Source organism: Streptococcus sp. 1453 (assembly GCF_013276955.1).
Classification (GTDB): Bacteria; Bacillota; Bacilli; order Lactobacillales; family Streptococcaceae; genus Streptococcus.
Genome location: NZ_VMLZ01000003.1, coordinates 57,672 through 173,014 on the forward strand (window position 1 = coordinate 57,672; position 115,343 = coordinate 173,014).

General features: G+C 39.1%; 96 protein-coding genes, 1 pseudogene and 1 other annotated feature (2 of these 98 cut by a window edge). Of the genes and pseudogenes, 59 read left to right on the forward strand and 38 right to left on the reverse strand.

The genetic code is table 11. The features are described 5' to 3' along the window. From HW098_RS02250 to HW098_RS02275, 6 genes are all read left to right on the forward strand, one after another. A protein-coding gene (locus tag HW098_RS02250) for an MBL fold metallo-hydrolase (RefSeq protein WP_054384038.1) crosses the window boundary here: on the forward strand, positions 1–614 show its 3' portion. The gene continues 196 nt to the left of window position 1, outside the view; only the last 614 of its 810 coding nucleotides appear in the window; the start codon falls outside the window, past its left edge; its stop codon occupies positions 612–614. A gap of 90 nt (positions 615–704) precedes the next feature. Then, the gene (locus HW098_RS02255) at positions 705–947 is read left to right on the forward strand and encodes a DUF6290 family protein (RefSeq protein ID WP_000208079.1); all 243 of its coding nucleotides are present in this window, start codon (positions 705–707) and stop codon (positions 945–947) included. Between the two features lies 1 nt (position 948). Further along, the gene (locus HW098_RS02260) at positions 949–1,203 is read left to right on the forward strand and encodes a type II toxin-antitoxin system RelE/ParE family toxin (RefSeq protein ID WP_007284771.1); all 255 of its coding nucleotides are present in this window, start codon (positions 949–951) and stop codon (positions 1,201–1,203) included. A gap of 75 nt (positions 1,204–1,278) precedes the next feature. Continuing rightward, positions 1,279–3,150: an Eco57I restriction-modification methylase domain-containing protein gene (locus HW098_RS02265; RefSeq protein ID WP_176139156.1), complete on the forward strand. Its 1,872-nt coding sequence runs from the start codon at positions 1,279–1,281 to the stop codon at positions 3,148–3,150. Positions 3,151–3,259: 109 nt separating this feature from the next. Then, the gene (locus tag HW098_RS02270) at positions 3,260–4,210 is read left to right on the forward strand and encodes an Abi family protein (RefSeq protein ID WP_000658133.1); all 951 of its coding nucleotides are present in this window, start codon (positions 3,260–3,262) and stop codon (positions 4,208–4,210) included. Positions 4,211–4,232: 22 nt separating this feature from the next. Continuing rightward, positions 4,233–7,490, forward strand: a complete 3,258-nt coding sequence (locus HW098_RS02275) for a DEAD/DEAH box helicase family protein (RefSeq protein WP_176139157.1) — start codon at positions 4,233–4,235, stop codon at positions 7,488–7,490. Positions 7,491–7,743: 253 nt separating this feature from the next. On the opposite strand, the gene HW098_RS02280 is transcribed toward HW098_RS02275, so the two are convergent. Next, positions 7,744–8,730: an L-lactate dehydrogenase gene (locus HW098_RS02280; RefSeq protein WP_000204726.1), complete on the reverse strand. Its 987-nt coding sequence runs from the start codon at positions 8,728–8,730 to the stop codon at positions 7,744–7,746. A gap of 193 nt (positions 8,731–8,923) precedes the next feature. On the opposite strand from HW098_RS02280, the gene gyrA reads away from it, so the two are divergent. The 16 genes from gyrA (at position 8,924) to lepA (ending at position 28,187) form a co-directional block, all read left to right on the forward strand. Then, complete coding sequence (gene gyrA / locus HW098_RS02285) at positions 8,924–11,392, forward strand: DNA gyrase subunit A (protein WP_176139158.1); 2,469 nt, start codon at positions 8,924–8,926, stop codon at positions 11,390–11,392. Further along, the gene (srtA, locus tag HW098_RS02290; RefSeq protein ID WP_050261547.1) at positions 11,392–12,135 is read left to right on the forward strand and encodes a sortase SrtA; all 744 of its coding nucleotides are present in this window, start codon (positions 11,392–11,394) and stop codon (positions 12,133–12,135) included. Before gyrA ends, srtA begins: the two co-directional genes overlap by 1 nt. A 139-nt stretch (positions 12,136–12,274) precedes the next feature. Further along, positions 12,275–13,072: a formate/nitrite transporter family protein gene (locus HW098_RS02295; protein WP_050090939.1), complete on the forward strand. Its 798-nt coding sequence runs from the start codon at positions 12,275–12,277 to the stop codon at positions 13,070–13,072. A 147-nt stretch (positions 13,073–13,219) separates the two neighbouring features. Continuing rightward, positions 13,220–14,500 (forward strand): O-acetylhomoserine aminocarboxypropyltransferase/cysteine synthase family protein, encoded by a 1,281-nt coding sequence (locus HW098_RS02300; protein ID WP_176139251.1) that lies wholly within the window; start codon positions 13,220–13,222, stop codon positions 14,498–14,500. Positions 14,501–14,595: 95 nt separating this feature from the next. Next, positions 14,596–15,870 carry a DUF2130 domain-containing protein gene (locus HW098_RS02305; RefSeq protein WP_176139159.1) on the forward strand — a complete coding sequence of 425 codons (1,275 nt, stop codon included), beginning with the start codon at positions 14,596–14,598 and terminating at the stop codon, positions 15,868–15,870. Between the two features lie 10 nt (positions 15,871–15,880). Beyond that, positions 15,881–16,759: a tRNA pseudouridine(55) synthase TruB gene (truB, locus tag HW098_RS02310; protein WP_176139160.1), complete on the forward strand. Its 879-nt coding sequence runs from the start codon at positions 15,881–15,883 to the stop codon at positions 16,757–16,759. 113 nt (positions 16,760–16,872) lie between these two features. Further along, entirely contained in the window at positions 16,873–17,511 is a 639-nt protein-coding gene (udk, locus tag HW098_RS02315; protein WP_001181376.1) for a uridine kinase, read from the forward strand. Positions 17,512–17,621: 110 nt separating this feature from the next. Further along, positions 17,622–20,006, forward strand: a complete 2,385-nt coding sequence (locus tag HW098_RS02320; protein ID WP_176139161.1) for a GbpC/Spa domain-containing protein — start codon at positions 17,622–17,624, stop codon at positions 20,004–20,006. A 240-nt stretch (positions 20,007–20,246) separates the two neighbouring features. Then, positions 20,247–21,587 (forward strand): exodeoxyribonuclease VII large subunit, encoded by a 1,341-nt coding sequence (xseA, locus tag HW098_RS02325; RefSeq protein ID WP_176139162.1) that lies wholly within the window; start codon positions 20,247–20,249, stop codon positions 21,585–21,587. Beyond that, positions 21,565–21,777, forward strand: a complete 213-nt coding sequence (locus HW098_RS02330; RefSeq protein ID WP_000043230.1) for an exodeoxyribonuclease VII small subunit — start codon at positions 21,565–21,567, stop codon at positions 21,775–21,777. The genes xseA and HW098_RS02330 overlap by 23 nt, the downstream gene beginning before the upstream one ends. Beyond that, on the forward strand, positions 21,774–22,649 hold the full coding sequence (locus HW098_RS02335; protein ID WP_176139163.1) for a polyprenyl synthetase family protein: 876 nt from the start codon (positions 21,774–21,776) through the stop codon (positions 22,647–22,649). Before HW098_RS02330 ends, HW098_RS02335 begins: the two co-directional genes overlap by 4 nt. After that, positions 22,642–23,457 carry a TlyA family RNA methyltransferase gene (locus HW098_RS02340; protein ID WP_176139164.1) on the forward strand — a complete coding sequence of 272 codons (816 nt, stop codon included), beginning with the start codon at positions 22,642–22,644 and terminating at the stop codon, positions 23,455–23,457. Before HW098_RS02335 ends, HW098_RS02340 begins: the two co-directional genes overlap by 8 nt. Then, positions 23,450–23,881 carry an arginine repressor gene (locus HW098_RS02345; RefSeq protein WP_101781983.1) on the forward strand — a complete coding sequence of 144 codons (432 nt, stop codon included), beginning with the start codon at positions 23,450–23,452 and terminating at the stop codon, positions 23,879–23,881. The genes HW098_RS02340 and HW098_RS02345 overlap by 8 nt, the downstream gene beginning before the upstream one ends. A 6-nt stretch (positions 23,882–23,887) precedes the next feature. Then, complete coding sequence (gene recN / locus HW098_RS02350) at positions 23,888–25,555, forward strand: DNA repair protein RecN (RefSeq protein WP_176139165.1); 1,668 nt, start codon at positions 23,888–23,890, stop codon at positions 25,553–25,555. Position 25,556: 1 nt separating this feature from the next. Then, positions 25,557–26,285: a metallophosphoesterase family protein gene (locus tag HW098_RS02355; protein WP_176139166.1), complete on the forward strand. Its 729-nt coding sequence runs from the start codon at positions 25,557–25,559 to the stop codon at positions 26,283–26,285. A gap of 78 nt (positions 26,286–26,363) precedes the next feature. Then, positions 26,364–28,187 carry a translation elongation factor 4 gene (gene lepA, locus HW098_RS02360; protein WP_176139167.1) on the forward strand — a complete coding sequence of 608 codons (1,824 nt, stop codon included), beginning with the start codon at positions 26,364–26,366 and terminating at the stop codon, positions 28,185–28,187. Between the two features lie 78 nt (positions 28,188–28,265). On the opposite strand, the gene HW098_RS10430 is transcribed toward lepA, so the two are convergent. Then, positions 28,266–28,553: a hypothetical protein gene (locus HW098_RS10430; RefSeq protein ID WP_240149445.1), complete on the reverse strand. Its 288-nt coding sequence runs from the start codon at positions 28,551–28,553 to the stop codon at positions 28,266–28,268. A gap of 180 nt (positions 28,554–28,733) precedes the next feature. On the opposite strand from HW098_RS10430, the gene HW098_RS02370 reads away from it, so the two are divergent. From HW098_RS02370 to HW098_RS02430, 13 genes are all read left to right on the forward strand, one after another. Beyond that, positions 28,734–29,210, forward strand: a complete 477-nt coding sequence (locus HW098_RS02370) for a PTS sugar transporter subunit IIA (protein WP_176139168.1) — start codon at positions 28,734–28,736, stop codon at positions 29,208–29,210. Positions 29,211–29,248: 38 nt separating this feature from the next. Next, positions 29,249–29,554, forward strand: coding sequence for a PTS sugar transporter subunit IIB (locus HW098_RS02375; RefSeq protein WP_000590550.1), 306 nt, complete (start codon positions 29,249–29,251; stop codon positions 29,552–29,554). A 47-nt stretch (positions 29,555–29,601) separates the two neighbouring features. Continuing rightward, complete coding sequence (locus HW098_RS02380; protein ID WP_176139169.1) at positions 29,602–31,077, forward strand: PTS galactitol transporter subunit IIC; 1,476 nt, start codon at positions 29,602–29,604, stop codon at positions 31,075–31,077. Between the two features lie 203 nt (positions 31,078–31,280). Then, positions 31,281–32,177, forward strand: coding sequence for an aldose 1-epimerase family protein (locus HW098_RS02385; RefSeq protein ID WP_176139170.1), 897 nt, complete (start codon positions 31,281–31,283; stop codon positions 32,175–32,177). A 156-nt stretch (positions 32,178–32,333) separates the two neighbouring features. Further along, positions 32,334–32,759, forward strand: coding sequence for a galactose-6-phosphate isomerase subunit LacA (lacA, locus tag HW098_RS02390; protein WP_000029277.1), 426 nt, complete (start codon positions 32,334–32,336; stop codon positions 32,757–32,759). A gap of 30 nt (positions 32,760–32,789) precedes the next feature. Further along, a complete protein-coding gene (gene lacB / locus HW098_RS02395; protein ID WP_001216913.1) occupies positions 32,790–33,305 on the forward strand; it encodes a galactose-6-phosphate isomerase subunit LacB in 516 nt (171 codons plus the stop codon). A 10-nt stretch (positions 33,306–33,315) separates the two neighbouring features. Further along, positions 33,316–34,245 (forward strand): tagatose-6-phosphate kinase, encoded by a 930-nt coding sequence (locus tag HW098_RS02400; RefSeq protein ID WP_176139171.1) that lies wholly within the window; start codon positions 33,316–33,318, stop codon positions 34,243–34,245. Position 34,246: 1 nt separating this feature from the next. Then, positions 34,247–35,227 (forward strand): tagatose-bisphosphate aldolase, encoded by a 981-nt coding sequence (lacD, locus tag HW098_RS02405; protein WP_001229114.1) that lies wholly within the window; start codon positions 34,247–34,249, stop codon positions 35,225–35,227. Between the two features lie 233 nt (positions 35,228–35,460). After that, on the forward strand, positions 35,461–36,297 hold the full coding sequence (locus HW098_RS02410) for a transcription antiterminator (protein WP_176139172.1): 837 nt from the start codon (positions 35,461–35,463) through the stop codon (positions 36,295–36,297). 35 nt (positions 36,298–36,332) lie between these two features. Further along, on the forward strand, positions 36,333–36,650 hold the full coding sequence (locus HW098_RS02415) for a PTS lactose/cellobiose transporter subunit IIA (RefSeq protein WP_023936918.1): 318 nt from the start codon (positions 36,333–36,335) through the stop codon (positions 36,648–36,650). Further along, complete coding sequence (locus tag HW098_RS02420) at positions 36,650–38,341, forward strand: lactose-specific PTS transporter subunit EIIC (protein ID WP_176139173.1); 1,692 nt, start codon at positions 36,650–36,652, stop codon at positions 38,339–38,341. Before HW098_RS02415 ends, HW098_RS02420 begins: the two co-directional genes overlap by 1 nt. Before the next feature lie 166 nt (positions 38,342–38,507). Further along, positions 38,508–39,914: a 6-phospho-beta-galactosidase gene (lacG, locus tag HW098_RS02425; protein ID WP_176139174.1), complete on the forward strand. Its 1,407-nt coding sequence runs from the start codon at positions 38,508–38,510 to the stop codon at positions 39,912–39,914. Positions 39,915–39,956: 42 nt separating this feature from the next. Next, entirely contained in the window at positions 39,957–40,214 is a 258-nt protein-coding gene (locus HW098_RS02430; RefSeq protein WP_164226246.1) for a DUF3884 family protein, read from the forward strand. A gap of 284 nt (positions 40,215–40,498) precedes the next feature. Here the strand turns inward: HW098_RS02430 and HW098_RS02435 are convergent, their stop codons facing one another. The 4 genes from HW098_RS02435 to nrdH all read right to left on the reverse strand — a co-directional run bounded on the left by HW098_RS02435 (position 40,499) and on the right by nrdH (position 45,161). Continuing rightward, positions 40,499–41,260 (reverse strand): DeoR/GlpR family DNA-binding transcription regulator, encoded by a 762-nt coding sequence (locus HW098_RS02435; RefSeq protein WP_176139175.1) that lies wholly within the window; start codon positions 41,258–41,260, stop codon positions 40,499–40,501. Positions 41,261–41,546: 286 nt separating this feature from the next. Beyond that, positions 41,547–42,509, reverse strand: a complete 963-nt coding sequence (nrdF, locus tag HW098_RS02440; protein WP_000451364.1) for a class 1b ribonucleoside-diphosphate reductase subunit beta — start codon at positions 42,507–42,509, stop codon at positions 41,547–41,549. Positions 42,510–42,702: 193 nt separating this feature from the next. Next, the gene (gene nrdE / locus HW098_RS02445; protein WP_176139176.1) at positions 42,703–44,862 is read right to left on the reverse strand and encodes a class 1b ribonucleoside-diphosphate reductase subunit alpha; all 2,160 of its coding nucleotides are present in this window, start codon (positions 44,860–44,862) and stop codon (positions 42,703–42,705) included. 80 nt (positions 44,863–44,942) lie between these two features. Next, on the reverse strand, positions 44,943–45,161 hold the full coding sequence (gene nrdH, locus HW098_RS02450) for a glutaredoxin-like protein NrdH (protein ID WP_000259247.1): 219 nt from the start codon (positions 45,159–45,161) through the stop codon (positions 44,943–44,945). A gap of 349 nt (positions 45,162–45,510) precedes the next feature. On the opposite strand from nrdH, the gene HW098_RS02455 reads away from it, so the two are divergent. From HW098_RS02455 to HW098_RS02480, 7 genes are all read left to right on the forward strand, one after another. Further along, on the forward strand, positions 45,511–45,774 hold the full coding sequence (locus tag HW098_RS02455) for a phosphocarrier protein HPr (protein WP_000146947.1): 264 nt from the start codon (positions 45,511–45,513) through the stop codon (positions 45,772–45,774). Between the two features lie 5 nt (positions 45,775–45,779). Next, complete coding sequence (gene ptsP, locus HW098_RS02460) at positions 45,780–47,513, forward strand: phosphoenolpyruvate--protein phosphotransferase (protein ID WP_176139177.1); 1,734 nt, start codon at positions 45,780–45,782, stop codon at positions 47,511–47,513. Positions 47,514–47,645: 132 nt separating this feature from the next. Further along, a complete protein-coding gene (locus HW098_RS02465) occupies positions 47,646–48,140 on the forward strand; it encodes a YkgJ family cysteine cluster protein (protein WP_000031481.1) in 495 nt (164 codons plus the stop codon). A gap of 172 nt (positions 48,141–48,312) precedes the next feature. Continuing rightward, positions 48,313–49,356 (forward strand): bifunctional glycosyltransferase family 2/GtrA family protein, encoded by a 1,044-nt coding sequence (locus HW098_RS02470; protein ID WP_176139178.1) that lies wholly within the window; start codon positions 48,313–48,315, stop codon positions 49,354–49,356. After that, on the forward strand, positions 49,353–50,264 hold the full coding sequence (locus tag HW098_RS02475; protein ID WP_176139179.1) for a phosphodiester glycosidase family protein: 912 nt from the start codon (positions 49,353–49,355) through the stop codon (positions 50,262–50,264). Before HW098_RS02470 ends, HW098_RS02475 begins: the two co-directional genes overlap by 4 nt. Next, positions 50,239–50,640, forward strand: a complete 402-nt coding sequence (locus HW098_RS10435) for a hypothetical protein (protein WP_345789766.1) — start codon at positions 50,239–50,241, stop codon at positions 50,638–50,640. The genes HW098_RS02475 and HW098_RS10435 overlap by 26 nt, the downstream gene beginning before the upstream one ends. Positions 50,641–50,748: 108 nt before the next feature. Further along, positions 50,749–51,288, forward strand: coding sequence for a ClbS/DfsB family four-helix bundle protein (locus HW098_RS02480; protein WP_001137925.1), 540 nt, complete (start codon positions 50,749–50,751; stop codon positions 51,286–51,288). 98 nt (positions 51,289–51,386) lie between these two features. On the opposite strand, the gene dhaQ is transcribed toward HW098_RS02480, so the two are convergent. Further along, the gene (dhaQ, locus tag HW098_RS02485) at positions 51,387–52,376 is read right to left on the reverse strand and encodes a DhaKLM operon coactivator DhaQ (RefSeq protein WP_176139180.1); all 990 of its coding nucleotides are present in this window, start codon (positions 52,374–52,376) and stop codon (positions 51,387–51,389) included. Continuing rightward, positions 52,373–52,903 carry a dihydroxyacetone kinase transcriptional activator DhaS gene (gene dhaS, locus HW098_RS02490; protein WP_176139181.1) on the reverse strand — a complete coding sequence of 177 codons (531 nt, stop codon included), beginning with the start codon at positions 52,901–52,903 and terminating at the stop codon, positions 52,373–52,375. Before dhaS ends, dhaQ begins: the two co-directional genes overlap by 4 nt. Positions 52,904–53,056: 153 nt before the next feature. On the opposite strand from dhaS, the gene dhaK reads away from it, so the two are divergent. The 12 genes from dhaK (at position 53,057) to pdrM (ending at position 62,288) form a co-directional block, all read left to right on the forward strand. Further along, positions 53,057–54,046 carry a dihydroxyacetone kinase subunit DhaK gene (gene dhaK / locus HW098_RS02495; protein ID WP_176139182.1) on the forward strand — a complete coding sequence of 330 codons (990 nt, stop codon included), beginning with the start codon at positions 53,057–53,059 and terminating at the stop codon, positions 54,044–54,046. A gap of 21 nt (positions 54,047–54,067) precedes the next feature. Continuing rightward, positions 54,068–54,643, forward strand: a complete 576-nt coding sequence (gene dhaL / locus HW098_RS02500) for a dihydroxyacetone kinase subunit DhaL (RefSeq protein ID WP_176139183.1) — start codon at positions 54,068–54,070, stop codon at positions 54,641–54,643. Next, the gene (gene dhaM, locus HW098_RS02505) at positions 54,643–55,017 is read left to right on the forward strand and encodes a dihydroxyacetone kinase phosphoryl donor subunit DhaM (protein ID WP_176139184.1); all 375 of its coding nucleotides are present in this window, start codon (positions 54,643–54,645) and stop codon (positions 55,015–55,017) included. The genes dhaL and dhaM overlap by 1 nt, the downstream gene beginning before the upstream one ends. A 570-nt stretch (positions 55,018–55,587) precedes the next feature. Next, positions 55,588–56,319: a hypothetical protein gene (locus HW098_RS02510; RefSeq protein WP_176139185.1), complete on the forward strand. Its 732-nt coding sequence runs from the start codon at positions 55,588–55,590 to the stop codon at positions 56,317–56,319. 576 nt (positions 56,320–56,895) lie between these two features. After that, positions 56,896–57,108 (forward strand): hypothetical protein, encoded by a 213-nt coding sequence (locus tag HW098_RS10440; protein WP_033688775.1) that lies wholly within the window; start codon positions 56,896–56,898, stop codon positions 57,106–57,108. 48 nt (positions 57,109–57,156) lie between these two features. Then, complete coding sequence (locus HW098_RS10445; protein ID WP_240149447.1) at positions 57,157–57,426, forward strand: hypothetical protein; 270 nt, start codon at positions 57,157–57,159, stop codon at positions 57,424–57,426. Positions 57,427–57,488: 62 nt separating this feature from the next. Beyond that, positions 57,489–58,181: a YjjG family noncanonical pyrimidine nucleotidase gene (locus HW098_RS02515; protein ID WP_176139186.1), complete on the forward strand. Its 693-nt coding sequence runs from the start codon at positions 57,489–57,491 to the stop codon at positions 58,179–58,181. A gap of 61 nt (positions 58,182–58,242) precedes the next feature. After that, a complete protein-coding gene (locus HW098_RS02520) occupies positions 58,243–58,896 on the forward strand; it encodes a uracil-DNA glycosylase (protein ID WP_000401326.1) in 654 nt (217 codons plus the stop codon). Between the two features lie 9 nt (positions 58,897–58,905). Further along, positions 58,906–59,370, forward strand: a complete 465-nt coding sequence (locus HW098_RS02525) for an 8-oxo-dGTP diphosphatase (protein ID WP_001135768.1) — start codon at positions 58,906–58,908, stop codon at positions 59,368–59,370. Between the two features lie 12 nt (positions 59,371–59,382). Further along, positions 59,383–60,651, forward strand: a complete 1,269-nt coding sequence (locus HW098_RS02530; protein ID WP_176139187.1) for a dihydroorotase — start codon at positions 59,383–59,385, stop codon at positions 60,649–60,651. Between the two features lie 13 nt (positions 60,652–60,664). Continuing rightward, positions 60,665–60,925, forward strand: coding sequence for a hypothetical protein (locus HW098_RS02535; RefSeq protein WP_176139188.1), 261 nt, complete (start codon positions 60,665–60,667; stop codon positions 60,923–60,925). A gap of 10 nt (positions 60,926–60,935) precedes the next feature. Beyond that, positions 60,936–62,288: a sodium-coupled multidrug efflux MATE transporter PdrM gene (gene pdrM, locus HW098_RS02540; protein ID WP_176139189.1), complete on the forward strand. Its 1,353-nt coding sequence runs from the start codon at positions 60,936–60,938 to the stop codon at positions 62,286–62,288. Between the two features lie 146 nt (positions 62,289–62,434). Here the strand turns inward: pdrM and xerS are convergent, their stop codons facing one another. From xerS to HW098_RS02595, 11 genes are all read right to left on the reverse strand, one after another. Beyond that, positions 62,435–63,505 carry a tyrosine recombinase XerS gene (gene xerS, locus HW098_RS02545; RefSeq protein ID WP_176139190.1) on the reverse strand — a complete coding sequence of 357 codons (1,071 nt, stop codon included), beginning with the start codon at positions 63,503–63,505 and terminating at the stop codon, positions 62,435–62,437. A gap of 303 nt (positions 63,506–63,808) precedes the next feature. Further along, on the reverse strand, positions 63,809–65,359 hold the full coding sequence (locus HW098_RS02550; protein WP_176139191.1) for a ClC family H(+)/Cl(-) exchange transporter: 1,551 nt from the start codon (positions 65,357–65,359) through the stop codon (positions 63,809–63,811). Positions 65,360–65,374: 15 nt separating this feature from the next. Further along, positions 65,375–66,154: a ribonuclease HII gene (locus tag HW098_RS02555; RefSeq protein ID WP_176139192.1), complete on the reverse strand. Its 780-nt coding sequence runs from the start codon at positions 66,152–66,154 to the stop codon at positions 65,375–65,377. Then, complete coding sequence (ylqF, locus tag HW098_RS02560) at positions 66,141–66,992, reverse strand: ribosome biogenesis GTPase YlqF (RefSeq protein ID WP_176139193.1); 852 nt, start codon at positions 66,990–66,992, stop codon at positions 66,141–66,143. The genes HW098_RS02555 and ylqF overlap by 14 nt, the downstream gene beginning before the upstream one ends. A gap of 253 nt (positions 66,993–67,245) precedes the next feature. Continuing rightward, positions 67,246–72,789 (reverse strand): SIALI-17 repeat-containing surface protein, encoded by a 5,544-nt coding sequence (locus HW098_RS02565; protein ID WP_176139194.1) that lies wholly within the window; start codon positions 72,787–72,789, stop codon positions 67,246–67,248. A 41-nt stretch (positions 72,790–72,830) separates the two neighbouring features. Beyond that, positions 72,831–78,590, reverse strand: a complete 5,760-nt coding sequence (locus HW098_RS02570; protein ID WP_176139195.1) for a ZmpA/ZmpB/ZmpC family metallo-endopeptidase — start codon at positions 78,588–78,590, stop codon at positions 72,831–72,833. 189 nt (positions 78,591–78,779) lie between these two features. Further along, entirely contained in the window at positions 78,780–79,958 is a 1,179-nt protein-coding gene (locus tag HW098_RS02575) for a hypothetical protein (RefSeq protein ID WP_176139196.1), read from the reverse strand. A gap of 17 nt (positions 79,959–79,975) precedes the next feature. Next, on the reverse strand, positions 79,976–83,626 hold the full coding sequence (gene addA / locus HW098_RS02580) for a helicase-exonuclease AddAB subunit AddA (RefSeq protein WP_175880738.1): 3,651 nt from the start codon (positions 83,624–83,626) through the stop codon (positions 79,976–79,978). Further along, complete coding sequence (gene rexB / locus HW098_RS02585) at positions 83,623–86,898, reverse strand: ATP-dependent nuclease subunit B (protein WP_176139197.1); 3,276 nt, start codon at positions 86,896–86,898, stop codon at positions 83,623–83,625. The genes addA and rexB overlap by 4 nt, the downstream gene beginning before the upstream one ends. Before the next feature lie 208 nt (positions 86,899–87,106). After that, positions 87,107–87,994: a diacylglycerol kinase family protein gene (locus tag HW098_RS02590; protein ID WP_175880736.1), complete on the reverse strand. Its 888-nt coding sequence runs from the start codon at positions 87,992–87,994 to the stop codon at positions 87,107–87,109. 638 nt (positions 87,995–88,632) lie between these two features. Beyond that, entirely contained in the window at positions 88,633–89,898 is a 1,266-nt protein-coding gene (locus HW098_RS02595; RefSeq protein WP_050242696.1) for a hypothetical protein, read from the reverse strand. 348 nt (positions 89,899–90,246) lie between these two features. Between HW098_RS02595 and HW098_RS02600 the strand changes: the two genes are divergently transcribed. Beyond that, entirely contained in the window at positions 90,247–90,597 is a 351-nt protein-coding gene (locus tag HW098_RS02600) for a tyrosine-type recombinase/integrase (protein WP_345789767.1), read from the forward strand. 126 nt (positions 90,598–90,723) lie between these two features. On the opposite strand, the gene eno is transcribed toward HW098_RS02600, so the two are convergent. Next, positions 90,724–92,028, reverse strand: a complete 1,305-nt coding sequence (eno, locus tag HW098_RS02605; RefSeq protein ID WP_000022821.1) for a surface-displayed alpha-enolase — start codon at positions 92,026–92,028, stop codon at positions 90,724–90,726. Between the two features lie 163 nt (positions 92,029–92,191). Between eno and HW098_RS02610 the strand changes: the two genes are divergently transcribed. Continuing rightward, the gene (locus HW098_RS02610; RefSeq protein ID WP_176139198.1) at positions 92,192–92,638 is read left to right on the forward strand and encodes a DUF1694 domain-containing protein; all 447 of its coding nucleotides are present in this window, start codon (positions 92,192–92,194) and stop codon (positions 92,636–92,638) included. Here HW098_RS02610 and HW098_RS02615 read toward each other — a convergent pair. The 13 genes from HW098_RS02615 to HW098_RS02675 form a co-directional block, all read right to left on the reverse strand. Next, on the reverse strand, positions 92,635–93,750 hold the full coding sequence (locus tag HW098_RS02615) for a glycerate kinase (protein WP_176139199.1): 1,116 nt from the start codon (positions 93,748–93,750) through the stop codon (positions 92,635–92,637). The genes HW098_RS02610 and HW098_RS02615 overlap by 4 nt on opposite strands. Before the next feature lie 8 nt (positions 93,751–93,758). After that, the gene (gene serB / locus HW098_RS02620) at positions 93,759–94,403 is read right to left on the reverse strand and encodes a phosphoserine phosphatase SerB (protein WP_176139200.1); all 645 of its coding nucleotides are present in this window, start codon (positions 94,401–94,403) and stop codon (positions 93,759–93,761) included. Positions 94,404–94,461: 58 nt separating this feature from the next. Next, positions 94,462–95,895, reverse strand: a complete 1,434-nt coding sequence (gene glgA / locus HW098_RS02625; protein ID WP_176139201.1) for a glycogen synthase GlgA — start codon at positions 95,893–95,895, stop codon at positions 94,462–94,464. Next, positions 95,892–97,031 carry a glucose-1-phosphate adenylyltransferase subunit GlgD gene (glgD, locus tag HW098_RS02630; RefSeq protein WP_176139202.1) on the reverse strand — a complete coding sequence of 380 codons (1,140 nt, stop codon included), beginning with the start codon at positions 97,029–97,031 and terminating at the stop codon, positions 95,892–95,894. Before glgD ends, glgA begins: the two co-directional genes overlap by 4 nt. Beyond that, positions 97,021–98,163, reverse strand: coding sequence for a glucose-1-phosphate adenylyltransferase (locus HW098_RS02635; RefSeq protein WP_050390723.1), 1,143 nt, complete (start codon positions 98,161–98,163; stop codon positions 97,021–97,023). The genes glgD and HW098_RS02635 overlap by 11 nt, the downstream gene beginning before the upstream one ends. After that, positions 98,153–100,081 (reverse strand): 1,4-alpha-glucan branching protein GlgB, encoded by a 1,929-nt coding sequence (glgB, locus tag HW098_RS02640; RefSeq protein WP_176139203.1) that lies wholly within the window; start codon positions 100,079–100,081, stop codon positions 98,153–98,155. The genes HW098_RS02635 and glgB overlap by 11 nt, the downstream gene beginning before the upstream one ends. A 383-nt stretch (positions 100,082–100,464) precedes the next feature. Then, complete coding sequence (gene pulA / locus HW098_RS02645) at positions 100,465–102,744, reverse strand: type I pullulanase (RefSeq protein WP_176139253.1); 2,280 nt, start codon at positions 102,742–102,744, stop codon at positions 100,465–100,467. A 113-nt stretch (positions 102,745–102,857) separates the two neighbouring features. After that, positions 102,858–104,816: an NAD-dependent DNA ligase LigA gene (gene ligA, locus HW098_RS02650; RefSeq protein ID WP_176139204.1), complete on the reverse strand. Its 1,959-nt coding sequence runs from the start codon at positions 104,814–104,816 to the stop codon at positions 102,858–102,860. A 92-nt stretch (positions 104,817–104,908) separates the two neighbouring features. After that, a complete protein-coding gene (locus HW098_RS02655) occupies positions 104,909–106,087 on the reverse strand; it encodes an MFS transporter (protein ID WP_176139205.1) in 1,179 nt (392 codons plus the stop codon). Between the two features lie 79 nt (positions 106,088–106,166). After that, complete coding sequence (locus HW098_RS02660) at positions 106,167–107,030, reverse strand: MutR family transcriptional regulator (protein ID WP_176139206.1); 864 nt, start codon at positions 107,028–107,030, stop codon at positions 106,167–106,169. A 2-nt stretch (positions 107,031–107,032) separates the two neighbouring features. Further along, positions 107,033–108,934 carry an ABC-F family ATP-binding cassette domain-containing protein gene (locus tag HW098_RS02665; RefSeq protein WP_176139207.1) on the reverse strand — a complete coding sequence of 634 codons (1,902 nt, stop codon included), beginning with the start codon at positions 108,932–108,934 and terminating at the stop codon, positions 107,033–107,035. Positions 108,935–109,891: 957 nt separating this feature from the next. Further along, positions 109,892–110,167, reverse strand: a complete 276-nt coding sequence (locus tag HW098_RS02670) for an HU family DNA-binding protein (protein ID WP_001284639.1) — start codon at positions 110,165–110,167, stop codon at positions 109,892–109,894. A gap of 106 nt (positions 110,168–110,273) precedes the next feature. Further along, positions 110,274–111,113, reverse strand: a complete 840-nt coding sequence (locus tag HW098_RS02675; protein WP_176139208.1) for a DegV family protein — start codon at positions 111,111–111,113, stop codon at positions 110,274–110,276. Between the two features lie 141 nt (positions 111,114–111,254). Between HW098_RS02675 and HW098_RS02680 the strand changes: the two genes are divergently transcribed. Continuing rightward, positions 111,255–112,103 carry a YitT family protein gene (locus tag HW098_RS02680; RefSeq protein WP_023942678.1) on the forward strand — a complete coding sequence of 283 codons (849 nt, stop codon included), beginning with the start codon at positions 111,255–111,257 and terminating at the stop codon, positions 112,101–112,103. Positions 112,104–112,190: 87 nt separating this feature from the next. Here the strand turns inward: HW098_RS02680 and HW098_RS02685 are convergent, their stop codons facing one another. After that, a complete protein-coding gene (locus HW098_RS02685) occupies positions 112,191–113,108 on the reverse strand; it encodes a bifunctional riboflavin kinase/FAD synthetase (protein WP_000587437.1) in 918 nt (305 codons plus the stop codon). Positions 113,109–113,415: 307 nt separating this feature from the next. Between HW098_RS02685 and HW098_RS10715 the strand changes: the two genes are divergently transcribed. Together HW098_RS10715 and HW098_RS02690 are read left to right on the forward strand one after the other, a co-directional pair. Continuing rightward, positions 113,416–113,550 carry an SPJ_0845 family protein gene (locus HW098_RS10715; RefSeq protein WP_057487670.1) on the forward strand — a complete coding sequence of 45 codons (135 nt, stop codon included), beginning with the start codon at positions 113,416–113,418 and terminating at the stop codon, positions 113,548–113,550. Between the two features lie 51 nt (positions 113,551–113,601). Further along, positions 113,602–113,739 (forward strand): annotated as a pseudogene (locus tag HW098_RS02690) (TIGR03943 family protein); the annotation flags it as partial. A 219-nt stretch (positions 113,740–113,958) separates the two neighbouring features. On the opposite strand, the gene rpmA reads toward HW098_RS02690, so the two are convergent. The 4 genes from rpmA to HW098_RS02710 all read right to left on the reverse strand — a co-directional run. After that, positions 113,959–114,252: a 50S ribosomal protein L27 gene (gene rpmA, locus HW098_RS02695; protein WP_000916509.1), complete on the reverse strand. Its 294-nt coding sequence runs from the start codon at positions 114,250–114,252 to the stop codon at positions 113,959–113,961. A gap of 16 nt (positions 114,253–114,268) precedes the next feature. Further along, positions 114,269–114,613, reverse strand: coding sequence for a ribosomal-processing cysteine protease Prp (locus HW098_RS02700; protein WP_000613694.1), 345 nt, complete (start codon positions 114,611–114,613; stop codon positions 114,269–114,271). 15 nt (positions 114,614–114,628) lie between these two features. Further along, the gene (gene rplU, locus HW098_RS02705) at positions 114,629–114,943 is read right to left on the reverse strand and encodes a 50S ribosomal protein L21 (protein WP_176139209.1); all 315 of its coding nucleotides are present in this window, start codon (positions 114,941–114,943) and stop codon (positions 114,629–114,631) included. 35 nt (positions 114,944–114,978) lie between these two features. Then, positions 114,979–115,066, reverse strand: a sequence feature (ribosomal protein L21 leader region). 64 nt (positions 115,067–115,130) lie between these two features. Then, on the reverse strand, positions 115,131–115,343 hold the 3' portion of the coding sequence (locus tag HW098_RS02710) for a YoaK family protein (protein ID WP_176139210.1). The gene runs 474 nt beyond the window's last position; the window shows 213 of its 687 coding nt (coding positions 475–687); its start codon lies beyond the right edge, outside the window; the stop codon is at positions 115,131–115,133.

Genomic DNA, 115,343 nt, shown 5'->3' on the forward strand with positions numbered 1-115,343 from the left:
ATATCCATGGAGTAGGTGTGTTAGCTCGCAAGTATGGTATGGATTTGTATGCCAATGAAAAGACCTGGCAAGCTATGGAAAATAGTAAATATCTTGGCAAGGTGGATTCTTCGCAAAAGCATATCTTTGAGATGGGCAAAACCAAAACCTTTGGAGATATTGACATCGAGAGTTTTGGTGTCAGCCATGATGCAGTCGCACCGCAGTTCTATCGCTTTATGAAAGATGATAAAAGTTTTGTCCTTTTGACAGATACAGGTTATGTCAGTGACCGTATGGCAGGAATTGTCGAAAATGCGGACGGCTATCTTATCGAGTCCAACCATGATGTAGAGATTTTGCGAGCAGGATCTTACGCTTGGCGACTCAAACAACGAATCCTATCGGATCTGGGTCACCTTTCTAATGAAGATGGTGCTGAAGCTATGATTCGTACCTTAGGAAATCGCACTAAGAAAATCTACCTTGGTCACTTGTCTAAGGAAAACAATATCAAGGAGCTGGCTCACATGACCATGGTCAATCAGCTAGCACAAGCTGATCTGGGAGTCGGAGTAGACTTTAAGGTTTATGATACCTCACCAGATACCGCAACACCCTTGACAGATATATAGAAAGAACGCTGAGAAGGTGTTCTTTTTATATTGACTGAACACCTAAAAAGTAATACAATGGTGTTACCATTAAAAAAGGGAGTGCAAAAGATGACTACTATTACATTAAAAGTTTCTGAAGCTGATAAAACATTTATGAAAGCAATGGCTAAGTTTGAAGGAGTTTCCCTGTCGGAACTTATCCGCACCAAAACTCTTGAAGCTTTAGAAGACGAATACGATGCTCGTGTGGCAGATTTAGCCTATCAAGAGTATTTAGAAGACTTGGAAAAAGGAGTTGAACCCATTACTTGGGAAGAAATGATGCATGATTTAGGCTTGGAGGATGAATAATTTGTATAAATTAGTTCCGACAAGACGTTTCATCAAGCAATTGAAAAAATTGGATCGTTATACGCAGAAGCTAATTACAAACTATTTACAAACCAATGTTTTGGAAGACCCAAGACGACACGGAAAGGCTTTGGTTGGTAATCGCGTTGGTCAATGGCGCTATAGAATTGGTAATTATCGAGTTATCGTACAAATTGTAGATGATGAATTAGTCATTGCTACTTTAGAAGTTGGTCATCGGAGAGATATTTATTGAATTACTTTTTTCCAAGTAAATTTTCATTCTTTAAAATATGATATAATAGGGCTTACAATATAAGAGAGGTTGCTTATGACAATAGATATTAGTGAAGAAAGTTTATCTAAAGAATCGGCTGACTTATTAAAAATTCTTTTAAAAGATCGAACGACAAAGAAATCAATTGTTTGGGCTACGCATTCTTATGAATTGTTAGGAAAGGGATTTGCTCCAAGTGATCGCATCAATCCAAGTAAGGTGACGGGAACCTATGCCAACTTGATTCAACCCAGATCTGAAAAATCCAAATATGAGCAAAAAGATCGGACTAAGATTAGAGCCGAAGTTTTTACGCCAACTTGGTTAGTTGAAAAGCAAAATGGTTACGTTGAAGCTGAACTTGAAACTCTGAATCTTGAAGATTATATCCAAGTGCGCTGGCTAGAAATTACCTGTGGTGAAGCACCTTATATGGTAACGCGCTATGATACCGTAACTGGTGAGGAAATTCCATTATCTGAACGAGTTGGTTTTGTAGATAGAAAATTGCAGCGCATTAGTCGTGAGGTTTCGGACGAAGCTACCTTCTATGAACTTGTAAAAAAAGCTTATCGAGCTTCTTATGGTTATGAGTATCAAGGAGATTCTCTCCTTTTGGCGCGTGAAAATCTTTTAGCAACATTTGAGGACTACTATCTTGCAAAGATTGGAAATCAACCAACCTTAGAGCAAAAGAAAGAAATTGCGACTATTATATCCTACAATGTCTTTCAGATGGATGGATTGGAAAAAAATAGTCCTTATTCAGCTAGCCAAGGACAATCTCAACAACTAAGCTTGTTTACAGATGAGCTAGAAATTCAAGAAGTAGAAGAATCTAAAACTCAAATCAAAGACTGGAAAAAGAATAGAATGATAGGTTTTGAGTGCCTATCTAGCGAGGAAAGTGAAATGAAATTTGATGTCGTGATAGGAAATCCGCCATATCAGGAAACAGGGGAAGCTAGAGATGAACCAATTTATCACTTTTTTATTGATGAAGCTATTAAAATCGCAGATAAATCGATACTAATCACCCCAGCAAGATTTTTATTTAAAGCTGGTCAAACTCCTAAAAATTGGATGGAAAAGATGCTTAAAGATAAGCATTTAAAAGTTCAATTCTATGAACTTAAAAGCGGTAAAGTATTTACAGGAACAGATATTAAGGGTGGAGTAGCAATAACTTATCGTGATGCCGATAAAGATTTGGGACCAATCGGAGTATTTACTATTTTTGAATCTTTGAATAGTATTGTAAAAAAAATAGAAAAACATCCAGACTTTGAAACTTTTTCTGATTTAGTTTATCCTCAAGGTATTTATAGATTTTCAAATCAACTTTTTCCTGATTATCCAAATGCTGAAAAGCTGCAAGGAAAAGGGACAAAAAATAAAATTGTTTCGAAATCACTAACTCAGTTAGATTTTGTTTTCAAAAACAAAGAAGAAAAAGACCATGTTGCTCTACTTGGAAGAATTGGCTCCGAACGTGTTTATCGATATATCAATAAAAAATATTTAGATTTACCAGAAACATTCGAAAATTATAATGTTTTTGTACCAGAAGCTAATGGAAGTGGTGCCTTAGGTGAAGTCTTATCAACACCCCTAATCGGGGAACCCCTAATCGGGCATACAGATACTTTTTTATCTATTGGTAATTTTAAAACAAAATTTGAAGCCGATGCTTGTATTAAATTTATTAAAACTAAATTCGCTAGAGTATTATTAGGTGTTTTGAAAGTTACTCAGCATAATTCACGCAAAACTTGGTATTACGTCCCTCTCCAAGACTTTACGGTCAATTCGGACATTGATTGGACACAATCAGTGGCTGATATTGACCGTCAGCTCTATCAAAAATATGACCTTTCTCCTGAGGAAATTGCCTTTATTGAGACACATGTAAGGGAGATGGATTAGAGAAGTATTTTTATTTGACAAATAGCGCTCAGTGATCTATAATAGATATATAGGATTAGGTCAGGAAGCATACGATGCCCTGACCCTTTTTATTTTATAGGAGATAAGTTTGAAGGAACATAAAACATTTAATCAACAGTTAACAATCTTAAGAAATAGGGGTGTTGTAGTCCCAACGAATGGAAAGCCAAAGAGATTTTTAGAACAAGAAAACTATTACAATGTTATAAACGGTTATAAAGATTTATTTTTAGTAAAGGACAGCAATAATCGACCTGTTGAACCTGAAATTTATCAAAAAGGAACCCACTTTAACGAACTAAAGGCCTTGTTTTTATTTGATAGAGAGCTAAGGATATTATTATTGAAATATTTATTGATATTCGAAAATTCAATAAAGACCACAGTTGCATATGAATTCTCTAAAAAACACCCTCGTAAGAATGCTTATTTAGATATTGCAAATTTTGTAGACAATGATCCTAAAAAAGTTCTTCAACAAATCTCTATCTTAACCAAGACGATTCATGATAAGGTAGATAGAACTGGCGCTATTAAACATTACATTGAGGAACATGGGGAAGTACCACTTTGGGTTTTAGTTAATTTTCTTACAATGGGAAACATTGCTAATTTTTACAATATTTTAACGGATAGTACAAAGAATATCATTGCAAAATTTTATACAGATAAATATAGAACACAAAATAAAGACAATACATTTAGACTATCTAGTGCAGATTTAAGTGCATGTTTGAAAGTGGCTAATCTAGTTAGAAATATCTGTGCACATGATGAACGACTGTATAATGTTAATTTAAGAAATGTCAGAATATCTCAAATAGCAAATCATTTTGGGATAAGGAGATATGATAATAAACGTTTTATAGTGGTTATTCTATTTTTAAAAATTGTACTTGATAAGAAAGATTTTCAAAGATTATATAAAGCTTTAATGAATCTATTCAATCAGTATGCTGATGAATTTAAAACTGTAGTGTTTGATGACATTTTAAACACGATGGGAATCGATTTAACAGAGTTAGAAAAATTATCTTAGTTTTTTAAAAAAAGGAATACTTATGCCAGTAGAAATTAAAACAACTAAAGAAATTCATCCTAAAATCTATGCCTACACTACACCGACGGTAACCAGCAATGAGGGCTGGATTAAGATTGGTTATACGGAGCGTGATGTCAGACAACGGATTAAAGAACAAACGCATACAGCTCATATTGATACAGATGTCTTATGGACTGGAGATGCGACTTATACGGAAGAACCTGATAAAGGAAAGACCTTTAAGGATCATGATTTCCACCATTTCCTTTCTTTTCATGATGTGGAGCGTCGTCCTAAGACGGAATGGTTCTATTTTAATGGAACTCCTGAAAAATCAAAAAATCTCTTCGATAAGTTTGTTAAGCATGATTTATCAGGTTATCAGCCTGGACAAGGACAGGACTATACCTTGCGACAAGAGCAGGAAGAAGCAGTTGCTAATACGTTAGCTTATTTCCAAGAACATGCTGGAGGCAAATTTCTCTGGAATGCCAAGCCACGATTTGGTAAAACCTTGTCTACCTATGACCTAGCTCGTCGAATGGAAGCTGTTAATGTCCTAATTGTAACCAACAGGCCTGCCATTGCTAATTCATGGTATGATGATTTTGAAACATTCATAGCAGGTCAAACAACTTATAAGTTTGTTTCTGAATCAGATAGCCTTAAGAGTCGTCCAACCTTATCACGTAAAGAATTTGTTGGTATTTTAGATGACGATGTAAGACAACTTGCTTTTATCAGTCTTCAAGACTTGAAAGGTTCTGTTTATTTAGGTGGCGAGCACGATAAACTCAAATGGGTGACTGATCTGCATTGGGATTTGTTGGTTATTGACGAGGCTCATGAAGGAGTTGATACCTTCAAGACTGACCAAGCCTTTAATAAGATTCGACGGAATTTTACTCTGCATTTGTCAGGTACACCATTTAAAGCATTGGCCAAAGGAGATTTTACAGAGGATCAAATCTACAACTGGTCTTATGCGGATGAACAGTCTGCTAAATCGACTTGGTCTTCTGAGCAAGAAGAGGAAAATCCATATGAAACCTTACCTCAGTTAAATCTCTTTACCTATCAAATGTCTCAGATGATTGGTGAGGAGTTAGAAAAAGGTGCTCAACTGGATGGCGAAAATATCGACTATGCTTTTGACTTGAGTGAATTTTTCGCCACAGATGATAAAGGGAAATTTATCCATGAGCAAGATGTCAGAAATTGGTTAGATACTCTATCGAGCAATGAAAAATATCCATTTTCAACTAAAGAACTTCGAAATGAACTCAAGCATACTTTTTGGCTGTTAGAACGTGTAGCCTCAGCTAAAGCTTTAAAAGCTCTACTAGAAGAACATCCCATCTATGAAAATTATGAGATTGTGTTAGCTGCTGGCGACGGGCGTATGTCTGAGGATGACGATAAAGTCAAACTCAAATCCTTAGATTTGGTTAGAAAAGCGATAGCAGAGAATGACAAAACCATCACCCTATCCGTCGGTCAATTGACGACAGGTGTCACTATCCCTGAATGGACGGGCGTATTGATGTTATCAAATTTGAAATCACCTGCACTTTATATGCAGGCCGCCTTCCGTGCTCAAAATCCTTACTCATGGACCGATAACAAAGGAAATCACTTTCGCAAAGAAAGAGCCTATGTATTTGACTTTGCGCCGGAAAGAACCTTGATTCTCTTTGATGAGTTTGCCAACAACTTATCGCTTGCGACTGCAGGAGGCGGCGGGACTTCGACAACTCGTGAAGAAAATATCAGAGAATTACTAAATTTCTTCCCTGTCATAGCTGAAGATAGTGCTGGTCAGATGGTTGAAATTGATGCTAAGGCGGTTCTAACCATTCCTCGCCAGATAAAAGCTAGAGAAGTTCTTAAACGTGGCTTTATATCCAATCTCTTATTTGATAATATCAGCGGTATTTTCCAAGCTAGTCAAACAGTTCTAGACATTTTAAATGAACTCCCAGTTGAAAAGGAAGGGAAGTTACAAACATCATCTGAACTATTAGACTTTTCAGATGTTACAGTAGATGATGAGGGGAATGCAGTAGTAGACCATGAAATCGTAGTTAATCAGCAAATGCGACTTTTTGGAGAAAAAGTCTATGGACTCGGTCAGTCTGTTGTTGAACTGGTCACTAAGGACGAAGATAAAACTCAAAAGCAACTAGTCAATGACTTGAGCAAGACAGTTTCTTCAGTGATTGTAGAGGAATTGAAAGTTGGATATGATGACCTTAAAACTCGAGAAGCAGATCACATCAAGAAACAAATTACAGCAATATTTGAGAATGAAATTCGAAAAAATGAGATAGAACGTAAAATTTCTGAAGCTCATATCAAGGAAGAGTTGAAAGAACAACTCAAGGAAGCAAATGATAAGGAGCAAAAAGATAAGATTCAAGAAGATTTGGATAAACGTTTAGAAGAAAATAATCTTATTCACAAAGAAAAATTAGAACAAACACTCAAAAAAGAAGTGGAAAAAATGCCTGAGAAATTTATCGAACAAGTTGAGATAAAACGTGTTGAGCAGCTGAAACAATCAGCCCAAGATGAAATTCGGGACCATCTTCGAGGATTTGCACGAACAATTCCAAGTTTCATCATGGCCTATGGTAATCAATCTCTAACACTTGATAATTTTGATACCTTTGTTCCTGAGCAAGTCTTCTTTGAGGTGACTGGTATTACGATTGACCAATTTCGTTATTTGAGAGATGGTGGACAAGATTTTGCAGGGCATCTCTTTGATAAAGCAACATTTGACGAAGCTATTCAAGGATTTCTCCGCAAGAAAAAGGAGTTGGCAGATTATTTTAAAGATCAAAAAGAAGATATTTTTGATTATATTCCACCGCAGAAGACCAACCAGATTTTCACGCCTAAACGTGTGGTAAAAAGGATGGTAGATGATTTAGAAAAGGAAAATCCAGAGATATTTGAAGATTCATCTAAAACTTTTATTGATTTATATATGAAGTCAGGCCTCTATATTGCAGAACTTGTGAAGCGGTTATATAATAGCAATGGTTTAAAAGATGCATTCCCAAATCCTGAAGAACGTTTAAAACATATCCTAGAAAATCAAGTTTATGGATTTGCTCCTTCAGAAATTATCTATAACATTTCCACTAATTTTATCTTTGGAAATCTCTCTCAAGATATCAGTAGAAAGAATTTTGTTTTAGCAGATACCATTCCAGCAGCTAAAGAAGGGAGCATTCAAAAGTTGGTTGATTCCTATTTTGAAAATAATTAAAAAAGAAGGCCGAGTCAACATTCTTTGAAATCAGAAAAAACGCATAAGATAAGGTATTGACAATCCTTGGTATTATGCGTTTTATTGTGGGAAAATGTATAATGGATTGAAATAAAATCTGAACAAATCAATTAGGAATTTAAAGCATTTTATAACAACGTTTTAGAGTAACAGGGTGCTATTTCAACTTCAATCTACTATAACATAGATAAAAACAACTCCCTGATGATTCAAGGAGTTGTCTATAGTTAAATTAGTTTTTAGAAGCTGCTTGGAATTCTGGGTTTTTCCATGCTTCGTCAATAATAGCTTGCAATTCTTTAGCAGATGCTTGCATTTTTTGAGTTTCTGCGTCGTTCAATGGAATGTTTACTGGACGGACGATACCATGTGCACCAACAACAGCTGGTTGACCGATAAAGACGTTCTCAACTCCATATTGACCTTCTTGGAATACTGAAAGTGGAAGTACTGCGTTTTCATCGTCAAGGATTGCTTTAGTGATACGAGCAAGGGCTACTGCGATACCGTAGTATGTTGCACCTTTTTTGTTGATGATTGTGTAGGCTGCATCACGAACACCTTCGAACAATTCAATCAATTCAGCTTCTTGAACATTTTGAGTGTCTTTAAGGAATTCTTCAAGGTTTACACCAGCGATGTTTGCGTGTGACCAAACAGCGAACTCAGAGTCACCGTGTTCACCCATGATGTAAGCGTGAACTGAACGAGCATCCACATCCAATTTTTCAGCAAGTGCTTGACGGAAACGAGCTGAGTCAAGTGAAGTACCTGAACCGATAACGCGTTCTTTAGGGAAACCAGAGAATTTCCAAGTTGAGTAAGTCAAAACGTCAACTGGGTTAGCAGCAACAAGGAAGATACCTTTGAAACCAGATTCAACAACTTGAGTTACGATTGATTTGTTGATAGCAAGGTTTTTACCTACAAGGTCAAGACGAGTTTCACCTGGTTTTTGAGGCGCACCTGCAGTGATCACAACAAGGTCAGCGTCTGCACAGTCAGAGTATTGAGCTGCATAGATTTTTTTAGGTGAAGTGAAGGCAAGGGCGTGACTAAGGTCAAGCGCGTCACCAACAGCTTTTTCATGCAATTGTGGAATTTCGATAATTCCAAGCTCTTGTGCAATTCCTTGGTTAACCAGTGCAAAAGCGTAAGATGAACCTACAGCACCATCACCGACAAGGATAACTTTTTTGTGTTGTTTAGTTGAAGTCATTGTTCTAAACATCTCCTTAATTTTATTAGGGGATTTTCCCCAGACAACTTCATTCTATCACTTTTAAAAAACTTTGTCACGAATATGCCTTATAGTTCTCAATGTAAACGTTTTAGTGGTTTAGAGGCTGAAATAGATGGGAATTTATGGTATAATGTTGTTACTTACTAATTGTGAAATGAGGCATTTATTAATGCAGGATAAAAATTTAGTGAATGTCAATCTGACAAAGGAGATGAAGACGAGCTTTATCGATTACGCCATGAGTGTTATCGTAGCCCGGGCTCTTCCTGATGTTCGAGATGGCTTGAAACCTGTTCACCGTCGCATTCTCTACGGAATGAATGAATTGGGTGTTACTCCAGACAAACCTCATAAAAAATCTGCTCGTATTACAGGGGATGTCATGGGTAAATATCACCCACACGGGGATTCCTCTATTTATGAAGCCATGGTCCGTATGGCTCAATGGTGGAGCTACCGTTACATGCTTGTAGATGGGCATGGAAACTTTGGTTCCATGGATGGAGATGGTGCTGCCGCCCAGCGTTATACTGAGGCACGTATGAGCAAGATTGCTCTGGAAATGCTTCGTGATATCAACAAAAATACAGTTGATTTCGTTGATAACTATGATGCCAATGAACGGGAACCCTTGGTCTTGCCAGCACGTTTTCCAAACCTTTTAGTTAATGGAGCAACTGGTATCGCGGTTGGGATGGCAACCAATATTCCACCTCATAATCTGGGTGAAACCATTGATGCAGTGAAGTTGGTCATGGACAATCCTGAAGTGACTACCAAGGACTTGATGGAAGTCTTACCTGGTCCAGATTTTCCAACTGGTGCCCTTGTCATGGGGAAATCAGGCATTCATAAGGCTTATGAAACAGGTAAAGGTTCTATTGTTCTTCGTTCTCGTACTGAAATCGAAGAAACTAAGACTGGCCGTGAGCGTATTGTTGTAACAGAATTTCCTTATATGGTCAATAAAACCAAGGTGCATGAGCATATTGTTCGCTTGGTTCAGGAAAAACGCATTGAGGGGATTACAGCAGTACGTGATGAATCAAACCGTGAAGGTGTTCGATTTGTTATTGAAGTCAAGCGCGATGCCTCAGCCAATGTTATCCTCAATAACCTCTTTAAGATGACCCAAATGCAAACCAACTTTGGTTTCAATATGTTGGCGATTCAAAATGGTGTACCGAAGATTTTATCCCTTCGTCAGATTTTGGATGCTTATATCGAGCACCAAAAAGAAGTAGTTGTTCGTCGTACCCGTTTTGATAAGGAAAAAGCGGAAGCACGCGCTCATATCTTAGAAGGTCTCTTAATTGCGCTAGACCATATCGATGAAGTGATTCGTATCATCCGTGCTAGTGAAACGGATGCGGAAGCACAAGCAGAGTTGATGAGTAAGTTTAAGCTTTCTGAACGTCAAAGTCAGGCCATCCTTGATATGCGTCTTCGTCGTTTGACAGGTTTGGAACGCGATAAGATTCAGTCTGAGTATGATGACCTCTTGGCTCTGATTGCGGATTTGGCGGATATTCTTGCTAAGCCAGAACGTGTTTCTCAAATTATAAAAGACGAATTGGATGAAGTTAAACGTAAATTTTCCGATAAACGCCGTACAGAGTTGATGGTCGGTGAAGTCTTGAGTCTTGAAGATGAAGATTTGATTGAAGAATCGGATGTCTTAATTACGCTTTCTAACAAGGGATACATTAAACGTCTGGATCAAGCTGAGTTTACTGCTCAAAAACGTGGTGGCCGCGGTGTTCAAGGAACAGGCGTTAAGGATGACGATTTTGTTCGTGAGTTAGTGTCAACTAGCACTCATGATCATTTACTCTTCTTTACAAATAAAGGACGTGTCTATCGCCTGAAAGGTTATGAAATTCCTGAGTATGGTCGGACGGCCAAAGGGCTACCAGTAGTCAATCTCTTGAAATTGGACGAAGGTGAAAGTATTCAGACTATTATCAATGTTGAGTCTGAACGTAGTGATGATGCTTACCTCTTCTTTACAACCCGTCACGGTATTGTGAAGAGAACCAGTGTTAAGGAATTTGCTAACATTCGCCAGAATGGTCTCAAGGCTTTGAACCTCAAGGATGAAGATGAGTTAATCAATGTCTTGTTGACGGAAGAAGATACGGATATTATCATTGGTACCAAGTTTGGATATGCAGTTCGCTTTAATCAATCAGCCGTTCGTGGTATGAGCCGTATCGCCACTGGTGTGAAAGGTGTTAACCTTCGTGAAGGAGACACAGTTGTTGGTGCCAGCTTGATTACTGATCAAGATGAGGTTCTTATTATCACAGAAAAAGGATATGGTAAGCGTACAGTCGCTACTGAATACCCAACAAAAGGTCGTGGTGGTAAGGGAATGCAGACAGCTAAAATTACCGAAAAAAATGGATTGCTGGCCGGTCTTATGACTGTTCAAGGGGATGAGGATGTGATGATTATCACTGATACAGGTGTCATGATTCGAACCAATCTTGCCAATATTTCACAAACAGGACGCGCAACTATGGGAGTTAAAGTAATGCGCCTGGATCAAGATGCTCAGATAGTGACCTTCACAACGGTTGCAGCGGCAGAAAAAGAAGAAGTTGGGACAGAAAATGAAACAGAAGGTGAAGCATAATGTCTCAAAAAAATAATAAAAAGAAAAACAAACGAAAAAATCTGCTGACAAATATCCTAGCAGGATTTCTGATATTACTGTCACTGGCTTTGATTTTTAATGCGCAAATTCGAAATATTTTCATGGTCTGGAATACCAATAAGTATCAAGTTAGTCAGGTATCAAAAGAAAAAATAGAAGAAAATCAGGATACAGAAGGAAATTTTGATTTTGATTCGGTCAAAGCGATCTCTTCGGAAGCTGTTCTGGCATCTCAATGGGATGCTCAAAAATTACCAGTTATTGGGGGAATTGCAATTCCTGAATTGGAAATGAATTTGCCGATTTTTAAAGGACTTGATAATGTTAATCTCTTCTACGGCGCTGGTACAATGAAACGCGAGCAAGTAATGGGAGAAGGAAATTATAGTCTAGCTAGTCACCATATCTTTGGTGTTGATAATGCTAATAAAATGTTATTTTCTCCTTTAGATAATGCTAAAAATGGTATGAAGATTTATCTAACCGATAAAAATAAAGTTTATACTTATGAAATACGAGAAGTCAAACGTGTGACACCGGATCGTGTTGATGAGGTTGATGATAGAGATGGGGTCAATGAAATCACATTAGTAACCTGTGAAGACCTTGCTGCTACAGAACGTATTATTGTAAAAGGTGATTTGAAAGAAACAAAAGATTATTCACAAACATCTGATGAAATCCTAACAGCTTTCAATCAACCATATAAACAATTTTATTAATACAAATCAGTGAAATCCAGAATTTCACTGATTTTTTTAAGATTTTCATAAAAATAAACTTTTATGAAATGCGGAAAACGCTTCCTAAAATCTAAAGTTTGTGATATAATTATCAAGAAAAAAGATTTAGGAGTTTATTATGGTTTCTTCAGAATTTATCTCAAAGATTGAATTTGCTTGCAAGAAGAAAGAAAGTCTTTATAGTCAAAGCAAATTTAAGTATGCTATTCGTTCTATGTTCGCAGGTGCATTTTTAACCTTCAGTACTGCTGCTGGTGCAGTTGGGGCTGACTTGATTAATAAAATCGCACCAGGTAGTGGACGTTTCCTCTTCCCATTTGTCTTTGCTTGGGGCTTGGCCTACATTGTTTTCTTGAATGCCGAGTTGGTAACATCAAACATGATGTTCTTGACTGCTGGTAGTTTCTTGAAAAAAATTTCTTGGAGAAAAACAGCTGAGATTTTACTATACTGTACCTTGTTCAACCTTATCGGAGCTTTAATAGCAGGGTGGGGCTTTGCTCATTCGGCAGCCTATGCGAATCTGACACACGATAGTTTCATTTCAGGTGTTGTTGAGATGAAGTTAGGCCGCTCAAATGAATTGGTCTTGCTTGAGGCGATTTTGGCAAATATTTTCGTAAATATTGCGATTCTTTCATTTGTTTTGGTCAAAGATGGTGGTGCCAAACTTTGGCTTGTGTTGTCAGCTATTTACATGTTTGTATTCTTAACAAACGAGCACATTGCGGCGAACTTTGCTTCTTTCGCGATTGTAAAATTCAGTGTTGCTGCGGATTCAATTGCTAACTTCGGTGTTGGGAATATGCTTCGCCACTGGGGTGTAACCTTCATTGGAAACTTTATCGGAGGAGGCCTCTTGATGGGTCTTCCATACGCCTTCCTCAATAAAAACGAAGATACTTATGTAGATTAAGAAAATGAGCACGATTGAGTCGTGCTTTTTTCATTTTCAAAATAAGGTAATAGCTATTTCTTATATCAAAATATAGAAAACTGATATTTGTAAACTATAACTTAAGGTGCTACAATATCCTTAATGAAACTATATGGAGGTCGCCTTATGACTCGTGATTTTAAATTTGAAACCTTACAATTGCATGCTGGTCAAGTTGTGGATCCAGCAACTAAGTCTCGTGCAGTGCCGATTTATCAAACAACATCCTTTGTTTTTGATGACACGCAGGAAGGTGCCGATCTGTTTGCCTTGAGGAAACCAGGGAACATTTATACTCGTATCACCAATCCTACAACAGCTGCCTTTGAAGAAAGAATTGCTGCTCTTGAAGGCGGTGTTGGAGCGCTAGCAACAGCATCAGGTATGGCTGCAGTGACTTATACGATTTTGGCCCTTGCCCATGCTGGTGACCATGTAGTGGCAGCGTCAACTATTTACGGTGGGACCTTCAATCTCTTGAAAGAAACCCTTCCTCGTTATGGGATCACAACAACCTTTGTCGATGTGGATAATTTGGAGGAAGTAGAAGCAGCTATCAATGACAATACCAAGCTTGTCTTGATTGAAACCTTGGGGAATCCTCTGATTAACATTCCTGACTTGGAAAAATTGGCTGAGATTGCGCATAGACACCAGATTCCACTCGTTTCGGACAACACTTTTGCTACACCATATTTGATTAACGTTTTTTCTCACGGTGTCGATATTGCTATTCACTCAGCTACTAAGTTTATCGGTGGGCATGGTACGACTATTGGTGGCGTGATTGTCGATAGTGGTCGTTTTGACTGGGCAGCTTCAGGGAAATTCCCTCAATTTGTGGATGAAGATCCAAGCTATCATAACTTGAGCTATACTCGTGATGTGGGGGCAGCAGCTTTTATTATTGCTGTCCGTGTTCAATTGCTTCGTGATACAGGTGCAGCCTTGTCACCATTTAATGCTTTCTTGTTGCTTCAAGGACTTGAAACCCTTTCACTTCGTGTGGAACGGCATGTGCAAAATGCAGAGAAAATTGTTGATTTTCTTGTCAATCATCCTAAGGTAGAAAAAGTCAACTATCCCAAATTGACAGATAGTCCTTATCATGCCTTGGCTGAGAAATACTTGCCAAAAGGTGTGGGCTCCATCTTTACCTTCCATGTCAAAGGTGGGGAGGCAGAAGCACGCAAGGTAATTGATCATTTAGAAATCTTTTCTGACCTAGCAAACGTAGCAGATGCTAAATCGCTTGTTGTTCATCCAGCAACAACCACCCATGGTCAATTGTCAGAAAAAGACCTAGAAGCAGCAGGAGTCACACCAAACCAAATCCGCTTGTCGATCGGACTTGAAAATGTAGAGGATTTGATCGAAGATTTGCGCTTGGCCTTGGAAGAAATTTAAAGAAAAAGAAGATAAACAGTGGGTTTCGACTCACTGTTTTTGATTTTCCCTTAGGCATGATATAATGGTTACAGAAATCTAGAAAGAGGAACGATATGAACGAAATCAAATGCCCCAACTGTGGGGAAGTATTTACAGTAAATGAAAGTCAGTATGCTGAACTTTTATCCCAAGTGAGAACGGCAGAGTTTGATAAGGAATTGCACGATCGGATGAAGCAGGAACTGGCCTTGGCTGAGCAAAAGGCCATGAATGAACAACAGTCTAAACTAGCTCAAAAAGACCAAGAAATTGCTCAATTACAGAGTCAGATCCAACACTTTGATACAGAAAAAGAATTGGCCAAGAAAGAGGTTGAACAGACAAGCCATCAGGCTCTCTTGGCTAAGGACAAGGAAGTACAGGCCTTGGAAAACCAATTGGCAACCTTGCGTTTGGAACATGAAAATCAACTGCAAAAGACCCTTTCTGACCTAGAAAAAGAACGTGATCAGGTTAAAAACCAGCTTCTTTTACAAGAAAAAGAAAACGAGCTTTCTCTTGCTTCAGTTAAGCAAAACTATGAAGCCCAGCTTAAAGCAGCCAGTGAACAAGTCGAGTTTTATAAGAATTTTAAGGCTCAACAATCTACAAAAGCGATTGGGGAAAGTCTGGAACACTATGCAGAGAGTGAGTTTAACAAGGTCCGTAGTTTTGCCTTTCCAAATGCCTACTTTGAGAAGGATAACAAGGTCTCTGCGCGTGGGTCTAAGGGAGACTTTATCTTCCGTGAGTGTGATAAAAATGGTGTTGAAATCATTTCCATCATGTTCGAGATGAAGAATGAAGCTGACGGAACAGAGAAGAAGCACAAGAATGCAGATTTTTACAAGGAATTGGACAAGGACCGTCGGGAGAAGAACTGTGAGTATGCGGTTTTGGTGACTATGCTTGAGGCCGATAATGACTACTTTAATACGGGTATTGTCGATGTCAGTCATGAGTATGAAAAGATGTATGTGGTCCGTCCTCAGTTCTTTATCCAGTTGATTGGGCTCTTACGTAATGCAGCGCTCAATTCCTTAAAATTTAAGCAGGAGTTGGCTTTGGTGCGTGAGCAAAATATTGACATCACTCATTTTGAGGAAGATTTGGATGCATTTAAACAGGCCTTTGCTAAGAACTACAACTCAGCTTCGACTAACTTTGGCAAAGCTATTGATGAAATCGACAAGGCCATCAAACGCATGGAAGAGGTTAAGAAGTTCCTAACCACATCCGAAAATCAACTCCGTCTAGCTAACAACAAATTGGAAGATGTCTCTGTTAAAAAATTGACCCGGAAAAATCCAACCATGAAAGCGAAGTTTGAAGCATTGAAGGGGGAGTAAGAAAGCAAAAATGAACGGTATTATCAACTTAAAAAAAGAAGCGGGGATGACCTCGCATGATGCGGTTTTTAAACTGCGTAAGATTTTGGGAACCAAGAAGATTGGTCATGGTGGGACCTTGGACCCGGATGTGGTGGGTGTTTTGCCCATTGCGGTTGGCAAGGCGACACGCATGGTCGAGTTTATGCAGGACGAGGGCAAGGTCTATGAGGGAGAGATTACTCTGGGCTATTCCACGACGACTGAGGATGCCAGTGGGGAAGTGGTCGCAGAGACACCTGTTTTATCGCACTTGGATGAAAAGCTTGTTGATGAAGCGATTGCGAGCTTGACTGGGCCTATTAGTCAGATTCCGCCTATGTATTCGGCTGTCAAGGTCAATGGTCGTAAGCTCTATGAGTATGCACGTGCAGGTCAGGAAGTGGAGCGTCCAGAACGTCAGGTGACCATTTATCAATTTGAGCGAACAAGTCCGATTTCTTATGAGGGGAATCTTGCATGCTTTACTTTTCGTGTAAAATGCAGTAAAGGGACTTACATCCGTACCTTGTCAGTTGATTTGGGAGAGAAGCTTGGTTATGCGGCTCATATGTCACATCTGACTCGTACTAGTGCAGCCGGTTTACAGCTAGAAGACGCTCTTACCTTGGAAGAAATTGCTGAAAAAGTGGAGGCTGGTCAATTGAGCTTTCTCTATCCTCTAGAGATTGGGACGGGGGACCTTGTCAAAGTTTTCCTAAGTCCAGAAGAGGCTACAGAAGTACGCTTTGGTCGTTTTGTCGAACTCGAACAAACAGAACAAGAATTGGCTGCTTTTGAAGGAGATAAATTGCTAGCAATTCTAGAGAAACGAGATAATCTATATAAACCAAGGAAGGTTTTTAGCTAGTCTAACTGAGGTGTAGGGAGTGTTGTTTCCCTTATTAGACTATCCAAAATCAGACTATAAATTTTGCTAAAAATGTGATAGAATAGACGACGGATAAAAAAACGGAGGATAGCATGCAAAATAGACCAATCATTATCGGAGTGACAGGTGGTTCTGGTGGTGGTAAGACCAGTGTTTCAAGAGCCATTTTATCGCATTTCCCTGATGAAAAGATTTCCATGATTGAGCATGATTCATACTACAAGGATCAGTCTCATTTGACCTTTGAAGAGCGTGTCAAAACCAATTACGACCATCCTTTCGCCTTTGATACAGACTTGATGATCGAGCAGATTAAGGAATTGTTGGCGGGTCGTCCAGTGGACATTCCGACTTATGACTATACAGAGCATACACGAAGCAGCAAGACCTATCGTCAAGAACCTCAAGATGTCTTTATCGTTGAGGGGATTTTGGTCTTGGAGGACAAGCGCCTGCGAGATTTGATGGATATCAAGATTTTTGTGGATACAGATGATGATGTGCGCATTATTCGTCGTATCAAGCGTGATATGGAGGAGCGTGGCCGTAGCCTTGATAGCGTTATTGACCAGTATTTAGGTGTGGTTAAACCAATGTACCACCAGTTTATCGAACCAACCAAGCGTTATGCTGATATAGTCATTCCTGAGGGAGTCAGCAATACCGTGGCTATCGACCTGTTGACGACCAAGATTGCAAAGATTTTGGAAGAAGCCCGAAATAGCAAATAATCAGATGAATTAGATTTAAGTAAATTTATTGTATATGTATTAAGTTTGGAATATAAATAATCAAAAGAAACTAAGTTTTCTCTAAATCGTTCTAAGAAAGAGTGAGTAATATGAACAAAAACTCAGTAAAATTTGGATTAGCAAGCGCATGCTTAACTTCTGCTATCTTATTTGGGGTACATACAGTTGAAGCTTCTGACCAATCTTCAAACATTCAACAAAACGAGTTTGATAGTTATGGCAAGGCTTTAACTACGTATAAGGCAGAAACAACAAAATATGAATTAGATAAGAAAGCATATGAAGCAGAACTGAAAGCCTACAATGAAAGTGTGGCTAAATATGAAGCGGACAAGGCTGAGTACGATAAGGCGAAGGCTGAATATGACAAAGTGTTAGCTACAAATAAAGAGACACTTACAAAATACGAAAGTGACCTTTCGGAATACAATAAACAAAAAGCTGAGGCGGACAAGGTAAAAGCTGAATACGAAAAACTTAAAGCTGAGTGGGATGCTAAAAAAGCACAATATGAAAAAGATAAAGCGGCCTATAACAAAGCTCAAACTGACTATAATATGGCCAAAGCTGATTATGACGCTAAACTCGCAACATACAATACAAAACTTGCAGAATACAATAAACAAGTTAAATCTAATGAAGCTGCTGATAAAATTGAAAACGATAAACGTAGAGCAGAATATAACGAAAAATTGAAAAAATTCGAAGAAGAATCGAAGAAACCAGGTCGTTTTGCAAGCGAAGAAAAAAACTATTTGATTTTCGTTAAAGAACCAAATGCTAAAATCAGCATAGAAGTTAAAGATACTGGTGATACTGGTGCTTTAGCAATGTTGAAATATACTCAGAAAGACGGAAGTTTTTGGAAACTAAATCATAAAAAGTTGAGTAGCGACCAATTATCAGATGAAGCATTAGCAAAAAATAATTTGACAGATAAGATCATCAAACGATGGGATGAAACAGTAACAGGTTATCGAGAATACGGCAAAGACCCACATATCACCACATATCCTGTCATTGCCAAAAAAGATAGACCGTTTACCGTGACTTACACAAACTTAGAGAACACCACATACGATAAGAAAAAAGTCACACGTATTGATTATGAATACACTGTCTTAGAGACTGGTAGTTCTGTTGATACAATGCAAATTTCTCCTGCCTACGATCCAACTATTTCAGTATCAATCTATGGTGATTTCAGAAAACATGGATATAGTACAAGAGTTCGTATGAAACCAACTCTATATCTTGAAGATGGAACGAAAGTGATTCCAACGAAAGAAAAACCAGTTATGTTTGCAGTGAGTTCTATGAATACAGGATGGCATGGTTATAGTGACAATTCGTATTATTTCGCAGACAATAAGGATATGTTTAAGGAATTCTATGGGAAATCAGGAGTTTATGACGAATACTTAAATGACGAATTTAAGAAACTGTATAACGTAGATCTCGAAACAGCATCAAAACCCGGCGGATTATTGAGTGACCCTTCCAAACGTCAAGAGTGGAATACAAAAAAAGCAGAATTGAAAACAGCATACGTAAAAGATGAAGAAGAGTACAAAAAAGATGGTTTCAAAAAAGTCAAAGATTATATGACTAACAAATATGGATCCAATGTGAATACATGGCCTAGTACCTATCGTGAAATTGTGTATGCTATTCATAATGCTTCATTTATCAAATTGAATGAATCTTTTGTCTATAAACATGATGATGGATTTTATGCCGATAAAACATTAGATGAAATTAACAGTGGAAACCCGGTATGGGATAACCAAGAATCACCTTACAAATACAAAGGTGCAGGTGTTATAAAAGTGACAGAAGATGGCTTCTATTTGGAATTTGGTGCAACCGTCCCATTCACTCAATTATTCGGAATCAACACGGCTATCGTTGACGAATATATTGATGTGAAACCGAAACTAGAATTGGTTGAAACACCAAAACCAACGCCACCAACGAAACCAGTTGAACCAAAACAACCAGAACTTAAAGAACCAACACCATTAGGAGTTGCTCCAAAAGAACCAAACAAGTTCGATAAAGAAAAACCAGTGAAACCTGACTTGAAAGAACCAAAAGCTCCAACCCCACCGGTTAAGCCTGACTTGAAAGAACCAACGCCACCAACGAGACCAGTGGAGCCACCAAAAGTGGAGAAACCAGTAAAACCTGTTGAACCACCAAAAGAGGAGACACCAGTAAAACCTGTTGAACCACCAAAAGAGGAGATACCAGTAAAACCAGTGGAACCGCCAAAAGTGGAGAAACCAACAAAACAAGTTGAGCTACCAAAAGAGGAGACACCAACGAAACTAGTTGAGCCACCAAAAGAGGAAAAACCAACATTGCCACGTACGGGGAGTGCGTCGGACATGAGTATGACTGTGGTTGGGTTATTAACAACTTTAGCATCATTCTTTGTGTTTACTAAACGTAAAGATGAAAGTAACAAATAGTTATCAAGGTTTTGTCGAAAAGATTTAAGCAGAAGGCAAAAAGTTCACTTTTAAAATATCAAAAAAACGAGTATATCCGTAATTGGAGATACTCGTTTTCTTATGCCATAAGCTGTCAGATATTTGTTGTAAACCTATTATTTATTTTTCCTTCATAATGGTACATAAATGGAGATTTTTAGGCATATTTTTGGTATAATAATACCCATGAAAGAGCAAGAAAATGAATAGTAGGTGGAGATGGAAAAGTATTTATCGGTAACAACTTTGACCAAGTATCTGAAAATGAAATTCGATAAAGACCCTTACTTGGAACGGGTCTATTTAACTGGTCAAGTTTCCAATTTTCGTAAACGCCCTACTCACCAATATTTCTCCCTAAAGGATGACCATGCAGTTATTCAAGCGACCATCTGGTCTGGGATTTATCAGAAATTAGGTTTCGACCTGGAAGAAGGGATGAAGATCAATGTGATTGGGCGTGTACAGGTCTATGAACCGAGCGGTAGCTACTCCATCATCATTGAAAAGGCTGAGCCTGACGGGGTTGGGGCGCTCGCGATTCAGTTTGAACAACTCAAGAAAAAATTGACGGAAGAAGGCCTGTTTCAAGAACGCTTTAAGCAACCTCTGCCCCAATTTTCTAAGAGAATTGGTGTAGTAACCAGCCGTAGCGGAGCCGTTATTCGAGATATTATCACGACCGTCAGCAGGCGATTTCCAGGTGTCGATATCTTACTTTATCCAACTAAGGTTCAAGGTGAGGGTTCTGCGGAGGAAATTGCTAGAAATATTGCGCGTGCTAATCAACGGGACGATTTGGATTTGTTGATTATTGGTCGTGGTGGCGGTTCCATCGAGGATCTCTGGGCCTTTAACGAAGAAATTGTGGTACGAGCTATTTTTGAGTCTCGTTTGCCAGTTATTTCTAGTGTGGGGCATGAGACGGATGTGACCTTGGCAGATTTTGTGGCAGATCGACGAGCTGCAACGCCAACAGCGGCTGCTGAACTGGCAACACCTGTGACCAAGTTGGATGTATTAGCTCATTTGCAAAATCAGGAAAAGCGGATGGCAACAGCAGTCCGAAATGTCCTATCTAAAAAACAAGAAACTTTGAAAAAATGCAGTCAGTCTGTTATCTTTAGACAGCCAGAGCGTTTGTATGATGGCTATATGCAACGCTTGGATCAACTGCAACTGCGCTTAAAACAAAGTTTACGAACACGGATTTCTGATAACAAGCAATTAGTCCAAGCAAGGACGCATCGACTGGTTCAATTATCACCTGTTACTAAAATCCAACGTTATCAAGACCGTCTAGGTCAGTTGGATAAGCTCCTCCGTAGCCAAATGGCTCTGGTTTATGATGCCAAGGTTGCTGAGGTCAAGCGACTTTCAGAAGCCCTGCTCATGTTGGATACCAGTCGAATTGTGGCGCGTGGTTATGCTATTGTCAAAAAAGAAGAGTCCGTAGTTGATTCGGTTGAGAGTTTGAAGAAAAAAGACCAAGTGACGCTTTTGATGCGAGATGGTCAAGTAGAATTAGAGGTTAAAGATGTCAAAACAAAAGAAATTTGAGGAAAATCTAGCAGAACTGGAAACCATTGTCCAAAGTTTGGAAAATGGTGAAATTGCTCTGGAAGATGCGATTACTGCCTTTCAAAAGGGCATGGTCTTGTCAAAAGAGCTCCAAGCGACGCTGGACAAGGCTGAAAAGACCTTGGTCAAGGTCATGCAAGAAGACGGAACAGAAAGTGATTTTGAATGAAGAAGCAAGAAAAATTAGCTCTTGTCGAGTCAGCCTTGGAAGATTTTTATGGAGACCAGCAGTTTGCCTTTAGTTTGCGAGAGTCTGTTCTCTATTCCATTCATGCTGGTGGCAAGCGTATTCGGCCTTTTCTTCTGTTAGAAGTTCTGGAAGCCTTGCAAGTTGTCATCCAACCAGCTCATGCTCAGGTGGCTGCAGCCTTGGAAATGATTCATACAGGGAGCTTAATTCACGATGATCTTCCTGCCATGGATGATGATGATTACCGTCGGGGACGATTGACCAATCATAAGAAATTTGGCGAAGCAATGGCAATTTTGGCTGGAGATGCTTTATTCCTAGATCCCTATGCCTTGATTGCGCAGGCAGATTTGCCAAGTCAGATCAAGGTGGACTTGATTGCCAACTTATCGCTTGCTTCAGGAAGTCTGGGCATGGTGGCAGGGCAGGTTTTGGATATGGAGGGAGAACGCCAACATTTGTCTTTGGAAGAGCTCCAGACTATTCATGCTAATAAGACTGGAAAATTACTAGCCTATCCCTTTCAAGCGGCTGCTATTATAGCCGAATTGGTACCTGAGATGCAGGTGAAGCTGAAAACGGTTGGTGAATTGATTGGGCTTGCTTTTCAAGTTCGAGATGATGTACTGGATGTGACCGCCAGTTTTGAGGAAATCGGTAAGACACCACAAAAGGACTTGCAGGCAGAAAAGTCAACCTATCCTGCCTTGTTGGGCTTGGAAGAGGCAATTGCCTTTTGTAACCAAACCTTGGATCAAGCAAATGCAAAATTGGAAGAAATTACCCAGCAGGTTCCCTTTGAAATAGAATCGATTGTGAAAGTAGTAGAAAGTTTGAGAATCAATGGCTAAGGAAAGAGTGGATGTACTAGCTTATAAACAGGGCTTGTTTGAAACGAGAGAGCAGGCCAAGCGTGGTGTAATGGCTGGTCTAGTCGTAGCAGTCCTGAATGGAGAACGGTTTGACAAGCCAGGAGAGAAAATTCCAGATGACACCGAGCTAAAACTCAAGGGTGAAAAACTCAAGTATGTCAGCCGTGGTGGCTTGAAATTAGAAAAGGCCTTGCAGGTATTTGATTTGTCAGTTGATGGAGCGACCACGATTGATATCGGTGCTTCTACTGGAGGTTTTACCGATGTCATGTTGCAGAATGGTGCCGAGTTGGTCTTTGCAGTTGATGTTGGTACCAATCAATTGGCTTGGAAATTACGCCAAGACCCACGAGTTGTCAGTATGGAGCAGTTCAATTTTCGCTATGCTGAAAAGACTGATTTCGAGCAGGAACCGATCTTTGCCAGTATTGATGTGAGTTTCATTTCCCTCAGTCTGATTCTTCCGGCCTTGCATCGTGTCTTGGCCGATCAAGGTCAGGTTGTGGCTCTAGTTAAGCCTCAGTTTGAGGCAGGACGTGAGCAGATTGGGAAAAATGGAATTATTCGAGATGCCAAGGTTCACCAAAATGTCCTTGAATCTGTCACAGCTATGGCAGTAGAGGAAGGCTTTTCAGTCCTTGGTTTGGATTTTTCTCCCATCCAAGGTGGACATGGAAATATTGAGTTTTTAGCGTATTTGAAAAAAGAAGAGTCAGCAAGCAATCAGGTTCTTGCTGAGATTGAAGAAGTAGTAGAGAGGGCGCATAGTCAATTTAAAAATGAATAAAAAAGAGAGACTTGAAAAAATTAGACGATTTGTGACAGATTATCAAATCGGTACACAAGAAGAAATCGTAGAACATTTGAAAGAGGCTGGCATCACTGCCACTCAGGCAACGGTATCCCGAGATATCAAAGAGCTAGGTATTGTCAAAATTCCTTTGAGAGACAACACCTATGTCTATGAATTGCCAAAATCAATCGTAAAAAGTTTGCAACTGGCTGAAGACAATATCGAATCGGCAGACTTGATGGACAAGATGATCAATCTTCAAGTTATTCCAGGAAATACGGCTTTTGTAAAAGCTCAGTTAACCGAGACGTTTGCGGACAAGATTTTTAGCTGTTTGGCTGATGATAGCTCGATTTTAGTCATTGCCAGAAGTGAAAGTCTAGCTGAGGAAATCTTTGAACAAGTAAAAAATTGGTAGGTCTATATGTTACTTGAAATTTCGATAAAAAACTTTGCCATTATTGAGGCTATTTCCCTCAATTTTGAAAAGGGGATGACTGTCCTGACTGGTGAAACGGGTGCAGGGAAGTCAATTATCATTGATGCCATGAATATGATGTTGGGAGCTCGTGCGATGACAGATGTTATTCGTCATGGTGCGCCAAAGGCAGAGATTGAGGGGCTTTTCTCAGTTGAGAATAGTCGCCTTTTACAGGAAATTTTTGATGAGCAAGGTTTAGAATTGGGTGATGAAATTATCATTCGTCGGGAAATCTTGCAAAATGGTCGGAGTATTAGTCGTGTCAATGGCCAGATGGTTAATCTGTCTGTTTTGCGTGCTATTGGACAACATCTTGTGGATATTCATGGTCAACATGACCAAGAAGAGTTAATGCGTCCCCAACTGCATATCCAGATGCTGGATGAATTTGGCGATGCATCTTTTTGGAAATTGAAAGAAACCTATCAGACGAGTTTTGATGCTTATCGGAAAATGCGCAAGCAGGTTCTGGAAGTCAAGAAAAACCAACAAGAACATAAGGCACGTATCGAAATGTTGGAATTTCAAATGGCAGAGATTGAGGCAGCAAACTTGCAGGCTGGAGAAGATCTGGCTCTCAATCAAGAGCGTGATAAACTTCTCAATCATAAAAATATTGCGGATACACTGACCAATGCCTACAGCATGTTGGACAATGAAGATTTTTCAAGTCTGGCCAATGTTCGTTCAGCCATGAATGACATGGAAAGTGTTGAAGAGTACGACCCTGAATACCGTGAAATTTCAAGCTCACTGTCTGAGACCTACTATGTCTTAGAAGATATTAGCAAGCGTCTGGAAGCTATTATCGAGAATCTTGATTTTGACGGCAATCGTCTCATGCAGGTTGAGAATCGTTTGGACCTCCTTCATACTATTACCCGTAAGTACGGTGGGACTGTTGATGATGTCTTGCTTTATTTTGCCAAGATTACGGATGAATACAATCTCTTGACAGGAAATAACCTTTCATCTGAGGACATGGAAGCAGAGCTGAAAAAATTGGAAGTCAATCTTGTCGACTTGGCAGTTCAGCTTGCATCTGCTCGTCATGACCTGGCCCAGCAATTAGAATCTGAGATTAAACAAGAACTGCAGGATCTGTATATGGAAAAAGCCCAGTTTCAAGTTCGTTTTAGCAAGGGCAAATTCAGTCGTGAGGGCAATGAAATGGTTGAGTTTTACATTTCAACCAACCCTGGCGAAGACTTTAAACCCTTGGTCAGGGTTGCTTCTGGTGGGGAATTATCTCGTCTCATGCTAGCCATTAAGTCTGCCTTTTCTCGTAAAGAGGGTAAGACTAGTATTGTCTTTGATGAGGTGGATACAGGAGTTTCAGGTCGTGTAGCTCAGGCTATTGCACAGAAGATTCACAAGATTGGTCAGCATGGGCAGGTTCTAGCTATTTCCCATTTACCACAAGTGATTGCGATTGCGGATTATCAATTCTTTATTGAGAAGATTAGTAATGACCATTCAACGGTTTCAACTGCTCGTCTCTTGACGGTTGAAGAGCGAGTGGAAGAAGTTGCCAAGATGCTGGCAGGTGATGATGTGACGGAAGCAGCCCTGACGCAAGCCAGAGAATTGTTGAGAAACAGGGAGAAATAAGATGACAGGCTATTATGTAATTGGAGATGTTCATGGAAAAGCTGGGATGCTGGAAGACCTTCTCAAAACATGGGATGGTCAGACCCAGTTGCTCTTTCTAGGCGATTTGATTGACCGTGGTGAAGATAGTCGCCGTGTCCTTGAAATGGTCAAGGACTTGGTGGACAATCAAGGGGCTATCTGTTTGTCAGGGAACCACGAGTATATGTTTTTGACTTGGCTCGATAACCCAGAAGAAAGTTATGACCATTATCGTCGCAATGGTGGAGATACAACTATTAACTCTATCCTAGGTCGTCCCTTGGATGCCCCAGTTGATGGAGTAGAAGATGCCAAGCGTGTTGCCACCGAAGCGGCAGAATTAGTCGAATTTATTCGTCAAATGCCATTTGTGGTAGAGACAGATAAGTATATCTTTGTGCACGCAGGTATTGATTTGACCTTAGACGACTGGCATGAAACAACAGATTATAAGAAAGTCTGGCTTAGAAAACCATTCCACGAAGCAGAAAACCATACTGGAAAAACCATTGTCTTTGGCCATACACCGGTTTATGGTTTGCTGAAGCAAGAGCGTGGTACTGCTGAGCTTTGGACTACAGAAGATGGCAAGATTGGGATGGACGGAGGAGCTGTCTATGGTGGTGTCCTTCATGGGATTGTCTTTACAGACCAAGGAATGACAGAACACCACTTTATTGAAAATGACGGCTTTGTCGCTGAAGATTAGTACTCCTAGCAGGGTATGGTCTTGTCAAAATGTCAAAAACAATTTATAATAAATAGATACCCTGAAAGGAAGAGAATCATGAACTTAGAAGAATTGAAAAAACGACAGGAGAAGATCCGTAACTTCTCTATTATCGCCCATATTGACCACGGAAAGTCGACTCTAGCAGACCGCATTTTGGAAAAAACAGAGACCGTTTCAAGTCGTGAAATGCAGGCCCAGCTTTTGGATAGCATGGATCTAGAACGGGAACGTGGGATTACCATTAAGTTGAATGCCATTGAGTTGAATTACACTGCAAAAGATGGGGAAATTTATATTTTCCACTTGATTGACACACCAGGGCACGTTGACTTCACTTATGAAGTTTCACGTTCACTCGCTGCCTGTGAGGGGGCGATTTTGGTGGTCGATGCTGCCCAAGGGATTGAGGCTCAAACCCTTGCCAACGTTTATCTGGCCTTGGACAATGATTTGGAAATCATGCCAGTCATTAACAAAATTGACCTGCCAGCTGCAGATCCAGAGCGAGTGCGTACGGAGATTGAAGATGTGATTGGTTTGGATGCCAGTGAAGCAGTTTTGGCTTCTGCCAAGGCTGGTATCGGTATCGAAGAAATTCTTGAGCAAATCGTAGAAAAAGTGCCAGCGCCAACAGGTGATGTGACGGCGCCACTTAAGGCCTTGATTTTCGACTCTGTTTACGATGCCTACCGTGGGGTTATTCTCCAAGTTCGTGTTATGGACGGAGTGGTCAAACCTGGCGATAAGATTCAGCTTATGAGCAATGGCAAGACCTTTGATGTGACCGAAGTCGGTATATTTACACCGAAAGCAGTTGGTCGTGATTTTCTTGCGACTGGTGACGTTGGTTATATTGCGGCTTCTATTAAGACGGTTCAAGACACTCGTGTGGGTGATACAGTTACTTTGGCAACCAATCCTGCGGCAGAGCCATTACATGGTTACAAGCAGATGAATCCTATGGTCTTTGCGGGTCTCTATCCTATCGAGTCAAACAAGTACAATGACCTGCGTGAAGCCCTTGAAAAATTGCAACTGAATGATGCTAGTCTTCAGTTTGAACCAGAAACATCTCAGGCACTTGGATTTGGTTTCCGTTGTGGATTTCTTGGACTTCTCCATATGGATGTTATCCAAGAGCGTTTGGAACGTGAGTTCAACATTGACCTCATCATGACAGCTCCGTCTGTTATTTATAAGGTTAATTTGACCGACGGTGAGTCTATGGATGTGTCTAACCCATCTGAGTTCCCAGATCCAACTAAAATTGCGACCATTGAGGAACCTTATGTCAAGGCGCAAATCATGGTGCCACAGGAGTTCGTCGGAGCAGTCATGGAATTAGCTCAGCGTAAGCGTGGGGATTTTGTGACTATGGATTATATCGATGATAACCGTGTCAATGTTATCTATCAAATTCCACTTGCTGAAATCGTCTTTGATTTCTTTGATAAGCTTAAGTCTTCGACACGTGGTTACGCTAGCTTTGACTACGAATTGTCAGAATATCGCCCATCTAAGCTGGTGAAAATGGATATCCTTCTCAATGGAGACAAGGTGGATGCCCTCAGCTTTATCGTTCACAAGGACTTTGCCTACGAACGTGGGAAACTCATTGTTGATAAGCTCAAGAAAATTATTCCTCGCCAACAATTTGAGGTTCCAATCCAAGCAGCAATTGGACACAAGATTGTAGCTCGTACTGATATCAAGGCCCTTCGTAAGAACGTACTTGCTAAATGTTATGGTGGTGACGTTTCTCGTAAACGCAAACTCCTTGAAAAACAAAAAGCAGGTAAGAAGCGCATGAAAGCTATCGGATCAGTAGAAGTTCCACAAGAAGCCTTCCTCAGCGTCTTGAGTATGGATGAAGAATAAGTTATCAGAATTGTTTTTCTTGTTAATAGGAATTTATATAAGAATCAATCGTAAAGTAGGTTTAGATGGCCTGCTTTTTTAGTTTTTATACTCTTCGAAACTCTCTTCAAACCACGTCAGCGTCACCTTGCCGTATGTATGGTTACTGACTTCGTCAGTCTTATCTACAACCTCAAAACAGTGTTTTGAGCTGACTTCGTCAGTTTCATCTACAACCTCAAAACCATGTTTTGAGCTGACTTCGTCAGTTTCATCTACAACCTCAAAATCATGTTTTGAGCTGACTTCGTCAGTATTATCTACAATCTCAAAACTGTGTTTTGAGCAACCTGCGGCTAGCTTCCTAGTTTGCTCTTTGATTTTCATTGAGTATTAGAACAGAAAAAATGCTGGTAGTATTTGTTTGTGTGTTTATTTTTATATAACAAACTATAAACACAACAAAAATATAAAAAAAGAGACAAAAATCAACAGAAAACTATTGACAACGATTTCATATAGTGTTATACTTATGGCATAAAGTTAATGGAAAGAAGGGAAAACTTTATGGGATTAGATCATTTCTTTGACAAAAACCTTGTGTTTTGCTTAGAAGCGGATAATCAAGAACATCTCTTTGATCAGGTTTCGACTTTATTGGAAGAACTAGAAATCGTGACTCCAACCTATCGTGAAGCCTTGATCACGCGTGAAAAGTCATTTCCAACTGGCTTAGATATGGAATTTTTGGGTAAGGATTTGCCGAATGTGGCTATTCCTCATACAGATATTGTTCATAATCTAGCTGAAAAAGTTGTGGTCGTTCGATTAGATAAACCGGTGACTTTCCACAACATGATTGCACCAGATAAGGAAGTAGAGGTATCCTTGCTCTTCTTTATCATTAATAACTCAAGTTCAAGTCAAACAAACATTCTTGCTCAGTTGATGGACTTCTTTACTGGAAATGGTCATCTTGAAGACCTATCAAAAATTTCTGAACCAGAAGCCCTCTATGCTTATATCGCTGAAGCAATTGCTTAATCTTGTCTATTAAAAATATTAAATCGGAGGAAATCCATATGATTAAAATTCTTGCTGCCTGCGGTGCAGGTGTTAACTCAAGCCACCAAATTAAAAGTGCTCTTGAAGAAGAACTTTCAAACCGTGGTTACGATGTGCACTGTGATGCAGTCATGGTCAAAGACGTTAACGAAGACCTTATCAAAGGTTATGACATCTTCACACCAATTGCTGCGACAGACCTTGGTTTTGACCCAGGTATTCCAGTTATCGAAGCTGGACCAATCTTATTCCGTATCCCAGCTATGAGTGCTCCAGTATATGATAATATTGAAGCAGCTATTAAAGAACACGGGTTAAGCTAATTTTAATTTGTTAACATTCATATAACATAAAAAAGGGAGGAACTGTTATGGATGCAATCTTTGGCCTAATCAAAGAATTTTTCACACCTATCTTAGATATGGGTGGACCTGTCATCATGTTAATCATTTTGACATTATTGGCTCTACTTTTTGGAGTGAAATTCTCCAAAGCGCTTGAAGGTGGTATCAAACTTGCCATCGCTCTTACTGGTATCGGAGCTATCATCGGTATGCTAAATGGTGCTTTCTCAGCATCACTTGCAAAATTCGTTGAAAACACTGGTATCCAATTGAGTATCACTGACGTTGGTTGGGCACCACTTGCAACAATCACTTGGGGATCTGCTTGGACACTTTACTTCTTGCTCATCATGTTGATTGTCAACGTAGTGATGCTTGCTATGAAGAAAACTGATACACTTGACGTCGATATCTTCGATATCTGGCATTTGTCTATCACAGGTCTCTTGATTAAATGGTATGCAGACAACAACGGTGTGAGCCAAGGGATTTCACTCTTGATTGCTACAGCAGCTATCGTACTTGTTGGTGTGTTGAAAATTATCAACTCTGACTTGATGAAACCTACATTTGACGACCTTCTTAACGCACCAAGTTCATCACCAATGACATCAACTCACATGAACTACATGATGAACCCAGTTATCATGGTTTTGGATAAGATTTTTGAAAAATTCTTCCCAGGCCTTGATAAATATGACTTTGATGCTGCTAAATTGAACAAGAAAATCGGTTTCTGGGGATCTAAATTCTTTATCGGTTTCATTCTTGGTATTGTAATCGGTATTATGGGAACTCCACATCCAATTGCAGGTGTTGAAGATGCAGATAAATGGCGTCTGGTTATTAAAGGATGGTTGTCTCTTGGTTTGACTGCCGGTGTATCTTTGGAACTCTTCTCACTTATCGGTTCTTGGTTCATCGCAGCAGTAGAACCACTTTCACAAGGTATTACAAACGTTGCTACTAAACGTCTTCAAGGACGTAAATTCAACATCGGTCTTGACTGGCCATTCATCGCTGGTCGTGCTGAAATTTGGGCTTGTGCTAACGTACTTGCACCAATCATGTTGGTTGAAGCAGTACTTCTTTCAAAAGTCGGAAATGGTATCTTGCCACTTGCAGGTATCATTGCTATGGGTGTTACTCCAGCTCTCTTGGTTGTAACTCGTGGTAAATTGCTCCGTATGATTATCTTCGGAACACTCTTGTTGCCACTCTTCCTTCTTTCAGGTACACTTATCGCACCATTTGCAACAGAACTTGCTAAAGGTGTAGGTGCCTTCCCAGCAGGTGTGAGCGAAACTCAATTGATCACTCACTCAACTCTTGAAGGACCAATCGAAAAACTTCTTGGTTGGACGATTGGTAACACTACAACTGGTGATATCAAAGCAATCCTTGGTGCTGTAGTCTTCCTTGTATTCTATATCGGTATCTTTGCATGGTACAGAAAACAAATGATCAAACGTAACGAAGAGTACGCAGCAAAAGCAAAATAATGCGCTCCTATAAAATGTAAGCTCAATGAAAATCAAAGAGCAAACTAGGAAGCTAGCCGCAGGCTGTACTAAAGTACGGCAAGGCGACGCTGACGAAGTTTGAATTGGATTTTCGCAGAGCGTAAATTGTTGAAACTAGGTTGTCATACCATTAGGAGTGACAGCCTAGTTTTTTATAAACTATCAAGAAATCGGAGAAAATAATGGTAATTGAATTAAAATCAGAACAATTAAGAGTTCAATTTAACAGTTTTGGTGGGGCTCTGTCTTCAATAAAAGATGCCGAGGGAGTTGAGTATTTGTGGCAAGGGGATGCTACTTATTGGAGTGGACAAGCCCCTGTTCTCTTCCCCATTTGTGGTTCATTGAGAGAGGATACAGCCATCTATATAGATGAGAAGGGGCAAGAAATCCAAGGAAAGATTCCTCGTCATGGTTTGGTTCGCAAGAAAGAATTTGAATTAGTTGAACAGACAGATAAGAGTGTAACTTTTGCAATTGAAGACGATGAGAATAGCTATCAAAACTATCCTTATCATTTTCGTTTAGAGATCACTTATAGCCTTACTGGCAAGACAGTACGGACTCAATATAAAATTTTCAATAAAGAAACTAGCAAGGTCATGCCTTACTTTATTGGTGGACATCCAGGATTTAATTGTCCTCTACTGGATGATGAGGTCTATGAAGATTACTACTTAGAGTTTGAGAAAGAAGAGACTTGCTCTGTTCCACGTCCTTTCCCAGACACGGGGATGCTGGATTTTCAAGATAGAAGTCCATGGCTAGAGGGACAAAAAGAAATAGATCTTAGTTATGATCTTTTCAGCACAGATGCAGTTACCTTAGATGAATTGCAATCTCGAACAATTGCCCTTCGTTCCCGTAAACATGATAAGGGATTGAAAGTGCACTTTGCAGAGTTTCCAAACCTCATCATCTGGTCAACTTTGAACAAGGGGCCTTTCATTGCCTTTGAGCCATGGTCTGGCTTGTCAACATCCCTTGAAGAAGGAGATCATTTAGAAGATAAGAAGAATGTTCGTCTCTTAGAAGCCAATCAGGTTGAAAAATTAGGGTTTGAGATAGAAGTTTTATAAAAAAGTAAAAAATAAATAACAAAAACAAACACAAACTGTTGACTTTTTCAAACAATAGTAGTATATTATGTTTGTGAGGACTAATTGACTGTTTTTTAAAGACAGCCAATACACTGCTGGAATCCAGCATAGAAAAAATAAAAAGGAGTATACAATATGTCTATTGTTATCGGTGCAGATGCTGCAGGTTTGAGATTGAAAGAAGTTGTGAAAGACTTCTTAGAAAAAGAAAATTTCCACGTTGTGGATGTTACAGCTGAAGGTCAAGACTTTGTTGATGTGACTCTCGCTGTTGCTGCAGAAGTAAACAAAGAAGAACAAAACCTTGGTATCGTGATTGATGCTTACGGTGCTGGTCCATTTATGGTCGCAACAAAAATCAAAGGAATGGTTGCTGCAGAAGTATCTGACGAACGTTCAGCTTATATGACTCGTGGCCACAACAACTCACGTATGATCACTATGGGTGCACAACTTGTTGGTGATGAATTGGCTAAAAACATCGCTAAAGGATTTGTTAACGGTAAATACGACGGTGGTCGTCACCAAATTCGGGTCGACATGTTGAACAAAATGTGCTAATTAGATTACAGTAAGAAAGGTAAGTTAAAAATGAGAATTGCAATTGGATGTGACCACATCGTAACAGATGAAAAAATGGCGGTTTCAGAATTTTTGAAATCAAAAGGATATGAAGTCATCGACTTTGGTACCTATGACCACACACGTACTCACTACCCAATCTTTGGTAAAAAAGTTGGTGAAGCTGTAACTAGCGGTCAAGCTGATCTTGGAGTATGTATCTGTGGTACTGGTGTTGGTATCAACAACGCTGTAAATAAAGTTCCAGGTGTCCGTTCTGCCTTGGTTCGTGATATGACAACAGCCCTTTATGCTAAAGAACAATTGAACGCTAACGTTATCGGCTTTGGTGGTAAGATTACTGGTGAATTGCTCATGTGCGATATCATCGAAGCTTTCATCCATGCTGAATACAAACCATCTGAAGAAAACAAAAAATTGATTGCGAAAATTGAACACGTTGAAAGTCACAATGCTCAACAAACAGACGCAAACTTCTTCACTGAATTCCTTGAAAAATGGGATCGTGGAGAATACCACGACTAAGAGGTGACTTATGATTTTAACAGTCACAATGAACCCATCCATTGATATTTCCTATCCCTTGGATGAGTTGAAGATTGATACTGTCAATCGTGTGGTGGATGTAACCAAAACGGCTGGTGGTAAGGGACTCAATGTTACCCGAGTACTTTCAGAATTTGGAGATTCTGTTCTTGCTACTGGTTTAGTTGGTGGTAAACTTGGTGAGTTTTTGGTTGAACATATCGATGATCAAGTAAAGAAAGATTTCTTTTCTATTCAGGGAGAAACTCGTAACTGTATCGCTATTCTTCACGGAGACAACCAAACAGAAGTTCTTGAAAAAGGACCTGAAGTTCTTGAACAAGAAGGTCAAGACTTTTTGGAACATTTCAAAAATCTTCTGGAGTCAGTTGAAGTAGTAGCTATCTCAGGTAGTTTACCAGCTGGCCTTCCAGTTGACTACTATGCGAGCTTGGTAGAACTTGCTAATCAAGCTGGCAAGCCTGTAGTCTTGGACTGCTCTGGTGCAGCACTTCAGGCGGTTCTTGAATCATCACATAAACCAACAGTCATCAAACCAAATAATGAGGAATTATCTCAGCTTCTTGGAAGAGAAGTTTCTGAGGATTTGGATGAATTAAAAGAAGTACTTCAAGAACCTTTGTTTGCAGGGATTGAATGGATTATCGTTTCACTTGGTGCCAATGGTGCTTTTGCCAAACACGGCAACACTTTCTACAAGGTAGATATTCCTAGAATTCAGGTAGTCAACCCTGTTGGCTCTGGAGACTCTACTGTAGCAGGAATTTCTTCAGGACTACTTCATAAAGAATCGGATGCAGTATTACTCATCAAGGCAAATGTCCTTGGTATGCTCAATGCTCAAGAAAAAATGACTGGTCATGTCAACATGGCCAACTATCAAGCTCTATATGATCAATTAATAGTAAAAGAGGTATAAAATGGCTTTAACAGAACAAAAACGTGCACGCTTAGAAAAACTTTCTGATGAAAATGGTATCATCTCAGCTCTTGCATTTGACCAACGTGGTGCTTTGAAACGCCTCATGGCTCAACACCAAACAGAAGAACCAACTGTGGCTCAAATGGAAGAACTGAAAGTTTTGGTAGCAGATGAATTGACTAAATACGCTTCATCTATGCTTCTTGACCCTGAGTATGGACTTCCAGCAACTAAAGCTCTTGATGAAAAAGCTGGTCTCCTTCTTGCTTATGAAAAAACAGGTTATGATACAACAAGCACAAAACGCTTGCCTGACTGCTTGGATGTTTGGTCTGCAAAACGTATTAAAGAAGAAGGTGCAGATGCAGTTAAATTCTTGCTTTACTATGATGTAGATAGCTCAGACGAACTCAACCAAGAAAAACAGGCTTACATCGAACGTATCGGTTCTGAGTGTGTGGCTGAAGATATTCCATTCTTCCTTGAAATCCTTGCTTACGATGAAAAAATTGCGGACGCAGGTTCTGTAGAATACGCTAAAGTAAAACCACACAAAGTTATCGGTGCTATGAAAGTCTTCTCAGACCCACGCTTTAACATTGATGTCTTGAAAGTTGAAGTTCCTGTTAACATTAAATATGTTGAAGGATTCGCTGAAGGTGAAGTAGTTTATACACGTGAAGAAGCAGCAGCCTTCTTCAAAGCACAAGATGAAGCAACTAACTTGCCATATATCTACTTGAGTGCTGGTGTATCAGCTAAACTTTTCCAAGATACCCTTGTATTTGCCCATGAATCAGGTGCAAACTTTAATGGAGTTCTTTGTGGCCGTGCTACATGGGCTGGATCAGTTGAAGCTTACATCAAAGATGGTGAAGCAGCAGCTCGCGAATGGCTTCGCACAACTGGATTTGAAAACATTGACGAACTCAACAAAGTTCTTCAAACAACAGCAACTTCATGGAAAGAACGCGTTTAAGAAAGTCCTTCTAGTTTAGGAACATGAATCTAAAAAAATTTAAAAAAAGTTGTATGTAAAGGTTTACAAAATAACTTACTTGTGCTATACTTAAATCACAAGTTAATACAAGGTGAGTGTTACTAAGTAATATTAGGCATGATCACAGGTGAATTAGAAATCGGCTGATTTTCTAGTTCATTTGTGATCATTTTTTGTACTCATATACCTTTAAGATATAAAAGGAGGTTGACATGTATCGAATTCTAAATCCAATGAATCACAATGTCTCGCTTGTCAGAAATGATAAAGGAGAAGAAGTGATTGTGATTGGTAAGGGGATTGCATTTGGAAAGAAGAAAGGAGATTTGATTGCTGAACAGCAGGTTGAGAAAATATTTCGGATGAAGACCGAAGAGTCAAGAGAAAACTTTATGGCTCTCCTCAAAGATGTTCCGCTTGATTTTATCACAGTGACTTATGAGATTATTGATAAGCTTTCCAAGAAATATCATTATCCGATTCAAGAGTATCTCTACGTAACCTTGACAGATCATATTTACTGTTCTTACCAAGCTCTAGCACAAGGAAGGTATAAGGATAGTAATCTGCCAGATATTTCCACTAAGTATCCTGTCGCTTTTCAAATCGCAAATGAAGCTTTTGAAATTTACCGTCAGAAGCTAGCAGATCATTTCCCTGAGGACGAAATTATTCGGATTGCTTATCATTTCATCAATGCCGAAGGTGAAAATGAAGTGGAACTTGTGGAGTCGATTGATAAGAGGAAAGAAATTCTCAGGAATGTTGAAGAAGTTTTAACGGACTATGCAATTCAACGAACCAAAGAGAATAATCATTTCTATGATCGTTTTATGATTCATCTGAATTATTTCTTGGATTATTTAGACAGATCTAGGGATGATAACCAATCGCTTCTGGATATGGAAGATCACATCAAACGATCCTATCCAAAAGCCTTCGAGATTGGTTCCAAGATTTATGATGTGATTACGCAACATACGGGTCTTGATTTGTATAAAAGTGAACGAGTTTATCTAGTTCTACATATCCAACGTTTATTGTCATAAAAATTTATTTAAAACTATATAAGGAGAATTCTATCATGAATAGAGAAGAAGTAACATTGTTAGGTTTTGAAATCGTAGCCTATGCTGGCGACGCTCGTTCAAAACTATTGGAAGCCTTGAAGGCTGCTGAAGCTGGTGATTTTGCAAAAGCGGACGCTCTTGTAGAGGAAGCTGGTAGCTGTATCGCAGAGGCACACCACGCGCAAACAAGTCTATTGACCAAGGAAGCAGCTGGCGAGGATTTGGCTTATAGCGTAACCATGATGCATGGTCAAGATCACTTGATGACAACTATTTTGTTAAAAGATTTGATGCACCATTTAATCGAACTCTACAAGAGAGGAGTTAAGTAATGAATAAACTAATTGCATTTATCGAGAAAGGAAAGCCTTTCTTTGAGAAACTATCTCGTAATATCTATCTTCGTGCTATTCGTGATGGTTTCATTGCAGGTATGCCTGTTATTCTCTTCTCAAGTATTTTTATCTTGATTGCCTTTGTACCAAACTCATGGGGCTTTAAATGGTCTGATGAAGTTGTAGCTTTTCTGATGAAACCTTACAGCTATTCAATGGGAATTCTGGCTCTCTTGGTAGCTGGTACAACAGCTAAGTCATTGACCGACTCAGTCAATCGAAGCATGGAGAAAACCAATCAAATCAACTATATGTCAACATTGTTGGCAGCAATTGTTGGTTTGTTGATGTTGGCAGCTGATCCTATCGAAAACGGCCTAGCTACTGGATTCTTGGGGACAAAAGGTTTGCTTTCAGCCTTCCTTGCTGCCTTTGTTACCGTAGCAATCTATAAGGTTTGTGTTAAGAACAACGTCACTATTCGCATGCCTGACGAAGTTCCACCAAATATCTCGCAAGTCTTTAAAGATGTGATTCCATTCACTCTCTCAGTTGTTTCACTTTATGCTCTCGATTTACTAGCTCGTCATTTTGTTGGTACAAGCGTAGCTGAATCAATCGGTAAATTCTTTGCACCATTATTCTCTGCTGCTGATGGTTATCTAGGTATTACCATTATCTTTGGTGCCTTTGCCTTCTTCTGGTTTGTTGGTATTCATGGTCCATCTATCGTTGAACCAGCAATCGCAGCTATTACCTATGCAAATGCTGAAGTCAACTTGAACCTTCTCCAACAAGGTATGCACGCTGACAAGATTCTTACTTCTGGTACACAAATGTTTATCGTTACCATGGGTGGTACAGGTGCGACACTGGTTGTTCCATTCATGTTCATGTGGTTAACAAAATCAAAACGTAACCGTGCAATCGGACGTGCTTCAGTAGTTCCAACATTCTTTGGTGTAAATGAACCAATCTTGTTTGGTGCACCACTTGTATTGAACCCAATCTTCTTCATTCCATTTATTTTTGCTCCAATCGCGAACGTTTGGATTTTCAAATTCTTTATTGAAACTCTTGGAATGAACTCATTTACTGCTAATCTACCATGGACAACTCCAGCTCCACTAGGTCTAGTTCTTGGTACGAACTTCCAAGTTCTATCATTCATTCTTGCTGCCCTTCTAATCGTGGTTGACGTAGTCATTTACTATCCATTCCTTAAGGTCTATGATGAACAAATTCTAGAAGAAGAACGTTCAGGTAAGTCTAATGATGAATTGAAAGAAAAAGTTGCTGCAAACTTCAACACTGCAAAAGCAGATGCTATTCTTGAGAAAGCTGGTGTAGAAGCAGCACAAAATACAATCACTGAAGAAACAAATGTCCTCGTTCTCTGTGCAGGTGGAGGTACAAGTGGTCTCCTTGCAAATGCTTTGAACAAGGCAGCTGCAGAATACAATGTCCCTGTGAAAGCAGCAGCAGGTGGCTATGGTGCTCACCGTGAAATGTTGCCAGAGTTTGATCTAGTTATCCTTGCTCCTCAAGTTGCTTCAAACTTTGAAGATATGAAAGCAGAAACCGATAAACTCGGTATTAAACTTGCCAAGACAGAAGGCGCTCAATACATCAAATTAACCCGTGATGGAAAAGGTGCTCTAGCATTTGTACAAGCGCAATTCGATTAACGATAGGGACTGTGAAACAGTCTCCTATCGTTACGGAAATCGCTATGGCGAATTTCCTAATCGCCTTGTTAATTCGGTGACTTGGTACAAGAAGTGAGATGGAGAAGGATGGCTCACTGACTCCTCTCACTTTTACTTTATTTAAATTAAGAAATAGGTGAAAAAAATGACAAAAACATTACCAAAAGACTTTATTTTTGGTGGCGCAACTGCTGCCTATCAAGCAGAAGGCGCTACACATACTGATGGAAAAGGACCAGTTGCATGGGATAAATATCTTGAAGATAACTACTGGTACACTGCAGAACCAGCCAGTGATTTTTACAATCGATACCCAGTTGACCTCAAGCTAGCAGAAGAGTATGGTGTCAATGGCATTCGAATTTCTATTGCCTGGTCACGTATTTTCCCGACTGGTTATGGTGAAGTAAATGCTAAAGGTGTCGAGTTTTATCATAATCTATTTGCAGAGTGTCACAAACGTCATGTTGAGCCCTTTGTAACTCTTCATCACTTTGACACACCAGAATCTCTCCACTCAAATGGCGACTTCTTAAATCGTGAAAATATTGAACACTTTGTAGACTATGCTGCCTTCTGTTTTGAAGAATTTCCAGAAGTAAACTACTGGACAACCTTTAATGAAATTGGGCCAATCGGTGATGGTCAATATTTAGTTGGTAAATTCCCTCCAGGTATCCAGTATGACCTTGCTAAAGTCTTCCAATCGCACCACAATATGATGGTGTCTCATGCACGTGCAGTCAAGCTATATAAAGATAAAGGTTATAAAGGTGAAATTGGTGTTGTTCACGCTCTGCCAACTAAGTATCCTTTGGATCCTCAAAATCCTGCAGATGTTATTGCGGCAGAGTTGGAAGATATTATTCACAATAAATTTATCTTGGATGCAACTTATCTGGGTCACTACTCTGAAAAGACTCTGGCAGGGGTAGAGGCTATCTTGGCTGCCAATGGTGGAAAGCTTGACTTGCGTGACGAAGATTTCGAAGTATTAGAAGCCGCAAAAGACTTGAATGACTTCCTTGGAATTAACTACTATATGAGTGACTGGATGGAAGCCTTTGATGGAGAAACTGAAATCATCCATAATGGTAAAGGTGAAAAAGGAAGCTCTAAATACCAAATCAAAGGTGTTGGTCGTCGTGTAGCTCCTGACTATGTGCCACGCACGGACTGGGATTGGATTATCTACCCTCAAGGTTTGTATGACCAAATCATGCGCGTGAAGAAAGATTATCCTAACTACAAGAAGATTTACATCACTGAAAATGGTCTCGGCTATAAAGATGAGTTCGTTGATAACACTGTTTACGATGATGGCCGTATTGATTATGTCAAACAACACTTGGAAGTATTATCTGATGCTATTGCAGATGGAGCTAATGTAAAAGGTTACTTCATCTGGTCATTGATGGACGTCTTCTCATGGTCAAACGGTTATGAAAAACGCTACGGTCTCTTCTATGTAGACTTTGAAACGCAAGAACGTTATCCTAAAAAATCAGCTCATTGGTACAAGAAAGTAGCGGAAACTCAAGTGATTGAGTAGTAGAATGAGTCATTAGATATAGAATTTTAGTGAGGCAAAAAGATGTTCAAAGATTTTATCCAATCTATTTATGAAAAAGTTTATATTATTAACTTTGAAAAATGCTCTCAAATACCGTGTTTGACAAATGAAGAATTGAAAAGTCTTGGAAAATGGTATGTCTCGACTGGTAAAGAATGGATTTGTCATTCAGATTATGAGCTGGAAGAATTTAAAAATATCTTTTTAAATTTTATAAATCCTGAAGAATGGGATACTATCTCCTTTGATTCAGATTTTATGCCGTTTCAACAATCGTAACCAATTGCTCAAAAAAGTTAAATCTTATATCTAGTACTCTGCAAAACTCTTATCTAATCACGTTGCTTATACTCAATGAAAATCAAAGAGCAAATTTAAACTAGGAAGCGAGTCGCAGATTTCTCAATGCATAGCTTTGAGGTGGCAGATAAAGCAATTGGGCAAAAAGTCTTTAACGAAGAAAAACGCATAATATCAGGTGTTGAAAAAACTTGATACTATGCGTTTTATTATGGGAAGATTTACTTCTGAAATTGAGTTGTTACCCAGAATCTTTCAGTTTATTAAGGCTTGATAACTTTAATATGTTTAGATAGCTCAAAAAGGATTGAATCACTTAGTTTAGAATCTGAAACAATAGTATCAAGATTTGATACATTATAAAAAGTATAAAAATCAAACTTATTGAACTTACTATGATCTGCGAGTAAATATTTTTTATTAGAATTATTTAAAGCGATGCGTTGAGCCTCTCCCTCTTCCTCGCTAAAAGTAGCTAGAGCTCCGTTTTGAATACCATTACAGCTAACGAAAGCTTTAGAAAATTGGAGATTAGAGAGATTTTGTAGGGTCAATGTGCCAACAAAAGCACCTGTAATTTCGCGATAATTTCCACCTATTAAAATCAAATCTGTTAATTTTCGTTCGCTTAAAATCAGAAAAACAGGTAGACTGTTGGTCACGACGCGGATATTGTCAATAGGCAACTCACGCGCAAAAAATTCTAATGTTGTTCCTGGTCCAATAAAAATAGTTTCTCTTTCTTCTACTAGACTGCCTGCAAAACGGGCTATTTCTTGTTTTTCTGCCGTTTGGAGGGCTTGTTTTTCAATATTTGATCGCTCATTAGTCAAAAGGGAGTTGGTTCGAAGTTTTTCAGCTCCACCATGCACACGAATCAGCAAATCTTTATCAGCTAATTCCTGTAAATAGCGCCTTGCAGTCATATCTGAAACGGCTATTTCGTCCATAATCTGCTTAACCGTTATGGTTCCTTTACTATTTACTGTCTCTAAAATTTTGGCTAATTTTTCTTGTTTGAGCATATTATCACCTCGTTTCCTACTACTATCTTACCATAAACTAGCTCATCATTCAAATACAAAAACAACAAAATAAAACAAAAACAAAAATATCGAGGTTTATTTTCAAAACTTTCGATATTTTTATTAAGTTATTATTTTGTTGTTTCTAGTTTACTTTTTGATGGTTAAGAGTGGTGGAGAATTATACTCAATGAAAATCAAAGAGCAAACTAGGAAGCTAGCCGCAGGCTGTACTTGAGTACGGCAAGGCGAAGCTGACGTGGTTTGAAGAGATTTTCGAAGAGTATTAGTCCAAACCGTAGTTGTAGTCATCATCTTGCATGGCTTCAACTTCACCAAGGAGGTAACCATTTCCGACTTGAGAGAAGAAGTCGTGGTTAGATGTTCCTGTTGAAATACCGTTCATAACGATTGGATTGACATCATCTGCTGAATCTGGGAAGAGTGGATCTTGTCCCAGGTTCATGAGTGCCTTGTTAGCATTGTAGCGAAGGAAGGTCTTGACTTCTTCCGTCCAACCAACACCGTCATAGAGGCTTTCTGTGTAGCCTTCTTCATTTTCATAAAGAGTATAGAGTAGGTCGTACATCCATTCTTTGAGTTTTTCTTGCTCTTCTTCAGGTAATTCATTGAAACCAAGTTGGAATTTGTAACCAATGTAGGTTCCGTGAACAGACTCATCACGAATAATCAATTTAATGATTTCCGCAACGTTGGCTAGTTTGTTGTTACCAAGATAGTAGAGGGGAGTGAAGAAACCTGAGTAGAAGAGGAAGGTTTCGAGGAAGACACTGGCAACTTTCTTTTCAAGTGGGCTACCGTTTAGGTAGATTTCGTTGACAATCTCAGCCTTCTTTTGCAGATAAGGATTGGTATTGGTCCATTCGAAAATTTCTTCAATCTCAGCCTTTGTATTTAAGGTAGAAAAGATTGATGAATAAGATTTAGCGTGGACAGATTCCATAAATTGGATGTTATTGAAAACAGCTTCTTCATGTGGTGTACGGATATCTGCGCGAAGGGCTTGAACCCCAGTCTCAGATTGCATAGTGTCGAGAAGGGTTAAACCACCAAAGACTTTTCCAACTAAGTCTTTTTCTTTGTTTGATAGTTTTCTCCAGTCATCCAAGTCATTTGACAAGGGAATACGTGTATCGAGCCAGAATTGCTCCGTCAGTTTCTCCCAAGTTGATTTGTCGATGACATCTTCGATGGCATTCCAGTTAATGGCTTTGTAGTAAGTTTCCATTTGAAATCTCTTTCTGTGTTTAGTATTGCGAACTCACAATTATCTCTATTTTATCATAATCCTAGAGTAGTTTCGCACAAAAAGTCGGAAGCCCGACTTTTTTGTTTTTCCATAGTATAGATGCTTATTCCAGTTTAGTTTAGCAGGGTGAATGAATACTTATCTGAGAAAATGTAGTTTACTCAAGCAAAGATTAAATCACACAGCTTTCACATTGGTTAGCACCGACTTCTCCACCATCATCTGTAAAGGTACGGACGTAGTAGATAGACTTGATACCCTTGTTAAAGGCATAGTTACGAAGGATAGACAAGTCACGTGTCGTTTGTTTGTTTTCTTTCTTCCATTCGTAAAGACCTTTTGGAATATCACTACGCATGAAGAGAGTAAGTGAAAGTCCTTGGTCCACGTGCTCTGTTGCAGCGGCGTAAACATCAATCACTTTACGCATATCCATGTCGTAAGCCGAAGTGTAGTAAGGAATGGTTTCTGTTGACAAGCCAGCAGCAGGATAGTAGATTTTACCAATTTTCTTTTCTTGACGTTCCTCGATCCGTTGCGTAATCGGGTGGATAGAAGCAGAAACGTCGTTGATGTAACTGATCGAACCATTTGGAGCAACAGCTAGACGGTTTTGGTGGTAAAGACCATCTGCTTGAATCTTGTCGCGAAGTTCAGCCCAGTCAGCAGCGCTTGGAATAAAGACATCTTTGAAGAGTTCTTTAACACGGTCTGATTTTGGAACAAACTCGCCAGTTACATACTTGTCGAAGTAGCTTCCCTTAGCATAGTCTGATTTTTCAAAGTTATGGAAGGTAATACCACGTTCACGCGCGATATTGTTTGATTCTACCAAGGTCCAGTAGTTCATGAGCATGAAGTAGATGCTAGTAAACTCAACAGACTCAGGGGATCCATATTCAATCAATTGTTGGGCAAGGTAGCTGTGAAGTCCCATGGCACCAAGACCAAAGGTATGAGCTTGGCTATTTCCGTGGTCGATGGTAGGAACAGCTACGATGTGTGAACTATCTGTAACGAAAGTAAGGGCACGAACCATAGCACGGATAGAACGACCAAAGTCAGGTGAAGTCATCATGTTGACCACGTTGGTTGAACCCAGGTTACATGAAACATCCGTTCCCATTTGAAGGAATTCTTGAGCATCGTTGATCAAGCTTGGTTCTTGGACTTGAAGAATCTCAGAACACAAGTTACTCATGATAATCTTTCCATCAACAGGATTTGCACGGTTAGCCGTATCAATGTTGACGACATAAGGGTAGCCAGACTCTTGCTGTAATTTAGAGATTTCAGTTTCCAAATCACGCGCCTTGATTTTTGTCTTGCGAATATTTGGATTTGCGACCAATTCATCGTATTTTTCAGTAATGTCGATGTAGTTGAATGGCACACCGTATTCAAGTTCTACAGAATATGGGCTGAAGAGGTACATTTCTTCATTTTTACGAGCTAATTCATAGAATTTATCTGGTACTACAACACCAAGTGAGAGAGTCTTTACACGAACTTTCTCATCAGCATTTTCTTTCTTAGTTGAAAGGAAGGCGATGATATCAGGGTGAAAGACGTTGAGGTAGACAACACCGGCACCTTGACGTTGACCCAATTGGTTAGAGTAAGAGAAGCTATCTTCGAAAAGCTTCATAACAGGAACGACACCTGAAGCAGCTCCTTCATAGCCTTTAATAGGTGCACCAGCTTCACGAAGGTTGCTGAGGGTAATTCCCACACCACCACCGATACGTGAAAGTTGAAGAGCTGAGTTGATAGAACGTCCGATAGAGTTCATATCATCAGTTACTTGGATTAGGAAACATGATACCAATTCACCACGACGAGCACGTCCAGCATTCAAGAAGGAAGGAGTAGCAGGTTGGTAGCGTTGGTGGATGATTTCATTGGCAATATCGATTGCAATAGCTTCATTCCCATCAGCAAAATAAAGGGCGTTAAAGAAGACACGGTCTTCCATGCTTTCAAGATAATATTCACCGTCATTAGTCTTTAAGGCATATTGATTGTAAAATTTATAAGCTGCCATGAATGACTTGAATTGGAAGTTTTGATCTTTGATAAATTGTGACAATTCTTCCAAAAATTCTGGACGGTATTTCTTGATAAAGGCTGTTTCGATGTAGTTGTGTTCAATGAGGTAGTTGATTTTATCCTTGATTGAATCAAAAACCATAGTGTTTGGAACTACATTTTCTTTAAAGAAGGCATCCAAGGCTTCCTTATCTTTATGAAGCATGATTTGTCCATTAACAGGACGGTTAATTTCGTTATTGAGACGGAAGTAAGTTACGTCTTCAAGATGTTTTAATCCCATAAAATTTCCCTTATCTAATTACAAAAGAAAGGCTTCTAAGTTAGCCCTAGAAGCAGTTTCTTCTGGATGATGTACTAAGATTATGCTAATTGTTTCAGTTTTCCTGGCTGGAAACCTGAAAAGACTTCAGTTGGTGTTTGGATAACAGGAGCTGCGCTAAAACCGAGCTCTTTAACTTGATCGATGTACTCAGGCTGCTCATCAAGATTGATTTCACGATAAGAGACATTATTACTGTCCAAGAAACGTTTGGTCATCTTACATTGGACACAGTTGTTTTTAGAATATACGGTTACCATTGTGTAACTCCTCTTTAAAATTTAATTCTATCCTAGTATATCAGAAAATAAAATTTTGTCAATGATTTGAACTAAATATAGTGGTCAGTTTTTCTAGTCAAGCTCACAAAACACAATATGTAGTGTTTGGTTTATAAAACAGCAATGATTATCCTATAAATCGTTTTTAAAGAAACTATATCCTGTGTTTTGTTATCTAGGATAGAAGATTTTCAGCAAGTTATCTGAAAGGAAATTGAAGGAAAATCCAGAAAATGCTTGAAAAAAATCCTAGAAGATGGTATAATACCAAATTGTAAGGGTTATCACATATAACTCAAAAAAGAAAGAACAAAAGGAGAGTCAAACTATGGCTTCTAAAGATTTCCACGTAGTGGCAGAAACAGGTATTCACGCACGTCCAGCAACATTGTTGGTACAAACTGCTAGCAAATTTGCTTCAGATATCACTCTTGAGTACAAAGGTAAATCAGTTAACCTTAAATCAATTATGGGTGTTATGAGTCTTGGTGTTGGCCAAGGTGCTGACGTAACTATCTCAGCTGAAGGTGCAGATGCAGATGACGCTATCGCTGCAATCTCAGAAACAATGGAAAAAGAAGGATTGGCATAAGGGAAATGACAGAAATGCTTAAAGGAATCGCGGCATCTGACGGTGTTGCAGTTGCAAAAGCATATCTACTCGTTCAACCGGATTTGTCATTCGAGACTATTTCAGTCGAAGATACAAACGCAGAAGAGGCTCGTTTGGATGTTGCTCTTGAAGCTTCTCAAAACGAGCTTTCTCTTATCCGCGAGAAAGCTGTAGGTACGCTTGGTGAAGAAGCGGCTCAAGTTTTTGACGCTCATTTGATGGTTCTTTCTGACCCAGAATTGATTGGTCAGATTAAAGAAACAATTCGTGCTAAGAAAGTCAATGCAGAAGCAGGTCTTAAAGAAGTGACTGATATGTTCATCACTATCTTTGAAGGCATGGAAGACAACCCATACATGCAAGAACGTGCAGCGGATATCCGCGACGTGACAAAACGTGTATTGGCAAACCTTCTTGGCAAGAGATTGCCAAACCCAGCTTCTATCAATGAAGAAGTAATCGTAATTGCGCATGACTTGACACCATCTGATACAGCTCAATTGGACAAAAACTTTGTAAAAGCTTTTGTAACAAACATCGGTGGACGTACAAGCCACTCAGCTATCATGGCACGTACACTTGAAATTGCAGCTGTATTGGGAACAAATAACATCACTGAAGTGGTGAAAGACGGTGATATCCTTGCCGTTAACGGAATTACTGGTGAAGTGATTATCAACCCAACAGATGAACAAGCGGCAGAATTTAAAGCAGCTGGTGAAGCTTATGCTAAACAAAAAGCTGAATGGGCCCTTTTGAAAGATGCTCAAACAGTGACTGCTGACGGTAAACACTTCGAGTTGGCCGCTAACATTGGTACTCCAAAAGACGTTGAAGGTGTTAACAACAACGGTGCAGAAGCTGTTGGACTTTACCGTACAGAGTTCTTGTACATGGATTCTCAAGATTTCCCAACAGAAGACGAGCAGTATGAAGCATACAAAGCTGTTCTTGAGGGAATGAATGGTAAACCAGTGGTTGTTCGTACAATGGATATCGGTGGAGATAAGGAACTTCCTTACTTCGATATGCCACATGAAATGAACCCATTCCTTGGATTCCGTGCCCTTCGTATCTCTATTTCTGAAACTGGAGATGCAATGTTCCGTACACAAATCCGTGCCCTTCTTCGTGCTTCTGTTCATGGTCAATTGCGTATCATGTTCCCAATGGTTGCCCTCTTGAAAGAATTCCGTGCAGCTAAAGCAGTTTATGAAGAAGAAAAAGCAAATCTTCTTGCTGAAGGAGTTGCAGTTGCGGATAACATCCAAGTTGGTATCATGATTGAAATCCCTGCAGCAGCGATGCTTGCAGACCAATTTGCTAAAGAAGTAGACTTCTTCTCAATTGGTACAAACGACTTGATTCAATATACAATGGCGGCAGACCGTATGAACGAGCAAGTTTCATACCTTTACCAACCATATAACCCATCAATCCTTCGCTTGATCAACAACGTTATCAAGGCAGCTCACGCTGAAGGTAAATGGGCTGGTATGTGTGGTGAGATGGCTGGTGACCAAACAGCTGTTCCACTTCTTGTCGGAATGGGCTTGGATGAATTCTCTATGTCAGCAACATCAGTCCTTCGTACACGTAGCTTGATGAAGAAATTGGATACTGCTAAGATGGAAGAGTACGCTAACCGTGCCCTTACAGAGTGTTCAACAATGGAAGAAGTTCTTGAACTTCAAAAAGAATACGTTAACTTTGATTAATGTCATTAACCTTGTAACCTAGTTGCAAGGTTTTTTATGTATTTTGGGAAAGTATAGTCTAATAAAGTCCACTTTTCAATGGTTCAGAGGAATGGTATAATAGGGGAAAATAATTAGAATAAGAGAGAAATCATGTCTAAAGAAATTGATATTGAGTATTACCATCAGCTAGCCTTGCAAAAGCAAAAGGAGCACCGTAAAGTTTTAGCCAATTTAAAGAAAAAGCCACCTAAGAACTTGGATAAGATAGCCCAGCAGATTCACCAAGAAGTCTTTGAGGAGATTGATTGTACCGCCTGTGCTAACTGTTGTAAGACTTTGGGTCCTGACTTCAAAGAGGCAGACATCACCCGTATTGCCAAATATTTCAAAATGAAATTGCCGGCCTTTGAAGCTGAATTTCTGCAGGTGGATGAAGATGGAGACAAGGTTTTCAAATCCATGCCTTGCCCATTTTTAGGAGGAGATAATCTCTGTTCCATCTATGACGTTCGTCCAAAGGCCTGTCGTGAATTCCCTCATACTGACCGCAAAAAGATCCATCAAATCAACCATTTGACGATTAAGAATACTTTGACCTGTCCAGCAGCCTATCTCTTTGTTGAGAAATTAAAGGATAAGTTATAGAGATTTATTATAAAGATACTGTTCTAACTCTGTAGAAATCATTTCTATGGAGTTTTCTCTTTATGGTCTATTTTTGAGAAATCATCAATTTATTTTTATAAAAAAGCAGTTATAAGGATTTTTTAAGCAAGTGAACGTATACTTATACAAACAAAAAGAAAGAGGTACAGCTATGAATTATCTAGTTATTCCAGCTTATCAACCTGATTTTAATCTGCTAACACTGATTGAAAAAATTCACAAGAAGGGTGATTTTTCTATCATTGTGATTGATGATGGTAGTTCTCCTGAATGTAAAGAAATATTTGCTCAGGCTGAAAACTATGGGACTGTACTTCGTCATCAGGTCAATCAAGGTAAGGGTCAGGCTTTGAAAACAGCTTTTGCTTACATTCAATCCCTCAAGATGCCTGGAACGATCGTTACAGCAGATGCGGATGGTCAACACAAGATTTGGGACATACTCCGTACTAGTAACAAGGCCAACGAAAATCCTAGCACTCTGGTTCTTGGTGTTCGTGCTTTTACTGGCAAGGTTCCCTTGCGTAGTCGCTTTGGAAATAGCTTGACACGTATCTTATTTAAAATACAAACAGGCGTAGCAGTTTCAGACACACAGACAGGACTTCGTGCTTTCACTACAGACTTGATTCCTTTTATGATGGAAGTGGAAGGACAACGCTATGAGTACGAAATGAACATGCTATTGGAAGCCAGCAAGCAATATCCGATTTTGGAAGTTCCTATTGAAACAGTCTATATAAACGACAATCAAGCTTCTCACTTCCGACCTATTCGAGATGGTTTAATGATTTACAAAAACATTTTGAAATTCGCTCTTTCATCATTGAGTAGTTTTATCGTGGATTATCTAGTTTATACTTTTTCTATTCTTTTCTTGAGCTTTATTCCATCAGGTTTACACCTCCTCCTATCAAATGGGCTGGCTCGAGTGACCAGCTCTATCTTCAACTTTTCGACTAATAAAAAATTGGTATTTAAAAATAAAGCAAGTAATTTAAAAACAGGTGCAGGTTATTTAACCTTGTCTGTTGTTCTCTTTTTCTTAGATACTCTCCTAATTAGCCTTTTTAATACAGGTTTCGGAATCAATTTATTCATGGCTAAAATTTTTGTAGGAATGCTTCTCTTTGTGGTATCTTGGACTGTTCAGACACGATTTATTTTCAAAGAAAGGACTTGTTATCCAGTATGAAATTTTTTAAGAAAGCTTATCTATACGCCTCGGTCTTTGGCTTGCTTCTGACAAGCTCCTTTACCTATTCGATGTTAAAGACATTTGTACTAGCGGAGACTATCTCCACTGTATCTAATACCAACTCGACATTTAACACAGCAGTAGCAAGCCAATCAGCAAAAAATGCCCAAGTAACGGATACCAGCTATTTAGATGGAAATATCAGTGTCAATCTAACTGAAAAGACGGTGAATGATACGCAAATCTATGTGGCAGATGTGACTCTGAGCTCTGCAGATTATCTGAAAACAGCCCTAGCTCAAAATTCTTATGGAACTAACGTCACAGCTAAAACCTCCGTGACAGCAGCTAAAAATAATGCTATTTTAGCTGTCAATGGCGACTACTATGGAGCTAATAGCTCAGGTTATGTTATCCGTAATGGTGTCGTCTATCGGGATAGTGTCCGTGAAGACGCCAGTAATGGTGACCTTGCCATTTACAAGGATGGCTCTTTTAAAATCATTTACGAGAACCAAATCTCAGCTGACCAGTTAGTTCAAGATGGTGTAGTTAATCTACTGGCATTTGGTCCGTCTCTAGTTGAAAATGGTGAGATTTCTGTCGGTATCAATACAGAAGTTGGTCAGGCTATGGCTTCAAATCCTCGTACAGCTATTGGAATTATCGATGAAAACCACTATATCATTGTTGTTTCAGATGGTCGTACCTCGGAGAGCAAGGGCTTGTCTCTTTACCAGATGGCAGAAGTGATGAAATCTTACGGAGTGAAGACGGCCTACAACCTAGATGGTGGAGGTTCTTCAACTCTCTACTTTAATGGTCAGGTAATCAATAAACCGACTACAGGTGGAAGCAAAATATCAGAAAGGGCGGTGAGTGATATTGTTTACATCGGTTACTAAAAATAAAAACAAACGTCTCCAAAAGGCGCTAGTCGGCTATAGCATTCTTACTATTTTCTTTTTAGTATTTAGCCGTATCTACGAGTCTTTCAGTTTTGGGGAAACCTCCCTTCATATGCACTATCTTTTTGTAGTCCCCCTAGTAGGGGGCGTCATTCTGGCATTACTGTTGAAAATCATTCCAAACTTAGGGCGAATCAGTCTAAACTTATGGAACTCGTCAGTAGCCGTTCTAACAACTGGTATGCTTTTTCGCGGAATCGTCAATCTATCAGGTCGTTCAACGGCCCTAGATCAACCCTACTGGTATGTTGGTATATCTTTTGCTATCTTAGCTATAGTATCACTTTTCTTTCAGAAGAAAAACAGTAAGTAATTAGCTTAAAAATGAAAAAACTGGTTGTTGAGAGAAACAGCCAGTTTTATTGTGGTATAATGAAGTAAGAAAACACCTCAACCTACTTGAAAATAAAGGGAGAACTCTGTGCCTAGACCGAGAACGAAAGAGGAACTAGTATTAGCCTCTAAGGAAAACTATGAAAAGCTCAATCATTTCATCTCCCAACTAAGTGAAGATGAGCTACAGACTCCGTTTGATTTTTCAAGAGACCCAAAGAAAAAAGAAGCTCACTGGAAAAGGGATAAAAATCTACGGGATGTCTTGATCCATCTTTATGAATGGCAGCAGTTACTTTTGACTTGGGTACATTCTAATCAAGAAGGTCACGAAAGACCTTTTCTCCCTGAACTTTATAATTGGAAAACTTATGGACAAATGAATGTCGTTTTTTGGAAGAAGCACCAGAAAACGTCCTTAGAAGAAGCGACTAGACTCCTAGAACAATCACATAGGGAGGTTTTAGAGTTGATAGAAGTTTTTAGCAATGACGAACTCTTTACCAAAGGTATCTATAAGTGGACGGGAGGAACAAGTCTAGGTTCCTACTTTGTTAGTAGCACGTCAAGCCACTATGATTGGGCTACGAAAAAGCTCAAGGTTCATCGGAAGAATTGTAAGGGATAGATGGCCTATTTGAAATGGCAAGAATGTGTTCTTTTAAAAGTAAGATAAGATTAAAAGGGCTATCAAGTGATGTAGCCCTTTTGAGTTATACAAGCAAATTACCATGCAAAAGCTGTCGTTGGAGCATTGAGCGCTTCTAACCACTGTTTATTTTTTACGGGGCAAAGAGTTACGGATATACCTGCCATATCTAGACTGGTCATAAATGTTCCTGATTTTATAAAGGTAATAGTGATTCCTTCAATTTCTAAGAGTTGAAGGAGATCATTGATAAATATGCCCATTTCTAAGTTGCTGGTAGTGCCTAGATTATTTACAAGCAATATAAATTGATCACCCTTTTTCCAATGATAGTGTAATCTTAATTTACTTATAATTTCATTTGCAAGGATTTCCGATGATTGGAATGGGACGATACGATAACCTTCTTCGCCATGTATCCCAATACCATAAGATATATTTCCTTCTTCCAAGTTAAATAGTGGACGGGTGGCTTGGGGGAGACTAGCAGATTTCGTTGCAAAGCCAATCGTTGCGATTTCGGGAGCAAGCTGATGACCTAAATCAGTTAGTTGCTCGATGTCAGCACCATTTTGAGCTGCAAATCCTAGGATTTTATGAAGTAAGATTGTCCCTGCAAGCCCTCTTCCTCTAATTTGAAATCTATTGTGAGGTTCAATAGAAATATCGTCGTGTGCTAGACTATAGCCGACTTTAATTCCTTCTTGTCTAGCGGTGTTAATGGCCCAGCTAAATTCTTTGATGTCTGCTTCGAAATTTTTTACAATGATGAAGACACCGTGACCATTGTTTAAAAAACGAATGGACTCTAAGATTTCAGTTCTTGTAGGTGGAGTAAATAATTGGCCATAGATAGCAGCAGTAAGCATTCCTTCTCCCACATATCCAATATGAGCGGGTTCGTGACCGGAACCTCCACCCGACAAGATTGGAACCTGATGAGGATTTCGATTTTTTTGATAGACTAATGGTAAAGTAGGGTGTTTTTCTAATTCGGGATGACTGTTAACAGTAGCTGAAATGTAACTTGAAATAATTTTCTGTTTATGATTTGAAATAAATGTCATTGTGGTTTCTTTCCAATAATTGTCATGATTAGAAAGTCTGGTTGTGGAACTGGACTTTTTTTATTGACGTAAGCCTTCACGATTTCTGCTAGAGCATGTGAATGGTAGTCTAACAAAAAACAAGTATAAGCAGATGAATCGATATCAATCTGACCGTATTCTCTTAAAATTTTTGATACAAGCAAGCGACAGTAGCTGATAAAGTGGTCATAGAAGTTATTTTGCCCTTGAATATCAAAAAGTTGAATATAAAAGTCACGCTCTTGTTCGAAATAAAAAAATAATTCTTGTAATAATTTTTGGCCCGAAATGAAGTCCAAGTTATTGGTGATATACTCGGTTAAATCATTTTCAAATATCCAGTCGAGTAGTTCATATTTGTCAAGAAAGTGATTATAAAAGGTCTGTCTACGAATGCCAGCTGATTCCATGATCTCTACAATAGAGATTTTGTCAAATTCTCTAGTAGCTAATAGGTCTCTAAATGCTTTGGCAATCCGTTTTTTTGTAATGAGTGATGATGCCATAGGAAACCTTTCTTTTACTTACTTCATTTTACCAAAAAAATGTTTTAAACGGGTTTAAAAGGGGACAAATAATAGAATCTGTCCCTTATCATTCAGCAATAAAAAATATATAATGAAAGCGAAAACAAAGGTAAATGCCGAAAGGAGTTTCTCATGAAAAAAATTATAAATGAACCGACACAAGTTGTTGATGAAATGTTGCAGGGATTGTCATTCATGCATGATGACTTGGTTCAACGCTTAGATGGTTTTGATGTCATCGTTAGAAAGGCAGAAAAGACAGGAAAAGTTGGACTCATTTCAGGTGGAGGTTCAGGACATGAACCAAGTCATGCTGGATTTGTAGGAGATGGAATGCTATCCGCTGCTATTTGTGGCGCAGTCTTTACCTCGCCTACTCCGGACCAAATTTTAGAAGCCATTAAGGCGGCTGATGAAGGTGCTGGAGTTTTCATGGTCATCAAGAACTATTCTGGTGACATTATAAACTTTGAAATTGCACAAGAACTTGCTGAAATGGAAGGTATTGATGTAGCAAGTGTTGTGGTTGATGATGATATCGCTGTTGAAAATAGTCTCTATACCCAAGGGCGTCGAGGTGTTGCAGGTACTATATTAGTCCATAAAATTTTGGGTGATGCGGCTCGTTCCGGTAAATCATTATCTGAAATGAAGGACTTGGCCGACAAACTTGTCTTAGAAATTAAAACAATTGGGCTGGCCTTGTCTGGAGCAACCGTTCCTGAAGTTGGGAAACCAGGTTTTGTTCTAGAAGATGATGAATTTGAATACGGAGTTGGTATTCATGGTGAGCCAGGATATAAGAAAGAGAAAATGCAACCTTCAGCACAATTGGCCTCAGAATTGGTTGAAAAATTATCTGAAGGTTTCCAACTTAAAGCTGGTGAACGCTATGGCCTTCTCATCAATGGTTTAGGAAGCACTCCTCTTATGGAACAATACGTATTTGCAAATGATGTGGCTAAATTGCTCCATGAAAAAGGTGTTCAGTTGGCATTTAAGAAAATTGGAAACTACATGACTTCAATCGATATGGCTGGTTTGTCATTAACGTTGATTCGATTGGCAGATGATGAATGGTTGGATGCTCTAAATGCACCTGTTACTACACCAGCTTGGTAAAACTCAAGGAGGAAATGTCGAATGAATGCTGAACAAGCTCTTGAATGGATGAAGCTTTTTAATGAAAAGATTCAAGAACAGAAAGATTACCTTAGTGAGTTAGACACTCCTATAGGAGATGGAGACCACGGTGGAAATATGGCGCGTGGCATGGCTGCAGTTATGGAGAACTTAGAAGGAAAGCAATTTGAAACAAGCAGTGATGTGTTTAAACTTGTCTCAATGCAACTACTGAGTAAGGTAGGCGGTGCTTCTGGTCCTCTGTATGGCTCTGCTTTTATGGGCATGGCCAAGGCTGATTCTAATTCGAAAATAGAGGAAATCTTACAAAGCGGTTTGGATATGATTGTCAAACGTGGGAAAGCAGAAGTTGGAGAAAAGACAATGGTTGATGTTTGGGCTCCTGTTATTGCTGCCTTGTCTGCTGGCCAATTGACTCAAGAGGTTATTGATAAGGTAGTGAATGCTACCAAAGATTTACTTGCAACTAAAGGAAGAGCATCTTATGTAGGAGAACGTTCTCTTGGACATATTGATCCTGGATCATTCTCATCAGGATTACTCTTTACTGCTCTTTTAGAAACTGGGGTGGTTTAATGGAAAGTATTGGTCTTGTTATCGTTTCACATTCCAAAAACATTGCACAAGGTGTTGTTGAACTGATTAGTGAAGTAGCTAAAGATGTTCCGATTACTTATGTAGGAGGAACCGAAGATGGAGGAATTGGAACGAGTTTTGATCAAGTAGATAGGGTTGTTTCCGAAAATCCAGCAGATACTTTATTAGCCTTTTTTGACCTGGGTTCTGCTAAAATGAACTTAGAAATGGCGTCTGATTTCAGTGATAAAAGTATCATCATCAACAGGGTTCCAATTGTAGAAGGCGCCTATACTGCAGCTGCTCTTCTTCAGGCTGGTGCAGAACTGTCAGTTATTCAAACACAGTTGTCGGAGCTTGAAATCAATAAATAAGGAATCTTACTATAACTCTTTTTATAGGTGAGCTATTGATTATCTCAACTATCAAATTTTAAGTAAATAATTTCAAAATCAGAAAGGGATTGCTTTATGCAGTTCCTTTTTATTTTGACAGGAGTAAAGCTATAGTGTTTCTAAATTGTGAATCAATCAAAACTGATTGTGATGGGACTATTCTAGCTTTAGAATCCTTCAAAAATTAAAATTTAAGGCAATCAATGGCTTAGAATAGTGCGAAAACATTTAGTTTATAGGAATTCTAGGTCTAGAATTACATAGATATGTATGAAGTTAGGATATTCGTTAGTTAGGATTGTTCTATTCTGAAAGATTTGGGCTAACAATCTTCTAGAGTAGTAGTTTGCCAATGAATTTTGTTGAAAGATTCCTTGTTTTATGGTAGTCTAAAGTAAAAGAAAGCCTTATCATTATATTTTCATTTGTTAACAATGTATTTCGACTTTATCTAATGTAGAAGAAAGAAATATCATAAAATGCTTATGACTTGTTTGAAAGAGAATGTAAACTAAAAATGGATTCCCTTTACATATTAGGAGTAGGTAGATGAGTAATCTAGAGTCAATTCGTAAAGCGCATATCATCGTGTGGGGTGCCTATCTATTTTTATCATTAAGGGCGCCGCTAATTAGCAGCACTGAGTATTTCTTGCTTCTTTTTTTAGCGTTTCTCTATTCAATAGTATCGCTACCTATATACTCTGTGAAGAATAAAATAGTATCCATTTGTCTGGCTATAAACTCAATTCTGTTAATGAGTTTCCCGATTTTAATCAATAAATATTTCCCAGGAAACGTTTCTACTTATATCGTATTAATCAGTATTTTTATCCTGGAGTTCTTAATCTTTAATAAAATTGGTAAAGATTTTGATACTAGATTAGCTAGTGAGTATAGGAAAATCAGTCAGTTTAAAAGTAAGATGTCTCAATCTCCTTGGATCAAATATTTAGAGATTTCTAGTTTTATATTAACTATATTTCCATTTATTCTTTATGGTACAGTTGCTAATCGTGTATTGACTCTTATTTTTTTGATAAAAATTTGTGTAGATACTACGATAAAGATTCTATTAAACAGAATCTTTAAGAAAAGTAAGGTAATGAAAAGGAGGATATTTTCTCTTTTCGCACTAGATTTGATTGTCTATTTATTTTTAGGCTATGTTTTAGCAATGCAAAAAGATGGATACCTATTTTCAATTCTACTAATTTTTTCTAATTTTTCACTTCCCTTTATCAGAGAAAAAGAGTATGAATTATTTAAAAATAAGAAGTGAGATAGATATGGTTAAATCTTACTTCTCTTTAAAATCAAATAGTGAAAGGATATTTTATCTAGGTAACAAAGTTCTTTAAACGTAGTCAACGATTACCTGTTAGGAAACTATCCTAACCACGCAACGTTAAAGAGGAGAAATCTTATGAAACTCGTATCACCAAATAATTATGCTGCTATTGAGTAAGAAGAGATGAGGTGTATTGATAGGGGATTATCTCTACATAAAGACGGGGGAATGTTACAGTAAACGTAGCCACTGCTTATTTTATGGGGAATTAAATATGTTTAAACTAAGTGATAGAGTCAGAGTGGTCTTTGCTCTTTTAGGAGTAAGTTCCATATTGGTTAGTATGTATCTTATACCTTTTATTAAAACTGAGAATAAATTTTGGGAAATACTTTTATTTATATTAGGTGTATTGCTAATTGGAATTGTGTTACTAAATCCCCAAAAAAATTAAATTTTGGAAATAGCGTTAGTGAGTAGGTAATCATTTATTGATTGGATTTTTTAATGCTATTGATGAATGGGATGGAAAAAGTGACAATAAATTAAGAACAGGATGATAGTATTATGATGGTTGTTTTAATTTTGATGGTTGTGGTGTTTCTGTATTATGTAATTACAGAGTATTTTCAGAATAGTTATATTGACTGTATACTATTTCTAACATTGCTGATTTCTCATTTGATATGGGATTACTATTTTTTACCCATTGAAGTCTTAGTAGCATTAAGTGGAGTAAATTTGCTGTCAAGATTATTCAAAAAAATGAGAAGTCAATAGATTTGTTAGTGGATTATAAAGATAAAAGGTAAAATTGGGATATTTAAAATGAAACATTTTATTGCTGGTATCGGAGAGATAAAATTAGCTTTCTACATCTTATATGTTTTGCTAGGTCTAGCACCTTTATTTCACACTTACATAATAAATGCTGAAACAGGGGTAGGAAAATTAGCCTTAACTATTATAGGGGTAGTCTCCGTATTTATTTTAACTATTGCTCGAATTTATAGGAGATTTTTCTATAATTCACTAGAATATTATGGGTTAGTTAATCAATTGGAACGATTATTCTTTGTGATACTATACCACTTTTAAGTTTTTACATTAAACAACTGGCTGAAGTGAAAGTTGTTTATCTTAGAAAGGAAAATACCAAATTGTCCTACAAATTTCTACTCTTCGACCTCGACCACACCTTGCTTGATTTTGATGCTGCTGAGGATGTGGCTTTGACGCAACTTCTAAAAGAAGAAGGAGTTGCAGATATTCAGGCTTATAAAGACTATTACGTTCCTATGAACAAATCTCTCTGGAAGGACTTGGAGCAAAAGAAAATCAGTAAACAAGAGCTGGTTAACACGCGCTTTTCTCGTTTATTTGCTCATTTTGGACAGGAAAAAGATGGTAGTTTTCTAGCCCAGCGTTACCAATTTTACCTTGCCCAGCAGGGACAAACGATTTCAGGCGTTCATAAACTCTTGGATGGCCTCATCGAGCGAGATTATGAGCTGTATGCTGCGACAAATGGAATAACTGCCATTCAGACAGGGCGTTTGGCTCAGTCTGGTCTGGCACCGTATTTCAATCAAGTCTTTATCTCTGAACAGTTGCAAACACAAAAGCCAGATGCTCTTTTTTATGAAAAGATTGGCCAGCAAATTGCTGGATTTAGTAAAGAAAAGACTCTGATGATTGGAGATTCCCTAACCGCCGACATTCAAGGTGGCAATAATGCGGGGATTGATACTATCTGGTACAACCCTCATCGTGTTGAAAATCACACACAAGCCCAGCCGACTTACGAAGTCCATTCTTACCAAGACTTGCTGGATTATTTAGATAAACTGTAAAAAGTGGTTTCCATAGCCACTTTTTGCTATAATAGAGGCAGTAAAAATGAAGGAGTCGGCTATGGAACACTCGTCTTGGCATGCTTTGATTAAGGCGCAATTACCTGAGGGTTATTTCGGGAAAATCAATCAGTTTATGGAGCAGGTCTATTCTCAGGGGATTATTTATCCACCCAAGGAAAAGGTTTTTCAGGCTCTCTTGACAACACTGCTTGAAGAAGTTAAGGTGGTAATTCTAGGGCAAGACCCCTATCACGGACCAGGTCAAGCGCAGGGCTTGAGTTTTTCTGTACCTGACTCTATCCCAGCTCCACCATCCTTGCAAAATATCTTGAAAGAATTGTCAGATGATATCGGAGTTAAGAAATCTCATGATTTGACAGCTTGGGCTGAGCAAGGAGTCTTGCTTCTTAATGCTTGTTTGACTGTTCCTGCTGGACAGGCCAATGGTCATGCTGGTCAAATCTGGGAGCCTTTTACTGATGCTGTGATTCAGGTGGTCAATCATCTAGATAGACCAGTCGTTTTTGTACTCTGGGGAGCTTATGCACGTAAGAAGAAGGCCTTAGTTACCAATCCTCATCACTTGATTATCGAATCAGCCCATCCAAGTCCTTTGTCGGTTTATAGAGGATTTTGGGGTTCCAAGCCCTTTTCCAAGGCCAATGCATTCTTAAAAGAGACAGGACAAGAGCCAATCGATTGGCTTAGATAAGGAGAAAATATGCCTCAGTTAGCGACGATTTGCTACATTGATAATGGGAAAGAACTGCTCATGCTCCATCGTAATAAGAAACCCAATGATGTCCATGAAGGGAAATGGATTGGTGTGGGTGGTAAGCTAGAGAGAGGAGAGACGCCCCAGGAATGCGCGGCGCGTGAAATCCTTGAAGAAACAGGGCTCAAAGCCAAGCCAGTTCTAAAAGGTGTCATCACTTTTCCTGAATTTACACCAGATTTAGACTGGTACACCTATGTTTTTAAGGTGACGGAGTTTGAGGGCGACTTGATTGACTGCAATGAGGGGACGCTAGAATGGGTTCCCTATGATGAGGTTTTGAGCAAGCCGACTTGGGAAGGTGACCACACCTTTGTTGAGTGGCTTTTAGAGGATAAACCCTTCTTTTCAGCCAAGTTTGTTTATGATGGGGATAAATTGTTGGATACCCAAGTTGATTTCTATGAATAAAGGAGAAAGCAGATGCTACTAATCAAAAATGGTCGTGTAATGGATCCCAAGTCTGGTTTGGATCAAGTTTGTGATGTCTTAGTTCAAGATGGGAAAATTATCAAAATTGCGTCTGAGATCACGGAAGAAGGAGCAGAAACGATTGATGCTACTGGTCTTGTGGTTGCTCCTGGCTTGGTCGATATTCATGTTCATTTTCGTGAACCTGGACAAACCCACAAGGAAGATATTCATACAGGTGCCTTAGCAGCTGCGGCAGGTGGTTTTACAACGGTTGTCATGATGGCTAATACTAGTCCAACCATTTCAGACGTGGAGACTTTGCAAGAAGTTCTCCAGTCAGCTGCCAAAGAGAAGATTAATGTTAAGACGGTTGCGACCATTACTAAGAATTTTAATGGGCAAGATTTGACTGACTTTAAAGTACTTTTAGAAGCTGGTGCGGTTGGTTTCTCAGATGACGGTATTCCGCTTGAAAGCAGTAAAGTTGTCAAGGAAGCCATGGAGGAAGCCAAAAAGCTTAATACCTTTATTAGTCTTCATGAGGAAGATCCAGGTTTGAATGGGATTCTTGGGTTTAACGAAAATATTGCTAAAGAACATTTCCATATCTGCGGTGCGACCGGGGTGGCTGAGTATGCTATGATGGCGCGTGATGTCATGATTGCCTATGCGACCAAGGCTCACGTTCACATCCAGCACTTGTCTAAGGAAGAAAGTGTCAAAGTAGTGGAGTTTGCTCAAGGTTTGGGTGCGCAAGTCACAGCAGAAGTAGCGCCACAGCATTTTTCTAAGACAGAAGCACTTCTTTTGACTCAAGGTAGCAATGCTAAGATGAATCCACCGCTTCGTTTGGAATCAGACCGTCGTGCCGTTATCGAAGGTCTCAAATCAGGTGTCATCACAGTTATTGCGACTGACCACGCGCCTCATCATGTAGATGAAAAAAATGTTGAGGATATTACCAAAGCGCCATCTGGTATGACTGGCTTAGAAACATCCCTGTCTCTCAGCTTGACCTATTTAGTAGAAGCTGGTGAGTTGAGCTTGATGGAATTACTTGAAAAAATGACATACAACCCAGCCAAGCTTTACAACTTTGAAGCAGGTTACTTGGCTGAGAATGGTCCAGCAGATATCACTATTTTTGATGCCAAGGCTGACCGCTTTGTGGACTCCCATTTTGCTTCCAAAGCAGCTAATTCACCATTCATCGGTGAAACCTTAAAAGGGCAGGTTAAATATACCATCTGTAAGGGACAAATCGTCTATCAAGCTTGATAGGAGTTAGAATATGAATTATTTTCGAAAACGTAGGGAGAGAAAAGCAAAATCTAATAGCGGAATTTACTGTCCAGCAGCTAATCGTTCCAAAATTCAATATGAAACTAAAGAAAAAGCTGACCATGCGGTTCAATATGATAACGGAGGTTTAGTTAGAAGCTATTATTGTCGTACATGTGCGTGTTGGCATACTACTTCAAAATCTAATAACCCTCCGCTAAGTTTGAAAAACTATGGTCTGAAACTCTTTGGTTTAGATAAATCAGAATAGAAAGAGAAGTATGTATAAGACAAAGTGTTTACGAGAGAAGTTAGTATTATTTTTAAAAATTTTCTTCCCAATCCTGATTTATCAATTTGCCAATTATTCTGCATCCTTTGTTGATACGACTATGACAGGTCAATACAATACCATGGACTTGGCTGGTGTGTCTATGGCAACCAGTATCTGGAATCCTTTCTTTACATTCCTGACAGGGATTGTATCAGCCCTGGTGCCCATCATTGGTCACCACCTTGGTCGAGGCAAAAAGGAAGAAGTTGCGTCAGATTTTTACCAGTTCATCTATTTGGCCTTGGGCCTATCCGTTTTCTTACTGGGACTGGTAGTTTTCCTGGCACCACCCGTTTTAAATCATATCGGACTAGAAGCGCCAGTAGCAGCAGTAGCGGTTCGCTATCTTTGGTTTTTATCTATCGGAATTATCCCCTTGTTGCTCTTTAGTGTCATTCGTTCCTTGCTGGATTCGCTGGGCTTGACCAAACTTTCCATGTACCTCATGCTTTTGTTACTTCCTCTCAATAGTGGATTTAACTACCTCTTGATTTACGGGGCCTTTGGTGTTCCAGAACTGGGAGGTGCTGGTGCTGGTTTAGGAACTTCCTTGGCTTACTGGGTATTGCTGGGGATTTCTGTTCTGGTTTTATTTAAACAGGAGAAGCTCAAAGCCTTGCATTTTGAGAAACGCATTCCGCTTAATATGGATAAAATCAAGGAAGGAGTTCGCTTAGGTCTGCCTATTGGGGGAACTGTCTTTGCGGAAGTAGCTATCTTTTCCGTGGTTGGCTTGATTATGGCTAAGTTCTCATCCTTAATTATTGCTAGTCACCAGTCAGCCATGAACTTTTCAAGTCTCATGTACGCCTTTCCTATGAGTATCTCATCGGCTATGGCGATAGTCGTGTCTTATGAAGTGGGAGCCAAGCGATTTGATGATGCGAAAACCTATATTGGTCTAGGAAGAGGGACAGCCCTTATTTTTGCGGCCTTCACCTTATCTTTCCTTTACATTTTTAGGGGAAATGTGGCCAGTCTTTATGGGAACGACCCAGAATTTATCGATTTGACAGCACGTTTTTTGACTTATAGTCTTTTCTTCCAGTTAGCAGATACCTTTGCGGCACCGCTTCAGGGAATTTTACGAGGTTATAAGGATACCGTTATTCCTTTTTACCTTGGTTTGGTTGGTTATTGGGGCGTAACAATCCCAGTGGCTATGGTATTTGATTCCCTAACAGATTTTGGAGCTTATTCTTACTGGATCGGTTTGATTATTAGTCTAATCGTGAGCGGGGCTTTCTACCGTTGGCGTCTAACTGTTATTATGAAGAGATTTGAATCCAGAAAAGCTTGATTTTTAGAATTCATACAAGCAAAAATATAGAAACAATTGATATTCCACGCTACTTTACTGGTATCAGATATAAAGAAAAAGAAGTTGCTTATTTTTAGCAGCTTCTTTTCTTGACATATATTTTACATAAGTTATATTACGTAAAATTATAAACTATCCAAGGCATTCTTTTGTTCATCATTAACGATATGGGTATAGAGGTCAGTGACTTGTGTACTGGCGTGTCCTAGCTGGTGACTGACCAAAACTTGTGATTTAGTAGCATCATATAGCCTAGTTGCTAGCGTATGGCGCAGTTTATGGGGTGTTACACGGACTTTGAAGTCCTCAGAATACTTAGCAACCATTTTCTCAACGCTGGAAGCATCGATACGATTAGGAACTCCTCTGTAGAGAGTCAAAAAAAGGGCTGTATCTGTTTTTTCCGTCTTATAGCGTTGATTTCGAATGACCAGATAATTCTCTAAATAAGGCTTAGCAAAAGCAGCGACATTGACCGAGTCACGTTTGCCCCCTTTTCGAGTGACATCAATAACCATCATCTTGAGATTGAGATCTCTTAGATCCAGATTAACAGCTTCAGATAAGCGAACACCAGACGCCAAGAGAAGGGCAATAATGGCCAAATCACGTTCTTTATTTTTATTAAATGATGAAAGAGCTCGATTTGAGAGCTGTTGTGGGTAATCTTGGTCTATATAAGTCAGAAACCCTTCTGTTTCATCACCTAGAAAGAGCTTTTGTTTGATGTTTTCAGCTCTGGCAGCAAGGGTTTCTTTCTTTTTCTTGGTTGAAACTTTCTTCATTACATTTCGATAGAAATAAGGTTCTCCCTGGTCGTTTTCAACTTCCTCGGTCAGATATTTGTAAAGACTGGAAAGAGCTGATAAGGTCCGATTGATGGTCGTTTGGGAAACGCCTTGCTTGGTTGTATTGGCATTCAGCAAAGGACGTTCACGTAGATAAAGGATGAATGATTCCATGTCTTTCTTAGACATATTTTCCAAGACCGATAAAGAAATATCAGACATTTTATCGGCGTTTGAAATTCCAGACTCCAAAACCCAGCTAAAAAATCGATCGTATTCCTTGAGGTATTCGTACAAGGTTGTAAAACTGTAGGGCACAGCCAGCTTAGATTGGTAGTATTCCAGAACATACCAGGGCATGATTTGTTTTAGTTTGTCGATTCGTTCCAGTAAAATCTCACGTTTCATGTATTTTCTCCATAAATAAGTCTACTAGTAGTATAGCATAGGCTTATATATTTTTCAAGAAAATTATAGTTTTTCGGAAAGATGTTATAGAGCTTTTTAAAAAAACTTAGACCTGGATTACATTGAACTAAATCTTTTTGGTTTTTTCTAGTTTCCAAATACTAATTTTTACCAAAGTTCAATTATTTGTATGTGAAATATCTTTTCTGTAAAAAATAACCGATTTCATTGCTGAGAATCGGTTTTCTAATATATTTAATTAAGAAGTTTTATTTTACATAATATAAATTATGTAAAACTTCACTACAACAACAAATCCTTGACTTTCCCAATTTCGCTTTTTGGAATAACTAGATGAATCATATCACCCAGATACATTCTGGTTGAGCCGTTAACTGTTTGGCTCTTACCATTATGGACTTGGGTAGTGATGAGGACGTTGTGTGGTAAGTTGAGTTCATGAACTTGTTTCCCAGCAATTTTATCAGAAACTGGTATTTCGATAAGTGTAACTTCTCCTTCGCTGGATACTTCTTCTGGAAGCATTTTTTCCAGCATGGCTTCATAGACTGGTGCACCCTTGAGTAAATCCATGATAATATAAGAGACAAGAGTGACAAGACCAAGTGGCATGAGGTTGCGAATATCTCCTACCATCTCAGTTACGAGGATCATAGCGGTTAAGGGAGCTTTTGATATGGCTCCAAAATAGCCACTCATTCCTAGAATGACAAATATAGGGAATTGCTCCTGACTGACAAGTCCAAGATTGACACAGATAACACCAACTAGGGCACCAAGTAAGGAACCGAGAGCCAAAATAGGTAGGAAAATTCCTCCTGGAAGACCACTTCCATAACTAATCATGCTCCAGATAAAGCGAATTAAAAAGTAAGCTAATAGAACTTGAAAACTAAAATCTTGCTCAGTTAAGGAAAGTACAAGCTGATTTCCACCACCAAGGATGTGGGGTAAAAAAATTCCGACTGGTATGATGAAAATGAAGGCCAGAATTGGATAATAAGCTCTATCCAAACGGATTTTTTGACCAATCAAGTCATAAACTCTTCCGACGTTTAATACAGCTTTCTCATAGAGAAAACCAGATAGTCCAAGAAAAACTCCCATAAGGAGGTAAATCCAATACTGGTCTAGGGTCATGAGTGGAATGTTATCTGGCATATCCAGTACGGGTGTTAGGCCAAATATGAGCAGAGAAACAAAGTTTGCTACGAGACTGGCCGCTAGAGTTGAGACCCAGAAAAAGCGCGAAAAATGGTGATAGACTTCTTCTATAACAAAGAGAAGTCCTGCAATAGGTGCATTAAAGGCTGCAGCTAGACCAGCGGCAGCTCCACTAGCAATCAAGGAACGTTCCTCTACTGGACTGGATTTGAGCCACTTGGCAATTCCTTTACCACCAACTGCTCCCAGTTGGATACTTGGCCCTTCACGCCCCAGCATGAGTCCGCTGGCAATAGCTAGAATTCCTAGAATATATTTTTTCCAGAGAACGCCCCACCAGTTAAGGGTCATGAGGCCTTTCAGTTCGGCTTCGACTTGAGGAATTCCTGAGCCTTTAATATCTTTTTCAGAGCGTGTCAGTTTGGCACTGAGCCAGCAGATGATTAGATAAAACAGGGCGATAATAAATAAATTAACAAATAGGTGTCCTTGATCTTGATAAAGTCCTTGTATCAGGTGGAAGCCTTTTTCAATTAAGAAACGAAAGGATCCGACGATAATTCCAACGATGAGGCCGACAATGATTCCTCGACCAACTTGGGATAGTATAGTGCTGGATGCAAAGGCGAATTCTTTCTTAGAACGGACTATTTCCGACTGTTCCTCCATGGTATTTCCTTTCAATTAACTTTCTTTTTTACCTAAAACCAGGGATTTAACGGGTTCAAAGCTGGTTCGGTGAATTGGGGTAACTCCTAGTTTGTCAAGTCCTTCTAGGTGTTTAGCTGTTCCATATCCTGCATTAGTAGCGAAATCATAACCAGGGAACTGCTGATCGTAGTCCTTCATCAATTCATCACGTGTCACCTTGGCTACTATAGAAGCTGCTGCAATCGAGAGGGAGTTGGCATCTCCTTTGATGATAGATGTTTGTGAAATGGGTAAATCCAGTTTCATGGCATCTATCAAGAGATGCTCAGGTTGAGGACTGAGCTGGGAGATTGCTTCCTGCATGGCCAGTTTGGTTGCTTCATAGATATTGACTTGGTCGATGACCTGATTATCCATGATACCAATTCCAATCGACAAGGTTTGGTCTTGAACGGCTTGAAAAATCTCCAGATGTTTCTTTTTAGGGATTTTCTTGCTGTCGTTGAGGCCTTTAATCTTACAATTTTTAGGTAAAATAACGGCAGCAGCGACTACAGGACCAGCCAGAGGACCACGGCCGACCTCATCAACACCAGCAATTAAGGTCAGTCCTTTCTTGTAAAGTTCTTTTTCATAAGAAAGCATGGATTCCAAACGAAGATCCTCATCCAATTCAGCCTGAATGGCTTTTTTACGCTTGCTGATTTCCTTTTGAACTCCAGAACGATTATCATTTTCGAGTTCTAAAAAAATAGGGCTTTCTAAATCCTTGACCGTTGCAAGGAGTTCTTTGATTTCTTTAATCGTCGTCATCGAGGTCTTCCAATGTATCTAAGGTATAGTTACCGAGTTTGCCGTCACGGACTTCCTTCACGAAGAGACTGTAAAAGCGGTCATAGTCATCACGGAAACCGAGGGCACGGGTCATATCCATAATAATAACAGGCGCTTCTTCTTCAATTTTCATTTGCTTGAAGCGTTCGGCCAGCTTTTCTGGATAATGTTTTTTGAAATAATTAAGACCAAAAATTGTCACCTCGTCCATAGGAAGCAACTGGTCTTTAATAGCTCCAGTCAAGGCTAGTTTAAGAGCAACAGTTTCATCTTCAAACTTAGGCCAGAGAATCCCCGGCGTATCCAAGATTTCCAGGTCTTTATTGGTTTTGATCCATTGTTGCCCCTTGGTCACACCTGGTTTGTTACCGACAACGGCAATCTTCTTACCAGCCAAACGGTTCATGAGAGTTGATTTACCAGCGTTTGGAATCCCGATAATCATGGTACGCAAGGTTTCAATCTGAATACCACGTTCCTTTTGACGAGCAATCTTATCAGCCATGAGCTTCTTGGCCGCATCTGTTACAACTTTTACGGTTACTTGCTCTTTGGAGTTGATAGCTAGCGTCTGGATTCCTTGTGATTCAAAATACTGACGCCATTCTTTGGTCATTGCTGGATCAGCCAGATCTGCCTTATTTAAAATCAAGAGTTTTGGTTTATCACCCACAATCTTGGTTAACATAGGATTTTGACTAGATAGAGGTAAACGAGCATCCACCAAAATCGTCACAAAATCAACAAATTTTAAATTTTCCTGCACCTGTCGACGTGCTTTAGACATGTGACCAGGAAACCATTGAATAGTAGCCATTGAGTTTTTTTCCTTTCATAGCAAGGGTTTAGAGTCCCTATTTTATTTTACTATCGTTTGAACATAAAGAGTTCTCAAATGAATGATGTTCAAACAGTTTTTTGTTTTATGACATAGAAATCTACCTTATATTATATCATGCCTTCTTTATTTTGTCCGATGATAGCCTTTCAAGTACCCTATATAGAAAAAAGCCATCAAATGATGACTTTTCAGAGGGAGCAAAAAACTGCCCTCTTTATATTTTAAACATTTAAATGTCTTCTTTAAACAGTTGGTTAAAGAAACCGTCTGTGTTTTTAAGAAGGGCTTTGAAGACCTTAGATTTCAAGTCCACTGTATTTTTGAAATGATCTTTAATTTTCGGATCTGACATACCATCAAGATCTTTTTGAACAGCTTCATCAAATAAAGTTTTCAACTGAGCATAATTTGTAATTTGACGACCATCAATTTCAATAGTTTCAAATCCTTTTTCTGCTTTTGACTTAACATCTTTGAAGTATTGTTTCTTCCACTCTTCAAGAGTATTAAATACACCTTTAGATACCTTCTTAATAATGAAATCATCACCTAATAGCTTGTTGTTCTCTCTATTAGCTTCACCTTGGTATTTACTAGATACATATCCGATAAATCCTTTTTCATAGCCAAAGTAACCCCACATACGGAAGGCATTATGCTTGAATGATAATGAACCTGGGGCACCTTTACTTGTATTACCACCATAAATTCCTGCCATCATATTGACATTGACATAAGCCGTACCAAAATCTTCTGGGTGGAAGACCTTATTGCCTGGATTTCCGTGTTTGGTCATGAAATTATTATCAATCAAATCGTTAATACTTGATAATTTCTTAGAACTCTCTTCTTGATTTAAGTCACGCACTTTGTCCCATTGGTGAGGACCACTTAGTTTATTTCTATCCATTGGTTGACGTATTTCACGGTCAATTTTCTTGAACCACTTGTTATTATTACTATTAAGTTTCTCAATGACTGCATCAGCTTCTACATGATCTAGCATCATCAGTGCTTCATTATAGTTTTTCATATATCGATCGATGTCTTCACGAGTTTGTAACTTATCAGGATTATAATTGTACCATTGGTTACCATCATTTTGACGTTCAAATGCCATATTTAATCCAAGTGCGCCGTATTCACCTTGATGTCCGTGTTCTGCTGGAGTTTGTAACATACCCTGAGCAAATGCTTCAAGGTCTGTACCTTGTCGATGTCTATGACCTCCTAGATATGCCATTCGGTCATTTACGTGGGTAGTTTCATGTGTAAAGGCAGATGTGCCGTATTCACTTATTAAATCCGACATAACAAAATATACAGCATCCATAGGCTGTGGATCAGCAAAGATGTAAGCATAGGCTCCATATCCAGGTTTATAAGCATGATACTTATCAATACGCCCAAAGAATTCACGAATAGGTGCATAATCCGGTTTATCTTTTCGATGGCCAAATCTATCAGGCCAGCCACCTGGAGCGTTATGATTATCCCATACAGGAGTTGGAACTACATTTTGACTCTTAAGAAGTTTATCGCGGACATTATCAGTAGCAAGACGTGACCAAAAATCTAAGTAATTAACTTGCTCTTTGGCACGTAGATTAATCTCTTTTTTAAAGGCTTCACGTTCTTCTTCAGTATTTTTGTTGTATTTTTCAAACGAACTAAATGAGATAGTATTATACGTTGAAATCATAAATAAATGTGCATTTTTCAAGTTAAGAAGAGGTAAAATCAGGCGCCCATGCTGCCCATTATTAATTCCTTCGTATAGACGATATTTTTTGTTGGCAAATGCAGGGTTCGTTGATGGTTGTTCAACTACATACGCGTTCTTTTCAATAGCTTTCTTAAACCAGTCATTTATATCTGTATGGTTAGTGAATAGCTTCATATTGTAATGTAAGAATCCATTTAATTCATTTATTCCGATTGTTCCACCTATAGTTTCACGATAAGCTTCTAAAGTTCTATCACCTTTAACATTTCTTTCACTTGAACCAATTTTGATTAAGAAATCTAAGACATTAACATTCTTACCATAAAAATCAGGTTTAAACATCATAATATCTTTAATTGATAACTCACCGTATTTAAAACCATAATATTGATTTAAGTAGGCCAGCCCCATCATGATTTTAGCTTTGTTGTCTTCAACTTTCTTCAGTAAAGCACGCTCGACTGCTTCCCCCCCATTTAACTGATGATCTTCATTTTCTAAAATCTGAGTAACAAGTTTTTCTAAGTTTCCTTTTACTTCTGCGAAACTTTCTTCTAAGTATAAGCCTTTAATATACTCCGTCTTCTTCTCAGGAGTATTTTGCCAAGGCTTCTCACGTTTATCCATCAAAGCACGAACTTCATCTGAAAGTAAGGTAACACTAGCTAACTTCTCTTTAATACCGCTTGCTAACTGGTTACGATTCTTCATAACCATATTTGGAGTATAAACAATGTTTTGACCTACTACATCATACTCTTTTACTTGAGCTACTTTAGAGTCAGTTTTAGCAGTTACAGCTAACTCTTCTTTTGTACCATCAGCATAGTGAACCATAATCTTATCAATATCCGATAAATCAGTGACAAATCGCCCTGCTTTCATACCTGTTACAGACAGAACAGTTTTCTTAACAAGATTGGAATCATCTGTTAACTTATTCCCTTGATTTACAATCCACTCTTTGTTATAAAATGGTTGCAGTTTTTCCAAGTTTCGATAAGCTAGGTTTCTTGTTTCTTGGTAGTCCTGAATCGCTTTATATTCGGAATCTCTATCAACGATACGATTTAACTTGTTTACGATTGGGGTAGAGATAACATAATCCTGAGCTGTGATACCTAATTTAGCAAATTTCTCTAAGGCCTCTGCTTCAGAAATACTTTTAATTTGTTTTGATTTGTTATATGAAGATAATCCTGAGGCAACACCGTCCACATAGTAGTTATTTTTGAAGTTCTCAAATCCAAAGTAAGAATCACCTGTATCCACTTCACGAGAACCATACATTATTTCCCCATTTGTGACTTTCATCATACTGATATTATTTTCAACAACACCCCAGTTATAGTTATCATGAATCAATCCACCACTACCACCGTGTTGTTGAAGTTTCATAGTACCTTTAACAAAAGAATTAGTTAAGCGACCATGTTGACGAACATCAAATTGATTACTTCCGTGGTTGACTTTAGCGACTAAACCACCAAACTTAGAATTGTTACCTATAATATCACCGTCAAAATAAACACTATCCATGTTACTTCGCCAACTTTCGCTGACAAGCCCACCAGACCACCAGCCTTTATCTCCAAGACTGTTAATCTTACCAATAAAAGCTAAATTGCGCATATTAGCTTCGTCTAACTTATTAACAGCACCGGTTACATCGTTATTTCCTGTTACTGAACCTACTACTTTGATATTCTCAAGGGTAGATTTCTTAAACATATTACCAATAGGTGCAACTTTATCAGCCCAAGGCATATTGATATTTACATTACCTAAGTTAAAGTTTTTGAGTGTAGCACCTTCAGCCTCATTAAACAAAGGTCTTTCTAAGTTATGAATCGTGTACTGATGGTTCTCTACACTTGATAAAGTACCTCTAAACTTAGCCATAACATAAGCTTTACCTGCTGGCTTAACGTTAACTGCATTCAAATCTGCACCAAGTTTAAACTCACCGGTAGGATTTGCTTGCATATCTTTTGCTAAATCATGGAAGTTGTAATAAACCTTATCCTCGGTAGCCCTCGGTTTTTCAAGATAATAAGTGTAAATGTCTCTTAACTTACCGTCTTTATCACGTTGAACTAAGTCAGGTGCTTTTGCCGTTACCTTGTAAAGCTGCTTACCTTCTTCAATGACCTCTTCAATCTTATCAATTGCTAAACGAGTCACTTTGTTTTCTCTTGAGGTTACTTTTAAGTAATAGTTGTTAACATCACTTGGAAGAGAAGTTAAATGATTACTATCGCTTTCGACACCGCTTTCGTTTACTTGTACGAGACTGGTGTTTGCAATATCTTTCAACTCAACTTTTTTCAAATCCAAGCGAAGTGGTTTCTCTTCTAATGTTGCAGTCTCTTCTCCCTTACCACGGTCATAGGTCATAGTGGTTTCTATCTTATAGTCCTTGTAGAATTTTAAATCTTCTACCTGCTTATCTAACTGCTCTGAAGTTAAATCTACTGTTTTGACAATTTCATTTCCACCTTTAATTGTCGCAGTAATTTTATTGATCTTGACTCCATCTGTATTAACCAAATGATAAGAAAGATTTGCGGAGCGGTCTAATACATTTGTATCTGTTCGCTCCAAAGTCAAAACAGGAGCCGTTTTTTCTTTAGGCTTTTCTTTTGTACCTTTTACAAGAATCTCAGGCTTCATTTCTTTTAAAATTGTTACTGTTTCAACTGGGTCACTAATTTTTTTGCCATGTAACTCTTCATAGCTAGTAACAATTTGACGTTCGCCATCCTCACCAACTTGTTTAATAGAATCATCGTCTATAAATTTGGTAGGATCAGATTCTTCTATAGTGGTTTTAGGAATAGTCTCTGTCCGAATATCGGTATGTAAAGAAGGCAACTCTTCTCTTTCTGATGCAACTTCCGAAACTGTAGATATTGGTTCAGTATACTCTGGAATGTCGTTAACAGGTGGCTCAATCAAGTTTCCTTTTTCATCTACTCCTGTTGCACCTACTGGCTCAGTATATTCTGGCTTTTCGCTAACAGGTGGTTCAATCAAGTTTCCTTTTTCATCCACTCCTGTTGTACCTACTGGCTCAGTATATTCTGGCTTTTCGCTAACAGGTGGTTCAATCAAGTTTCCTTTTTCATCCACTCCTGTTGTACCTACTGGCTCAGTGTATTCTGGCTTTTCGCTAACAGGTGGCTCAAGTAAGTTTCCTTTTTCATCCACTCCTGTTGCACCTACAGGTTCAGTATATTCTGGTTTCTCAGTTTTAGGCGCTTCATCTGGAACTGTACCTACAGGAGCTGTGTACTCAGTTTTCTCTACTTTAGGAGCTTCGTTTGTGACTGTGCCTACTGGTGCTGTATATTCTGATTTTTCATGAACTTCAGGCTCAACTAGATTACCACTAATTTGGGCTGTATATTCTAGCTTCTCAGACTTAGGCGCTTCATTAGGGACACTTTCCTGAATTTCAGACTTTTCTGACTGAGTAAATGATGTGTTTATTTCGCTTTGAATAGAACGAATCATCGTTTTATCTGGCGCTAGAATATCCTTTGTCCCCTCATCCTTATGTTGAATTTCTGAAATTGCATCATCAAGGGGTAAGTATCCAATATAACGATATCCAGCAATTTGAACTACTCCTTCATTACTTGGAACTTTCAAAGGATTGCTTATATCGAGTGCTTGCATGCTAGAAAGACTGATCAGTCCAATCGTAGTAACTAAGAACAGACTAGCAACTTTTTTCTTTTTATGAACCAAAAGAACGAAACTACCAACAGCTAATAGTCCTAAAGTTGTAAGTACAGAAGTCGATGAACCTGTTGCAGGAAGAGTTTCCTGCTGATAAATAAGAGCATAAATTTTCTCATTATCAGTAGGAATTCCTGCCTGAATCTTTGTTTGTTCTTCTTGTGTAAGAGAGCTTTTTTCAATGTAATGATAGGTAGAAGCATGAATGATTGACGGTGCAACCAAGATACTTCCGAGTAAAACAGAACCAACAATCCCACAGATTTTTCGGATTGAAAATCGTTCTTTTTTAAATAATGACAAGCGTAATCACCTTCTTTAATTTTATTTCCTAATAGTAAACACTATTTTTTATTTTCAAAAATTGAACTTCTAAAATCATCAGTTTGGTCAAGATAAGCTTTAAAGATTGCTCTCTTCAACTTATGAACCGCACTATCAGTCTCTGGATTATAGTTATCCCAATGAGTACCTTCTGCATCTTTACGGACAGCTTCATTCATTAGTTTCTGCAACTCATCTATACTACTTGTGGTTTTTGTTGCAAAGCTTGTCCACGATTTACTTGTATCCTTAAAGGTAACTTTGTTCAATTTATTGAACTTAGTTTGACGCTCTGCATACATAGCCTTTTTAAAATCACTCCAAGTGTGGTATTGACCATTAAATAATTTCTGAAGTACTAATGTATCTGTTACTAATCCTTTGGTCTTACCATATGAGGTAATCGTTTTATTATTTGCCCTAGCATCGGGTTCAAATTGATTTGAAATATATGGCACCATACCATCTTTAAAGCCTTTTGCAGCCAATAGTTCATAGGCCATACGACGTCCCATCAAGTCGCCAGGTGTTCCTATATCACTACTTAATGCTGCATAAATCGGCGCAAATAATTTAATAGTGAAGTAGCCATTTCTTTCGTATTTGCCTGACGCATATTCCCTAGACGAAATAATATTATTCTCAATCAAATCATTAAATGAATGTAATTTTTCAGCTTCTGCATATGCCAAATCTTTAACTACATTTGTTGCATAGACACTATTTCCATCTGGATCTGGATGATACTCATTTGTAACTTTTCTAAGAAGTTGTTGTTTTTGATTCGTATCCAATTTAAGAATTGAATTTCCTTCAAGATATTCCAACATATAAACAACATCAAACATGTTGTGTACATATTTTTGAAGATCTGTCGCGTCTTTAAATCTTGTAGTTGGATCAAGTATTTGTAATCGTTCTCCTTCTTTACTATCCGATTTTAAATGTTTCAAGATCGAGTTGATGGTGATTGTCGCATCATCTGGATGGTCTGGTGCTTGTAATAAGCCTTTGGCAAAGAACTCTGGTCCCAAGCCACTTCTTCGACCATAGCCACCAAGATAGATGTCCTGATCTGAGTCATGCGTCATTTCATGTGTATAAGTGATAGCTCCATCCTTATCCAACATACGATAACCCATATAATAAACGGCATCCCCTGTAGCATAAGCACCGTGTCCATTATGTCCAACCTTATTTCCAACAGGTCCAAAGAAATGTTTCATTGCAGGATTTGGATTATCAAAATCTGCTACTTCTGTAGCCTTTCCTTCAGTATTATCAGTTCCAAATTTATAGGCATCATAAAGCAAGATATTTCGGTAAAGCTTCTCACGCCCTTCCTTATCTAGAATACGATACCAATAATCATAGTGATCTCGTTGACGCTCTGCTGTTTCGTGAGCACTCTTTTCAACAAAACTATTCAGATCACCACTTGCTTGATGTTCTTTATTACGATAGCGATCATAAGCACCAAAACCTAGACTAGAGATAGTTGAAATGACAAATACTGATCTTTCTGGCAAGGTTAGTAGAGGCAGTACCATGTTACGGTATTTCCAACTGTCGCTAGTGATTCGATCATAGACACCGATAGAGTACTTGCTGCCAGCTTTTTCCTGATTAGCCTTCACTTCTGGAATATTAGATTTTTCTTCAACGATTAAGGCTTTTGTCTGTGATTTAAACCAGTCATTATTAGTCGTGTTTGGTAGAAAGACTTTTCGATAATTTTTAAGCGTGCTAAACAAATCTTTCGTTCCATGATGGCTAGCTAAACTAATAGCATAAGTATCAACGTTGTTCTTGGCAAGAAGATTATTAAATCCTGATTTACCTAACTCAATCAAGGTATCTAACGGAGAAGAATTTCCTTTGCCAAAGAAATCTAGATGGTACATTACAAGGTCTTTTGCACCCACTTTATCATAACTAAAGTTATACCAGCGTTCTAGGTAGCTCATACTAAGTAGCAAGGCTTCCTTGTTACGCTTGATTTTATCTACAATATAACCTATCATTACTTGATTGTCTCCCGCTAGAGCAGCATCCGCAGACAATAGTTTTTTTAGACTTTCTTCTAGATGATCCTTCGTTTTAGCAAACTGGTCTTCTAGATATAGCTCGGTTAACTTAACTTTCGAAGAAATACCAAGTGTCTTTCTGATAGCTTCTGAATTGTAGGCAACTTGCTGTAATTCAGGTAAAACTTGATTGATGATAGAGGTTTGGTTATACAAGAATTGGTTTGGAGTGTAGAGAAGGCCCGTATCTGCTAGATTATATTCTGCTAGATTGGCAAAATCATCCTGATACTTGATATCAAATTTCTCAGATGAATAATCATTATAGTGAAGCAAGAGTTTGTTTGCATTATATTTATATGAAATAATATCTGTGATTACTTGGTCATCCTTCATCATGACAGCAGATAAAAGTTCTTTTTTAAATAACAAACTGTTCTCATTTACTAGATTTCCATATTTTACGATGGTTTCCTTATTATAGAAAGGTAATAATTTTTCAATATTCTTATAAGCCAAGGCGCGTTTATCTTGATAATTTGCCACCTTAGAAAAATCACTTTCTTTATTGCCACTTGTTGAAAGAGGCTCCACTGTTGGTGGGGTTAGAGGATTGATTTCTGCTTTCTTGCTTGCCACTTGAGAAGCATCTAACATCATTCCTCTTTCTTCAAAAGATTCCTTGCTGACAACTTCATCATTCTCCAAGGCAACTTTGATAACTCTATTAGCTTTATTGCTAAATGTAGCTGTCACCTTCATATTGTTATAGTGGTAAGCAGTGATGGCATTCCCGTTGGTTACATTGACATCGCTGAGAACATCGGTCAATTCACCAGCATGTTTTTCATCATTTGAGCGTCTATCCCACAAGTAACCTGCTACCCCAGCGACTTCTCCAAACTGTTTGACATTATTGATATCTCCCTCAGCATAGCTATTACGGATATGTGCATTATTGTCCACAAGTCCCACAAGGCCACCGACAGTCTGATCCGATTGATTTGCATTTGATGAAATAGCTATTGTAGCTTTAGATTTAGCAATGGACGCGTTTTTTCCTGTCAAATGTCCAACCAAACCACCGATATTATATGGAGTAGTTGTTTCATAGGTATTAATAATCCTTCCCTTGAAACTGCTATCAGAGATACTTGATTGTTCAGCCTTGGCAAGCAAGCCACCAATACCACGTTCCCCTGCTAATATACCATTAACATGAACTTGATTAATCTTTGTACCATTTGTAGCTTCATTTGCCAATGAACCAATATCATTCTTTCCTGAAATAGCAACATTTTTCAGACTTAATTTTTCTACTGTAGCATTACTTAAATTGTTAAATAAAGGTTTTTTCAAATTATAGATAGCATAATTTTTGCCATCTTTTTCCCCAATCAACCTACCAGTAAAGGTGCCTGTAATATAAGACTTCGCATCAGGATCCAGTTCCACTTCGTTAGCATTCAAGCTGGCTGATAGATAATATGTTCCACCAAGATTTTGGTTGATGGCATGAACTAGATTACCAAAGGAAGTAAAGTTTGTCGTTTCCTCTGTAGTCTTCTTAGCTAAATAGAAACTGAAATTGTCAACATATTTATGGTCTATCTCTTGCTGGAGTTTATCAACTCCAGCTGTAATTTTATAAAATGTACGCCCATCTTTCAACTCTTCATATATAGATTTTACCGGGAGATAAACATCTTTAAACGTAGAAGATTTTACCTTTACAAAGTAAGTATCTGGATTACTTGGGATCTGATTCAAAGATACATGCTGTTTATAAGTTCCGTTTGTTTGATGGCTATACAATTCAACATCAGAAACATTTCTTAATTCAAGTGTTTTCTCTGGATCAGTTTCTTTTGGTTTCTCAACCGGAGTTTCAGGTTTTAGTTGCTCAATATTCCCCTTGTATTCAGGAAGTGGATCTACCTTTTCTGGTTCTACTAATGCACCAGCTTGTACGCCTGTATATTCTGGTAGGGGGGCTACCTGCTCCGGTTCAACAATAGCTCCAGCTTGTACACCTGTATATTCTTTTGATGGTTCTACTTTTTCTGGTTCGACTATCGCTCCAGCCTGCACTCCTGTGTATTCCTTCGGTGCTTCTACTTTCTCTGGCTCGACTATCGCTCCAGCCTGTGGACCTGTGTATTCTGGTAGTGGAGCCACTTGTTCTGGTTCAACTACAGCTCCAGCCTGCACTCCTGTATATTCTGGAAGCGGTGCTACCTGTTCAGGTTCTCCTTTATCACTTACCACAGTATCTGGCGACTCTGGTTGAACCTCAGTCTCATCTTCGTCAGTCACAACCGCTTCCGGTAGCTCTGGTTGGACTGCTGGTTCGCCTTTATCGCTTACTACAACTTCGGGTAACGCTGGTTGAACTTCCGGTTCGCCTTTTTCAGTTATAATAGCTTCCGGTAACGCTGGTTGGATTGCAGGTTCACCTTTGTCGGTTACTACAGCTGCTGGTAGTTCAGGCTGAATTGCGGGTTCAACAATAGCTCCAGACTGTACGTCCTTATGTTCTACACCAGTCTCAGGTTGTTCCGTTATAACTTGAGTTTTTTTAGTACCTTTTTCGACTATTCTTGAAACAGGCGCAGTCGTTGAAGTTGAAACAATTTCTCGCGAAACTTCTTCCTTGTTTACAGAGAATATTCTGACGACTTCAACTTTCTTACCTAATTTACCTTCTTGTTTGACTCTTACAGTTCCTTCTGCTAAATCAGGATTTTCTTGAATTTCTTCTTGAAAATCTATTTTTGTTTCTATAGTTTCCTCACGATATAAGAGTTCCGGTTTGTTCAACTGACCTGATAAAACTTCATCCTGTGGATTTAATGTATTTACCCCAGTCTTTTCCTTTGGAGAATTCTTCTCCTCTTTCTTCGTCTCTAGATTCTTATGTTCTGCTAATTGTGATTGAGAATTTGAAGATTGTTTCTCTTCTTTTGTTGGATCGGTTAATTCTGTAGAGAGAGTTTTTTCCACTACTTGAACTTCTGTCGGCTTAGTTGAAGAAACAGGTGTTTGTTCCTGAATAGCTTGTACTGTTGATGGATTCTCTACAAAATTCGGTGTAACATTATAATCCACCTTTTGTTGTTTTGTAGGAGTGGCAACTGAACTCTTTTGATTACTTACTTCAGAATCAGAAGTAGTTTTCCCCTCTTTGATATATCCAATATAAGTGTAACCTGAAATCTCTTTAGGAAGAGGTAATTTTTCTCCAGAGGTCAATTCATAGTCCGTATTGTAATTTAGCAAAAGATGATTTTCTAAAGCATGAGCCGATACAAGAACACCGTTTCCTATTCCTGCAACCAATACTAAATGTAATACCGTTTTATTCTTAACTTTTTTCTTGGAAACAGCAAAAATTAAAATCCCCAGAGCCGCTAAGCTAGCACCAGCAACTAAGGCTTGCACCTCATTCTTGCTTCCAGTATTTGGCAATTCCGCCAGTTGATTTTGAGAATTTAACTTATAAACAAGATAATAAGTCTCATCATCATTCTCCATGTATGTCGGAATATCATAGACAAGCTGCTTCTTCTCATCTGATGATAGCTCTGACTCTGTCACATATTTATAGTGAATTCCTGAAGTTTCTTGAGCATTCACAGATGAACTAGCTAATACAGACATAAAAAATAAACTTGAAATCGTTGCAGATACAAGTCCTACTGATAATTTTCTAAATGAAAAACGTTCTTGTTTTTCACCAAAATACTTTCCCATGATTCCTCCTTGAAATACAATTTATAAATGTTACAAAGACCTTTATTATCTATAAAAAAGGCAGTATACCTTAATTATACTCTTTATTTACCGAAAAGTCTTAAAAATGAGATGCGCTTTCATACTTTGTTTTATATTATTTTGGGGATACAATAACACCTACCATGAAATTTCCACGGTAGGTGTTACTCATATCACTAATCGTTCTAAAAATGGTTTGATGCAGTTGAGGAGAATTCCTTCTATCCAGCTTTCTTGTGCTGAGGATAGATGCTCTGCCTGAAGGCTTTCTTTTAGAAAATCTCGAACTTGTTCTGGTGCGATTTCAAACTCAAAGGCTTTCATTGTATAGAAAAAGTCGAGCAGATGATCTGACAGATATTCGGTTGAAAATGGCACTTCTCCACTCTTTCGATATTCTAATAAGAGCCGAGAAAATCGTGCTTTTTCTTCAGGGAGCTCACGAAAATAGGAATTGAGGAGCCAGGTCTGCTTCTGCTTTCTTTCAATTGGATCCTGACTGGCAATTCGTTGGTCTTTTTCCAGCTCTTTTTGATATTGCTTGGCCTTGATAGCCCGTTCTGTCCGATTTTTACCAAAAAGAATTTTCTCCCACTTTCGTTCTTCTTGAGTCAGTGTCTCTGTAAAACCAAAGTAATCTTGATAAGCCCGCTCTGCTGGGCCCATAGCTAGAACCAGATTATCTGCATATTGCTTGGCGATTTTATCTCTTTTCTTGCGCTCTTTCTCTGCCTGGATACGGAGTTCTTGTTCGTAATCAATTTTCTCCTTGCCTAACTTGACAAGATAGAGTTGCTCATCTGGTTTTCCAAGTAAAAAGGGTTTGATACACTTTTCAAGCACTTCTTCCATCCGAGCCTTTTTCTTTGGCTCCGCCTTGGTCCAACTTCCTCCTTGAAAGACTTCTAGGAAGAGCTGGTAGTCTCTATCAGGGGAGAACTGATTGCCACGATTGGGTTTAAAAACACCTTTTTCCCAGAGCCACTTTAGAAGTCGCTCGTCAAAGTCACTTTTATTGACCTTGATTTTCTCTTTTTTATGGGCTTTTCTTGTCAGATTTTCAACCTTTCTGAGCAGTTTTTCTTCCTCTTCCAGTTGCTGGTCAAGGGACAATCGATGAAAATGACGAACACAGTCGCTACCAATTGGAAAGAGGCGTTGACCTGTGACACCGTTAAAGAGTTCGTAGGCGTACTTGATGGCATTTCCACAGACACAATTGCTACGGCCGATACCGTTAAAAATCAAGGAAACTTCATTCCATTCCTTGGTAGCTTGTTCCCAAGTATCCGCTTTTGAAGCCTGTAAAACCGCATCATGTAGGGATTTTCTAACTGGAAGTGTCATGAGGTCTCCTTTCTAGATTATACTTTTACAACTTGAACCTCGTCTTTACCGAGTAAAATCAAATATTTTTCAATATTTTCAATCGAATAGGCTCGAGATAGAGCTTCTCCGTATAGCGCTAACTGACCACGATAACGGTCTACGAGTTGACTTGGTTCATCATAGCGGTCTGTCTTATAGTCGAACAGAACGATTCTGTCCTCGTAAAGCAGATAGCCATCAAGGATACCACGGACAACAAAGTTTTCGTTACTCTTTTGATCTCGTTTGAGCATGGAGAAAGGTTGCTCGCGGTAGAGATGGTTGGTATTAGCGAGAATTTCCTGACCGAGCGCTGTGTCAAAGAATGCAAGAATTTTAGCAAGATTGATCTTGTCTCTGACAGCTGGGCTGGTTTGAACTTGTTTGAGAGTTTCTGTCAGACTAGCAAGCGTTGGTCGCTGACTGAGGTCCATTCTCTGCATGAGTTCGTGGGTAGCACTACCAATCTCAGCTCCTGTTACCTTTTCTTTAGTTGAAAAATCTGGTAAATCAAAGCTAATTTTCTTGTCTACTGACTGGCCTTGACCTGCAATCTCGACACCCTCCATATCCATAACTGGTTCGTAGAATTTCTTGATTTGACTTGGGGTTTGAACACTAGGAAGTTCAATGGCTGCGCGGTGAATACTATTATAAACTTCCACCTCTTTCAGCATTTCAAGGGCTTCTTTAATGGTTTCAGACTGGCGATTGTCTGCTTGGGAGCTATCTTGTAGAGGACTCTTGTTTTCTAACTCTCCGATAGCTTCTCTGGTCAACTGTTCTTCTCCAACAAAACGATAACTAAAGTTGAGTTTGTCCTTAGTAAACACTTTACTGATAGCCCAAAGCCAATCTTGGAAATTCCGTGCTTGCAGTCTAGTATTGCTAATTAGTTTTCCATTTTTAGCTGCTGGATATTCCTTGGCTTCCAACTTTTCGCGAGAACCCTTGCCGACAAGATAGAGCTTTTTCTCAGCCCTCGTCATGGCAACATACAGCAGACGCATTTGCTCAGAATAGCTTGCCAGCTGTAATTCTTCTTCGTTCTGTCTATAGGTCAGGCTAGGAATGGAGAGTTTGATGGTTTTAGGATAGTGTTCTTCCACTGCTCCTGTCCCCATTTTGGCAATATATTTGACACCAAGTCCATTTTTACGGCTGAGAATGACCTCTGACATGCTGTCTTGCTTGTTGAAATCTTGATCCATATTGAGAATAAAGACGTAAGGAAACTCCAGCCCTTTACTCTTGTGGATGGTCATGAGCTCTACTGCATCTTTTGGCGGTGCGACGGCCACGCTTGCCAAATCGTGCTGGGCTTCTAAAACCTGGTCAATCATACCAATAAAACGCGACAAGCCCTTGAAATTGCTCTTTTCAAATTGATCAGCACGCAGTGCTAGGGCATAGAGATTGGTCTGTCTAGCAGGCCCATTTGGCAAAGCTCCCACATAATCATAATAAAAACGGTCGTTGTAAATCTTCCAAATCAAGTCATAGAGGGAGTGGGTTTTGGAATACAGTCGCCAAGAAGCCAATATATCCATGAATTGGTTTAGTTTCTCAGCTAGAGCGGTGTGAATCAAGTTTTTCTGGCTTGTTACCATTTTTTGTGCATTGACCAGTTTTTCATAGAGATTTTCTTGGACTTTATCCTCTGCTTTCTGAAGGGACAAACGTGCTAACTCGTCTTCATCAAAGCTAAACATAGGAGACTTCATAAGGGCAACCAAGGCATAGTCTTGCAGGGGATTGTGAATAACACGAAGGGTGTCCAGCATGACTTGTACTTCTAGGGATTGGAGGTAATTGTTTTGCTCTCCGTCAGTTTTGACAGGAATCCCGTACTCAGACAGGGCGAGAAGAATCTGGTCATTACGACTGCGGCTGGAGGTCAGAAGGGCGATTTCTTTAAAGGCAACACCTTGTTCCTGATGAAGTTTAAGGATTTCCTTGATAACTAAGCGCATTTCGCCTGTTAGTTTCGTTTCTGTTTGACTCTCTTCTTCCTCATTTGAGTCGTCCTTATCGTAGAGGAGCAATTCTGCTTTGTTTTCTGGATTAGGAGTCAGTTTGGTATTGGCAAAAACAAGCTGGTGCATGTTATCATAGTTGATTTCGCCGACCTCTTGGTCCATGAGACGTTCAAAGACATCATTGGTTGCTGACAGCACTTCTGAACTACTTCGGAAATTTTCCTTGAGGAGAATGAGCTTGCCTTCTTGGGGATTTTGCGCATAGCGTTGGAATTTCTCATTGAAAATCTGCGGATCTGCCTGACGGAAACGATAGATAGATTGCTTGATATCTCCCACCATAAAGCGATTGTGACCATTCGACAGCAATTCCAGCATCCGTTCTTGAATGTGGTTGGTATCCTGATACTCATCGACCATGACTTCGTGGAAACGCTCCTGATAAGCCTCACGAACTTGCGGGAAATTCTCTAAAATCTCAATGGTGTAATGGCTAATATCAGCGAATTCAAAGGCATTTTCCTGACGTTTACGCTGACGATAAGCTTCTACAAAATCACCCATGAAGGTTTGGAAAGTCTTAGCTAGTTCCCATGTATCTCCATGATAACGTTCTTGATAGTCAAGAATCGTTAACTGGTCTGCTAGTTGTCCCAGTTCAGCAAACTGGATCTTTCTCTCTTCGTTGTAGGCATCAGCCAGTGGCTTCAAATCAGCCTTACGACTGGCATTCGTCAGAGCTCGACCATTTTTCTCTTTAGAGATTGCGACAACACGCGCAAGTACTGCCTGATAAGCCTGACCATCGGACTCCTGATTTAGGGAGCCAATTTCATCCAGAACTAACTGGATATTTTCTAAATAAGCAGCCTTTGCAAATTCCTTGGCATCATTATCCAGATGATAACGGAAAAAGCTTTTCAAATCCCAAAGGGCTTGCTGGATTTGTGTGGTCAGTTTTTCTTTTTCACTGCTAAAATCAGCTTTTTCAAAGCCTTTGAGGAAAGATTCACTCAGCCACTTTTGCGGATTACTGGTGGATTGGAGGAAGTCATAAATTTTATAGACTTGCTGGCGTAGCCCCCGTTCATCTTTTCCACGTCCAGCAAAGTTTTTCAGCAAATGACTAAACTTCTCTTTCTGTTTGCTTTGGTAATGGGCTTCAAATACCTCATGAAAGACTTCGTTTTTTAGAAGAAGTTGCTCGCTTTGGTTTTGTAAAATACGGAAATTAGGCGCAATGTCAAGCAGATAGCCATGTTTACCAAGGAATTTTTGTGTGAAAGAGTCCATGGTTCCGATGGCAGCATTGGGTAGGTCTGCCAACTGGCGACCCAAGTGTTGTTTGAGCTCGACATCATCCGTTTCTTGGATTTGTTGGCTGATTTTTTTCTCCAAACGTTCCTTAAGCTCTGTGGCAGCCTTAACGGTAAAGGTTGAGATAAAGAGTTGAGAAATTTCGACACCACGCGCCAATTGATCCAGAATGCGCTCGGCCATGACAAAGGTCTTCCCAGAACCAGCCGACGCTGAAACAAGGATATTTTGACCAGAAGTGTAGATGGCTTCAATTTGCTCGGCAGTTTTCTTTTGTTCCTTGCTCGAATGCGCTTCTGCTTCTTGCAGTTTTTGAATTTCCTTCTCAGTTAAAAAGGGAATAGGCTTCATCGATTCAACTCCTCTCTTATTTTTTCAAACCAAGCTTGCTTGAGTTTTTCTCCGACAAGACGCTTGCCATCAGTTAAGTCCAACTTTTCTAGAAAACGGGCTTGGCCCAAGTGGTAATTGGCTTCAAATCCTGTGATGGCTTGATGTTGCTGGACGTATGGGGCAATACTTCTGCCATTTTCAGTATAAGGGTTAATGGCGAACTGACCTGCTAAAATCTTCTCAGCTGCTTTCTTGTAAAGATGGGCATTGTAGTCCAGCAGGAGCTGGAATTCCTCATCCGTCAGCTGATTGGCCTTGTTTTTATTGTAAAATTCGCCCAAATGACTGCTTTCTTTTTCTAAAAAGAGTCCTTGGTATTTCATTGACTTGCTAGCTTCTACTACTGCACCTGCCAGACTTTTAACGGCCATCAGAGATTGGACGGGCTCAGCCATTTCCAAGTACATAGCACCAAAAAAGTTCTGCTCCCCTTCTCTTTTTAAGGCAGCTAAATAGGTTGGCAACTGAGAATTAAGCCCATTAAAGAAATGAGGAAACTGGAACTGAGTTAAACTCGACTTGTAGTCTACCACTCCAATCGCTCCATCAGCTTTCAAACGATCAATCCGGTCAACCTTACCTCGTACAAAGACACTGCGTCCATTGTCCAATTGAATAAAGGCTTGCTCTTTCCCACCGAAATTCGCTTCCTCTTTGATGGTTTCGATGGCTGGATTGTGTCGGAGAATATGTCCAGTTGTCCGTGCAACATCAAGCAAAACTTCCTTGGTAAACTGGGCTTCCAAACTTTCCTGATAAATAGCCTCAAATTCCCGCTCTTGACTGGTTTCTTGAATAGCTTGTTCTAAACGTTGGTCAAAAGAATCTTCGTCAGGCAACTGCAAGGCACGTTCAAAAATGCGGTGCAAAAAATTCCCGTGACTACGGGCATCTGGACGCAGGCGCAATTCTTCCTGCAAGCCTAAAACATAACGGAGGAAATAACTGTATTGGTTTCGGTAAAACTCCGTCAAACCAGAGGTAGACAGGTAAAATTCCTTGTCAGATGGATAGAGAGCTTGTAAGGTGTCCTTAGCTAACTGCTTGCTACTTGGACTGGTTGGGAGGGCTGGATTTTCCAGACCTTGCTGGTCTAGTTTTTTACCCATGACACGCGCCAGAACCTTAATAAATGTCAAATCTTGCTCCGTCTCACTCATCTCGCCCTGCTGGTGATAGGCAACCAGACTAGACAAAAGACTGTGATAGGAACCCATATCCTCCTTAGACAGCCCCTTGTGATTCATCCTCCTCTCTCTCCGCCTAAATCCAAAATGAACCAGCTCTTGAAGATAAGCTGATTCCTTGCTTTCACTTTCATTAAAAAGGCTTGGAGCCGACAAGACCAACTGCTTACGAGCAGAATTGACCAAGGAAAGCGTAGTGTAGCGATTTTTCTTGAGATTTTCACTGCTGGCAATCAGCAATTGCGCTCCCTCTTCAGTCGTTTGGTTTAAATTTTGTCTTTCTTCGTCTGTCAAAAGACTGGTGTTTTGAGCAATTTTTGGCAAATTATCCTGAGTCAGACCAATGGCATAGACAAAGTCAGCTGTTAAGGGCGCAATCAAATCGTAACTCTGCACCAGAACGGTGCCCACTGTCGCTGGAATAGTACGGTATTGAGATAGACTCATTCCAGAATGGAGCAAGGCTAGGAAGTCCTCTAGACTAACCTGTGAATCAGCAAAAACGGTCGCAAATTGTTCTAAAACATGGCAGAATGCCTTCCAAACTTCGGCCTGTCTTTCCTGCTCTAGGGCTTTCATGGTAGCTGTTAAATCTTGTAACTGCTTAGTTACTGCTCCTTCTTTTAGAAAGACATTCCACTTTTGCAAGAGATTTTCAGACTTTTGTTTTCGGCTGGCAAAAAGAGTCTCAAGAGGGGTTAAAATACGCAGACGAAGAGCATTCAAACGTCCTAAATCAAATTTTCCGTGGTGGGATTTGGTGAAGGTTTGCTGAAAGGCTGGCAAGCCATTGATACCAAGATAACGGATATATTGCTCAAATGAGTCAATATCAGCCTGACTGAGGTCGGTATACAAACCTGTTCTGAGAAGGTTTATCAAATCTTCCTGACGGAAACGATAGCGTTTTAAAGCCAAAATAGACTCGACAAACTGTGTCAAGGGATGATGAGCCATGGATTCGCTTCTACCAAGATAGAAAGGAATCTGATACTGGTCAAAAATGGTTTTAAGAGATAATTGGTAAGAAGCTACATCCCCCAAGAGAATACGAAAATGCTTGTAACTCAGGTCTGCATTTTCATGTAATTTCTGACGAATACTACGGGCTACCAATTCCAACTCTTCTTTTTGCGTCAAGCAAGACCAGATTTGTAAGTTGTCACGGTCCTTCTCATCGACATCCAATGTTAATTCTGAAAAGTCATAGGACGATTCCAATAAACGAGAGGCCTTATCAAAACTATCCATCTGCTCATGCGTTTGAGAACAATCCTGAGCAGGTGTTTGGTATTTAGAGGCTAGATGATGGAGAAACTCCACACTGGCTTGATAGAGATTCCCCTCGCTAAAAGGACTGGTATAAGATTTCTTACTAGCATAGGCTCCAATGATAATCTCAACACCCTTGCCATGAAGTAGGTCCACAATTCGCTCTTCCTCAGCAGAAAAACGAGTAAAGCCATCAATAACCAAGGCGATTTGAGTAAAATCACTACTAACTTTGTCATTCTCAATAGCTTCAATCAAATGGGACAACTGACTTCCTTGAGCCAACTGGCCTTGATTGAGATAAGCCGTTACTTTCTCAAAAATCAAGAGCAAATCCGCTCGCTTATCCTCATCAGTCAAGTTTTCCAAGTCCAAAAAACTCATCTGAGCTTTGGTCATCTCGTGGTAAAGCTCAATCAACTGCTGGATAAATTGAGGATCCTGCTTAATCGCACCATAAACACGTAAATCCTTGGGATCGAGTGCCGCAAGACACTTATAAAAGACCATCCCAAGACCAATATCATCAAGACTGGTCTTGGCAGGCAAATCATTCAAAATCAGGTAACGAGCCATTTGAGCAAAACGCGTGACGGTAATCGCAAAAGAAGCCTGCTGGGACAAGCATTCCAGCACGGCACGTTCCTTTTCAAAAGAAAGAGAGTTGGGGGCGATGTAGAAAACCCGCTTACCAGCAGCAACTAGCTCATCCGCCTCTCTGGTTAGAACCTCAGTCAAAGAAGTCCGAATATCAGTATAAAGTAATTTCATCTCTGCCTCGTTGGAATTTTTCATTACCTTTTATTATACCATGATTAGCCTCGTAAATCTGTTAAAATATTTAGGCCATCCTTTCTTTTATTCATCATATGCTAAATCTGCTAGATCTTAAATACTTAATTTTACTTGTATTAGATAGAATAAATCTGGCTACTGAAAATCACATAATAAAAAAGCCTCGGTAACAAGGCTTTGAGTTTTATGATTGTTCCTTAGGTCCAGAGTAGACTTCAATGTGTTGTCCTAGTACCTTGATGTCGACTGGTAGATTATCTGATTTATCACCATCGACATCCGACTCTAATTCGATATCAGAAGAAATTTTAATAGTACGTGCCTTTATATATTCAATATTTTCATTCTCTACAAGATCTCCTTTTAACAAATCCGGAATCAAAGATAATTTAGAGAATATAGAAGCATCTTTCAAAATGAGAATATTTGCATATCCATCCTTGTTTTCTTCAAAGATTTTTTTATCTGCAAAATAATTTGTTAGAAGTACTAAAACATGACTTGCTTCCCCAAGGTAATTTCCATTTTCAGTTTCGACTTTAATGTTAAAGACTTGATCTGTCATGACAGACTTCATGGTATTAACTGCATAGGCCAAGATACCAAATTTCGTTTTATCTTCAATTTCAACATTATGAATGGCTTCAGGGAGAGACCCGATACTAAAGATATATCCAAAATAGTGACCATTTGCTTTTCCGATATCAATCTTATCAGTTAAATTGAAATCTAGTTCTTCAATAGCTCCGTCAATATCTTGATTGATTTCTAAAAGTTTTGTAATCAGGTTACCAGTACCACCTGGTATAATTCCCAGTTTAGGAATATAGTCCCTTTCAGCAATCCCTGAAATAACTTCATTGACTGTACCATCTCCACCAAAAACTAGAATTGATTCATATCTTTCTCTAGCAGCTTCTTCTGCGAAATTTGTAGCATCTTTGGCTTTTTGAGTAATTTTAGTTTCCACATCATCAAAATACTCTCTTGCTTTATTCTCCAGCTTCTCTTTGTAATCTAAAGCTTTTTCTCCTCCAGAAGTTGGATTGATAATTAGCATTATTTTTTTCACTCTGTATTTTCTCCTTAAAATTGAAATAGAAAGGTTATTCTCGATGAAAATCAAAGCGTAAACTAGGGAACTAGCTGTAGGCTACTCACAACACTGTTTTGAGTCTGTATATTAGCCTGACGTGGTTTAAAAAGATTTTCTAAGAGTATTAACCTGATGACACATGACATTTGCGTATATTGCTATTATACAATGAAATGTTAAAAAATAGAAATAAATTGCTTTTAATATCGGTTTTTATCTCATATTAAAAAATGATCTATTTTTTAATAGTAGGTTATTCTTAATCATCCAAATTAGTCTCTCTCCTCCACACGATGGAATATAGTTCGTAGATATTATTGCTATTTTCTAGTTCCGGATAAAGATAAAACTCACTTGAAAGAAGATTTTCCCCATATATAAGTCAGTCTTTGTCTGACTAGCTACTAGCAGATAGACGAGTTAATGTTTATTGTCTACTAATCTGAAAATGAAAATACTTCAGAGGCAGGCACAGCTAAGCATAGCAAAAACTTAATTTTAGGAGAATCTGAAGTATCTAGTATTACAATAAAAGGCATCTTATCAAGTGTTTGGAGCACTTGATAAGATGCGCTTTCCTGTTTGTTAAGATTTTTCTCCAACTTTATTATCATTTAAGATAAGACGCTTCCATCATGTTTTGCATCATCATCAACAAACTGTTCTTTAACCAAATCCTTGATATCACTTTTGATACTTTTAGTATCTATAATAGAATCTTCACCTAGTTGGTGAAATGTCGCTTTATCTCTAATAGTATATTCTTGTTCATCGTCATATTTTTTGGTTATCAATCGAATCATCTTTCGTCTTAAAGATTTTTCCCCTTTGATGTTTCCTCTTTCTTTTATCCATGCCACTGCTAAAATGACCAGCATTAGACAACCGACATAACCTAAAAGAGGATACATAATGGAGACTAATTCTTTAAATCCCATAAAAGATAAACCATATCCTATAGCGACCGTAGCAATTAGAATAGGGTAAAAGCGCTTAGGTTTGTTTGAAGAGAAACGTTTTGCCAAGGCATAAAATAAACTGAAAGCTGTATTAAAAATAAGTCCAAATATAATTAGAGCATACAGCAAAGAAAATAGAGGATGAATTTGCTCCGCAATTGTTAACATAGGAATATCAACAGTTGAAACAAGTTTTATGTTGGCGTATAAAATACCAGTTGCTACGGTAATAATCAAACTAACTACAAGTCCACCTAAGAGACCACTTTTTTCCGCAACACCAATTCTCATGACAGAACCTCCTAAGACAAATGCCATGGATACACCAGTCATAACAGTTAGTGCGAAATAATTTAGTAAAGAAACCCAGACATTGGGCATCGGAGAAGAAAGTGTAGCTGTGATTGCTTCTAATTCTTCAAAATCAAAACTTTTCCCTACGAACGTATGGACTGCCATAATGATAATCATGACAAAGACCAAAGGAGTAAATATCCCAAGAACGCTGGTAATCTTTTCAAAATTAAGAAAACTGACAATAATGACCAAGATAGCACAAATCAATCCTCCTAACCAAAATGGCAAACCAAATTGTTGGTTAAGGTTTGAACCAGCCCCAGCAATCATAACAAAACCAATTACAAAGCAGGAAACAATTAAAGCAAAATCAAGAATCTTATTAGTAATAGGCCCGGCAATTTGGGAAAGAACTTCAAAATGATCATTTGAACGGAAATAGCTTCCTAAGGTAATGATAATTTTACCAAAAATAATACTTATGATTCCAAGAACAATCGTTCCAATGATACCCCATTTACCAAAACTAACAAAGTATTGCATTAAATCTTGGCCTGAAGATAATCCAGCACCAATAACAACACCTACATAAGCTAATGCTATATTTAAAATACGTTTTAACACTATTTTCTCCTAACCGTTATCACTACAATCAATGATTGTCTATTTAGTATACTATTTTCTTATATTATTGTCAAAAATATAGGTATTAGAACCATATACATAGAAATATTTCTGCACGATATAGCAAGATAACACAAGGACTAGTCAGTTACTAATTAAAATTCTATCCTCCTCAATTGTTTGAAGATATTGGTTGCTCTTACGCTAGACAAATATCACAAAGATAGCAAGACATTAGACATCCACACAACATTCAACCGATACATTCCAGACGATGATGGAACTAAGACTTTTGCCAGCTTCAGGACGACACACCTCACAAAAAGAGAGATTGAAATACTTGATAAAATGATTGAATTAAATCGTCTAAGCGAAACAACCGATAAGAATTGGCATAAAAGTGACCGCATCTTTGTTACAAACACTGGTAAGCCAATCCATAGTTCAATTCTAAGCAAGTTTCTCCAGCGAGCAAACGAACGCCTTAAAAAGCCAATTCCTAAACATCTGTCCCCTCACATCTTCAGACATACAACTATTAACATCTTAGCAGAAAATAAAATTCCTTTAAAAATAATCACGGGCAGGGTTGGTCATTCCGACTCTGAAGTCACTACTTCCATCTACACCCACGTCACAAAGATCATGAAATATGAAGCAATCAAGGTACTGGATAAAGTTATGAAAAAGATTTTTTAAAAAGTTTTGCCCCCTAAATACAAAAATAGCCCTTCGGATAAATTCCGAAGGGCTAGAAACGTTGTTAAATCAACGGCCGAACTTTTGAATTTCATGGTTCGGGATAAAATAGTTCACTGAACTATTTTATTTTTTAAGGTTGTAGAATGATTTCAATCCACGGTATTCAGCTACTTCACCAAGTTGATCTTCGATGCGAAGCAATTGGTTGTATTTAGCGATACGGTCTGTACGTGAAAGTGAACCAGTCTTGATTTGTCCTGCGTTAGTTGCAACTGCGATGTCAGCGATTGTTGAATCTTCAGTTTCACCTGAACGGTGTGATACAACGGCAGTGTAACCAGCTTCTTTCGCCATTTCGATAGCGTCGAATGTTTCAGTAAGAGTACCGATTTGGTTAACTTTGATAAGGATTGAGTTAGCAGCACCTTCTGCAATACCTTTTTCAAGGTAAGAAGTGTTTGTTACGAAGAAGTCGTCACCAACCAATTGAACTTTACCACCAAGACGTTCAGTAAGAGCTTTCCAACCATCCCAGTCATTTTCATCCATACCATCTTCGATAGTGATGATTGGGTATTTGTTTACCAATTCTTCAAGGTAGTCGATTTGTTCTGCAGCAGTACGTACAGCTGCTCCTTCACCTTCAAATTTAGTGTAGTCGTAAACTTTACGTTCTTTATCGTAAAATTCTGATGAAGCACAGTCAAATCCGATAAATACGTCTTTACCAGGAACATATCCAGCAGCTTCGATAGCAGCAAGGATAGTTTCAACTCCGTCTTCAGTTCCTTCAAAACGAGGAGCAAATCCACCTTCGTCACCTACGGCTGTTTCCAAACCACGAGATTTAAGGATTTTCTTAAGAGCATGGAAGATTTCAGCACCCCAACGAAGAGCTTCTTTGAATGATGGCGCACCAGCAGGTACGATCATGAATTCTTGGAAAGCGATTGGAGCGTCAGAGTGAGAACCACCGTTGATGATATTCATCATTGGAGTTGGAAGAACTTTAGTGTTGAATCCACCAAGGTAGCTGTAAAGTGGGATTTCAAGGTAGTCAGCAGCAGCACGAGCTACAGCGATAGACACACCAAGGATTGCGTTTGCACCCAATTTACCTTTGTTAGGAGTACCGTCAAGAGCGATCATAGCACGGTCGATAGCTTGTTGATCACGTACATCGTAGCCAATGATAGCTTCAGCAATGATGTTGTTTACGTTGTCAACAGCTTTTTGTGTACCAAGACCACCGTAACGAGATTTGTCACCGTCGCGAAGTTCAACTGCTTCGTGTTCACCAGTAGAAGCTCCTGATGGAACCATACCACGTCCGAAAGCACCTGATTCAGTGTAAACTTCTACTTCAAGTGTTGGGTTACCGCGTGAGTCTAGGACTTCGCGAGCGTAAACATCAGTAATAATTGACATTTTTTACTCTCCTTATGAGTTAAATTTTTTACACCTCTATAATACCTTAAAACCCCTCCTTTTTCAAGAAAAAACGTTATCTTTGTGCAAATTTTCCTTAACTTTATAAAGTAATCGCTTTCTTTTGTCTGTTTTATTCTAACTTTTATGATATACTATTTTCATGACAGATTTATCAAAACAATTACTTGAAAAAGCTCATGGTGGGCCAAAACTAAATCCTGATGAGCAAAGACGCTATCTTGGTACCTTTGAAGAAAGAGTTCTTGGATATGCAGATATTGACACGGCAAATAGCCTTCAGCTAGAAAAAGGCTTTTTATCTATTTTAGAGAACCTTCAGGAAAAGGCTGAGCCACTATTTGTGAAGATTTCACCAACTATCGAATTTGACAAGCAAGTTTTCTACTTGAAGGAAGCCAAAGAAACCAATAGTCAAGCCACCATAGTATCTGAAGAACATACTTCTTCTCCTTTTGGTCTGATTATCCATAGCAATGCACCAGTTCAAGTAGAAGAAAAGAACCTTCGACTTGCTTTTGCAAAACTTTGGGAAGGTAAAAAGGAAGAACCTGCCAAAACATCCATCTGGAAGAAATGGTTTGGCTAAATCTTACTCAGACTTAATAAACGCCCAATATTGGCAGCCGTGTGCTCCAAATAGAGACTGGCATTTTTCAAACTATCTTCCAAAGGTTCGCTTTTCTCTAAAATAGAAAAGGCAGCTTGGATATTTTCAAATGGTAGGGATGGTAAATCTTCAGCAAGACTACCACAAATAGTAATGACAGGAACTCCGACAGGGGTTCTTTTTGCTACGCCTATCGGCGCTTTCCCAGCAAAGCTTTGACTGTCCAGTCTACCTTCGCCAACGATAACTAAATCAGCATCTGCAACTTTCTTATCAAAGTTGATTAAGTTCAAGCAGGTATCAATTCCAGACACGATACTTGCCTGAGCAAAGGCACACAAACCACCAGCAAGGCCTCCACCAGCTCCTGCTCCTTTAATTTCCAATGTTGCAGGGGAGACTTTTTCATAAAAATCTTGGATCGCTTGATCTACGGTCTCAAACATAGTAGGATCTAGGCCTTTTTGCTTGCCAAAAGTGTAGGTCGCACCTTGATGACCACATAAGGGACTAACGACATCTGCTAAAATACGAATTTGCACATCTTCAGGAATTTCATAGCGATTTTCTGTTGAAACTGAAGCTAATTTTAGTAAGGATTGACCGTATGCAGGCAAGACATTTCCATCCCTATCATAAAATCGATAACCTAAACCAGCAGCGATCCCAATTCCTCCGTCATTACTAGCCGTACCACCAACGCCGATATAGATTTCTTTAATCCCTTTAGCAATGAGATGACGAATCAATTCTCCAATACCACAAGTTTGGATTTGTAGTGGATTTCGTTTCTCCAGAGGAATTTTTCCAAGGCCGACCAAGTCAGCTACTTCAAATAGGGCTAATTCCCCTTTTTGAAAATAGCGCATGGCTTCTTTTTGGCCAAAAGGGCCTGTCACTTGGATCCATTTTTCTTCTAGGTCAAGAGAATGTCGGATAGCATCTACAGTACCTTCTCCCCCATCACCAACAGGGCAGAGGAGACAGTCTACATCTGCTATCGATTGTTGGAAGCCTCTTTTTATTGATTCAGCTACCTCTTCAGCGCTCAAGCTTTCCTTAAACGAATCCGGTGCAATTAAAATCTTCATATTTTCCCTCATTCTAAAAATTCAATCAAAGGCAGAATTTCTAAAAAATCCCTCTTGTCAACATGATTCGGTATTTCCTGTTTCAGCACTTCTTTGGCACAAAAAGCAATTCCCAATCCTGCTGATTTCAACATCAATAAATCATTGGCCCCATCACCGATTGCAACTGTTCTTTCTCTAGGAAGTTTGAGTTCCTCTCTCCATTTTTCCAGAATCTCTTTTTTGACCTGGGGACTGATAAGTTGTCCAATCAATTTTCCAGTTAAAAGACCATCTTTGACTTCAAGTTGATTGGCAGAGAAATAGGCAATGCCAAGTGATTTTGCTAATCTCTCAACTATTGGAGTAAATCCACCGGACACTAGACCAACTAAGATGCCGTTCTTTTGGAGAATTGAGATGAATTCTTGGGCATTTGGCGATAGATGAATAGTGTTGAAGATTTTATCAAAGATCGAAATAGGAAGACCTTCCAACAAGGACACTCTTTTTCGCAAACTCCTTTCAAAGTCCAACTCTCCTCGCATTGCCCGACTTGTAATCTGCGAAATTTCCTCCTCACGACCTGCCTCTCTCCCCAAAAGATCAATCACTTCTTCTAGGATTAAGGTTCCATCAACATCCATGACACACAAGCCTTTTACTTGAGACATCAGTTCTCCTCTCTAAACAGCCTAAAAATCGTATGAAGTCATCATACGATTTTATCTATTAGTTAACTAAACTATGGTACAAGTCAAGATATGACTTGCAGGCTGTATCCCATGAGAAATCACACTCCATAGCTTGTTTTTGTAGGTTTCTCCAAATGTCTGGATGGTTTCTATACAAGTCCAAAGCTGTTTGGAAAGTCCAATTTAACCAGTAAGGAGATAGATTGTCAAAGCTAAAGCCAGTACCGCTTCCTTCGATTGGATTGAAAGCGCGAACTGTATCTCGCAAGCCACCAACTTCATGGACCAATGGCAAGGTTCCGTAACGCATCGCCATCATTTGAGACAAGCCACACGGTTCAAAACGACTTGGCATGAGGAAGAGGTCACAAGCAGCGTAGATTTCTTGAGCTAGTTTGACATCAAAAGTGATATTTGCTGATAGCTTGTCTGGGTAAATCTGAGCAAACCATGAGAAAGCTCCTTCAAATGCTGGATCGCCAGTTCCCAAAAGAACAATCTGAACATCATTTTGCAAGATATGGTGAAGACTTTCGACCACCACATCAAAACCTTTTTGACGTGTCAAACGAGAAACAATTCCCACCAGTGGAACGTCGGCTCTAACTGGCAAGCCAACTCTCTCTTGTAATTTTGCCTTATTCTGGGCTTTTCCAGACAAATCTTCCTGAGTGAAATGATAGTCTAAAAGAGCATCTGTCTGAGGATTATACAGGTCAGCATCAATCCCATTTACGATACCAGAGACCTTACCAGACTCCATTCGAAGAATCTGATCCAAGTTACATCCAAACTGACTAGTCATAATTTCATGAGCATAGCTAGGCGAAACGGTTGAAACACGATCCGCATAGAGAATACCAGCCTTCATCCAGTTTAGACAGTTGTTCCAGCGAAGGGTACCATCAGCATAACGTTCAAAGCCGACTCCAAACAAATCCCATAACATTCCTTCTGAAAATTGTCCTTGGAATTCCAAATTATGAATGGTTAAAACAGTTTTAATGCCCTCATAGGCTTGAATCCAACGGTATTTTTCCTTTAACAAGAACGGAATCATAGCTGTATGATAGTCATGAACATGGAGAAGGTCAGGGATAAAGTTAATCCTTTCCATAGCCTCAATGGTAGCAAGTTGGAAAAAGGCAAAGCGTTCTCCGTCATCAAAATCACCGTAAACATGACCACGGAAGAAATAATATTGGCTGTCAATAAAGTAGAAGGTCACACCGTTCAAAACTGTTTTCTTAATTCCACAGTACTGTCTGCGCCAACCAACGCTCACCTCAAAATGAAAAACATCTTCAATCTGATTTCCAAATTTAGCCTCTACCATGTCATAGTAGGGTAAAATCACTGCAACTTCATGTCCCGCTTTTACCAGTGATTTAGGAAGAGCGCCAATGACGTCTCCCAAACCACCTGTTTTTGAAAAGGGTGCACCCTCTGCTGCTACAAATAAAATTTTCATGAATGAATATCCTCTGTTACTTTGCTACCTTTCTTAACGACAACTGGATGTTCTGCCGTTCCTCGAATCACAATACCAGGCTCAACTTCAACACCCTTGTCCAAGATAGCATATTCAACCTGAGCTCCTTCTCCAATCACAACACGAGGGAAGAGCAGGCTATCTTTAACCAGGCTATCCTTATGGACATGAATATTACGTGATAGAACAGAATTAGTCACTTGACCTTCAATGATACTACCAGACGCAAACTGAGAAGTGCTTACCTTAGATGTATTAGCATAATAAGTTGGTTCTTCGTTTTTGACCTTTGTATAAATCTTTTGATTTGGTGAGAAGAGAGAATAGAATTTCTGTGATTCAAGCATATCTTTATTAGCTTGGTAATAAGACTCTACAGAGTGAATATTTGCCAGATAACCTGTGTACTCGTAGGCGAAAGCTCCCTCTTTTGCAGCCAAATCCCGTAAAACATAACGCAACTTCTCTGGATGTTCTTTTTTAGCTTCTTCTTCCAAGCGTTCAATCAACCACGGTGTATCAACGACAAAGATATCTGTAGACATATTGAACGTTTCAGCTGTTGACTTGCTATCAAATAGTTTATGAGAACGAACATGGTCTGTTTCATCCACTTCTAAGATTGCATTTACTTCTGAAATATCTTTCTTAGCTAGTTTTTTATAAACTACAGTGATAGGCCCTTTTGTTGTACTATGTAGATGGAAAACTTGGTTCAAATCAATGTTAATCAAAACATCACAGTTGAGTGAAACTGTTTGGTTTGAGCCAGAACGTTTCAAATAAGTGAGCAGCTGCTGGTAGTATTCTTTTCCAACTGTGCTACTCTCTACACGGGTATTGTAAATTCCTAGATAGTAATGGCTAAGAAGGGTTGATAAGCCCCACTCGCGTCCTGAACGAATATGGTCAAAGACTGAGCTGATATTATCCTGCTGGAAAATACCAAAGACACTACGAACACCTGCATTAGCAAGACTAGAAAGCGGGAAGTCAATCAAACGATATTTCCCACCAAATGGCAAACTAGCTACTGGACGGTGGTCTGTCAATGTCGCCATATCGTGAAAACCAACTGTATTTCCTAAAATGGCAGAATATTTATCAATCTTCATCTGTTGCTACCCCCACTACTTCATCATATCCTACAACTTGTACTTCTTCTGTTCCATCAATTTCGACACCGTCAGAAATAATTGCACCTTCACCAATAATGGCACGTTTAATCTTAGCTCCTTGACCAATGATAGCTCCACTCATGATAACTGAATCAACAACTTCCGCTCCTTCGCGAACTTGCGCGCCTGTTGAAAGGATAGAATGTTTAACAGTTCCATCAACGAAACATCCGTCTACAACTAATGAGTCTTCCACATCAGCATTTGCCCCGAGGAAGTTTGGTGGTGAAATCAAATTTCTTGAGTAAATCTTCCATTGACGGTTACGACTATCCAAGGCATTTTCTGGAGAAATGTACTCCATGTTGGCTTCCCAAAGCGACTCAATCGTACCAACATCTTTCCAATAACCACTAAATTCGTAAGCATAAACACTTTCACCTGACTCAAGGTAATTTGGAATGACATTTTTACCAAAGTCTGACATGTCAACCTTGCTCTTTTCAGCAGCGACTAACATATTACGAAGGCGTTGCCAATCAAAAATGTAGATTCCCATAGAAGCTTTTGTAGATTTAGGTTGAGCTGGTTTTTCTTCAAATTCAACAATACGATTGTTGGCATCGGTATTCATGATACCAAAACGGCTCGCTTCTTTAAGAGGGACGTCTAAAACCGCTACTGTCAAGCTGGCATTATTATCCTTGTGAGACTGGAGCATATCATCATAGTCCATTTTGTAGATGTGGTCCCCAGACAGAATCAAGACATACTCAGGATTGACACTGTCGATATAATCGATATTTTGGTAAATAGCGTGACTAGTCCCTTCGAACCAACGATTTCCTTCACTTGCAGAATAAGGTTGAAGAATAGAGACACCAGAATTGATACCATCTAGTCCCCAGCTTGAACCATTCCCAATATGGTTGTTGAGAGCAAGTGGTTGATACTGTGTAATGACCCCCACATTATGAATCCCTGAGTTGGCACAGTTTGATAGGGCAAAATCAATGATACGGTAGCGCCCACCAAATTGCACAGCTGGTTTTGCAATACTTTGAGTGAGTTTACCGAGACGAGTTCCTTGCCCACCAGCAAGAATCAAAGCTAACATTTCATTCTTCATTTTCTACTCCTTTTTGGTTTTTACTTGTGACGGTTTTTGCAGATTTCAAGCGACGTTTGATTTTCCATACACTAGCTCCCATAGCCGGTAGGGTAAAGGTCAAGGTCTGCTCATAATCTTTCCATAGTCCTTCTTGCGTTTGAACAGTTTGATTATGTTCTTTCCAAACGCCTCCCCACTCTTCTAACTCAGTATTCCAGACTTCTTCGTAAATTCCTGCAACGGGTAGTCCGATTGTAAAATCTCTTCGTTCAACAGGTGCCATATTAAAGACGCAGACTAGCATTTCTCCCTTTTTACCCTTACGGATGAAGGAAAGAACACTCTGGTCTCGATTATCCGCATCAATGATTTCAATACCATCATAGCTGGTATCAATTTCCCACAGACAGCGGTTGTCTTTGTAAAACTGGTTTAGCTGAGAAGTGAAATACTTCATCTTAGCATTCATTGGGTCTTCTAGGTTAGACCATTCCAACTGTTCTTCAGATTTCCATTCTAGGAATTGACCATATTCGCTACCCATGAAGAGCAATTTCTTACCAGGGTGACAAATTTGGTACGTATAGAGATTGCGCAAGCCTGCGAATTGATTGTAACGATCTCCCCACATCTTATGCATCATACTCTTCTTGCCATGAACCACTTCATCGTGCGAGAATGGCAAGAGATAGTTTTCATTGAAAACATACATAAAGCTGAAAGTCACCAAATTAAAGTCATATTTACGATAAATCGGATCTTCTTCGTAGAAACGGAGGATATCATTCATCCAGCCCATGTTCCATTTGTAGTCAAATCCTAGACCACCAAGCTCTCTCATTCCCGTAATCTTGGTTGCAGACGAACTTTCTTCTGCAATCATCATCACATCTGGATATTCTAACTTAATAATGTCATTCAAGCGTTGAAGGAAATAATAACCTTCATAGTTGAGATTTCCGCCATCTTTATTAGGTGTCCATGGAGCATCATCATAGTCCAAATAGAGCATGTTGCTAACAGCATCCACACGAATACCATCCAAATGATAGACATCGATCCAATGCTTAATACAAGAAATCAAGAAGGACTGGACTTCATTTTTTCCAAGGTCAAAATTGAGAGCGCCCCAACCATAGTTATGAGCCTTATTATGGTCTTGGTACTCAAAAGTCGGTGTCCCGTCATAATAGGCTAAGGCATCATCATTGATGGTAAAGTGACCGGGTACCCAGTCTACGATAACCCCAATATTATGGATATGACACTCCTCGACAAAATCTTGAAACTCCTCTGGTCGGCCATAAGCATGCTCTAAAGCGAAGTAACCCATAAGCTGATACCCCCAACTCAAACCTAATGGGTGGGACATCAAGGGCATAAACTCAATGTGAGTATAGTTCATCTCAACTAGGTAAGGAATGAGTTCATCCTTGAGCTGGGCAAAACTATAAGGACTACCATCAGGATTTCTTTTCCATGACCCAGCGTGAACTTCATAGATATTGACCGGACGTTCAGCAAAGCCCCAACGTTTTCTTCGTGCCAGCCAAAGTCCATCCTTCCATTTCTTCTCAGGAAGCTCTGTTACGATTGCCCCTGTTCCTGGACGAGCCTCATATCTGACAGCAAAAGGGTCAATCTTCATCAGTTGATGACCATTTTGACGTGTGACATGATATTTGTAAATATGCCCTTCTTGAGCCATATTGGTAAAGACTTCCCAGACCCCAAAGTCATTTCTTACCATTGGAATCTGACCCTCAATCCAGTTGGTAAAATCACCAACCAAGTGGACAGCCTGAGCATTAGGTGCCCAAACACGGAAAGTATAGCCATACTCTCCATTCACTTGCTCTTTATGTGCTCCTAGATAATGCTGAAGGTGAAAATTTTCACCTGTCATAAAGGTGCGCAAAGCTTCTCTTTTATCCATAATACCTCCTCTTTCCTGTAAGCGTTTTCTATGTTTTTATTATACTACCTTTTTAGAGAAGATTCAAGTGAATTACTATATTTAGTAAAAATTCTTTTGAAAATCTTCAACAAATTCACTGATTTCTTCACTTGTAAATCAATATTTTTTCAAAAAAATTGCGAAAACGCCTTTCTTTTCTCTACTATAATACCAAAAAGTTCGTATTTTTTCTATTATTATTATTGTTTTATAGCAAAAAAATAAAATCAGGAAAACAATTTCCTGACTTTATACGTTTGATGAAAATATTTATCAAATTTTCTATACAAGTGAGTTATCAGCCAAGTTCTTTCTATTCGTTCACTTCCAATGATGTGTTAGAATAGCGAGATAGATGGTCTTTATAAAACACTCAAGACAGCTAGACTAATATCATCTAACACATTGTCTTCTTTTGAGCGACTGTTGGTTACCAACATAGCTAAATTTCCTGCATTTTCAAATGGATAGGGTTCTGATTTAGCATTCACAACCACCAAGAGATGTTCTTTGCCGTGAACTTCATAGATAAGGCAGCCGCTATGTTCAATCGCAGAATGCACAAAGACATGATGGTAAATTTCATCATAGCTAGAGTAAGAAAAGGCACCAGTTTTTGTCTTCAATCGGATGACTTGACGGATAAACTCAATACTGTCTTGACGCTCATTGATCAAATCCCAGTTGACTTGGTTCACACTGTCAGGAGCATTATAGCTATTCATCGCACGCTCTCTATCATCATGTGTCAACTCACCATTCTCACCAGTCGCAACCAGTTTAGTACGACCAAATTCTTGACCGATTTCCATAAAGGCCATCCCTTGCATGAGTAGGTTCATAGCTGTGGCTGTCTCAACCTTGCGCATGATTTGTTCTGAACTTTGGTCTGGATGAAGGGTTGCCAATAAATCGTGAAGATTGTAATTGTCATGGGCTTCTACATAGTTAAGCACCTGATTTGGATGTGTATAGGTTCCTAATTCACGACTTCCTAGGATTGCTTTAGCTAGAATTGGCTCTGTCGCAGCACCACTAACAAAACCTGACTTGATAGCACCATAAACTTCTCCACCTTTAACAGCATCACGCTGATTGTCATTAAAGAAACCAATATTTGGCATTTCGTAGGCGTTGTCTTTCTTAGCCTTATCATAAGGGGCAAGACCTGTTCCCATATCCCATCCTTCTCCATAGAGGATGATGTTAGGGTCAATTTCATCCAAACTCTGACGAATCATCTGCATAGTCTTGACATCATGAATCCCCATCAAGTCAAAACGGAAGCCGTCAATATTGTATTCCTGCACCCAGTATAGAAGAGAATCAATCATATACTTACGGAACATTTCGTGTTCACTGGCTGTTTCATTTCCAACACCCGTTCCATTCTGGAAGGTACCATCTGGATTCATACGATAATAATAGTCAGGGACAGTTGTTTGGAAAGGTGCATCAACAACTGAAAAGGTATGGTTATAGACCACATCCATAATAACACCAATGCCCGCATCGTGGTAAGCTTGAACCATGGTCTTCAAATCACGAATAACCTGAGCTGGATCATCTGGATTAGTTGAAAAACTAGTTTCTGGCGCGTTATAGTTTTGTGGGTCATAACCCCAGTTGTAGGTTACATTCCCGTCCTCATCGTATTCTTTGTGACGGTCTGCAATTGGTTGCAACTGAACATAATTGTAGCCCAACTTCTTGATGTGATCAAAAGCAGTTGACTGACCGTACTGGTTAACCGTTCCAATCTGAGCAGCACCTAAGAACGTTCCTCGAAGATGTTCATCCACACCTGAGGTCGGTGATTGGGTCAAATCACGAATATGCATTTCACAAATAACTGCCTTACATGGATTTTCCAAACGCCAAGCAGCATCAGAACCATGCTTGACCTCGAAGTTTTCGACTTGTTTTTCTGCATGGCTCAGAATAGCAGAACGTTTACCATCAGGGCTGGTCGCAATGGTGTAAGGATCACGTGTCAGTGTTTGGTGATGAGGGAATTGGACTTGATACTGATAAGCCTTACCAGTCAAATCTTCCTCAACATCCAAACTCCAGACACCAATAGTATTGTCCTTATGGTTATAAGAGTAGCGATTGCCTCTCTCCATATCAAAAGTCTTCCAAACAGGTGCATCATTAGTAGCTGATTCATAAACGACAACCTGCACTGCTGTCGCTGTTGGAGCCCAAAGGGCAAAATGAGCCTGATTGTCCTCTACATGGCAACCCAATTCCCCTTGGTAACCCCAGTGGTGGTCGAAACTAGCGCTATTGATAGCCTTGTCAAAGGCAAAAGGATTTTGATTCTTATAGAAAGGACTGGCAATAGCAGGATTTTCAGAGTAATAAATCCGATCATCGCCTTCCAAAATCCAGACCTCTGTTAAAAGGGGATAGTGATTAAAACGGATAGCATATTCTTTACTGGTTTGGCCTGTATGAACCACCAAATTCAAGCTTTCTAGGGCATGAACGCTTGGGTGTTCAAAACTAAATAAGGCTCCAAAATAATCTTCTTGGTAAGTTAGTAAATCAATTCGCTGGTCCTGGCTTTTTACAAAAGAGCAAGTGTCATATTCACCATTCTTGCGATGGTAATGAATGCGCATAGGGTAGGTATACATTTTTATTTTTTCCTTTTTTTTATTTGTTTCTGTTTCACTAATAAATTCTTGACCAATCTCGTCTCGATTGACAAACATTGTCATTCTATCTAAACTCTGTTTTTAAAAGATCATTACAAACTTTCGAGCCAAGCTTCATCTCGAACTTCGATACCAAGTTCTTGTGCTTTTTGAAGTTTACTTCCAGCATCTGCTCCTGCAACGACGAGGTCGGTCTTTTTAGAAACACTGCCTGTTACCTTAGCACCTAGACTTTCGAGTTTACTTTTAGCTTCTGAGCGCTTGAGCCGTTCCAATTTTCCAGTCAATACCACTGTCAAGCCTGACAAGGCTGCATCTACTACTACAGTCTGACCTTTATAGGTCAAATTGACCCCAGCTTCTTTTAATTCTCTGAGGAGAATTTCAGAGCCTTCTGTCGCAAAATAAGTCTGAAGACTCTTGGCAATCACACCACCCAAACTTTCAATACTAGCCACTTCCTCTGGATCTGCCTGAGCTAGATTTTCAATCGAATGGAAATGTTGAAGTAAGAGCTGACTAGCCTTGCTTCCTACATGGCGAATTCCCAAACCAAACAAGAGCTTCTCGGCAGAATTTTCCTTAGATGCTTGGATGGCCTGATACAGTTTAGAAGCGGACTTTTCCTTAACACCCTCTAAAAGGAGGAAATCGTCTTCTTTCAAGCGGTAAATATCAGCCACATCCTTAACCAGATTGGCAACAAAGAGTTTTTCAACTACTGATGGACCAAGACCTGTAATATTCATGGCGTCTCGAGAAGCAAAGTGAATCAAGCCTTCCATGATTTGAGCAGGACAACGCGGATTGATACAACGGAGGGCCACTTCATCTTCAAAGTGCAACAAGTCAGAGTCACAACTTGGACAGTTTTTAGGGACATCTAGTTTCTCTTCAGAAACCCGTTTGAATTCTACCACACGTAAAACAGCAGGGATGATGTCACCAGCCTTATAAACTATGACCGTGTCATCTTTACGGATATCTTTTTCAGCAATATAATCCACATTGTGCAGGGTCGCACGACTAACTGTTGTCCCAGCAAGCTGAACGGGAGTCAGATTGGCAGTTGGAGTCACAACACCCGTACGGCCAACTGTCCAATCAACTGACAGGAGCTGAGCTTCTTTTTCCTCAGCAGGAAACTTATAGGCTACTGCCCACTTTGGAGCCTTAACGGTAAAGCCAAGTTCTTCTTGACCTGCTAGGTCATTGACCTTAATCACCACCCCATCGATATCATAAGACAGATTGTCCCGTTCCTGTCCTACTTCTTGGATAAAATTCCAAATCTCATCCATGCTTTCAGCCAGAATTCGCTTAGGATTAACCACAAAACCGAGCTGTTCTAGGTGCTTCAAAACCTTTTCTTGACTGTCACGAGTTGAAGGGCTGGCTTCCTGATAGAGAAACGTTGCAAGATTGCGCTTGGCTACTACTGCCGTATCCAACTGTCGCAGGGTGCCTGCTGCCGCATTACGAGGATTGGCAAATTCAGGCTCTCCATTTTCTTGGCGAGCTTGGTTAACCTGGTCAAAAGAAGCGCGTGGCATATAACATTCCCCACGAACTGTAATATCAAGTTCTTCTGGTAAGGTCAAAGGAATGTCCTTAACACGCTTGAGGTTTTCTGTAATATTTTCACCAACAGAACCATCTCCACGTGTTACACCAGCAACCAAAATCCCCTTTTCATAAGTTAGCGAGATAGATAAGCCATCGATTTTCAGCTCACAAATATAGGTCGGATGAGCCACTTCCTTACGAACACGCGCATCAAAAGCTTCAAGCTCCTCACGTGAAAAAGCATCCTGCAAACTATAAAGAGGATACTGATGACTGTATTTTTCAAAACCATCTAAGACTTTGCCACCAACACGATGGGTCGGACTGTCTGCTAGCACTTGCTCTGGATAAGCAGTTTCTAACTCGACCAACTCACGGTAAAGGCGGTCATACTCACTGTCTGAAACCGAGGGATTATCGCTAGTATAGTACTCAGTCGCATAGCGATTGAGCAAGGCGACTAACTCATTCATTCTTTTATTCATAAGACCATTTTACCATAAAACAAGCCCTCCTCACAAACGAGAAGGGCGGAAAAAATACTTAGATTGGAATTATTTTTAAAACTCAAGCAACCTTATATCAATTTTTCAAAATGAATTCGAACATAAATAAACGATATACAAGACAAGATGATAACACCACTTCCAATTATCAGGAAAGAAGAGAGATGAACACTTGGCAAGACTGTCATAAATCCTTTTGCAATAGGCATAAATAGAATAGCTAAGGTAAAAATTGTACTCAGTACTCTCCCAAGAAATTCGCTCTCAACCTTGGTTTGTACTTGAGTAAAAAAGTGAATATTAAAAATCGTCATAAACAATTCACAAACTAAATTTCCAGAAAAGGAAAGAAAAGTTGGAAGTGGTAATCCCATCATAAAAACTCCGACACCTGTCAAAGCCAGTAAAATCAAAAGATTATAAACATTAGCTTTAATTTTACTAGCTAGAAGAGCCCCAATGATGGAACCAATAGCCCCCATAGTTAAAATACTTGCATAGGCTCCTTCTGACCCGTAAAGCTGATTCGAAAAGGGGAGTAGAAATTCAAAAGCGGCAAAAAAGAAATTAACGCTGGAAGCTACCAGCAAAAGGAAGAAAATTTCTTGCTGATGCCAGATATAGTGTAACCCATCCTTGATATCTACAAACATATCTCTCCCAGTAAAAGCCTTTTTCTCTTGAACTTTTGCTTCCTCTTTTGGAAGGAAAGCCACTAGAACAAAAGCAATGAAAAAAGTCAGCGAGTCTAGCAGTAGCGTCATATGGAGACTTGCAAACTGTAAAACAAGGAAGGAAAGAACAGGAGAGCTAACACCTACAACCTGCAAAACCAGCTCTAAGCGAGAATTATAGATCACAATCTCATCTTTCTCAACAACCTCAGTTATAATGGCTTTATTGGCTGTACGAGAAAAGGCAAAAGCAATAGCCTGCACAATGTTGGCAAAAATCAAAGCTCCAATCATCCAGCTGTCATTCCTTATGAAAGAAATAGCCAGACAAAGAATCCCACAAACAAGGTCTGTCATCATTAAAATCCTACGACGAGAAAAACGGTCTGAAATGACTCCGCCAAAAGGATTTACGAGAATAGATGTGACGAGTTCAGAAATCTGGTACATTCCTAAAACAGTCTGTCCGATAGTTCCCATGGAAGCCAACCAGACACTATTTCCATAATCATAGAGCATATTCCCTATCTTGTTAACAGCTCCACGGCTAATCAACTGTACTGCATAGCGATTCATATAAAAACTCCTCTCAAATTTTGAAACTATTGTATCAAAACCGAAAGGAGCTTTTTCATTTTTCCCTTATTTGGGAAAATTAATCTTTGACAAATTTTTCGTAGTGTTCCTGATAGTAGGCTACTTGCTCTGGAAGACCTAGCACGTCAAAAATATGCATGGCTTCTTGCATCTGCTTACAGCCTTCTTTAAACTGTCCTTTTTGGTATAAGGCAAAACCTTTTAAGTAATGTAAAATATTTCGTTCATAAAGACTAATGTTTTTACCAATAATCTTCTCTGTATAAGTCTCAAAATAGCTTGCATTGTCAAAAGAGAGATACTCTAAACAATGCTGGTAACAATTGAGGGCCAAAATCAATACTAATCTCTTATGGCGACCAATTTCTTGATAAAATTCCTCCCTCTCCATAACTTCTCTACCAATCCGAGTGACATAGTCCACATCGTAGAAACTATAGAGGTTACCAAACAGAATCAACTCATACATGGTCCATTCTTCTGTTTTAAAGAGATAATCTGCTACCTTATCCAAATCATCCTGCTTCATCTCATAAGTCGAATCTCTTTGACAAATCAGACCTTGTAGCAAAATCCAGTTTAGCTCAAAATAGAGAGGATTTGTCGAACTCTTAGCCTTTTCAAGTTGTTCTTCTTGAAGCTTTTGAAAACCTACAATATCATTTGAATAGTAAAGAGGCACAATTTGTCCCATCATGGCAACATGTTCATGATTATAAAAATTCCTTGCCTTATCCATGAAATTTTCGATTGTTACATGAATATTATCCAAAATCTCAAAGAAACGTGAGACTGCTAGGTCAGACTCCCCAAGCTCAAATCGAGATAACTGAGAAGTTGAACAGGACTCGCCTGCAGCCTCCTTTAAAGAATAATTTCCACTTGTCCGAAATTCACGAAATACTTTTCCTAGATTTTCCATCTTTACACCTGCTCTGATAATTCTTCCCACTCAAGCATAGCTTCTTCCTGACGGTGGCTGATTTTGTCCAGTTCAGCCTGCAATTCCATCAGTTTGCTGGCATCGTTTGTTTCTAACATTTTTTCAGAAATGGCTTGACTTTGACTTTCTAGCTCTTCAATTTCAGCTTCTAGACTTTCTATTTGTCGCATGAGCTTACGAACTTCTTTTTGACTTTCTTTCTGAGCTTGATAGTCATTAACTGGGCTTGCTTCTTTTGCTTGATTACTGGTTGAAGCTTCCTCAGTTTGAATCATTTCTACTTCTGATTTCTTCTCAACATAGTAATCGTAATCTCCAAGATAGAGAGTTGATCCATTCTCTGACAATTCCAGTACATGAGTTGCCACACGATTGATAAAGTAACGGTCGTGGCTGACGAATAGAAGAGTTCCATCAAAGTCAATCAAGGCATTTTCCAACACTTCCTTGCTATCAATATCCAGATGGTTGGTCGGCTCATCCAGAATCAAAAAGTTGTTGTTTTCCATAGACAATTTAGCAAGAAGTAAACGTGCTTTCTCACCACCAGACAACATGCCGACTGATTTTTTGACATCATCTCCTGAGAAAAGGAAGGCACCTAGACGGTTACGGATTTCAACTTCTGGTGTCAGTTTAAAATCATTCCAAAGTTCATCAAGCACCGTATTACTTGCTGTTAGCTTGCTTTGAGTCTGATCATAGTAACCAACCTCAACATTAGCGCCAAATCGCTTTTCACCCTTGATAAAAGGAATCTGGTCCACAATAGACTTGATAAAGGTTGATTTTCCAATACCATTTGGACCAACGATGGCAACAGCATTCATCTTACGAAGGTCTAGGTTGATAGGCTCTGACAATATTTCCCCATCATAGCCAATAGCTACATTTTCAACAGTTAATACAACATTACCAGACGTTTTTTCAGACTGGAAGGTCATATTGGCTGATTTCTTACCCGCTTCAGGCTTGTCCAAACGTTCCATTTTTTCCAGTTGTTTGCGGCGAGATTGGGCACGTTTGGTCGTCGAAGCACGGACTAAATTGCGATTGACAAAATCTTCCAGAGCAGCAATTTCCTTCTGTTGCTTTTCATAGTTTTTTGCCTCAGTAGCTAGTTTTTGCTCCTTCAACTCGACAAAACGAGAGTAGTTGCCCACATAGCGATCCAAGGAATGCTTGGTCAAATCCAGCGTAATTGTCGCAACCTTGTCCAAGAAATAACGGTCGTGGCTAACAATAATGAGGGCACCGCTATAGTTTACCAAGTAATTCTCTAGCCAGGCAATGGTTTCGATATCCAAGTGGTTGGTTGGCTCGTCCAAAACCAAGAGATTAGGCTTTTCAAGGAGCATTTTAGCTAGAGCCAAACGAGTATTTTGACCACCCGAAAGCTCGGCAATTTTCATCTGCCACATAGACTCGTCAAACTTGAATCCATTCAAAATCGCTCGAATATCAGCTTCATAGGTAAAGCCACCTGCCTGACGAAAATTTTCAGATAAGCGATCGTAATCTGACATCAGTTTATCCAAATCCTCACCAGACTTTTCACCCATCTCCAACTCCATCTGACGAAGTTGTTTCTCAGTCCGACGCAAGTCATCAAAGACATGAAGCATTTCATCGTAGATAGTGTTTTCAGATTCAAAACGGCTATCTTGGGCTAGGTAAGACAGAGAAATATCTTTTTTCTTATTGATTTCTCCACTAGTTGGCTCCTCTTCTCCAACCAAAATCTTCAAAAGAGTAGACTTACCTGCACCATTTTTCCCAACAAGGGCAATACGGTCTCTTTCATCAACCTGCAGGTTAATATTATCGAAAAGAACCTCTCCTGCAAAAGAACGTTCAATTTTATTAGCTTGTAAAATAATCATACAAGTAGTATAGCATGTTTCACTAAGGCATTCAAGATAATGGTAAGTATTTTAGCGAAGGATATGTGACATAAAATAAATTATGTACATTTTATGTTAGATTCCTTCGCTATCTTGTTGGATTTTCTAATAAGCTAATCTTGCTTCAAATAGTTATCGCACAAGTCTATTATTTAATTCTTTTCATTACATACGTACGTATAGCAGATTGAAATAAGATGAGAACAAATCGATTGAGGAAGTAAAATTAATTTCTATAAATGTTTTAGAAATTGTTTCGTACTATTTTAGATTCAACTACTATATATACAATATTTTCGGAGCATTCAACTTTTTAACTCTATTTATTACTAGATTATTCCCCCCTTCGCTCCACTTCCATTACAGAAGTTTCCTCACTACTATGGGCTCGGCTGACTTCTCATGATTCGTTGTTACTACGCTTTCAGCGCTCATGATACCTCGCGGATAAGTCGTACATCTTTCCTAGTTTATACAAGATATGAGGACGTTAGAAGGTTACAGTGAAAATAGGAAATCTGACGCAGAGTCTTTAGGCTCTAGGAAGATTTATCTTTTTCACACAAACCTTAGTCCGAATTCAATTACTCTCGTGATTTACGCATATAGGTTACGACTACCTTTTTGGACTTTAGAGTTTGAAGCCCCCTTATCCGCTATATACGCCTTACTATCACGTTCCTGTTCGTAGAGCCACGATTTCGCCATCCCTTCCTCTGACGATTCTTATTTCCAACGTCAGACTTAAAACGGTCTATCCCCAGACCATTTTAATCCGCTACCTCACGATAGTCAGGCTTGGGAATCGCTATTGGGTTCACCGGTAGCAGGTGCCCACCGAGGACTTACACCTCAGATATACGACATGCCTATCGTACGTAAAAAGCCTACTGCCCAAGCTAGAAAGCTTGATACAATAGGCTTTTAAAAGGCTGATTATTTAACAGCGTCTTTAAGAGCTTTACCAGCTTTGAATGCTGGAACTTTAGAAGCTGCAATTGTCATTTCTTTACCAGTTTGTGGGTTGCGACCTTTACGTTCTGCACGCTCACGAACTTCAAAGTTACCAAAACCGATCAATTGAACTTTTTCACCAGCTGCAAGATAGTCAGCTACCGCTGCAAATACAGCTTCAACTGCTGCTGCTGAGTCTTTCTTAGTCAATTCTGTAGCTTCTGCTACTTTAGCGATCAAATCTTGTTTGTTTGCCATGTTAACGATTCCTCCAAATAATTTCTAATTAACAAATATAATCATATCCTAAAATCCCTTTTAGGTCAAGTTAAAAACGCTATTTCTTCCCATTTTATTTATTTTTTTAGGAGTGGTAACGTACCAAAATAGCCCAAGCGTTCTCACCCGTGTGAGTTTGAATAATGGAACCCGTTTCCAAAACAGAAATTGGCTTTTCAACATAAGCTTGTAAGCTTTCTTTCATCTCTTTTGCCCAATCATCACTACCAGAATATGAAATTCCAATCTCTGCTACAGAACGTTCAGAAAGCGATGTTATCAACTCATCTAACCATTTTTTAAAAGTTTTAGCTCCACGACCTTTAACCATTGGCTGCAATTCATGGTCTTTCATTTGCATGACAACACGGATATTGAGAAGGGAGCTCAACAATCCAGTTACACGGCCAATTCGTCCACCTTTGACAAGATTTTCCAAAGTTGAAACGCCAATATAGAGTTCTGTGTGGTTTTTAACCTCTTCTACATGAGATAAGATTTCCTCCAACTCTTTGCCTTCTTGCGCTAATTTTGCAGCCTCAACAACTTGGAATTTCAAAGCTTGGTCAGTGAAGGAACTGTCAATAACTGTTACGTCGGCAGTAGATAGGCTAGCACCTTGACGCGCTGCTTCTACAGTCCCCGAAAGAGCATGGGACATATGAATAGCAAGAATCTGGCTGCCATCCTTGCACAAGTCTTCAAACACTTCAGCAAAGATACCTACAGGCGGCTGGCTTGTTTTCGGAAGATTCTTAGCTTCTTGCATCAACTGAAGAAATTTACCTTCCTCTTTCAAATCAGCATCAGAATAAACAACATTATCAATCATTACAGATAATGGAACAATTGTAATATCTAATTGTTTTACGAGTTCTGGTTCAATAGTAACAGATGAATCGGTTACAATCTTAATTTTTGTCATAGTATCAATCTTTCTATTTTAGGATTCAGATTGGTTTTCTTACTTCTAATTATATCAAAAAAAGATTAAAAATCCTAATGGAGTCACTCAAATTTTCCGTAAAAATTTGATATAATCAACTTATAAGAAAAGAGGTGTCCTATGATTAAAAAAATTTACCCCATTTTTACCATTTTACTAGGTGCTGCTATTTATGCTTTTGGGCTGACTTATTTTGTAGTTCCTCATCATCTCTTTGAAGGAGGGGCGACAGGTATTACCCTTATCACCTTTTATCTTTTTAAAATCCCTGTTTCCCTCATGAACCTGCTGATTAACATTCCCCTTTTCATCCTAGCTTGGAAAATATTTGGAGCAAAATCCCTCTACTCTAGTTTACTAGGAACCTTAGCCTTATCCGCCTGGTTAGCCTTTTTTGAGCGTATTCCCCTTCATATTGATCTTCAAGGTGATTTACTAATCACAGCCCTTATAGCGGGAATTCTATTGGGAATTGGCCTTGGAATTATTTTTAATGCTGGAGGTACAACTGGCGGAACTGATATTCTAGCTCGTATTCTCAATAAATACACTCATATATCCATGGGAAAACTGCTCTTTATCTTAGATTTTTGTATTCTCATGCTCATTCTCCTTATCTTCAAGGATTTGAGATTGGTTTCCTACACACTCTTATTTGATTTTATTGTTTCTCGTGTCATTGATTTGATTGGCGAAGGTGGCTACGCAGGTAAAGGCTTTATGATTATCACAAAACGTCCTGACCAACTTGCTAAGGCGATCAATGATGACCTAGGAAGAGGTGTTACTTTTATTTCTGGTCAAGGCTACTATAGTCAAAAAGATTTGAAAATCATTTACTGTATTGTCGGTAGAAATGAGATTGTGAAAATGAAGGAAATGATTCATCGAATCGATCCTCAAGCCTTTATAACCATTACAGAAGCCCACGAAATCCTTGGAGAAGGATTTACCTTTGAAAAAGAATAAAAAGAGGTAATGTCGTGACCTCAAAAGTTAGACTAAATCATCTATCTTTTGGGTTACAAATAACCTCTTTTTTGTTTACTCAAGCTCTTAAGACCAATTTCGAGCTACTTCTTCATCAGCCTTTAACTGATCCACTAATTGGTCAACTGAGTCAAATTTGGTCATATCTCGAATGCGATCAAGCCAATAAACCATGACGGTTTCCCCATAAATATCTTGATTAAAATCAAAAATATTGACTTCAAAACGTGCTTCTTCTCCATCAAAGGTCACGTTTTTCCCGACACTAGCCATAGCACGATACTTCTGTCTTTGAATCTCAACATCAACGACATAAACGCCATCTGCTGGCATATAAGTGCGGTCTAAAAGCACTAAATTAGCTGTTGGATAACCAATTGTACGACCACGAGCATTGCCATGAACCACCATACCTCTTGATGGAAGCGGTGCTCCCAAAAGTTCTCCTGCTTCTTTCACATTTCCATCTAAAATAGCTTGACGGATACGAGTTGAACTAATCTTTCCTTTCTCGTCTTCTACAGGTGGAACAATGATAACTTCTCCATCAAAGTAATCCTTTAAATCTTCTGCTGTTTTTTTGTCAGAACCAAATGTATAATCAAAACCTGCAACAATAATTTTGGCATTCATAGCCTTGATATAAGTTGCAAAAAATTCTTCTGCCGTGAGACTAGCGAATTGACTACTAAAATCAAGGAGATATAATTCTTCTACGCCTTCACGCTTTAATTTCCTCTCACGTTCAGCAGGGTTCAAAATATGCAAAAACAGATCAGGATGATAAGGCTCTAAAGCGATCTTTGGAGATTCATTAAAGGTCATAACCACGATAGGCAATAAATCCTTTCTCGCAGCCTTATTGGCAACACGAAATAATTCTTGATGCCCCTTGTGTATACCATCAAAATAGCCAAGGACTACGACTGAATCAGATGGTGTGCCAATATCTTTTTGGTTTTTTATAGGAATAGTAATTATCATAAACTAATTATATCATAGCGATAGCTATTTCTGGAACAGAAAATCTGAAATGTCGTTTTTTTAACCTGAAGTGTACCTATTTTCAAAAAGCTCTTCACTCTATCGTTGCTTAACTATGAACTTTGCAATATTCTTCTCAAAAACTTATAGGGCATCTTCAAAAGTTTGAAAGGAGTGATTAGACTTGTTCAGTAACCATAAAGTGTCATACTATGCTTATGTATGAAAAAGCAATGCAACTAACTCCTGAGAACTTTAAATTACTAATTGGTGTCGAAAAGGTAGAATTTAGAATCGAGGTACACCTATGGCTGTAAAATTTACAAAACGAGACAACTTGGGCAAGATATTTGAAGAGTTTCCTAAACTCCCTGATTTGAAGCAAGTCACTTTCCCTGATGACAAAGAAAAAAAGCCAAAGCAGAAAAGAAAAACTAGATGACTGCTTTTCAACAACTTCCATTCAGTGTGCTTCAAATTGGAGCTATTTTTCTCTCCATCTGTTAGCTTGGTTTCTCAGACCATTTCAGCTAAAGAATATCATTTTCCCTTATCAGAAGGAACCGCTCAAGCCATTCAGACAAGTGAAGGGACGACAAGCCAATATTTGAAACCAGATACCAGTTCTTATAGTCAATTGAAATAAAATCTGAAGAAATCGAGTAGGAAACTCAAATCAATTTTTAGCAGTGTTCTATTCCAGATTCAATCCACTATACATATTAAAAAGTATGGGTACCAAAACAAAAAACAGGCTCTCCGAAAACTCGGAAAGCCTTAATTTATGCTATTTCTAGCTTCCTCGCCTTTACATTTCAAGGCTCGGGATAAAAAGGTTCACTGGACCTTTTTATTTAGCGATTGGGTAAACAGAAACTTGTTTTTTATCGCGTCCTTTACGTTCAAAGCGTACTACGCCTTCAACTTTAGCGAACAAAGTATCGTCTCCACCACGTCCAACGTTTACACCTGGGTAGATGTGTGTACCACGTTGACGGTAAAGGATTGATCCACCTGTTACAGTTTGTCCGTCAGCTGCTTTAGCTCCAAGACGTTTTGCTTGTGAATCACGTCCGTTTGATGTAGAACCTCCACCTTTTTTGTGGGCGAAAAGTTGCAAGTTGTTAAGAGTCATTTTTAACATAATGTTTTCCTCCGTGTTAGTTTTCTGTGATAACTCTGGTTTGGACGAACTCAGAAGAGTTCTCCGATAAGTTTGCCATACCTAAGAAAAATGATTCAAAGAATAACTGGGTCATTTCTCTCTGGTGTGAAGGAAGATCTTTTGGAATTTCAACCATCAGATAGCCACCTTCATCTTCGTTTAATTCTAGGATTGGTTCATAGCCTGCAAATTTCTCAATGGAATTGATAAAGTTAATGGCAAGCGTAGAAACCGATGCACACACGACATCAAAGCCGTATTCGCCACTCTCGGCGTGTCCAGTAATTTCCGCACTCCTCAGCTCGCCATCTTCGGCTCTCTCAAAGACTGCTTGTATCATGTGTTCTCCTTAAAATTAAGCGTTGATTGTGTTGATGACAACTTTAGTATATGGTTGACGGTGACCTTGTTTACGGTGGCTACCTTTTTTAGGTTTGTACTTGTAAGTAACAACTTTCTTTTGTTTTCCTTGTTTTTCAACAGTTCCAACTACAGTAGCTCCAGCAACAAGTGGAGTTCCGACAACAGTGTTTTCACCACCAACAAGAACAACTTCGTTAAAAGTAACTTCTTGACCAGCTTCAACGTTCAATTTTTCAACGTAAACTGCTTGACCAACTTCAACTTTAACTTGTTTTCCGCCAGTTTTGATAATTGCGTATGTGCTCATTATGCACCTCCTATGATTTTTATGGGTTTCCCCGATTTTTTGTGAAGACTCGCCTAGCATCGTGGGACGAACCACTTAAACTTGAATAATCAAGCAACGATGTTCGTGCGGTTGCACAGGAACGTGCATAGTCAACTCTCTAAGTATAGCATATCTCCTATTTTCTTACAAGTAATAACACCTAAAATCAAGCTTTTTCTTTTACTTTTTTCTGCCACGAGGCAAAAAGCATGCTGAGGTAAAAAATGCTCATCATAATAGGAATACCAAGAATGGTCTTTTCCTGATAGAAAATCGTCAAATAGGCTGAAAAGACAACACCAAGGACAAAACTACTAAGCAGGCTAACAAATATGAACCCTTCACGCAAAAAAGGAGTGTGCTTGGTTCGGAAATAATC

Excerpts from the sequence above, each read along its gene's own strand:
- HW098_RS02295 (WP_050090939.1), top strand. The coding sequence starts at position 12,275 with ATGGTTTCTTCAGAATTTATCTCAAAGATTGAATTTGCTTGCAAGAAG.
- dhaS (WP_176139181.1), bottom strand. The coding sequence starts at position 52,903 with ATGGCATCATCACTCATTACAAAAAAACGGATTGCCAAAGCATTTAGA.
- lacD (WP_001229114.1), top strand. The coding sequence starts at position 34,247 with ATGGCTTTAACAGAACAAAAACGTGCACGCTTAGAAAAACTTTCTGAT.
- HW098_RS10445 (WP_240149447.1), top strand. The coding sequence starts at position 57,157 with ATGAAACATTTTATTGCTGGTATCGGAGAGATAAAATTAGCTTTCTAC.
- HW098_RS02335 (WP_176139163.1), top strand. The coding sequence starts at position 21,774 with ATGAAGAAGCAAGAAAAATTAGCTCTTGTCGAGTCAGCCTTGGAAGAT.
- truB (WP_176139160.1), top strand. The coding sequence starts at position 15,881 with ATGAACGGTATTATCAACTTAAAAAAAGAAGCGGGGATGACCTCGCAT.
- HW098_RS02510 (WP_176139185.1), top strand. The coding sequence starts at position 55,588 with ATGAGTAATCTAGAGTCAATTCGTAAAGCGCATATCATCGTGTGGGGT.
- ylqF (WP_176139193.1), bottom strand. The coding sequence starts at position 66,992 with ATGGCTACTATTCAATGGTTTCCTGGTCACATGTCTAAAGCACGTCGA.
- HW098_RS02415 (WP_023936918.1), top strand. The coding sequence starts at position 36,333 with ATGAATAGAGAAGAAGTAACATTGTTAGGTTTTGAAATCGTAGCCTAT.
- HW098_RS02400 (WP_176139171.1), top strand. The coding sequence starts at position 33,316 with ATGATTTTAACAGTCACAATGAACCCATCCATTGATATTTCCTATCCC.
- HW098_RS02525 (WP_001135768.1), top strand. The coding sequence starts at position 58,906 with ATGCCTCAGTTAGCGACGATTTGCTACATTGATAATGGGAAAGAACTG.
- HW098_RS10430 (WP_240149445.1), bottom strand. The coding sequence starts at position 28,553 with ATGAAAATCAAAGAGCAAACTAGGAAGCTAGCCGCAGGTTGCTCAAAA.
- HW098_RS02535 (WP_176139188.1), top strand. The coding sequence starts at position 60,665 with ATGAATTATTTTCGAAAACGTAGGGAGAGAAAAGCAAAATCTAATAGC.
- lacB (WP_001216913.1), top strand. The coding sequence starts at position 32,790 with ATGAGAATTGCAATTGGATGTGACCACATCGTAACAGATGAAAAAATG.
- gyrA (WP_176139158.1), top strand. The coding sequence starts at position 8,924 with ATGCAGGATAAAAATTTAGTGAATGTCAATCTGACAAAGGAGATGAAG.
- HW098_RS02675 (WP_176139208.1), bottom strand. The coding sequence starts at position 111,113 with ATGACAAAAATTAAGATTGTAACCGATTCATCTGTTACTATTGAACCA.
- HW098_RS02470 (WP_176139178.1), top strand. The coding sequence starts at position 48,313 with ATGAATTATCTAGTTATTCCAGCTTATCAACCTGATTTTAATCTGCTA.
- HW098_RS02280 (WP_000204726.1), bottom strand. The coding sequence starts at position 8,730 with ATGACTTCAACTAAACAACACAAAAAAGTTATCCTTGTCGGTGATGGT.
- dhaQ (WP_176139180.1), bottom strand. The coding sequence starts at position 52,376 with ATGACATTTATTTCAAATCATAAACAGAAAATTATTTCAAGTTACATT.
- rexB (WP_176139197.1), bottom strand. The coding sequence starts at position 86,898 with ATGAAATTACTTTATACTGATATTCGGACTTCTTTGACTGAGGTTCTA.
- ptsP (WP_176139177.1), top strand. The coding sequence starts at position 45,780 with ATGACAGAAATGCTTAAAGGAATCGCGGCATCTGACGGTGTTGCAGTT.
- HW098_RS02430 (WP_164226246.1), top strand. The coding sequence starts at position 39,957 with ATGTTCAAAGATTTTATCCAATCTATTTATGAAAAAGTTTATATTATT.
- HW098_RS02375 (WP_000590550.1), top strand. The coding sequence starts at position 29,249 with ATGATTAAAATTCTTGCTGCCTGCGGTGCAGGTGTTAACTCAAGCCAC.
- HW098_RS02330 (WP_000043230.1), top strand. The coding sequence starts at position 21,565 with ATGTCAAAACAAAAGAAATTTGAGGAAAATCTAGCAGAACTGGAAACC.
- HW098_RS02570 (WP_176139195.1), bottom strand. The coding sequence starts at position 78,590 with ATGGGAAAGTATTTTGGTGAAAAACAAGAACGTTTTTCATTTAGAAAA.
- HW098_RS02670 (WP_001284639.1), bottom strand. The coding sequence starts at position 110,167 with ATGGCAAACAAACAAGATTTGATCGCTAAAGTAGCAGAAGCTACAGAA.
- HW098_RS02600 (WP_345789767.1), top strand. The coding sequence starts at position 90,247 with ATGATTGAATTAAATCGTCTAAGCGAAACAACCGATAAGAATTGGCAT.
- eno (WP_000022821.1), bottom strand. The coding sequence starts at position 92,028 with ATGTCAATTATTACTGATGTTTACGCTCGCGAAGTCCTAGACTCACGC.
- HW098_RS02380 (WP_176139169.1), top strand. The coding sequence starts at position 29,602 with ATGGATGCAATCTTTGGCCTAATCAAAGAATTTTTCACACCTATCTTA.
- xerS (WP_176139190.1), bottom strand. The coding sequence starts at position 63,505 with ATGAAACGTGAGATTTTACTGGAACGAATCGACAAACTAAAACAAATC.
- HW098_RS02275 (WP_176139157.1), top strand. The coding sequence starts at position 4,233 with ATGCCAGTAGAAATTAAAACAACTAAAGAAATTCATCCTAAAATCTAT.
- pdrM (WP_176139189.1), top strand. The coding sequence starts at position 60,936 with ATGTATAAGACAAAGTGTTTACGAGAGAAGTTAGTATTATTTTTAAAA.
- HW098_RS02555 (WP_176139192.1), bottom strand. The coding sequence starts at position 66,154 with ATGACGACGATTAAAGAAATCAAAGAACTCCTTGCAACGGTCAAGGAT.
- glgA (WP_176139201.1), bottom strand. The coding sequence starts at position 95,895 with ATGAAAATTTTATTTGTAGCAGCAGAGGGTGCACCCTTTTCAAAAACA.
- rplU (WP_176139209.1), bottom strand. The coding sequence starts at position 114,943 with ATGAGCACATACGCAATTATCAAAACTGGCGGAAAACAAGTTAAAGTT.
- HW098_RS10440 (WP_033688775.1), top strand. The coding sequence starts at position 56,896 with ATGATGGTTGTTTTAATTTTGATGGTTGTGGTGTTTCTGTATTATGTA.
- udk (WP_001181376.1), top strand. The coding sequence starts at position 16,873 with ATGCAAAATAGACCAATCATTATCGGAGTGACAGGTGGTTCTGGTGGT.
- dhaK (WP_176139182.1), top strand. The coding sequence starts at position 53,057 with ATGAAAAAAATTATAAATGAACCGACACAAGTTGTTGATGAAATGTTG.
- HW098_RS02355 (WP_176139166.1), top strand. The coding sequence starts at position 25,557 with ATGACAGGCTATTATGTAATTGGAGATGTTCATGGAAAAGCTGGGATG.
- HW098_RS02300 (WP_176139251.1), top strand. The coding sequence starts at position 13,220 with ATGACTCGTGATTTTAAATTTGAAACCTTACAATTGCATGCTGGTCAA.
- recN (WP_176139165.1), top strand. The coding sequence starts at position 23,888 with ATGTTACTTGAAATTTCGATAAAAAACTTTGCCATTATTGAGGCTATT.
- HW098_RS02385 (WP_176139170.1), top strand. The coding sequence starts at position 31,281 with ATGGTAATTGAATTAAAATCAGAACAATTAAGAGTTCAATTTAACAGT.
- HW098_RS02340 (WP_176139164.1), top strand. The coding sequence starts at position 22,642 with ATGGCTAAGGAAAGAGTGGATGTACTAGCTTATAAACAGGGCTTGTTT.
- nrdE (WP_176139176.1), bottom strand. The coding sequence starts at position 44,862 with ATGGGATTAAAACATCTTGAAGACGTAACTTACTTCCGTCTCAATAAC.
- HW098_RS02255 (WP_000208079.1), top strand. The coding sequence starts at position 705 with ATGACTACTATTACATTAAAAGTTTCTGAAGCTGATAAAACATTTATG.
- dhaL (WP_176139183.1), top strand. The coding sequence starts at position 54,068 with ATGAATGCTGAACAAGCTCTTGAATGGATGAAGCTTTTTAATGAAAAG.
- nrdF (WP_000451364.1), bottom strand. The coding sequence starts at position 42,509 with ATGGAAACTTACTACAAAGCCATTAACTGGAATGCCATCGAAGATGTC.
- lacA (WP_000029277.1), top strand. The coding sequence starts at position 32,334 with ATGTCTATTGTTATCGGTGCAGATGCTGCAGGTTTGAGATTGAAAGAA.
- HW098_RS02305 (WP_176139159.1), top strand. The coding sequence starts at position 14,596 with ATGAACGAAATCAAATGCCCCAACTGTGGGGAAGTATTTACAGTAAAT.
- dhaM (WP_176139184.1), top strand. The coding sequence starts at position 54,643 with ATGGAAAGTATTGGTCTTGTTATCGTTTCACATTCCAAAAACATTGCA.
- HW098_RS02465 (WP_000031481.1), top strand. The coding sequence starts at position 47,646 with ATGTCTAAAGAAATTGATATTGAGTATTACCATCAGCTAGCCTTGCAA.
- addA (WP_175880738.1), bottom strand. The coding sequence starts at position 83,626 with ATGAAGCCTATTCCCTTTTTAACTGAGAAGGAAATTCAAAAACTGCAA.
- HW098_RS02575 (WP_176139196.1), bottom strand. The coding sequence starts at position 79,958 with ATGACACTTCCAGTTAGAAAATCCCTACATGATGCGGTTTTACAGGCT.
- HW098_RS02615 (WP_176139199.1), bottom strand. The coding sequence starts at position 93,750 with ATGAAGATTTTAATTGCACCGGATTCGTTTAAGGAAAGCTTGAGCGCT.
- HW098_RS02455 (WP_000146947.1), top strand. The coding sequence starts at position 45,511 with ATGGCTTCTAAAGATTTCCACGTAGTGGCAGAAACAGGTATTCACGCA.
- lepA (WP_176139167.1), top strand. The coding sequence starts at position 26,364 with ATGAACTTAGAAGAATTGAAAAAACGACAGGAGAAGATCCGTAACTTC.
- HW098_RS02530 (WP_176139187.1), top strand. The coding sequence starts at position 59,383 with ATGCTACTAATCAAAAATGGTCGTGTAATGGATCCCAAGTCTGGTTTG.
- pulA (WP_176139253.1), bottom strand. The coding sequence starts at position 102,744 with ATGTATACCTACCCTATGCGCATTCATTACCATCGCAAGAATGGTGAA.
- HW098_RS02660 (WP_176139206.1), bottom strand. The coding sequence starts at position 107,030 with ATGGAAAATCTAGGAAAAGTATTTCGTGAATTTCGGACAAGTGGAAAT.
- glgB (WP_176139203.1), bottom strand. The coding sequence starts at position 100,081 with ATGGATAAAAGAGAAGCTTTGCGCACCTTTATGACAGGTGAAAATTTT.
- srtA (WP_050261547.1), top strand. The coding sequence starts at position 11,392 with ATGTCTCAAAAAAATAATAAAAAGAAAAACAAACGAAAAAATCTGCTG.
- serB (WP_176139200.1), bottom strand. The coding sequence starts at position 94,403 with ATGTCTCAAGTAAAAGGCTTGTGTGTCATGGATGTTGATGGAACCTTA.
- nrdH (WP_000259247.1), bottom strand. The coding sequence starts at position 45,161 with ATGGTAACCGTATATTCTAAAAACAACTGTGTCCAATGTAAGATGACC.
- HW098_RS02265 (WP_176139156.1), top strand. The coding sequence starts at position 1,279 with ATGACAATAGATATTAGTGAAGAAAGTTTATCTAAAGAATCGGCTGAC.
- HW098_RS02700 (WP_000613694.1), bottom strand. The coding sequence starts at position 114,613 with ATGATACAAGCAGTCTTTGAGAGAGCCGAAGATGGCGAGCTGAGGAGT.
- HW098_RS02680 (WP_023942678.1), top strand. The coding sequence starts at position 111,255 with ATGATTAAAAAAATTTACCCCATTTTTACCATTTTACTAGGTGCTGCT.
- ligA (WP_176139204.1), bottom strand. The coding sequence starts at position 104,816 with ATGAATAAAAGAATGAATGAGTTAGTCGCCTTGCTCAATCGCTATGCG.
- HW098_RS02320 (WP_176139161.1), top strand. The coding sequence starts at position 17,622 with ATGAACAAAAACTCAGTAAAATTTGGATTAGCAAGCGCATGCTTAACT.
- lacG (WP_176139174.1), top strand. The coding sequence starts at position 38,508 with ATGACAAAAACATTACCAAAAGACTTTATTTTTGGTGGCGCAACTGCT.
- HW098_RS02435 (WP_176139175.1), bottom strand. The coding sequence starts at position 41,260 with ATGCTCAAACAAGAAAAATTAGCCAAAATTTTAGAGACAGTAAATAGT.
- xseA (WP_176139162.1), top strand. The coding sequence starts at position 20,247 with ATGGAAAAGTATTTATCGGTAACAACTTTGACCAAGTATCTGAAAATG.
- rpmA (WP_000916509.1), bottom strand. The coding sequence starts at position 114,252 with ATGTTAAAAATGACTCTTAACAACTTGCAACTTTTCGCCCACAAAAAA.
- HW098_RS02655 (WP_176139205.1), bottom strand. The coding sequence starts at position 106,087 with ATGAATCGCTATGCAGTACAGTTGATTAGCCGTGGAGCTGTTAACAAG.
- HW098_RS02635 (WP_050390723.1), bottom strand. The coding sequence starts at position 98,163 with ATGAAGAATGAAATGTTAGCTTTGATTCTTGCTGGTGGGCAAGGAACT.
- HW098_RS02685 (WP_000587437.1), bottom strand. The coding sequence starts at position 113,108 with ATGATAATTACTATTCCTATAAAAAACCAAAAAGATATTGGCACACCA.
- HW098_RS02550 (WP_176139191.1), bottom strand. The coding sequence starts at position 65,359 with ATGGAGGAACAGTCGGAAATAGTCCGTTCTAAGAAAGAATTCGCCTTT.
- HW098_RS02665 (WP_176139207.1), bottom strand. The coding sequence starts at position 108,934 with ATGATTATTTTACAAGCTAATAAAATTGAACGTTCTTTTGCAGGAGAG.
- glgD (WP_176139202.1), bottom strand. The coding sequence starts at position 97,031 with ATGAAGATTGATAAATATTCTGCCATTTTAGGAAATACAGTTGGTTTT.
- HW098_RS02420 (WP_176139173.1), top strand. The coding sequence starts at position 36,650 with ATGAATAAACTAATTGCATTTATCGAGAAAGGAAAGCCTTTCTTTGAG.
- HW098_RS02475 (WP_176139179.1), top strand. The coding sequence starts at position 49,353 with ATGAAATTTTTTAAGAAAGCTTATCTATACGCCTCGGTCTTTGGCTTG.
- HW098_RS02610 (WP_176139198.1), top strand. The coding sequence starts at position 92,192 with ATGACAGATTTATCAAAACAATTACTTGAAAAAGCTCATGGTGGGCCA.
- HW098_RS02410 (WP_176139172.1), top strand. The coding sequence starts at position 35,461 with ATGTATCGAATTCTAAATCCAATGAATCACAATGTCTCGCTTGTCAGA.
- HW098_RS02345 (WP_101781983.1), top strand. The coding sequence starts at position 23,450 with ATGAATAAAAAAGAGAGACTTGAAAAAATTAGACGATTTGTGACAGAT.
- HW098_RS02520 (WP_000401326.1), top strand. The coding sequence starts at position 58,243 with ATGGAACACTCGTCTTGGCATGCTTTGATTAAGGCGCAATTACCTGAG.
- HW098_RS02370 (WP_176139168.1), top strand. The coding sequence starts at position 28,734 with ATGGGATTAGATCATTTCTTTGACAAAAACCTTGTGTTTTGCTTAGAA.
- HW098_RS10715 (WP_057487670.1), top strand. The coding sequence starts at position 113,416 with ATGGCTGTAAAATTTACAAAACGAGACAACTTGGGCAAGATATTTGAA.